The following is a 115,343-nucleotide window of genomic DNA, read 5'->3' on the forward strand; positions in this document are numbered from 1 at the left end:
CTTTCTGACCTTTATTCATATGAGGATTAACATTAGCCTGTTTACATCGATGCCACGATTCTGAAATTCTTTGATTTATGCGATTTGAATCAAGAACACCTTCATTAACAAACTTTTTCCATGTATGTAAGTAAAACGGTGAAGCTAACATTGTATCATCTCCCTTTTAATTGTTTTGGAGATTTATAAAACATAATTTTATTATAAAACTGAATAAAAGCGTTTTCAATACAACTAGCAATACGACACAAATATGTTAATAATTTGAATATCCTAATGCACTTCTTTATTCTTTTTTAGTAGCACTATATTTTGTATAATGGACGCAAAGAAAATACATAACCAAAACCACTTTTGTGGATTACCATTTATAAAGAAAACAATCACGGCTATTGCAAATAAAATAGCGGATGCTAAACTAAAATATAATTTTGTTTTAATTTCTATTATCCCTCACCCCTCTGTTACTTTACAGTACATACTAACTCTTCATTTTTCATCTCTACTATGTACTCCTGTAAAACATATTCTTTCCCGCCATGGTTTTCATACCATTCATGTATTCTTTTAATATGCCTCTCGTCACTTCTAATTTTCGATTCTATTTCATTATACTGTTCATAACTATCATATTCCCATATGGCAAATACTTCATACGTACCATTCTTATTATCTTTCATCCAGCGTCCTATTAGCCTAGAACCATGCTTTAATTGATTAGGTAAGTTCGTATTATTGAAATGATCATTAAATACTTCTATAAATTCATTTTTCACTACATAGTACTTCCTTCTGTAAAACATACTTCTTCACCTCTTTCATGAAAAGTATTAGTAAATCTTCCCATCACTACCGTATTATAATACTTTCCATCCGATAGTCTTTTGTCATTTTTCAAAATGCCTTCTACTTCAAAACCTAATTTTTTATAAAGATGAATAGCTTTCTCGTTTGTCTCTAATACTTGTAAAGATATTTTATTTACTGCATTTTCGTCAGCCCATTTAATAGATTGTTGTAATAGGCTCTTCCCCATTCTATATCCCCAAAACTCTTTTAAAATGCAAACGCCAAACTCCACTTTATGAGATAATCTCTTAAAATTTGATCCTTCACATCTTGAAAATCCAACGATTCGATTGTGCACTTCTGCAACTAAAAAGAGATTCTTAGTCTCTTCACTATCTGTTTTTATTATTTTTTGAAACCCTAGGTCATCTATAAATCCCTCTCCAGCATCTCTATCCATATTTTCAGTTTCTCCATCAATCTGAACTCTAGTTTTCGATAACTGCTCAGCATCTTTCTCAGCTGCAGAACGAATTGTATAAGTTAATCCATTTATATGAAACTCTTGTTCTTTTACAATCATGTCAAACTCCTTTCAAATGAATATAATGGCGCTATTACAACTTGTTTACCTTGTTTCTCAAATTCCTGAACAGTTTCTTTACTAGCCTCTTCATCAGTTATAATAAGGTCAATTTCTTTTAGAGACTCTCCTCTTATAAAACAATCTATTCCAAGTTTATTATGCGGAGCTAAACAAATATTTCTTCTAGCAATTTTATTTACTCTTTTACTAAAATAAGCAACTTCAGGTGTTGCAGTACTAATACCTTGTAATGAAATGCCTCCACCTGTAGAGAAATAAAGATCAATAGAAAATCTACTTATCAATTCAGAAGCAAGTGTATCAGTAATATTTCCTGAAGGTTTTACTTTTCCGCCAATTAAATACGTATCAATATTCTTATATTCTCGTAGATAACCAGCTATTTCTATAGAATTCGTAATAACCGTAAATGATACTTCCGGTAAATATTTCAGCATCGCATTATGAACGGGAGCCCCGCCAATAAAAATTGAATCACCTTCTTGTATATAAGATACCGCAACTCTTGCAATTGTGTCCTCATATATTGAGCTATCACTATAACGTTTAGTTGGTTCCGCAGCTAAGTTTCTCACTCGCGTAAGTTCAATTGCACCTCCGTGCGTTCTTTTTAATAAACCATCCTTTTCCATAATAGACAAATCTCTTCTTATAGAATCAATAGACATATCAAATCTTTCCGCAAGATCCTTTGCTATTACTCTTCCATCTGTATTAAGTCGTTCTAAAATTTTCTCTCGACGTTCTTCAGTAAACATGTTATCACCACCGTTATTGAAGGTTCAGAAACTTAAACTTTATTTTAATTATATGCATGCCTCTTCCGTTTTACAATATTTTCAATTCTTATTTATTCCGTTTTATACAGTCTTCTCCCTCTTTCTATCCTGTTAACTTGACAACCAAATAAATGTATATCTGTATATTACGCAAAAACACTTCCATTTACCTTCCTATTGATGTAAAATTATTCCTATGTTTTACTTTTTAATACAGAAAGGGATTACTATGAAATCATTAATCAAAACGACATGTACAGCATTATTATTTACTGGAATATTAACAGGATGTAATAGCAATACTACATCAAAACAAGAAAAGAGCGCTCTCGAAAAGAATGCAATGCACTATGGAGAAATAGTTAAAAACGAATACTATAGAGCGACAGTTGAGAATGCAAAGTTTGAAAAAATAGACAAAGAGCGGCGCCTTACTACTCGTGTTATGATTAATAATGTTCGAGACGATGGACAAACTATTGATCTTTCGGAAATAAAATATTTCATACAAGATGAAAAAACTGGTGAGAAATATGAAGGTGAAGCTCATCCGATAGATGACGAGCACTATAAAAATGTTCCACACGAGTTCTCTTTAACTACTGACGTTGTATTTGAACTGAAAACTTCACCAAAAGATTTAAATAATATGTATTTATACATAGATAGCAAAGCAGCGCCGTTAACAGATACATATTGGAAGCTTGATAATTTAGTATCTAAATAGAAAGACCAGTCTTACATGACTGGTCTTTTACATTCATACATTTAACTTTCATTAACACTTATATTCATTTTCTAATAACAACTTGAATAACATCAGCTAAACCAGTGTGCCCTTTCCCTTCAATTCGCTCTTGTTCGCCATTAAAGAAATGAATTACCTTATGTTTTTCACACCAAGTAAGGATATCAATTGGATCATACAGCATATCAACATCTTTTGGTCCACCAGTACCATAGTTTATTTGTTTTTTTGAGTAAACTTCAAACATAATTAAACCACCAGGCTTTATCGTTTGTATCATTTTACCTAATATCATTTTTTTATAATCATCATGAAAATGTCCAAATACCATAATTGCTGCATCATATTCATTTTCTGGCAAACTATCAGCTAATAAATCTACTTTTTTTGTATGCACGTTTACGTTATGCTTCTCTGCCAATTTTTTTGTCTTCTCTAATCCATCTTCCGAATAATCAATAGCTGTTACTTCGTTCCCTTGTCTTGCTAGAAATACAGCATTTCTACCTTCTCCCTCCGCGAAAGCTATTACTTTATTGTGATTTGCTAAACGAAATGCTTGTTCTTTAATAAATGTATTAGGTTCTTCCCCGTAAAAATATTCATCTGATTTATATCGATCATTCCAAAATTTAGTCATCATCTTCTCTCCTTCTTCATATCATTTTCTAACTACAATTAAAGATATCAAAGAGTCTTTTTATCCTTAATTAATTTAAAAATAAAAGCAGATTAAAAATCCACTTTTATTTTTTTCGCAAGATCTACGATTTTTTGATTTCGTAACTCTTCTTCCATTTTCTCTTCTGCTGCAAGCATTACTTCATTAATTAAACATCCCGGTTTGTCATGTAAACAACATTCAAACAATGATGTTTTACCTTCAATTGCATGTATAATATCTAAAAATGAAATATCTTCCCAATTCTTACTAAGCGAGTAACCGCCCTTTGGACCAGATGATGAATGTATCATCCCTTCCTTCGTCAACTTAGTTAGTATTTTAGACAAGTACGTTGGTGAAACATTTTGCATTTCTGCTAATTGGTGAACACTAACTAACCTATTTGGTGTAGCCTTTGCCAGAAAAAGTATTGTATGAAGAGCATAATTTGTAGCTTTAGAATATTTCATAGTACAGCCCCTATTGTAGACTTCATGTATCTACAATAACTTTATTTTTTTATTATGTCAAACGTTTGTAATGCTCCATAAAAAATTATTTATTCACAAGTAATACATCTGTCGCACAAATCGTCACTTCTCTAAATGGACAGTCAAATAAAACACCTAGTTCAAAACCATCTTCAGTAAGAGCTATTTCATGATATAACCACCAAGCATTTTCAAAGTTTTCCGGCATAGAACAATTTGTGACTCCTATAAAGGTTACTTCAAGTTTATCAAATTCACTAAAAGTACCACTGCAATCTAATACGATAGACAAAGTATCTTCTGATTCTCTCTTTATTACTTTAATTACACTATCGTGTAGTGATGTCTTGTGTAACTGAGCGACATTTGACGGAAGTTTTTTCTCAATGGAATTAAAATATTCTACGTATGATTGATCTAATTGTGCCATTCTTTTCTCATAATCTGTTGTCCACTCTTGCATACGTTTTTTCAGTTCACCTGATGGATATTCTGAATTAATTGTGATGTTTTGTATAATTGAGTATATCGATTCAGGAAGGAATTTTAATAAATCTATTTTCCTTTCCTCTATTTCTTCCTTTAAACTTTGTATATCCATTTCCGACCATTCTTTTATAGACTCTATAAAACTTACAAATTCTAAAACTTGCATTTTTTTATACCATTCTCTTGTAAAATATTTCAATGACACCTCTCCTAAAATATCTTTACATCCAGTAAAAGCAATACATCCACTTATTATATCATTCCAATAACCATTTTTTCTAAAGAAATAATGTAAAAATGTAAATATTCCGCCTATTATTTCTAAAACTTCAGAATATTTACAAAAGTATAAAATTAGAATACATTTTAGCTGTACAAGATTCACCTGTACAAAAATTCAAACAAAAAGGGATGGTTATATGTTGAAGAAATTAGTAGCAGGGACATTAGTAGCGGGTTTTGCACTAACTGGAGGACTAGGTGCGGTAAGTGCTGAAGAAAAAAGTAACACAATTAAGTCATTTGATTATTTAAAAGTGGATGAACAAAATGTTAATTCATTTGCAAAATTAAGTGATCAGGATAAGAAAGATATCCAAATTACTATGGTATTACCTAAGCAAAATGAAAATGGAGATTGGCTAGCTTATGGTTTTACTAGCCGTGAAACATTAGATGCGTATATTGAAAAGGATAAAAAAGCAATTAAAAATAAAATTAATCCTTTAGGTAGCGGTGCTGGTAGTACTGATTTTTATGAACATAAAGATAAAGGTGGCCAATATATTTACTGGAGTAGCGGCTTTAAAAACTTACCATCTAGCTGGAATGACAGAATTTCTTCTGTAAGTACAGCGTCACCTTCTGCAAGTTATTCAACGACACTTTGGGAGCACACTTCAACACAAGGATATGGAAAAGGCGTTTTATTTAAACATGCTGATTGGTACGGTAAAACTGCTAATTTAGCTGCTGATTGGAACGATATTACTTCAGCGATTGAAATTAAATAGTAATAAGATATTTAATTTCTTCTATAAAAATTCAAACCACTATTCTCTCTTTCGTTTAGAGAATAGTGGTTTATCATATTTCCATTTAAGCATGTACAGCATGTCCTACCGCTTGCATTAACGCTTCATGAATTGCTTCTGATAAAGTAGGGTGTGCTGCAATATAATCTCTCATTATATCAGCGGTAACTTCTGTATGAATCATTACGGTTCCTTGACCAATAAGTTCAGTTGCATGAGGACCGATAATAGAAATCCCTACAATTTCTTGGTATTTAGGTTCTACAATGACTTTTACTTTACCTACTTGTTCTCCTAAAATAAGAGCTTTTCCGTTCGCTGTAAAAGGAAATTCTCCGATGAGAATATCACCATATTGTTCTCTTGCACCTTTTTCACTTAACCCGACACTAGCTATTTCTGGAGCTGTGTATATACAACGGGGCACAGCGTGATAATTTACTTTCACGTCTTCTCCGCTTGCGTGTAATGCTGCTGTCGTTCCTTCATGGAAGGCAACGTGAGCAAGCTGAATTCCACCGATTACATCACCAGCTGCGTAAATATGCGATACGTTCGTTTGCATATGTTCATTCACAGAAATCCCTTTATTTGAAAACAGAACCCCTGCCTTTTCTAATCCTAATTGTTGCACTCGTGGTTTTCTTCCTACAGAAACAAGAACAAATTCTGGAGTTACTTCGTGAGTAATTCCCTCGTACTCAAATGAAGCTTGCTTCTTATAGTTATTTAATCCTTTTAAAACTGCTCCCGTAAAAATTTTCACACCATCTTTTTCTAATTTCTCTCTTAAAATATTCGCGATATCTTCATCTTCACCAGGTAGTAATTGCGGTGCCATTTCAACTATCGATACTTTTGTGCCAAGTCTACTATAAATACTTGCAAACTCACATCCTATTACACCACCGCCAACGATTAACAATGAAGATGGTACACTCTCAAGAGACATGGCATGGCTACTATTTAAAATCCATTTTCCATCGAACGGAGCGAATGGTAATTCTGTAGGTTCGGAACCAGATGTGATAATAAAGCTCTCTCCATCAACTACTTCTTCTTTATTTCCTTGTACAACTCGCACACGATGATCCGTTTCGAATTTCGCTTTTCCTTTTACAACTTTAATTTTATTTTTCTTCATTAAATATTGTATTCCTTGGACGAGTTGCATTACGATTTGTGATTTTCTCGCCTGTATTTGATCCCAATCAATTGATATACTTCCTGTATTAAGCGTAACTCCATAATCATTCGCTTTTCTCACAATGTCATGTACTTCAGCACTTTCTAACAGTGATTTCGTCGGCATACACCCAACATTTAAACATGTTCCGCCAAGGTCAGCTTCATCAATAAGAGTGACATCTTTGCCATTTTGAGCCGCGGTAATTGCTGCTACATAGCCAGCTGGTCCGCCTCCAATTACAACTAGTTTACTCATTCTCTCACCTTCTCTTTATAAAAGAATTGTTATAGGTTCTTCTAAATAATGTTTAATTGTGCGTAAAAATGCAGCTGCTGGTGCACCGTCTAGTACACGATGATCGAATGTTAAACTTAAAGGTAACATACTACCTTTTTTTAATTTTTTCCCTTTATATACAGGAACATGTTCAATTGCGCCAATACCTAAAATGCCAGTCTCAGGTGTATTTAATACCGGTGTGAAATATTCAATACCAAAGCTACCTAAATTACTAATTGTAAATGTCGTTCCGTGCATATCATCACTACTTAAGCTACCTGCTCGCGCCTTTTGTGCCACATTCTTAATCTCTTTAGACAATTCTACTAAAGATAAATTATTTGCAAAGCGAATAGCTGGAACGATTAACCCTTTTTCTAACGCGACTGCCATGCCTAAATGCACATGTTCAAATTGATGAATTGCATCATCTATATAAGCGCTGTTCATTTCTTTATGCTCTCCAAGTGCTAATACAGCAGCACGCGAGACAAAATCCGTAATAGTTAATTTATTATCATCTCTTTTTTGTACAACTTTCGCTATTTCTTTATGTAAAGCAACTAAATCTGTTACATCTACTTTCATCGTTAACGTTAATTGTGCGCTATTTTGTAAGCTTGCGTGCATACGATTTGCGATCGCTTTACGCATACCAGTAACAGGAATCACGTTACTTTCTTCTTGTTCAGATATTTCCGGAACGTTTACTCTTACCTCAAGTGCTTTTAATACATCTGCCTTTGTAATCCTTCCGCCAGGACCTGTACCAACTAATGCCTTGATATCCAGATTTTCAGACTTTGCAATTTTCTTGGCTACAGGTGAAATTTTAATTCTTTGCTTCGATACTTCTTTCCCATTTGCTTCTTGATTTTGTACATTTTGTACTTCTATATTAGATGTTTTTTCTTCTACAACATGTGTGCTTTCCTGCATTTCTACTTTTTCATTCGGTTTACCGATGTAGCAAATTACAGTACCAGGCGGCACTCCTTCATCTTCACTTACAGCTATATCAAGTACTGTACCATCAGCTGGCGCTTCAATTTCCGTTTCAATTTTTTCTGAATTAATACTAGCAATTAGTTCTCCTTTTGCTACATTATCGCCTGCTTTAATATTCCAGCTCGTAATAATACCTTCTTTCATCGCCATACCTAACTTCGGCATTACAACTTCTACAGCCATGTCTCTCTCTCCCTTCTCATCGTTTTATTACACATGTAATAAAGATTGGTCTCCGATCATTTCTGATACAGTTTCAATTACTTTTTCTGGTGTTGGCAAATACAACTTTTCAAGTGGTGGTGAGAACGGAACAGGTGTATGTGGTGCTGTAATTCGTTTAATAGGTGCATCTAACAAATCAAAACCTTTATCCGCTACAATTGCCGCAATATCTGTTGCCATACTACATCTAGGATTCGCTTCGTCAATGACGATAAGACGATTTGTTTTTTCAACAGATGATAAAATAGTATCTTCATCAAGTGGTGATAAAGATCGTGGATCAATTACTTCTACTTCAAGCCCCTTTTTCGATAATTGCTTTGCAGCTGCAAGCGCTGTATGAACTTGCTTTCCGATTGCGACAATTGTTACATCAGAACCTTCCCGTTTAATATCTGCTTTTCCTAATGGAATTGTATAGTATCCTTCTGGCACTTCACCTTTCATATTGTAAAGTGTTTTATCCTCAAAGAAGATTACTGGATCATCATCTTCAATTGCCGCTAATAATAAGCCTTTTGCATCATACGGTGTGGAAGGAACAACAACTTTAATACCTGGTATGCTCGTAAATAATGCGTACAAACTTTGTGAATGTTGAGCTGCTGCACTAAAACCAGCTCCATGCATCGTACGTACTGTAACGGGTACTTTTGCTTTACCTCCAAACATATAACGGAATTTCGCACCTTGGTTTAATACTTGGTCAAGACAACTACCGATAAAATCATTAAACATTAACTCAGCTATCGGACGTAACCCAGTTGCAGCAGCGGCCATCGCAGCTCCCATATAACCCGCTTCAGAAATTGGTGTATCCAATATACGATTTCGGCCAAACTCTTGTACAAGTCCTTTCGTAACACCAAGCACACCGCCCCAAGCTTCATCATCTTGCAGGTGATCAACTTGTGCACCGCCTGCAACGTCTTCACCTATTAAAATTACATTTTCATCACGACGCATTGAGATTTTCATTGCTTCATTAATTGCAGTTGACATACTTACTGTTCTAGTCATAATTTTTCACCCTCCTCTTATTTGTAAGAAACGTATACATCTTTTAATAATTCTTCATCGTCTGGGTATGGACTATTTTCACTAAATTCAATGGATCTTTGTACTGCATCATCTACTGCTTTTTCCATATCAACAAGTTCAGATTCCGTTAATAAACCTTCATGAATTAAATGCTTACGGAAATTCACAATTGCATCTCTTTCGTTTAAATGTTCTTCTTTTTCTTCTGATGTTTTATATGTTTGTGCTTCACCTTCGAAATGACCATAATTACGATATGTCATACATTCAATAATTGTTGGACCATCACCATTACGTGCACGTTCCACTGCTTCTGCAGCAGCTTTATATACAGCTAGAAGATCTTTTCCATCTACTTGAACACCTGGAATATTATAAGCTTTTGCACGATCAGCAATAGAATCACAACTTGAAGCATATTCAAATGTAGTTGCTTCACCGTAACCGTTATTTTCTGCAATAAAAATAACTGGTAACTTCCAAATCGCCGCTAAATTAACCCCTTCATGGAATGTTCCTTCATTATTTGCTCCGTCACCGAAGAAGCAAACACTTACATCTTTTGTTCCTTTATATTTAGCTGTTAATGCTGAACCGCAAGCAAGTGGGAAACCCCCGCCTACAATGCCATTCGCACCAAGCATTCCTTTATCTAAATCGGCAATATGCATGGAACCGCCTTTACCTTTACATAATCCTGTCGCTTTCCCGAAAAGTTCAGCCATCATACCATTTAAATCACAACCTTTTGCGATACAATGTCCATGACCTCTATGTGTACTTGTAATACTGTCACTATCCGTTAAGTGGGCACATACACCAACTGCTACCGCTTCTTCACCTGCGTATAAATGAACGAAACCTGGCAAAACGCCTTGCGCGAACAATTCATGCACCTTATCTTCAAACTTACGAATTTCTAACATTTTTTCGTACATCCAACGAGCTTGTTCTTTCGTAATTTCATTCCCTTTACTTTCAGTTGTTTTTAACATGTCCAGCCCTCCTATTTTCTTGTTCGTCCTTTATATTGCAAGTATTGTGCCAATTTCGAATCCTTGTTTTAATAGGTTTTCTCTATCTTTTAACAATAAAAAAGTGGACAAAATGAGACGTTTGTCTCGTTTTGTCCACTTTTGTTCCCTTAATAAGAGAATTGTTACTTTATTCATTATCAAAGCTCTTCTGTAATTTTCGGATGTAAATAATTTGACCAATATGATATGCATTATGAGTTGTTACATTCGCTAGCACTTCCCACCACTTTGCAGAAACAGGAAATCCCACTACATCACTTTCAACCTTTTCTTCATTTATGAGATTTTGCCATTGTAACAGTTTTTCTAGTAGTTTTTCCCGTAATTCATCGAAAGTTTGATTATCTGAGAGCATAAAACTTTTGTTATTATCTCCTATAGCGGGTACTGCATTCACATTTGATTCTTTATACCTAGTTTGCCAAGTAGAGTTCCAATACAGTAAATGTTGTACGATTTCAGCTATACTATTACTCTCTTCATTCGGTTTCCAGAAAGCTTCCCTCTCAGACAAACCCTTAACTGCATCTGAAAATGGCATATACCAACTGGGATCATTTGCATTTGCTAATAACTGATCTGCTAATACAGCTTTTACATGGACCATTTTTCTTCCCTCATTTCATTATCATATTAATATACACTACTCTATATACGCTGATTCCCTATAATCCCCTTTTTTTACATACAAATTGATTTCATACTAAATGTAAGAATAATAGATTTTCTTATCATAACTCGTTATGATAAAAGAAAAAGAAAGCTGGCGAAAAATGAATAAAAAAATCGCAATAATTACTGGAGCCTCAAGTGGATTTGGACTATTAACTACACTCGAACTCGCAAAAAAAGATTATTTAGTTATCGCTACAATGCGAAACCTTGAAAAACAAGGAACCTTACTATCCCAAGTTACTCAACTTAACTTACAGCACAATATAAAAGTTCAACAATTAGATGTAACAGATCAAAATTCTATACATAATTTCCAATTATTTTTAAAAGAAATTAATAGAATAGATCTCCTTATAAATAATGCAGGATATGCAAATGGGGGCTTTGTAGAAGAAATCCAAGTAGACGAATATCGAAAGCAATTTGAAACGAACCTTTTTGGAGCTATATCAATTACCCAGCTTGTTTTACCATATATGAGAAAACAAAGAAGTGGAAAAATCATTAATATAAGCAGCATTAGCGGCCAAGTTGGATTCCCTGGTTTATCTCCTTATGTATCTTCAAAATATGCATTAGAAGGCTGGAGTGAATCGCTTCGCTTAGAATTAAAACCTTTCGGAATAGATGTCGCTTTAATTGAACCTGGTTCTTACAACACAAATATATGGGAGGTTGGTAAACAACTAGCTGAAAACCAATCTGATACAACATCTCCTTACAAAGAATATATGGATAAAATACAAAAACATATTAATAGCGGTAGTGATACATTTGGTAATCCGATAGATGTTGCTAATAAAATCGTTGAAATTGCTGAAACAAAGCGCACTACTTTACGATATCCTATTGGAAAAGGTGTAAAATTTATGATCTTTACGAAGAAGATTCTTCCTTGGAGATTGTGGGAATACCTTGTTTTGAGAAGCTTTAAGAAGATGTAAATATAAAGAGTAACTATCAAGATAAATAATGGTAGCTACTCTTTTTAAATATTCATCATGAAAAACCAAAACGACATTAGTATGTAGAAAGAGGATCAAAATAAAGTAACATTGAAACCATAAAAACAAATGCAAAGAATCCAATTATAGAAAGAATATATTCCTTTGTCTCTCTGCTATACTTCCATTCCATCCATACGCGTAATAAGGAAATTGCTCCAAAATAAGTAAGTACAGCAATTCCTATATTAGCATTTTCTACTTTGAACAGATAAATAAAACTTACTATAAGATATACGATAAAAAGACCTATTTCTAATTTTACATGTAAACTATTTACATGCTTATATATCCAAGCATTGCCCTTTGGCATATTTAGTTTTTTTCTTAAAAACTTTTCTAAAAAATATCCTCCAATTATCATAATAATAACTATAATCCAAATAGTAGAGTTGCCCATTGCATTCCCTCCTATTAAATTAATTATGTTTTCGTAACAAAATGGATTATATATTTTTTAATATGTAGATAATGTATTCATTTTCTTTATCTTCTTTAGTAGTAGTTTTATCAAGACATGTTTTATGTATTGTATAACAACAATCTATTTCCCATCCCTTTTGTTTCGGGATGTTTAATCCTTTTTCTTTCTATTTTTTCAAAAACGAATATAGATAGTACCGATAAAATTAATAGAGTTATTTTTATAATTGACAGAAAACCCTATCCTTTTATTTTCTTACTTGCATTTTCTCCGGCTGATCACTCGGATACGTGGCATTCCTTTTATTTTCTACGTCCCAACTAATAATTGTCGCACTATCACGTCCCAACTGATGATGCACGTGTTCTAAAACATTGTGAATATTTTCTTTAAGTGTTTTATCATTTCTGTTCATAGCATTATACAAATTTACAGGTGTTTCATATCGGCGTTCCCCGCATTCTAATACTCCATCTGTCACCATCACAATTCGGTTCTTTCCAGTACGTAATTCACGAATACCTGATGAATAACAAGGAACAGGTAAATCAAATGTGTTTACATTTCCAATCCATTCGTAAAAATGACGTTGATTTAATGCATATTGTCCTAACTTATGTAACTCTTCATGAAATACATACACTAAACAATCACCAATAGAAATCCACCATATATAATTTTCTTTTCTTACACATAGTAAGCAAGCTGTTTCACCTTGTATTCTTTTGCACTTTTCCTTAAATGAAGATGACTGAAAAATTGTAAGTATATGATTTTCAACATACTGAAATACTGTATCAATTGGTTCATTCAAAATTACGCTTATATTTTCATATTCTTTTTCGATTGTATTTACTACTAAATCAACACTTTCTGCACTATTATGTCCATCTAATATAGCTGCAAATTCCCATTCACCATTTGACCAAACTAATGCACCATCTTCGTTCTTTTTTGCTCCGGCACTAATATTCCCACCATATGCACCGAGCACGATATCACCATATTGCTTTACCGAAATTTCGTCTAAACACATTTCTCTACTTCCAACCCATGAATGTTGTCTATTATTTTTTGTATGCATATTCACTCACCATATACTCTCGTATTCTTTCGCATAGTTTTTTGATTTTCGCTGCGTCACCATATGGTGCGCCAGTCCATTTCGCTATCTCGCTTGGTGACCAAAACTCTTTTGGTGTATTCGGATAACGCGGAATAATGTGCATATGCATATGTGGTACACCATTTCCTGAAACAAAAGTGTAAATATGCTCTGCACCTTCGCTTTCTTTTAGCGCTTTACTTACTCTACTTGTTATACGTCCGAACGCTTTCGCTTCTTCATCTGTTAGTTCAGCAAGTCCAGGTACATGTCTTTTTATATCTATCATTACATAACCCAGGTATGTTTCTTCACTATCCCAGTGGACATGTCCAACGTAAACGAGTTCATCTTCGTAAATAGCTCCACCTGGAACTATAATATTTCCTTTATGCTTTTTGCAAATGAAGCAGTTTTGTTCTACTTGATTGTTTGTTGACATATTCATCACCTTCCTTTTCATATATAATATCACAAAAAAAGGAAAAACAGGTTTTGTATTCCGAATTTTCATTCTTTTGATACAGCAATTTTTGAAATGAATTTACACCTCATTATTTCTTCAAAAACGCAATCCCAATTATAATCCCAATCACAATTCCGATTACTAAATTATTTGTAAAGTGCCCTTGAAATACACCAATTACAACCCCTATACCGACACCTATTGCCAAAGCATCATTTCTTTTTTTATTTTTAGCCAATATTGCATCTCCTCCTACCATTTCTCGCTAAATAGCATACATTTACTTGAATGTATTAATATACGCACTATCTCGCTTAAATATTTCTAAAAAATGTACTGTAACTTCACATATAATATTTTCCATTTTCTGTACATACTCCTTTTATATTGAAAAATTTTCAAGTAACTATTAATTATACATAGGCATTTACTATAAGAAAGCTTCGTAATTTATTGAAGGAGGAACAATTCAAATGTATCCTCATTGGAATCCAAATATAAATCAACAGTATGTTTATTCCACCCATCCCGCAAGGAATACATTGCATCATGATTCACAATATATGATGCGGCGTATCGTAAGTCTTGAAAGTCAATTAACTAAATTAATCTCATTAATCGAGGAAAATAATCAATTCATTAAATCAATGGAACAACAACAAAACCAAGTTTGTGCACCAGCTGGAGGTTCTGTTATCGTTCATATGTAATCTAGATGCAATAAAAAACACACTTTGTATTATAAAAGTGTGTTTTTTGGTCATTATTTTCTTTTCGTATGGAACCCTTGTGTAATTCGATCTAATATAATTGCGATTACTACGATAGCTAATCCAGCTTCAAATCCCATTCCGATATTAACTTGTGTTACAGAGCGATATACATCAACTCCAAGCCCTGGAGCTCCTACAAGTGATGCTGTTACAACCATCGATAACGAAAGCATAATGCTTTGGTTCACACCAGCCATAATCGTTCCGGTTGCAAGTGGTAATTGTACTTTAAATAGTTTTTGTGATGCTGTGGATCCAAACGCATTCGCTGCTTCAATTAAATCTTCTGGAACTTGTCTAATCCCTAAGTCAGTAAAACGAATTGTCGGTGGCATTGCAAAGATTACCGATGCAATAATTCCAGGTACTACACCAACTCCGAAAAATGTAATCGCTGGAATGAGGTATACGAATGCCGGCATTGTTTGCATAAAATCTAATGTTGGCTTTAAAAATTTTGAGAAACGCTCATTTTGAGATGCTAATATACCAATTGGAATTCCGACAATAATTGAAATAATAACAGACGTAAGTACGAGTGCTAATGTTTGCATCGTTTGTGCCCAGTAGTTAATATTCAAAATGAATAATAATCCAATAAGCGTAAAAATGACTAAAGATAATTTCCTCGTTGTGTACCAAATGAAGAAACACAAGATAATAATCATCAATATGGCAGGTATTATTGTTAAAAAATTAGTGAGTAAATCAACGAATCCACCAATAATATAAGAGAATCCTCGGAATAAGCCTTCAAAGTGCTCATATAAACTTGCAACAAATGAGTCGACCCATTCCCCTAATGGAATACGTGGTATACTATTCATCGTCTTTCACCTCTTCCTCAATGTTTCCTGCAAGAGCTTGAATGACACTTTCACGTTTAATAATTCCTCTTAGCCTTTTCTTCTCATCGATTACTGGTAAGGGATATTTCATCTCTGCCATTTTTGCATATGTCTCTTCCAGTAAAGTATCCAAATACACATGCGGAATATCATTAAGTAATAAATCAGCAATCGGCCACTGTTTTTGTACTGCTTTACTCGCATCATCCGCAGTTAATATACCTAAAAACTCATACTTTTTGTTTACAACATATACAGTTGAGACGCCTGCATTCCTCATAATTTGAAGAGCCACACGAGGTCCACGATCAATTAATAAAGTTTCTGGTCGTTTTAAAATAGACTCAGCCGTAATTACTTTTCCTAAATTCACGTCCGCAACAAACTTTTCTACAAATTCATTTGCGGGGCTCATCATAATTTCTTCTGGCGTTCCAATTTGGACGATTTCTCCATCTTTCATTAATGCGATACGATCTCCAATTCGAAGCGCTTCATCTAAATCATGCGTAATAAATATAATCGTTTTTTCCATTTTATCTTGTAACTCTAACAATTCATCTTGCATTTCTTTTCGAATAAGTGGATCTAATGCACTAAATGACTCGTCCATTAGTAATACATCTGGATTATTCGTTAGTGCCCTTGCGATTCCAACGCGCTGCTGCATACCACCACTAAGTTGACTTGGATAATTATCTTTATGATGATCGAGTCCTACTAACTGTAGCGATTCTAACGCTTTTTTCTCTCGCTCTTCAACCGGAACTCCTTGTATTTCTAAACCATATGCAACATTTTGTATAACTGTACGATGCGGAAATAGAGCAAATTTCTGAAATACCATACTCATTTTCGTTCTTCTTACTCTCCGTAACTCTTCTTTTCCCATCGTTGCGATGTCTTCACCATCTATATATATATGACCTGCAGTTGGTTTAATCAATTGATTTAACATACGAACTAGCGTAGATTTCCCGCTGCCAGACAAACCCATAATAACGAAAATCTCTCCAGAGTAAACTTCAAACGTTGCTTTTTTCACCCCAACGTTCATTCCTGTCTCTTTTAAAATTTCCGATTTACTTTTTCCTTCTTTTAATAAGGAAAGGGCTCTTTGCGGATGTTTCCCGAATACTTTTGTTACGTTTTCAACACGCACCTTTGTATTATCCATGTCACTACTCCTTTTCTACCCATCTATTCACATAGTGTTGCGATTTTACAAAGAAATATTACATAAAAATGACATTCATAAGATTTCTTTAAAATTCTCGTTTCCGTTCATAATAAGAATGCTTACTTATACATTTATTTTATAAGGCAAACGTTACTTAGGAGGTTTTCGATGCGAAAGAAAATTTGGTTTATATGCCTTGCATTATTTATTACTATGATTTTCACTTCATGTAATGCAACAAATGCAAATTCGAAAGGAAAAATTAAACTTGGTGTAACAAGTTGGAAAGAAAATATTGCAACTGCAAACATGTGGAAAGTTTTATTAGAAGAAAAAGGCTACAAAGTTGAGCTCATGTATTTAGAAAAAGCCGCAATTTGGACTGGTGTCGCTCGTGGCGATGTTGATGCGAATTTAGAAGTATGGCTACCAGTTACAGATAAACCGCTAAACGATCGTTATAAAGATGATATTGTCTTAAAATCAAAATGGTACGAAGGTACTGGACTAGGTTTAGTCGTCCCTTCTTATATGAAAAACATAAACAGTATCGAAGATTTAAATGCTCATAAAGATGAACTAGATAATAAAATTGTCGGTATCGAACCCGGTAGTAGTCTTATGAATTTAACGAATAAAGCAATGAAAGAATATGATATAAAACTAAAACTTGTCCAATCTTCTGAAGCTGCGATGATGAGTGAACTAAAGAAAGCATATACAAAAAAGAAACCAATCGCTGTTACGCTTTGGAATCCGCATTGGGGTTTTTCAGAATTTGACTTAAAATATTTAAAAGACCCTAAGAAAGTATATGGTGAAAAAGATGACATTTATTACTCCGTTCGTAAAGGTTTCGAAAAAGATCACCCAGATGTTATAAAATACTTTGATAAATGGAAAATGAACGATGAACAGCTCGGTACGTTAATGGTCATGTTAAATAAAACAAAAGATCCTGAAGAGGCTGCGCGAAAATGGATTAAAAAAAATCAAGCATTAGTTGATGAATGGGTAAAGGATTAATAAAAAGGCTAGAGAATTAACATATCCTCTAGCCTTTTTCATCTTATTTTTTCGTAACAACGTCATCTACAATCCCATATGCCTTCGCTTCTTCTGCAGTCATAAAATAATCTCTTTCTGTATCATGTGCTACTCTTTCAATCGGTTGGCCTGTTTTTTCTGCAATCATTTTATTAATATCATGCTTTAACTTTAATATTCTTTTCGCAGTTATTTCAATTTCTGTTGCTTGCCCTTGTGCACCACCAAGCGGCTGATGAATCATAATTTCACTGTTAGGAAGCGCAAACCGTTTTCCTTTTGCTCCTGATAATAATAACAATGCACCGAATGATGCCGCAAAGCCCATGCATAGCGTTTGCACATCTGGTTTAATTAAATTCATCGTATCTAATATTGCAAAACCTGCTGTCGTTGAACCTCCTGGGCTATTGATGTATAAATATATATCTTTTTCTGCATCTTCTGCTTCTAAAAATAATAATTGCGCTACGACACTACTCGCTACTTGATCGTTAATTTCTGAGCCGATAATAATAATGCGGTCTTTTAATAACCTTGAATATATATCATAGGAACGTTCTCCTAATTTTGTTTGTTCTACTACATATGGAATTGTATTCATTTTAAATCCCTCCAATACTTGTTATGCTGCGCAAAGCATACAACTGTAGGAAGAAGGGTTTTTCACATTAAATAATAACACTGGCTGTTTAGATGGTAACTTAGTAAAATCTATTGTCGGAAGAAGTTTCGTTAACAATTCTGGTCTTTCCTCACGAATAGATGTTACAACAACTTCAATATCCTCTGTGAATTCGACTATCTCAATCCCTTCTTCACTTACAGTTTTCAGCCTATTTCTACTCCGAAATAAAGAAGCCTTTACTGCACCTTCTGATACAGAACACACTTTAGCAATATCAGCGATACTATATTGAAAAACATCTTTTAATAATAAAATTGCGGATTGCTGTACATTTAATGAAGACAATACTTTCCCTACCATTTCATGCAAATCTGCAATGTTCTCATGTGGTTCTTCAAAAGTGATTTGTTCTCTTATTTTTTCATGAACAGACTTAGACTTTATCTGATCTAACCAACGATTTCTTGCTATTTTATAGACGAGTGTCATACAAATATCTTTATTTCTATATTTTCGAAGCACTTTACACACTGTTTCTTGGGCGAGATCTTCCCCATCCCATTTGTTTTTCGTTAAAAAAGTACAGTATCTTTTTAACTCTCCATATTGTTCAATTAAAAAGTTTATATTTGAATGATTCATATCGATATGGTTCTTTAAAACATGAGTTACTTTTGTGCACAAAATAACCACTCCTTTTCAGCGCTTACTTAATAAAACGATTCAACATTAAAAAAAGTTACGGGGATATAAAAAAATAATGTTTATGTTCAATAATTCGCGGTCATAAATATGTTATGTACAATTTTACGTGAGGAGGAACAAATTTGCCAAAATTAACAATTGAAGGTGCGGGAACTTTTGATGTGAAAGAAGGAACAAAGTTAGTATTAGCAATTGAAGATAGCGGTGTCAACATTCTTCATCGTTGCGGCGGGAATGCACGTTGCACAACTTGTAGAGTAGAAATACTAGCAGGTGATTTCTGTGAAGCGAGTGCGAATGAGAAACATGCAATGACGGAAAAAGGGATTGAAGATCATTTACGATTATCTTGTCAAATGCGTGTACATAAAGATATAGTCGTTCGTCCGGTACTTACAGTTGAAAATTCAGGTCTTGATGCTGGACCGCGTCCGGCAGAGTAAAGCGATGAATTTAAAACAGCTCGCTGGCGAATATGCCGCTAACTTTGTAAATGATGGCATGAAGATTGGGCTTGGTACAGGTTCTACTGTATATTGGACAATACAAAAATTAGGTGAGCGTGTAAAAGAAGGATTATCATTTCAAGCTGTACCGACATCAAAGGAAACTGAAGCATTAGCACATCAACTAAATATCCCCCTAATTTCGTTAAATGACGTACAAAGTCTTGATCTTACAATTGATGGAGCGGATGAAATTGATTCAAATTTACAACTTATAAAAGGCGGTGGCGGTGCATTACTTCGTGAAAAAATCGTTGCCTCTTCCTCTAAAGAACTAATTATCATTGCTGATGAATCGAAACTTGTAACACATTTAGGTACTTTTCCATTACCTATTGAAATCATCCCTTTTTCATGGAAACAAACCGAAAATAAAATTCAGTCTTTAGGATGTCAAACAACATTACGTTTGAAAAATAATGAAACCTATATAACCGATAACAATAACATGATTATCGATTGTATATTCCCTAATCATATTTCTAATCCTGCCCATTTACACACTCAATTAAAAATGATTACTGGTGTAGTTGAAACAGGGTTGTTTATAAGTATGACGAGTAAAGTAATTATCGGCGCTAAAAATGGGATAAAGGAATTGTAATAAAAGCTAACTTTTTAAAGTTGGCTTTTTAGTATGTTCTTCTCTTTATAGTGCATTATTATGATATACTATGAAAACACAAGCTGATTACACTAGAAAGGACTGAACATTTTGCAATCCAAACTTATAACAGAACTTACTGATTTAGAAACTGCCTTTCATATTCGAAAAGAAGTATTTGTAAAAGAACAAGGTGTTCCTCTTACAGATGAATTCGATACATTCGATGAAATCGGAGAGCAATGTAAACATATTTTAGTTTATTATCATGAGCTTCCTGTAGGTACAGGGCGTATACGATTTGTTGATGGCGTCGGAAAATTAGAACGTATTTGCATTTTAAAAGATTATCGTACATACGGATTAGGTAAAGTCATCATTCAAACGTTAGAAGAAATTGCTCGTAACGAACAAGCTACAAAAGTGAAACTACACGGGCAAACACAAGCTGAAGGATTTTATAAAAAATTATGTTATGAAACTTCTTCTGATATATTTATGGAAGATGGCATTCCGCATATACTTATGACGAAAGTGTTATCATAATAAAAAGGGTAGTATATGAATCTTATGTATTCATACACTACCCTTTTTTATAAATAGAAAAGTGAATTCTCAAGATTCTCTTTTGAAATCAAAGCCCATCATCTCTTAGTTCATATCTAGGTAAAGCTTACACTGTTTTCCATAATGATAATGCATAAATCCAGTTCGGATCACCATTTCCTTGATAACTCTGGACTGCTTCATATACTTTTCCTTCGTGTAGAACTCTATCTCCCTTTTTATATGCTTTTTTTGCATCCCACGCTTCATATGAAGCGTTTTCAGTTTTTGTAGTAATTGTGAATATATCACTCTGTACGGATTCATTTCCAGCTACATCAACAGCTTTTACTACATATTTATAAGTAGTATTAGCGAGCAGATTTTTATCCATATAAGAAGCTGTATTGGATGTTGCAATCTTTTTCATTGATCCTTCTGTTTCTCTATAAATATCGTAATGGTCTACACCAATATTATCGTCAGATGGACTCCACATTAAATCCACGCTTGACGCTGTCGTTCCCATACTATGTAATCCTTTTGGTTGTGTTGGTGCTTCTGTATCAGGAATCTCAACTGTTGTTTTTACTGTAAGCGCTGTACTTTCCTTCGATACATTGCCAGCTGCGTCAATTGCTTTTACGGTATAAGAGTATTCTGTGCTTGGTTGTAATTTCTTATCAATAAAATGAGTGCCTATTACTGTATCAATCATCTCTCCGTTACGGAAGATTTGATATCCTTTTACCCCTACATTATCCGTAGAAGCGTTCCATGTTAGTTCTACACTATTCGCTGTTACTTTTTGCGTCTGAAGTCCATTTGGAATACTTGGCGCTTCTATGTCTGGTTTCACATCATTAATAAGATTAACATCAATTACATTATAGAATGCATTTGCTGTATCAGCTACATCCCATACTGCTAAAATCACATGATATCCACTACGATCAGTAGGTACATTGATTTTATGAGTTAAATTATTTGAAGCTGCAGAACCATCATGTTGTACTGTTCCAATTGGTTCAAAATCTGCTCTTGTTAGCGCTTTATTTGGATTCCATCCTTTTTTAGTAATATAGTAATGCCACTTACTCGTTAAGTGAGGCGCAGTATACTTCCAAGTAAATGTATTTTCCCCACCAGTGATTGTATTTTTAAACCAACGATTTGCTGTTTGTTGATCTAAAATACCACCAAATTTTCCGCCTGCTGAAGCAATTTGTCCATCTACTGGACCACCTTGTGGGAACCCTTTTGGAGCTTCTAAACTTTGTGGTTCATACATAACACTTCCACAGTTTACATTTAGCGCACCATAAGTTGGACTACATAAAGCAGATCGGCTACCAGGCTTTTCAACAAAACCGTGCGCATAAGCATTTTGAGGAATAAGTGTCGTACTAATAATTCCAGCTGTTAATGCTACAGCTCCTAAACTTTTTTTGTTCATTTTCATATTTTGTAGTTGTTTTAAAAATCGATTATTCATGTTCATGTCTCCTTCTTGTTATACTTTGTAGTGGAATGTGGGCTTTGATGTAAAAGAATAACAAGAGACAAACTTGTACCGATGTATGTGTTAATTATGCATACACCGCAGTGAAATTATATTTTTCTTGTGGAATATCTCACTTTATGAATATATCATGACATAGAAATCACCTGAGTATGTGCAGAAGTTGTGCAGAAACAGTGAAATTATTACTAACATGTAAAACTAAGTCCTAACATTTTAAAATAAAATTTGAATATATTTATCTATCATCTTTACTTCATAATTGACAATACATTTAACAGGTTAACTTTTATTCTTATACTTATATCTCTCAGTGCCTTAGTTTTAACCATACTAGATATTAAAAATAAGAATTATAAAGTTAAATAAAAAGCATCCTATTTAGATGCTTTTCTAATGTATAATTTCATTTTTTCACTGACCTACAAATATAAAAATTTCATCAACAGCTTCCTTATATCCACCTGATTTTTGGAAAGATTTCTTCAAATTCAAAGCAACTTCTTTAAATGACGGATTATTTAATACCATTTCTACACTTTCACTTAGTTGATCCGCAGTTAATCCTTGCATTTGTAATTTTATTCCTGCTCCAAGACTCTCCACTTGCTTTGCGACTACTGGCTGATCTGCACTTTGCGGTATTACAACGAGCGGAACCCCGTTATACAGTCCTTCATGCGCACTGTTCATCCCGCCGTGTGTAATAAATAGTTTCGTATATGTAAGCAGCTCAGTTTGGGGTACATAGTTTTTCACAATGAAGTTTTTAGGAATTTCGCCTAGATCACTTATTTTTGTTTTACTACCAATAGACATAACAATTGTATGCTCACTATTCTCAAAGGCCTTCATACACAGTTTATAAAAGTCAATCGCTTCATTAAAAACAGTACCTAATGAAATATAAATCGGACTTTTTTCTTCAATTGAAGTAAAATCAACGTCTCTGTTTTTCATTTGTGCAGAGATAGATGGTCCTACAAATTTATATATTTCATCAAACGTATCACCAAAAGGCTGGAACTCCTTAATTGTATATACAATAGTAAGGGGTGCAGGATTACAGAAAACTTCATACGATGATTTTATTTCAACACCATATTTTTCAGCGATTCCCTTCGTTAAGTTTTGAAAATCATTCTGTATTTTATCATAAATTTCTACTGGGATATTTTTTGATAGATGACCTAACATTTGCTCAAAGGATTTTTCATCCTGCGCAAAAGATGTGCAGGAATTTATGGCTGGAAGTTTAAGGATTTGAGCAATTAAATGGCCACAGCCAAACATAGAATCATGAATTATGTAATCAAAATGTTCACCTTCAATTTGTTCTAAAACGCTAGGTATTACAATATCCGCTGTATGTAGAAGGCCATTTATTCTTTCCTGTAAATAATTTCTGCCTCCAGATAGAAACGCTTTTATAAATTTTTGATCATCAATCGTTCGTACAGTAGCACCCGTCTTCTCAATCCGCTCCCTGAAAGCTTCTATTGAAAAATAAACGACCTCTTCACCACGAGAAATCAATTCATCTACAACTTGTAAAGTTGGATTTATATGTCCTTCTGATCCAGCATTAATAAATAAAACACGCGCCATAATAAACACTCCTTACGTTAAATCATTTCTATGTTGGCAAGAGTACGGATTCTCTCCATACTCTTTTCCTAGCTGTTCGTATCATGTTCCTACTAAATTGACCTAGCGAGTCTAAAACCGAGATCATCTATATGAAATGTAGGATGGCTTCGACGACGACAAGTAGCGCCGCACCCTCTCGCTGTTTCAGCCCAACTACCACCACGAAAAATACGGTATGATCCGTACACTGTTTCATCATACAAATCATAACACCATTCCCAAACGTTCCCTAGCATATCATAAAGTCCCCATGCATTCGGTTCTTTTTGGCCAACGTCATGAATCTCTCCATTTGAATTTTCATTATACCACGCTATATCATGAAGTTTCCCGTATGTATATCCGGTTGTACTTGCTTTACATGCATATTGCCACTCCGCCTCAGATGGTAATCGGTAGCCATTTGAACCTAAATTACATTTCACAATTTGACCACCATCACTAATAGAATAATATTCTTTTAATCCCGCTTTTTTTGAAAGTACATTACAAAACGAAATGGCATCGTTCCATGAAATATTGACAACTGGTTTATGATTTTCATCAAAATTATTTAATGTACTATTTGTAATAGCATCATATAGTTCCATTGTTACAGCATACTTTGCAAGAAGAAATGGTTGAATTTGTACTAGCCATTCTTTTTTTATTCGATCATCTCTTAATACTACCTCTCCAGCTGGAATATTGACCATTAATGAATCGATTAGTTGAATTAAATCGTTAGTCATTTTCTATTCCTCCAAACGTTCATTTTATATGAACTTAAAGTCATATACTCATTACAAAATACAATTTTCAAAAAGCGTTAAATTTTTCATAATAAAAAACGATTAGTTTTATTAAACTAATCGGTAAGATTCACAAAGAATTTTTGTGTTACATTCTATAATTATATGTGCTCTAAAAATTTCCGAACCTCATTTGGAGATTTTAAAACAATAACCTTTTTCTCTTCCGGCAATTGCTCTAACCCTTTTAAAATTGTAGGTCGTTTAGCATTAGGATATTCCCATATCCATTTAAAAAATTGCAAATCAAATCTTTCTTCACATCCCACGCCCATATCTGGTCTTATTTTATTCCGGTATTTTACAATTCTTTTAAAAGCACGATAAATACAAATTGTTCTATGAATATCAAGGAAGATAATTGTATCAGCTGCATTCAGTCTTATACCCATCGTCCCGCCATAATTCCCATCAATAATCCACTTCTCATCTTTAATTAAGTTATTTTGAACTGCTATTTGTTCTTCTCTCGGAACACCTTCCCAATTCGGTTTCCAAAATAATGCATCAAGATGATGCACCTTAATATTTAATTTATTTCCTAACTGCCTTGCTAATGTGGATTTTCCTGAACCGCCAGAACCAATTAATATGATTTTTTTCATACCTTTACGATACCTTCTATAATTTCTTCAATATCTTCCTTCTTAGCAAAAATCCAGAAGAACATTTCTTCATTTAACTTTAATAAATCTGGTAACTGGACAAAATAAGCAATAAAGATAATTTGAATTGAAAGCATAACATACCAAATAGCTTTTAGTTCTTCTTTCGTTAAATCATTTTGTTTATAATAACCTTCAAAGACTTTGCTAACGATATGTAACCATTTTTCTCTTAATCTTTCATCACTAAATAGCTCGCTTAATACACTTGTACAGCAATAACATAAATCAAATATTTTTACATTATTTTCTAAAATCTCGAAATCTATAAACCCTTCCAGTTTATCATCTTTAAAGATTACATTTGATAGATGCATATCACGATGAATAATTTGTCTCGGTAATGGATGGACCGTTTCCTTGAAAGCTGTGTGCATTCGCTCCATCTTTTGAATTACCTCTCGATGAGCATGCTCGTTCTTTTCTAAAATCGGTATAGCCCATTCAAATACTATCTTATATAAATCTCTTTTTATTAACTCATGGTCACTATTCACCGAATGTAATGCTTTGTGCAGATTAGCTATTTCTTCTCCAATTGTACTTGCTAGCCTTTCCAGCTTATTCGTATCTTTTATTTCTAAAACACTTCCGGCAACATACTCATATAAGCAATAATATTTTTCTTTATATAATACATATTGTTCATCATTTTCTGTCTTTACTACTTTCTGTACTTTAATTCCCTTTTCATACAGTTGCTTCAAAACATCGAATTCAACTAGAAGTTGCTTTATCGATCCTGTTTTCTTTAAAATATACTCTTTATTCTTGCATAAAACCTTCGCTACTTTTTGTTGAATTACAGTAGCTGTGACATGTTCATTTTGAAACCAAAACTTTGCAATTTCCAGTGCTTGTTCCATTTACAAATACCCCTTTTACAATTCTTATGTCTTCCGAAAAATAACCTCACACAGTACTCCCACTCCAACCCCAATTGTATAAGCCACTAAATCACTCCACAAAAAACCGTATCCCAACACGAGTCCGCCCAAAGTCGTTGTACGAATGCTATCTATCCATTCCGCATGATACAATTGGCTCACTTCAATCCCGTAGCAAAACATTAAACTAATAAAAGCCAACTTCTTCGTCTCTGTTTTAGGAAACAAAAATCCAAAGCCAGTGAAAATCATTAATGCCCATAAAGCATCGCCTAAGTAATCATTTAATAGATGTGGTAGTGCAAAAGAAAACTTTCTTGAGCTAAGACCTAAAATAATAATAACTATAGTAAATAGTGCATATACTACTCTATTTCGTTTCGTATTCATTTTAAAGTCCCCTAATATGTAATGTAAAACTGTAAATAGCTAGTAAAACAAAGTTATTTTACTAGCTATTTATTAGTTGCTTTAATGATAAGAAAATGTGGATTCGTATTTAGATAATAATATGATTTTTCGTCTACTTCTTTCATTTTTTCAATTGCCTTCGGTTCTACTATCTCTTCTAATACAAAATAATTTGTAGTTTCATTTAGTATGTCTTGTAATGATCTTCTAAAAAACTTGACTTCAATAGTAATATTCGGTTTAACCCAAGTATCTATTAATAACTGTTTTTCAAAATAATTTTTACATGGAAACTTTGTGAAATCCATAAAAGGATGATGAATAGAATAAATAAGTTCCCCACCTTGCTTCAATACACGACGAAATTCTTGAAATACTTGATTCCAATTTTCTAAGTAATGAAGAGTTAACGAACTTACAATCACATCATACGTATTATCTTCAAATGGCAATGTTTCTTGCAGATCATGACAAAGGAACGTTGCTTCTTCTCCTATATTTTCTTTTGCTGCTTTTACCATTTCAGGACTTACATCAATTGCTGTAACATTTGCTCCTCTTCCTATGAATTGAGAAGTATACCATCCAGCTGCACATCCAGCATCTAATATTCTTTTTCCTTCTAGTTCCCTTGGAATAAGCTCCATCATCGCCGGTCTTTCATAATAACTGTTATATGGATTTGCAAAATCTAGATTTTCTTTATATGTACTCGCTAATTTATCATACGTATCTTTAATCGAATCTTTCATTACACACACTCCTAATACATATTAATCCATTAACTCCTGCTGCTTTTTCTTTGAAAATGATTGTAGTACTAGATCATACGACCAATCAATCATTTTATTAATTTGCTCCTGCTCTATACCCTTATGAATATAAACGGTATTCCAATGTTTTTTATTCATATGATACCCTGGAATAATTGTTTCTGGATAATCTTCTCTTATTCTTAATGCGACTTCTGGATCACACTTCAATGTAATCGCAGCTTTTTCGCCTTCTTCATGATTTACTATCGCAAATATTTTATTATTAAGCCTCATACATGTTGCACTCCAGCCATCTGGAGAATCTTCTGTCGCTTTTCTTTTCGATAAACAGTACGCTCTTGTTGCATTCATTTTAATTGGCACCTCTTATTCTTTCCCTGTTTGATTACGATGCATCACAATTTGCTTCGTTGCTTGAAATTGCTGCTCACCGTAAAACTTTATTAGCTTCTCACCGCAAAATAGACTAACAATATCAATATGAGATATTTCTCGAAGTAATATTGTAAGCATTTTCTCTCCAATACCTTTATTTCTTACACTCTCATGTACGACAACATCTTCAATGTATGCTCGAAAAACACCATCAGAAACGACTCTAGCAAATCCAACTAATTCATTTTCTTCCCATACTCCAATGGCTATACTATTCTTTAACATTTTTTCAATATCGACTTCTTTTCTTTCTGGCCACCAACCGACAGAATCATAAAGCTTCTTTATTTTTTCTGCACAGATTGGTTGTTCTTGTTGCAATTTATACGTGTACATATGCTTTCTCCCATCAACCAGTATACATAATACTATTATAATCTCTTTTCAAAAAAGTGCTGACTATGACCTTTCGGATGATCTTCAACGACACCATACTCCCTGTAACCGTGCTTTTTATAAAATTCTGGCGCTTGAAAACTAAATGAATCTAGCAATATTAATCTGCACTCTTTTTCCTTCGCAATTTCTTCAATTTTATGTAAAAGTTGGCTACCATAACCGTCATGACGAACTGATTTATCAACCCATAAAAAGTCGATATGAAGATGATAAAAATACATCGTACCTGTTACACCACCAAATATTTTTCCTTCTTCATTTTTTACTACGAGGCTTACTTCTTCCATCGGCTGTTTTACTTCATCTGTTAAGATGGACATATTATATTGAATAACTTTATTTTTAATGTATTCTCCTTCAATACGTGTACCGTTCTCTATATGTTTCATATACATTGCTTCCTTTCAACTTAGTAAGCTACATTTTATTTTTCCCCTTTAAAATACTAATCAAAACGAATCCACCATATGTAACAAAGCATGAAAAGCTAATTATCCCTAGTACAGAGACATAGCCTACCCTTATGTAACTTATAACTGCAAAACAAGCGATAGACAATAAAATAGATGGCCAAAATATAACAGCTATTTTTCTTCGTCCTCGTTTCGATGTACTTTCTTTCTCTTCAGAAACACGTGTGCCAAAAAGCAATACAATACAAATAAGGATCGCTGCAAAGTAAATTGTATCTAATGACAAATTGTGATCATATAGTGCGATTCCAACTTCAAGAGCAATAACCGTTAAAATTAAAATAATGATTGTTGAAGTCTTTAAGTTTCTTTTCAATCGCTCACTCCTAGCATGCTTTCACTATATTCTTTGTATATGTACTTTAAAACTATTGCAAAAGCTTCATCTACCTCTTTATTTTCACGTCGATTCGGTAAATCTTTTCCCCCCATCACATAAAGAAGCGGAAATTCGTTAAACATTCCTATAATACCAATATTTATTGTAGCTGTGAGTAATCCACCTGTCATATGAGCTAAATGATAATATGGGATTTCTTCATACTCTCCTTGCTGTCTTACCATGCCGCTAATAATTGGTTCCCATAATTCTGGTTCTGATTTATAACCTTGAAAGGTTTGTATGAAAAGGGCAAGAACTTCCTTAATTCTCCAACATTTTTCTCATCTCTAGCATTCTCTTGTATATAAATTTTTGAAAAGTACGTTTGTGCGTACATTTTCACAGCATCCCATCCACCACAGTGCATTACAACTGACTGTGCAACGCAACTATCATGACAAGCAATCATTACCTCTACCGCTTGACTAAGTGTTAAAGAAGTTCTTCCTTGTAAATGCGGATATAACTGCCCACTATCTTCATGCGGATTAAATTTAATGTGATGAAGTATATCATTCCAATTATGTTTATTTTCCTTCACCATTTGCGTTACTACAAATCCAATGACTAATTTTGCTGCTGATGCTAACGGAATATTTAATTCATTATTATATGAAGCAACTATCCGATTATCTTTTGTAGAATAAATTGCCATTCCCACATAATTAGATTGTACCTCTTTTATTTTATTTATAACAGTTTCCATTTCCATCCCTCTTTTTATATCGTTATATTAACTTCTAATATTTCAACATTGAATGTAAAAAACCTTTTCATTAGCTATTAAAATAAGAAAAAGGTAGCATGAATTTTTTCTTGCTACCGAAAAATATTTATTCTTCTATAGGATTTTCAGGACCGTTAAGTTCCAGCTGATAAAAAGCTAAATCTAGCCATTTATTAAACTTATAACCAGCTTTTTTTATTGTTCCTGCATGAATAAATCCATAGTTTTGATGCAAGGCAATACTTTTCTCATTCTCTGCATCAATTCCAGCAATTAAGGTCATATACTCTCTTTCCTTTGCAATTTCGATTAATGTTTTCATTAAAGACGTCCCAATCCCATTTTTTCTATAATCCTTATCAACATACACCGAATGCTCAATTGAATATTTATAAGCAGGCCAAGCTCTAAATGGTCCAAATGTCGCAAATCCTACTACTTTATTATCTAATTCATATACGAAAATTGGATACCCTTCAGCCTTTTTTTGTTCATACCAATCTATTCTATTTTCAAGGGTTACAGGTTTATACGCATATACAGCTGTTGTATAAAGTATCGCATCGTTATAAATATCTAAAATGTATGCTAAATCTCTTTTCGTTGCTTCCCTTATCATTGTTTTCTTCCTTTCATCATGTTCATCTTATTTCACTATCTTTTCAATAGTTTTATTTTATCGAAATTTCCGATTTTTATCTACATACGAATACTAGCTTTTCGGAAACCATCAAGTATATTTATTGCAGCAGATAACATGTAGAAGAAAATTCCTCCCCCAATGAGCCACGTTTTAAACTCCTCTGGGGAAGTAGTAAATGCATTTGCCAAATACGTAATGAATCCTTCGTTTAATAAATGTGGATTTACTACAATTACAATGAATATGATTGTTCCGACTACTTGAAGAATAGCATTTCCAATTGCCAACCTTTTCGTCCATTGTCCCTGTACTAACTTATAAAGTGATATAGCTACTTCGAAAACGATCATAACCAAAATTAGGGGCCAGTATTGAAGCAAAACATCTTGATTAAACGTTGGCGCGACAAACTTCAATCCGTTTTCTGTACCATGATATACGCCTACAAGATGATTCGCATAAAAGTAAAGTGTAGTCCAAACTGCCGTCCACATTAAACCTCCAAAAACTTCAAACTTCGAGATTGCTTTTTTCTTTGGGATATACGAGATGTTTTTCAAATCATCTGGTGTCCATTTTTTAAAACTTGTCGTCAACGGCTCGATACCTTTGTCTTTATCTGTTCTTTCTAAAATAACAAACACAAGTGTCAACCAGAAAAATACATGGAGACCCACTTCAAAAATTTCCCCTATACCTTTACCTATCAATTGTAAAATAACATTTAATACCGCTTGATCACCATTATAGCCTATAAAATTTTCTGCAACCATTGAAATGAGCGCAATAACAGCTGCAATTGGTATAATCATTTTTAATAGCGTCGTATATACATCAAAATAACGTGGTCCAATTAAATGCATTGGTCTATCCAAGTACCCATTAGCCAATGAAACTGGACTTCCCAATTTTTCGAGTACGCTCTTCACATCTTCCTCATTATAATCGTCTGGTAACATATCCTCTATTGTTGACCGTAGTTCAAGTGTAATATCTTCACGATTTTGTTCAGGCAATCTCTTCGCAACTTCATGGACATACATATCAATCAAACTCATTTTCGTCCTCCTCCTTTAATAAGTTATAAAGTTCTTTCGAATCCTTTACCCACTGCTTTTTCAATTGTAAAAATATCTCTAATCCATATTCACTTAAAACATAATACTTACGAGGTCTACTCTCTGTTTTATCCCAACTACTCGTCACTAACTCCTGCTTTTCTAATCGGCGAAGTAGCGGATATAAAGTACTTTGATCAATTGTAATCCCTGATTGCTCCAATAACTGGACAAGTGAATATCCGTACTGCGGCGTTCTTAATTGACTTAAAACAGCTAACGTTAATGTCCCTCTTCTTAACTCAGTAATTAACGAGTTTAATAAAGTATCCATTCACTCACCTCATTTCCATTACTATATGTCATACAGTATGTGTTTTATACTATGTATCGTACAGTATTAATGTGACAAAAACTATAATCATTTACCAAAAAACGGATAATAAAAAGCGCAAATTATATGATTTTTGCTTTTTTAGCTAAGTTATATATCTATAGCACTCTAAAAGGTAGCAACCTTAACTACTAATTTTGAAGTTCCAGTAATGCTATATTAAGTTACAAATATCGTATACATATGATGTGAACATAACATTTCACTATAGGAAGCTATAAAAATGGCGAATTACCATGCTTGAATGATTCTCGTTTTCAGCACCTAATCAACGTTATTTCCTTCATAAACTTCATCTTGTTCAAAATCTTTATTTTTGTTTGGTTTATTAGAGAAAAATAAAAAAACAATTAAATTAGGTTAATTGTTTTTCAAATGCAAAATCTTTATTTTTTTAAATAATCTATGATATTCGAAAAGACAAACTCTCCAAATGCAAGTGGTATATAAATAAACCATAACTTTAATATTGCCTTTGTTTCTTTGTGATCAGAATCCCCCATTAAAACCAGCCCAATCCTTTTTCTTCTAATATTTTCATTTTAATTCCAATAACAAGGAAATTATACCATTTATCAATATTATAGTCTATTTTTTCTAAAAATTAGATAAATAAAACTCTTGTATTCCCTCAACATTCAGATAAACATAATAATTTTTTTTACGTTTCATCTTCAAAGTCTATAATGAGTCCTGTTAGAACTGCTTCATTACCAATCGATTGGATCCCGTGACCAATAAAATCCATCTTAAATTCTTCCCACTCTAACTGCTCTTTTGTGATTCATCGTCACATTATGATGAATCACTCATACATTATCTAGAAGTAAAAACCCTAATTCACTTTTCTCTTAAAGAGCACAATTCAAATGTGCTCTTTTTAAGTCTGTTCGAATAAAATTAAAAATCCTACTGATAAACAAAAAATCTCGTTTATCAATAGGATTCATTAGCTATATATAGCAATTATAGCGAACTCCATCGCCTATTACTAAAGTCGAACTGATTTAAGTAATATAAATTCCCCGTTTTCTTTAGAAAATGGAACAACCTCTACAATCGCCTCAACATTAATTACTCCGTAAACATGCGGATATTCTTGACCGTTTGAAGCAAGTTCATATTTTACTTCTGCTTTTAATAGGGCTGGATCAATTGTAAGTAATAAAACATCTTCTTCATGCTTGAAATATTTTTCTGCAACTCTTAAAGCTTGATCTACTAATGAACAATGAATAAATCCCTCTTCTATAAGGGAATCTTCATTAATTTTTCCAATTATTTTTGCGATTTCCCAATTACTTTTGTAATCATAGTAACTCTCCCTTTTTAATTTATGTAATGATATAATAACACTAAATTTTCAACACGTTCTTAATAGATTGGGGACTTATAATGGATAAACCTCTCACTACATTACAAACTATTATTATACATATGAATACAAATGAGCATTGGCATGATTTTATTTGTTACTGTCAGCATCGCGAAGCGGGACTTCGAAAATTAGCTTATAAACATTTAGAGACATTTATTTCAAATGCAAAGAAATGGGAATCAAAAGATCAAGAGGAGTTTGCCATTTCACTGTTTACTATTTTAGATGCATCAAACGAAAAAGATGAGGTGTTAACTTTCTCACTAAATAGTTTTCTAATTGACATTCTATATAGATGGACAGAAAACACCCCATTTGATTCAAGGCCTTTTAGATGGATAGGAATTTATATGGACTCTAGCAATAAAGAAGACGATTTAGAAAAATCCCTTCGAAAAGCGATTGAATTAGGTGGTGATACCGAACAAGAAGCCATGATATACCTAGTTTCTAATTACATCCATACTTTAGAATTTGGTACACATGAATTCCCTTCAGGTTATTGCGGAGATTTAAGCGAATGTATAGAAAAACTTCCCTATATGTTTCAATTAACTAATAGAATTCAGAATAAGAACATAAAGGAGCAAAACATTGGTCAAATACAAGAACAACTACACTTAATTCTAGATTGGTTAAAACATACACAAATTCCAGTAGATGCTGTTCGTATATGGGAAAAAGAACAAACTAAGGAATTAGAAATGGTCATTGTATATTATTTACACAACAGCTCAAGTCGTTAATTCATCTTGTACAGAGATAATAAAGTTGTTTAAAACATAATAAAATTGTTTGAAAAACGCCAGTCATGTTATTCAACAATCGGACTATATAATGGAATGAACCCTTGTAAAAATTAGAAATATTTGAAATAATCATTATTAAGTTGAAGCAGAACGATTGCAGAAAAAGGTGATACGACTTTTTCTTACTTAAGAATCGCGAAACAGTTGAAAATTTTAATTAATTATATTCCGAAAGGGTGTGTGTAGTATCTTATCAACTAATGTTTTTACTTATAAATCTAAGGATGGAAAAACAGTAATAATTAGAGAAGCTAAAGAACAGGATGCAGAAAGAATACTAGATTCTGCTTCAAAAGCTTTAATAAACGCTCCATACATGCTAAGTACGGTTGAGGATGTAAAAAAGGTACGTATCGATGCTATTCAAAAAACGTTAAAAGCTTATCATGAAAATCCAAATTATGTACAGTTTATTGCTGAAGTTGATGGTAAGTTAGTCGGTGCAATAGATTTTAAGAACGGAAACAAAGAAAAAATTAGTCATCAAGGGGCTTTTGCGATGACCATACTACCTGAATATCGAAATTATGGTATTGGAAGAGCTCTTCTAGAAACGTTAATCAATTGGGCTAAAAATAACAGTAAGATTGAAAAAGTTTGTCTTGAGGTAATGGAAGATAATCTAGGTGCAATCCAGTTATATAAGAATCTAGGCTTCTTTGAAGAGGGTAGAAAAGCAAAGGGTGTAAAATTGGATGATAGCTATCAAAATTTAATATTAATGGCTTTATTCGTTTAAAATTGAACATTATTTAAATGTAGTGTAGTGCTTTGATAAAAAAGGATAAATCTTTTACAAAAAATATCCCCTACTTTCTAAACCACGAGTAGAGGATTATGGCGTTTTAATAGACTTAGGAAGATAGATACAATTCGTTGCTAAAAGGACCATCATCCGTTGTGGATTTGAAATAAAGTTTGATCATTTTTTATCTATTTTATGCCACAATCGCACCCTTTAGTTGAATAAAGGAACAATTATCTATGAAGTGATCCTTTCTAGTAGTATAAAATTAAATGCAAATTAAGCTAAAAGTTATTATATTTCGTTATCACTGATTTAGCCCTTTCAATAAGCTTATTTTTTATGAAATCAGGTTCTATTATTTCTGCTTCTTGTCCAATATTCCAAAGTAGTTCAACATAAAACCACTCTTCTGAAGGGTTAATATTCTTTGTTATTTTCGCGGTTCCATCTGAATTGTATTCCATATTATCTCTTAACCATGATATGCTCTCAGCTTTTCTTTTTCCCTCTTTGCTTAAACTCACTTCGAGCTTTATGAGATTAGATTCACACTCAGAATACAGCCATTCTTTAACATTCAAATGGACATTAGTGGAATGAGAAGCAGAATTAATAATTGTTTTTTTTATTCGATCTACCCTGAAAAGCCTTATGCCTCTTCTCATTCTACAGTAAGCGGGACAATACCAATACCCGTTATATACGTATAAGCCCATAGGTTCTATCTCTCTATAGATTTCATCTTCAGTTGTTTCATATAAGATATTAACAGTTTTCTCTTCTACAGATGCATCATAAAGGTTTCTTAGCACCGTTTTATCTACTTTAATATTTGGTTGCCACATCAAGATTTTGTCTCTAGTATTCTCAATTGTATCGGAAGTTTCCTGAGGAATCATATTGAACAGTTTATTTAGAATTACTTTATATGAAGTAGAAAAAGGAGTGGCGCCAACATATTGCATGGCATCTATTGCAAAAAATAAAGCTATTATTTCATCCTCACTAAACCAAATAGGAGGAATCATTTTATTTTTTAGTGTACTAAACCCTCCATTTCTACCTCTTTCTGAATAGACTGGAAAGTAAATTTCACTTAGCTCCTGTATATCTCGGAGGATTGTTCTCTCTGAGACTCCTTCGGATTTAGCAAGTTCCTTTGCAGTAATGGAATTATTATTGTTTAATGCCAGCATGATTCTAATAATGCGTTTAGTTTTAGACATTTAATCACCTTTTTCATAAAATATGACAAAATCTGTCTTATTTATAGTATAAGCTAATTTTAAACTAAGTGAAGGAGGCTAATGCAAAAATGAATACCATCGAATATATTACTGAAACGAAAGAAGTATTATTTTCACGTAAAAACTTAAAAAATGAAGAGATATCTGCGAGATTAATAACTGATTACATTGTAAGTAATGGTGTAGTTTACGAGAATATAGGCTCTTGGGTTGATGATGTAGTGAGAATTAAACTTAAAAAGTTGAAGGAAGAAACAACTTACCTAACTCAATCAAAGAAATACAACTTTAGATGTGTTGAATACCGAAAATATGAAGATGAACCATCGCAAAGAGAGGTGCTTCATGTTCTTGAGAAAGAAAGTACTTCTGACTTACTACCTCATCTTTTAATTTTTAATCCTTCTCTACAGGCGAGACCATTAAAAAGATGTGCATCAGAAATAGACGAAGATCGGGAAATATTTGTTGTATATTATTTAGATGATTGTGAATGTGAAAAATAAAGTGTATGCTAAAGAACCTACTTTCTCGATATTGAGAAAAGGCTTTTATTTTTTAGAACTCACATTTAAAAATAAATGTACATTTGTTCTCATTAAATTATATATTAATCATTATCTTTATTCATTATTATTTATTTCTACAGCTATAAATTAAAGACTTAAATTAGCAGCATGTAGTCTATTAAAAAGTACATTTTTTTCTTAAAGCACTACAGAAACGACTTTATTGTTATATTTTTAAGTACAGTGAAGTATCTTATATCGAAAATTAAATAACTTTATTGTCATTTTACACGTCTACCATTTTAATATAAAAAAGAGGATTTTCATACAGTACTAGAAAATCCTCTTTTTATATTTATCCCACATTAGCTTGCAGTAAAACTCCCCACTGATTATAGTTTCACTTTATTTTAATCCTTTAATTAAAGGTGACGCTTCCCCACTATGGAAAATCCATAGGTCATGAAGTGATCTCGTACATCCAACATATAGTAACTTTGCATCATGTTTTGTGTCTTTGTAATGTTCTTCATCCACATCAATTAAAAGCACCGCATCAAATTCTAAACCTTTCGCTAAATAGACAGGTACTACTGATATACCACCTTCATATTTACTTTGGTTTGCTTCAATTACGTTTACCGTTAATCCTGCATTTGTTAATTCCACATATATATCACGGCATTCATCTTCTGTTCTTCCGATTACCGCAATTGTTTTCACATCTGCATTTTGCAAATGTTTTACCGTCTTCACAATTTCAGTAAATTGATTTTCCGCATGAATTACTTTCACATCTTCTCCACTGCGGAAGACTGGTGTTGCGAGTCCTACTGGGATTTCTGCATTTTTAATTATTTCATTTGCAAATTCAATAATTTCTTTTGTAGAACGATAACTTCTTGTCAATTCATAATAACCGGTTTCTTGGAATACTTCCTTAAAAGCATTCCAATCTTCAATTCCTTGGTAATCATAAATCGCTTGCGATAAATCACCTAATATAGTGAAAGAATTACCTAATGTAATTTCTTTTAATACATAAACTTGGAAAGGCGAAAAATCTTGCGCTTCATCAATAACAACGTGATGAAACTTCTGCCCGATTTCAATCCCTGTTATACGATGATGTATGTATATTAAAGCTGGTAAATCTTCTACATACACTTCTTTTTTACGACAACTCTTTTCTGTTTCTTTAACAAGTTCTTCAGGTAATACCTCAAGTATTTCTTTACTTTTTACTATTGAACTATACAGTGAAAGAGCACTCATTTTCGGCCAAAACTTCATATATGCGTTCAGTCTCTTAGTCGCTTCTTTTTTAAGTAATTTTTTCTCGTTTGTTTCCCCGAATTTTTTAAGTTCAATTTCAATCCAGCGCTTCATTCGTCCTACTAATCGTTCTCTTCTTTTCTGTAAAGGATAATGTTTATATTCAACTTGCATCCATTTTTTAATATCTTCTACTGGAATAATCGCTCTATCCCACGCCTCAAAATCTTTTGTCGGAACTAACTCATTTTCAAATTGGATCATTCTCTCTTCAATAAACGTCTTAAATTCCAACGTACCCTTTAATTTACCTAGCATTACCTTCTTTTCATCACGATTAATTGAAAATGCTTCTTTCAATTTTTCTTCTGTCTGCTTTAGTTTCACTGAATCATCTAACGTACGTAATGCCCAATCCGGAAACGTTGTTTGACTAATATTCCCTACACCTAATTCAGGAAGTACACTCGAAATATAGTCTAAAAACAGACTATTCGGCGCAAATACGATCATTCTTTCTGCTTCTAGTTGTTCACGATATTCATAAATTAAAAAAGCAAGGCGATGTAAAGCAATTGTTGTCTTTCCGCTCCCTGCAACCCCTTGAATAAGTAATGGTAAATTTCTTTCCGCTCGAATAATATCATTTTGTTCCGATTGAATCGTTGAAACAATATCCTTTAGCTTATTATCTTTATTCTCACCTAATCGATATAGAAGAAAATCATCGGCATGCGATACATCTTCATTTCCTTTTACATATGTATCAACAACACGTTCAAGTTCTCTTTTTCGAATGGAAATGTTTCGTTTTAAATACACATCACCTTCTACTAACCCATCTGGTGATTGATAAAATGCTAATTCTTCTCCACCGGTAAATGAATAAAACATACTTGCGACAGGCGCCCGCCAATCAATAATGATTGGCTTCATCGTGTCCATATCCGAAACCCCTACTTTTCCGATATAAATCGGCATAACTTCTTCTTTTCCATCTTCCTGAAAATCTAACCTTCCAAAGTACGGCTCTTGCACACCAATACGTAAGTTTTGTCTATTAGACTCCCTCATACTTTCAAGAATTTGCTCTTTAAAATCTTCTCCATAATAAACCGGGGTTTTTTCAAGCTTATCCAATTGCTCATCCATCGTATGTAAAGTATCCTTCATTTTTTGTAACTCATCTTCAAATATGTTGCTCATTTCGACGATTCCCTCCTGTCCGTTCTAATTTTTCAGTCGAAGTATCATTGTATTAAAAACCCAATCATAAAGTCAATAGTTTCCGTTTAAATTTTCCGAAAAAACTTACTTTTCATCTTTCTAATTTAAAAAGAATATGCAACATCAAAATCACACAAATACACATATAGTATAGTGATGCATACAAAAGATACTACTTTCTATTTGTCTCCTATTTAATTTATCTATTAACAAATATTGTAAAAATTAAAGACTTTAATCAATGGGCGTTTTACTGCCCACAAATAGTAGGATAAATAAAAGTAAAGGAGGCTCTTCAAATGAATATTTTGAATCTATCTCAAGATTAAATATGCTTCTATCTGGCTGTATCCTTATGGTTTGTTGGTCAATTATGTATGTTGAAATATATAGACTTACAAAATCAGTCTGGCCATGTGTTATCATGCATGCAATCGAGGATGCTGTTCCTACTGTTTTAGCTACAATAACAGGGATTATTACTCTTACAAACAGTAGTGATTTTTGGTTAAATCCTACTAGCGGGGTCGCTGCTACTGTTTTATTTCTCGGAATTGGAATCGTACTAAGAACTATAAGAATAAAAAGAGAACGACAATTATTCACACAATAAAAAGCAGATAATGAATTCGTCATTATCTGCTTTCCAATTTTTAAAACTACCTTATTATATTTTTTGATACATAAGCCAGTCACCAGAGTCTATCACTTTCTTTAACATCTTTTTATTCTGAGCGATATACACATATGCCTCAATTTCCCTATCAGCAACATATACTGTTTGCGTGATTCGATCATATAAATCAGTCTCCGCATTACCTGTATATTCTTCTAGTTCATCTAACTTACACAATATCTCATCATTTACTACATAAACTTCTCCATACACCTGTTCTTCAATCGAATAAGTCATGGCCGGATATCCTTCATTCGTATCAAATAATTTCCCATATGTCCAAGCTCTGTCTGCGATGCATGTTGCACCTTGCATATAATGAGCATTCGTTTGTCCTCTTCTTAATGTGCCATAAACGAACACATGATACATAAATTCTTATCCCCTTTATATGTCTCTACTTTCTTATTTGTAAATAAGCACGAATCATAAAATAACTCACTTCATTCGGAAGCTGTTCTTTAATAGATTTCAGCCCACCCTCTGCATTTTGAACGGCAGTTTCAATAAGAGATTCATACTCTGCTGGAACAAAGCTTTGCCAATCTACTTCCATTCCATCCTCATAGCAGCGAATTAAATGGTTTTCAATTGTTTGTCTTGATAAGTTACGTTCTTTTGCAATCTCATTCAAATCAATACCTTGTTTATACATTTCATACGTTTCTAAATGAGAATTTGCGGACGCTTTTCCTGACTTTTTACGCTCTGAAACTACTTCTGTCTTAATCGTTTCAGCATAATTTGGATTTTCCTCAATAAAATGCTGAACTGCTTGTAAGAAGTGCGAACCATATTTCACAAGTTTGTGTTCTCCGATACCTTTTACCGTCAACAATTCGGAATCACTTTGCGGCATTTTCACACACATATCTTTTAATGTTTGGTCAGAGAAAATAACGAACGGCGGTACACCTTCTCCTTGTGCAATTTCTTTACGTACTTCACGAAGCACTTCAAATAAAGGATGGTCTTGAACAATTTGTCTTGTCTCTACTCGTTCTTTTCGTAAAACATTCTCTTTACCAAGTAATACTTCTTTCCCTTTTTCAGTTACTTTTAACGTCGGATAAGTGCCATGTTCAACTGCAATTAACTCGTCTGAAATTAAAAACTCGATAAACTCACTGACCTCTTTTACACTACGGTTCGATAAAAGCCCATACGTTGGTAAAGTATGAAAATTAAATTCAATAACTTTCTTATTCTTCGACCCAGTTAATACTTGCGCTATCATTTGCTTTCCAAAGCGTTGGTTCGTTCTAATCATGCATGATAAAACCATTTGTGATTCCCTTGTCACATCGATGCTCTCGCGATTGTCTGTACAATTACCACAGCGTCCACAATCTTCTTTCGGTTCTTCTCCAAAGTATTGCAAAATGAATGATTGTAAACATTGTTCTGTATGACAGTAATCGGTCATATTTTGCAATTTTTCAAGTTCATTTGAAAAACGTGATTCTCCAGTTGATTGATCAATTAAAAAACGCTGTACTTGTACATCTTGAGAAGAATATAACAATATACATGTACTATCTAATCCGTCACGACCAGCACGTCCTGCTTCTTGATAGTAACTTTCCATATTTTTTGGAAGCTGATAATGAATTACGTAACGAATATTCGATTTATCAATACCCATCCCGAATGCAGATGTTGCTACCATTACACTTACTTCATCTCGTAAAAAGAGTTCTTGTTGCTCATTTCGATCAATATCACTCATACCAGCGTGATATTTTGATACAGAAACTCCTGCCTTCATTAAATCTTCATATAACTGATCGACTACTTTTCTAGTAGCTGCATATATAATCCCGGATTCCTTTTGATTTTGACGAATATAATCCGCCAAATATGCATTTCGATCTTGCCCTTTAATAACAGAAAACGATAAGTTCTCACGCTCAAACGTTGTCATAATTGTATTTTCTTGATTAATTTCAAGTGTATTACAAATATCATCACGTACTTGCGGTGTTGCTGTTGCTGTTAATGCTAATACAAGCGGCTTTTCTGGAAGATAATCTAATATGCGATGTATATGTAAATAACTTGGACGGAAATCATGTCCCCACTGTGAAATACAGTGTGCTTCATCAATCGCAATCATAGGGATTTTCATATCGATAAGTTGGTCAACAAACTCCATCGAATCAAGACGCTCAGGCGCGACATAAAGTAATTTGTAATGTCCTTGTTTCGCTAATTGAATTCGCTGATTTGCTTCAGCAATAGAAATAGAACTATTAATATATGTAGCTGAAATGCCATTCTGTACCAATGTATCTACTTGATCCTTCATAAGTGATATTAAAGGAGATATAACCAACGTCGTGCCTTCAAATACTAATGCCGGAATTTGATAACAAATTGACTTACCGCCACCCGTTGGCATAATACAAACTGTATCTTTCCCATCTAGTACATTTTTAATTGTTTCATCTTGTCCTCTTCGAAACGAAGAATAACCAAAGTAGGACGCTAAAAGTTCTTGTGCTTTAGTAAACAAAAAAGAGTCACCTGCTTTTCTTTATCTTTCATCTACTTCTATTATATCAATCACTTATGCGACTTGAAAGGGATGGATAAATGCTTATTGTTTTTTCATTATTCTATATTTAATATGAATTAGCATCCGTGTTTTATATGTTTTACAACATTTATAACGTAAATCCAGTACACAAGAAGAAAGAGTTTCAATTTAAATGTTCATTTTATTTCCCTTTCTTGAATACTACTAATCGTATACATATAAATTCAGGAGGTTACTATATGAAGCATCGTAATATGAGTTCCATCACAGCGAAAACGAAAACGAAAACACAAAAACTCCAATTCTCTAATAATGATGCGTGGAAATATGAATCATACTATAAGTATCAGCCATTATTCTCTTATAAAAAGCTTTTTAATTTTCTTTCTCAACTTTTTAGACGTTAATATATGCGCAAAAAATATATCATTCACAGAATTTTTCTCAATATTAAATGTATAGACTTACTACAATTCAGTTGTTACCATATATAATAATCTGTTGGATAAACCCCTTAAGTTGACCTGCTTATATTAGCAGGTCTTTTTCATGATTACATACTTCTGTGCACTTCAATCCCACTTCCAAGTCTTTTCTCCATTTTATAACTATATTTAACTCCCAACAATTCATGATAATCATGAATTGTTGGGAGTTAAATTGTTCACATATAATTATGCAATTCTTCTTTCTCAATACACAAAATACATTTTACTTGTTACTATAAAAGTACTCCAGATGAGTTTTTGCTCATCGACATTATCTAGTTAATGGGGCCTGCCGCGGGAAGCAGGTCCCTTTGACTTTATGACGGTACCAATTTCATTTGGACACATTTACCAGGTTTTTTCAAAAGAATTTTATGATAACATTACGTAGTCGAGTCCGACATCTCGGCAATACCCTTTTGAGGGTCTGCAACTTCCCTTGCAGACCTTCTTTTACTTTATATTCATTTTATTCATATATACCACAACATCATTCGTTGAATTTCTCCATTTCAAATTCCCTAAAAATAATCTAGGACACGTAACTAAAAATAAATATTTATCATACTTTGAGTTATACATGTTCAAAGGAGTGTTACTATTTATGTATTCTTATTTGCAATCGTATTACTCCCCCTACCATAACCCTTATGTAAACTATGATTTATCCGTACGTAACTACCGAATTAGTAAAAACGAGAATTTTTTAAAAGGGTATATGCGTTCTTTATGGGAACAACACGTCGCTTGGACGAGATTTGCTATTATAAGTATTGTATTTAATTTACCAGATGTTAACGTTACTGTTGGACGACTTCTACAAAACGCAACACATATGGGACTATCACTTGAACCATTTTACGGTGAGGATGCAGTGAAAAAATATAGTGCATTAATTAAAGATCACTTAGTAATTGCAGCGGATCTTGTTAAAGCCGCAAAAGCTGGTAATCAAAATGCAGCGGCCGCTATAGAGAAAAAATGGTACGCTAATGGTGATGAAATTATTGAATTTCTTAACAGTATCAACCCATATATAGATAAAGAAGAATTTAGAAAAATGTTTTATGAACATTTAGCACTAACGAAAGCAGAAGCACTTGCCTTCCTAAATAAAGATTATGAAGCAGGAGTAAAACTTTACGATAAAATTGAAAAAGAAGCATTAGAAATGGCCGACATGATAACAAACGCAATCGTAAAACAATTCCCGCAAGTATTTCAATAAAGTGAAACTTTAATCAGAGTAGGTATTACTACTAAGTAATACTTGATAAAAATAAGTCGGTTTCCAAACATAAATCGGCTTATTTAGTTTTCTCTCCATGATATTTCACCTCTCCTCTTTACATTTAGCTTATATCGATATATTTTATTAATATCCGTTTTTTATAGGAGGAAATAGTTTGATTAACGCGATTGGTCTCGTTTTTATACTTACAAATAAACACGAGAAAAAAAAGAAAGTTTACTTAAATGAAAAATTTGCACTAATAGATATTATTGATTCTAAAGAAGTATTTGATGATGAAGGGAATCCTTTAGTAGAACTAACATGTAAATACAGTATATATTTAGATGAAAAATATTACTGTAAATCTCTCGATGATTATACCGGACAAGTATTTCCTTTCTTAAGTGCAAAAATAGGAAAAGGTCTTCTAAGAAACTTAAACTACTACTTTTCTTACGTTGATGCCTATGATAAGAAACCACCAGTTAAAGAAATAAGACCACTTATGAAACAAGTAACGAACAGATAGCCAAAAATACAAAAAAAGAAAGCATCTAACTCTGGATGTTTTCTTTTTTATTGAAAACTCATTAACTTTCATCCTCTTCTAAAAGTATGTATCCAAGCATATTTTAAATTAAAAACATTGGAGGATTAGAGTGAATGAAATACTCAGAAACAATTATAAGCAAACGACTTCGAATACTTAAAATGACGGGTATGTTTTTCATGCTAGTGTTAATAGCATGGATTGGCTATACAAAATTACTTTATGAAAACGGCTTTCTTCAAGAAAAAAAGAATTCAGTAGAAGTAATGAACACTAGCATTACAGGAGAAATAGAGCAGATTTTTCATATAAACTTGCAAGGTTATCGAAAAACAAGCCTTGATGCTGTTATAGAAGCAAGCAAAACCGATCCAAGTGAACTATCCCTAATTGAACTGGTCAACAAATCCTGCTCGCGAGATTGCATAGGCGAACCAGTAACATATGTAAACTCAAACAATGGATATATCTTTTATAAGGAATCTAATGGAACTAATGTAGCTATAACGGTTAAAAAGAAAGACACATGGGTAATTGTAAAGAAATCTGTTCAAGATGAAATATAATCACCCAAAAAAAGAGTACGTATCGTACTCTTTTTTATTATTAATACCCTTCCTCTTCATGAATACAATGGCATTTCGGTTTTGTTTTACAATGACATTTTTCACACTCACATTTCGGTTTCTCTTTGCAACAACATTCGTGAAAATCATTGCGTTTACATCTACATCTCCCAAACATTAAATTATCCCAAAATGTATTACAATTTCGGGAATGCCCACAATGACAAGTATTCCCCATGAATTTGCTTCCTCCTTAATAGAATTCATCATATTCTATGTTTAAAAGTATACAAAGGCTTGTTTATTAGTCTATTTTCTCCATATTATAAGTAGAGTTAAAAGATTACATAAAAATAAAAAACCGTCACATGACGGCTTTTTATTTAGCAAACTACTCTTTTGTATAAAAATATTTAATTCCTTTCGTATCTAACCAAGCAGTTACTTTGTCCAGTTCGTTCCCTTGACGATAATCTGTTTCGAAATACACAAGCCCTTGATTATCTCCACGAGATATTATTTTAGAAGTATATCCAAGCTTATCCATCATTTGAATCATGTCAGGAATTAAATTTACACCAAATTCATAAGTAACTACTTTGTTATATTTATTCACTATAATTCCAACCCCTTCTTGTTTTTTTATCGGCTCAACAATTTGATTTGTAAACCAAGCTAACGGCTTATTTCCAATCAGCTTATTTAAATCACATTTGCCGATACCAGCCACATTGCCTGTTTCTGTGTATTGCCAAATATCACATGGATATGCCGGTTTGTTACCACCATAACGAGGAATCCATACAAAATCAGAATTGACATTTGCCATTCCAAATGGAGCATACATATGATGAGCAATATATAAACCAGCCTTCTTAGCTCCTAATCTGCGTAATTCATCAATAAAAGCTTGTGTACCTGCTCTCATATCGTTCATTGTTCTTACTTCTACGTCAGCTACCCAAACTGTTGCATTTTTATCACCACGGTTCCAAAAGTCTCTTGCTTCTATCCGTGCATCCTCTACTGAAACGAAACGACAGAACGCATAATTACCAAACGGAATATTTCTTGCTTTCATTGCTTGTACATAATTTTTATATAAAGGATCTACATAATTTGAACCATCTTGCACACGTGCAATTACAAAATCTAATTGTGGTGCTGCGATATCCCAGTTAATGTCGCCATTCCATTTCGAAATATCTACAATATAACCCATTATTTAACATCTCCTTTTTCATTATTATATTCAAAGCTTGTTTTTTTGCTATTATCAACTAATAAATAGTATGAGAGGTATTATATTATTGGGTAATAATTTAAAATTCGGCTTATGTATTGAGAAAACAAAATATTATTACGGGTTGAATAAGTAAAGGTTTACAAAACTCTAAACTATATAAAGTGAAACGATAATTAGTAGGAGGCTACGAGCAGTGGAATTCCCACCTAATTTCTTAGCTTCATCCGAATTTTGAGGTGAGAATTTTACTACCCACAAATAGCTTGATAAATAAAACCACCTTTCTGACAGGTGGTTTTGTGTACTAATTTACATATACATTGTCCATATTTTTATAGTTACATAATTATTAGTTACTTAATATACTTGTTAACTAAATATAAGACAATTTTTAGTTTTTAATCAAACTAATTTTCATTTTATCTCACGTACTCATAGTACCATTTTCGTGCATCTAACCAAGCTGTAAATTTATCGATATTTCCAGACGGATAGCCATTCGTTATAGCATAACCAATGCCATCTTTCTGAACGACAATTTGTCCATCAATACCCGCATCTACCATAGCTTGAGCCAAAGCTTGTAAATTACTAAATGCTACACCACCAGTTTTTACTTTGAGCAAATCCGCTGCACCTCCTCCAGTTTGTCCTGTAAGAGCAAATACAACAGAATTAGCGATTTTATCAACATTCCATTTTGCCATATCAGATTCATTGTCAATAAATCCTAATTCTATAAGAATAGCAGGTGCTTTCGTCCCATTTAATACCGCTAAATCTGTACGCTGTTTCGCACCTCGATCACGCCATCCAATATCTTTTGCTAGTTGAGCTGAGATTTTAGCCGCCAAATCTTTCTGATCATAATACAAAACCTCAACACCCTGTCCATTTCCATCACTTGCATTAAGATGAAAAGAAATAACTAAATCCACAGCATGGGAATTGCTATTCCGAATGATATTATTTAAATTTTGTGATTGAGTTGCCCCTACCTCGTCCGTATCGTCATAAACCGTGTGTCCTAGGGATCTTAACTTAGCCGCCACAGCATCTTTAACTTGCCTATCTAAAACGTGTTCTTTCCGATTCCCAAAATTAGCACCTTGAACAATACTATTGTGTCCTCCGTGCAAACTATATCTGGCCATTATTTATCAACATCTCCTTTCTTAATATCCTATTCAAAACTTGTCTTATTGCTATTCCCACTTACAATCTTAACTGTACCCATATGTCCTACATTTTCTAGAAGTGAAGCAATTTGTTATCGATATAAAAAAGCTATCGCTTCATAAATCGAATGATTTATTCTCTAAATTACTTTTACATGAATGACGACACGAACAAAAAAAAGCATCACCCTTTCGGCGATGCCTAAAAACTCTATTTTACTTTTCAGCTCCCTAAATAAATAGAGTTTAAAATCACTGAAACTACACCTATATTTCCTCCCCTTCCTTCACAGCTTCTTTCAACCTCTGCAACATATATCCAATCCCTTTACACCCCTCTAGCGGATATGTAATCATTTCTTCTGGATATAACTTTGTCACTACTTTTTTATGCTTCTTCCCTGCTAGTAAGACGATTTCGTCAAACTGTAATAAACTTTTATCTACCATCTGTTTTTGTAATTGCTCTATATTTATTACCTCATCGCTTTTTGAATCAAATGCAAGATCATAGTTTTCTAATACAATATCATTTGGTCTTAAAAATCCATGTTTCGCCGATAATATAACCCAGTTTTCGAAAAACATAGTTGCGTACGCCTGACATGCTTTTCCGAACGGACTAATATACACATCTTTTGCTTCCATCGGTCCGTAGTCTGAATGTTTATCCCAAATTTTCTTTTTTCCACATGGAATTATACATATCCTTTTCATATATATTTCTACTCCCTTTACTTTGGTAAATAAAATTCATTATTTTGTACATTTTTCTCTCAAAATACTATATAATAATTCTGAAAAGTTTAAATTACACATTTTACCATATATGTACTATGGATCACTCTCATTGCAAATATTATAATACCATAAAAATTTTTGCATTTTTTTCTTCAAATTTTTATAATTAAATTTAAATATTATGATTTATAAATTAAATTAGGAAGGAGGTCCATAAAAATGAAAAATATTATCCCTGCACTATTAGTCTATTTTATTGTTTGCGTTATTTCCGTTATCATCCCAGCATCTGAAGGCTATAATTATGTCGGCTGGAAGTTATTTGTTGGGCAAGTGTATGCGATACCTATTTTCTTCATTACTGCTATAATTACATTTTATATAAACAAGAAAAAATCTTACGAATAAACGATTATAAGGATAGCTAACGCTATCCTTATTTTAATTCGTTAATCAAATTTAGAATGACCCTTGCAGTACTTTATATCCTTTCTTCTAAAAAGTCAAACGCAACTTCTGTATTTCAGCGTTTAAACGTAGCTCCTCCGAGAGCCAGCTCTCTAATTCTGAAACCGACGTAATATTTCGTTCTAAAAGTGACTGTAATTTACTCTCCAAATCATTAAACATACACAATCCTCCCGTTTTTAATTTTCTGTTTTTTAGAGATAAAAAAGGACAAGTAGCCAATCTGACTACTTGTCCTTACTGTTCATCTGTACGCAATACGATTAAGCTTGGAATGCTTCTGTTAATACTGGTACGATTTGTTTTTTACGAGATACAACACCTTTTAAAGTAGCTGTGTTGTTTTCTAGTGATACGTTGTAAGCTTTCTCAACAACGTTTGCTGCTTTACCGATCGCAAGACCGACAGAATCATTAGTTAAGATATCAGTTACAACGAATAAGAATAGGTCTAAACCTTTTTCTTCTACTACTGCAGAGATTACTTTTTCAAGTTCCGCTTGGTGTACAAGAACGTCGTTTGTATCAACAGCGTTTACTTGTGCGATTTCAACTTTCGCATTACCCATTTGGAATTCTTTAGCGTCAAGAGAGATTAATTGCTCCATTGTTTTTCCGCTTAAGTCAGCACCAGCTTTTAACATTTCTAAGCCGTAGTTATCTGCATCTACACCAGCGATTTGCGCTAATTCACGAGCAGCTGCTACGTCTTGTTCTGTGCAAGTTGGAGATTTGAATAGTAAAGAATCTGAAATGATTGCAGATAACATTAAACCTGCAACTTCTTTACGAATTGTTACGCCATTTTCTTTGTACATTTTGTTTAAGATTGTAGCTGTACAGCCAACTGGCTCACAACGATAGTATATAGGATCGCTTGTTTCAAAGTTAGCAATACGGTGATGGTCAATAACTTCTAACACACGAACTGATTCGATATCGTTAGCACTTTGTTGACGCTCGTTATGGTCAACTAAAATAACGTTGTCCACTTCGCTTGCTACTGTCTCAACAAAACGCGGTCCTTCTACTTTAAAATAGTCTAACGCAAATTGAGTTTCACCGCTGATTTCGCCTAAACGTACAGGCTCAGCATTCATTCCTAATTCTTTTTTCAATTCTGCATAAGCAATTGCAGAACAAATTGCATCTGTATCTGGGTTTTTATGCCCGAAAACTAGTACTTTTTCCATGTTTTCCACCTCTTCATGAAAAGGATATCTTAAAGAAGCAAATATGACAATATTTAAAGCATATTTTTTTATAAATAATTGCACTTTCTTCTATATTTTTCATCATTTTCATAAAAAAAATCATCTAAAATGAATTAGATGATCGAAATGTATGTTTCAATTAAAATAGTGTAGGAGCTTGCACTACATTGTTAAAAGCGAAATTTGAGGATAAGCCATTATTCAAAAGGTTTACATCTATAACTTGATAAAACGCATTTCCAGTGTCTGCAATTTCCCAAACAGCTAAAATAAGATGGTATCCACTACGGTCAGTTGGTACATTTGCTTCGTGCGTTACTGTCGTCCCTGGTCTAGCTCCACCGTCATTTTTCACATAGAATGGCACTAAATCTAAATCCGATCGCGTTAAAGGTTTATTTGGATTCCAACCTTTTTTCGTAATATAATATTTCCACTCTTTTGTACTATGAGGAGCCGTTAGTTTCCACTTGAATGTATTCGTCCCGCCATTTAACGTAACTTTCTTCCACCTATCTACAGTTTGAACATCTAAAGCGGGAAAATGACCAGCCCCTGCAATTTGTCCATCAGAAGGTCCTAGTTGCGGAAATCCACCTATCCCTTCTACGCTTTGTGGTTCATATTGAATCGGTCCACAATTTACATTTACCCCTTGCTTACATAAATAAGATCGGCTCGCTGGTGATTCTACATATCCATGAGCTGAAGCCTTTTCTGAAAATCCAAATGTTAATAATCCCGTAAGTAATACGCCACCACTTAAAATAACTTTCTTCATCTTTTGTAAACTATTCTTTTTCATACTTTCATCCCCTTCCGATAATAAAGCGAAAATAACTATAGTTGGCTAGTCATCTTCTCTACATTTATTATAAGACGAGAATCATTACTAAAAGAACCCTCTAAAAAATTTCTCAAATTCATTTAGTGCGTTAATTAGATTATAATTAACTATTTTAACACCGCCAGAAAAATATAGACTGTGTTAAAAATAGTTGTTTATTATTCACTTACTAATAATTAAGCACTCTCCCCGTTTGATTATACCTTAAATGTTTTTATAATAAATAACCGTAGCATCTAACTTACCATTCGGAGAAATTGCATACCCTGGTATTGTTCCAACTTCTTGGTAGTCTAGTGATTTGTACAGTTTATTGGAAGGATCTCCTTCTCTAGTATCTAATACTAAAAGAGACCTGTTTTCTTGCTTTGCTCGTTCCTCTGCTTTTTGCATAAGCGATCGTCCAATACCGTTACGTCTAAAGTTTGGATGAGTCATTAATTTGCAAATCTCGGCTCTATGAATTCCGTTAGGCTTAGTAACTAATTGTAATTGAATACTCCCTGCTACTTCGTTGTTTATTTTAGCCACATACAATATCACTTCTGGCGCTAATACTGTTTGCCAATACTTTGTTGCGTCTTTTTGTTCCAGTGGAGGCAAAAAACCAATTGATGCCCCATCATTTACAACCATTTTCAAAAGTTTCGAAAGTTCTTCCATATCATTTTCTAGTTGCTTTATTTCTTCAATTACTAAATTTCGCATTACTTTTCCCCCTTTTGTTTCATTGTAACAATTTTTAAAGAAGGAATAATGAAATAATAAGATGAATTTATAGAAAGATATGATTTTTTGTGAAAGGATAACGATATGAAATATATATTAGATAGAACGTACGCAAAAGAATTACTCGAATGGGCATATGAACAAAACCCGGGCCCTTGGTTTGAACATTCACTACATGTTGCTCATGCAACTGAAAACATAATTATAGAACTTATTAAAAATGGGTATAACCTAGATGCTGACATAGCATATAACGCTGCCCTTTTGCATGATATCGGAAGATACAAAGGTTTTACCAAATCGGTCATTCATTCCTATGATGGTTATATGTATATGAATGATTTAGGGTATACAGGAAACGCTGTTATTTGTGTGACACACTCATTCCCATGCAAAAATGAACATATAGATATCGCAGCGGAATGGAGTCTCGTTCCTGACCATATGAGAAGCCGGTTAGTTGAAATATTAAATGAACATTGTAACTACGACTTATACAATAAAGTAATTACTCTTTGTGACGCTCTTGCTGATGCGGGTGGCTTTACTACGCTGGAAAGAAGATTAATTTCTGTTGGTTTGCGTCATGGTACAACATCTCATACATCTTTACATTGGAAAGGGTTTTATGCGATTAAGAAAGAATTAGAAGCGTTAATCGGTAAGAGTATATACACAGTTCTTCCTGATGTAGAAAAATCTATTTATGAAGATATAGAATATTAAATTGAATACAAATTTAATTTCAAATAAAAAACGTTTTAAACATAAAGTTTAAAACGTTTTTTTATTCAATGCTTTTGATTTTTCAGTTCTGTTAAACACTCTTGCACTAAAGTTACCGCTTGACTCATCGCAGCTCCGCCAGCAAATGCTGCTGAAACACCACATGCTTCCAGAATCTCTTTATCTGAACATCCTTGATCAAGACAACCTTTTGTATGATAAATTGTACAATACTCATCTTGCGTTGCTAAACTAATTCCTAATGCAATAAGTTGCTTTTCTCTTTTTGTTAAAGCACCCTCTTGAAAACAAGCTTGCGTGAACGCATTATATGTCTCAGCGATTTCAGGAATTTGATTTGTAAAACTACCTATACCTTCTTTATAATGATGTAGAATATCATTTATCGAACTATGTTGCTCATGTTCCATCTTATTCCCTCCAGTCATATTATCCATACCTATTGTAGTATGTGATGAAATGGAGGCAATATACCTTCTTTTAAATTAAGAATTTTCAGTTAATTTACGTTATAATTTTAAATTATCATCTACAATAACTTTTTCTCTAGAACTTTTTCTTTCAACCTCTTTACTTCTTTCTTCCCAAAATGTTAATCCTTCAATCCCCACATTTTTAGGATTAAATACTGGATCTTTCCCTTCTTTTTTCTGCCTTTCATAGTCTTTTAACACTTTTAATGCGATTTTACTTAATAATAGAATCGCGATTAAGTTTAACCATGCCATACTACCGATTCCTAAATCTCCGAGATTCCATAAAAGCGACGCTGATTCAACACTACCGATGTAAACCATAATTAAAAATCCAAATTTTAAAACTGGTTTTAACCAGCCATACTTCAATTGACGATCTAAATAAGTAAGTGTCGTTTCAGCGATATAGTAATAAGCGAGTAACGTTGTAAATGCAAAAAAGAAAATCGCAATTGAAATAAATATTGGACCAAACCCTGTTATCACAGTTTCAACTGCTTGTTGTGTATAAATTGGACCAGCTTCCACATTTCCTATATTTTGTACAATAGCGGTTTTCCCTTCAGGTATAACATTATACATACCTGTTATTAAAATCATAAGAGCTGTCGCTGTACATACGACAATTGTATCGATATATACGGAAAACGCTTGAACTAATCCTTGTTTTGCAGGATGCGATATTTCAGCAGCCGCCGAACTATACGTCGCTTCTCCGACACCAGCAACGTTTGAAAATACAGCGCGTTTTACGCCCCATGCAATAGCTGCACCAACAATTCCACCAAACATTTCATTTACACCAAATGCACTAGAGAAAATTAAAGCAAACATACTTGGAATCTCCGTTACATTCGCAATTAATATGATACATGTAACAATTACATAACCAATTGCCATAAATGGCACAAGCATTTGAGAAACACCGGCAATTCTCTTTACACCACCAAAAATAATTGCTGCTAGTAACACGACTAAAAATATACCAGTTATATATTTGCTAATACCATTAGAGTTTTCGAATCCAACTGCGATACTACTAGATTGAATACCTGGTAATAACACGCCATATGAAAGTGTTACAACTACCGCTACAATGACTGCAAACCATTTCATTTTTAAACCTCTCTCAATGAAATATGGAGTACCGCCGCGATATTCATTCCCTACTTTACTTTTGTATACTTGAGATAATGTTGATTCTACAAACGCGCTCGCTGCCCCTAACAAAGCCATTACCCACATCCAAAATACAGCTCCAGGCCCGCCGAAAGCAATTGCTGTCGCTACCCCTGCAATATTACCAATTCCCACTCTTCCCGATAAGGCTAAACAAAATGCCTGAAAAGATGATATTCCCGTCTCTGAACTCTTTCCTTCAAATAATAGTTTAATCATCTCTTTAAAATAACGAATTTGCAAAAAGCGTGTTGCAATCGTGAAATATACGCCTGCCCCTAATGCAAAAACAACTAAACCGATACTCCACACTTGCCCTACTAACCATTCTACTAAATTCTCCATCCAAATCCCCCTTATCATTCTTTGGAAAAGCAATTTTGTATATAAGAAAACGGACAACTATTATCAAACTTTCTAGTTGTCCGCATCTTTCATTATTTCATCCCTCAATTTTTGTCAGTAAAACACCCTATTACTTTATATTTACCCAAACACTTTTCACTTCTGTATAATTATCAAGCGCATATGAACCTAATTCGCGGCCAATACCAGATTGTTTGTATCCACCAAATGGTGCAGCTGCATTTTCTAAGTTATAATCATTAATCCACACTGTTCCTGCTTTTAATTTATTTGCCACTTGATGACCCGTTTTGATATTTTGCGTCCATACACCCGCAGCAAGGCCATAGGATGAGTTGTTCGCTCGTTCAATTACTTCTTCTGTCGAATCAAATGGCAGAACAACAACAACTGGTCCAAATATTTCTTCCTTAACGATTGTCATATCGTCTGTAACATCTGTGAATACAGTTGGCTTAACGAAATAACCCTTTTCAAGTGCACGTTCACCACCAGCCGCAACTGTAGCGCCTTCTTTCTTCCCTTGCTCAATGTAATGTAACACACGCTCTTGTTGTTTCTTAGATACAAGTGGACCCATTTCCGTTCCTTTCTCCATACCTGCTCCAAGTTTTACGTTGTTCGCCATTTTCACAAGTGCATCTACTACAGTTTCATAATGTTTACGATGAACAAATACACGTGATCCTGCGCTACAATTTTGACCGTGATTATACATAATACCTTGGAATGCACCATTAATTGCTTCTTCCAAGTCCGCATCTTCTAAAATGATATTTGGTGATTTGCCGCCAAGCTCTAACGTTACATGCTTAATCATTTCTGCAGACTGACGCATAATATACTTTCCTGTAACAGTAGATCCTGTAAAAGCAACTTTATCAATGTCATGATGATTTACAATTGCTGCTCCTGCTTCAGGACCAAAGCCTGGTACAAAGTTTACAACACCGTTTGGAAATCCAGCCTCTTTAAAAAGTTTTGCTGTATATAGTAAAGATAAAGGCGTTTGCTCTGCTGGCTTTAATACGATCGTACAACCTGTCGCCAGTGCAGCTCCCATTTTCCAAGAAGACATAACGAGCGGAAAATTCCACGGAATAATCTGACCTACAACACCTACAGGTTCATGTCTCGTGTAATTTAAGTAATCTTTTGAAATTGGGATTGTTTGCCCAATAATTTTTGTAGCCCATCCTGCGTAATAACGATAATTTTCTACAGTTGCTGAAATATCATCATCAAGTGCTACTTGATATGGCTTTCCATTATCTAAAGCTTCTAGTTGCGCTAATTCTTCTCTATGTTCTTCAATTAAATCTGCTAATTTATAAATAAGATGCGCTCTTTCAGCAGTAGTCATTTCTGCCCACGGACCGGATTCAAATGCAGATCTTGCCGCTTTTACTGCAGCATCAATATCCTCTTCTTGCGCTTCACATACGACAGCTAGAACATCTTCTGTAGCTGGATTATACGTTTCAAACGTCTTTCCCCCAATAGCAGCAACAAATTCGCCATTAATAAACATTTTAATTTCTTCATTTAAAAACGCTTCCACTTTTGGTTTCAGCTCAATATTTGTCTTTAACATTATGTTCTCCTCCTTATTTAAACAGCTACATGAGCTGCAATATTTGATAAAATCGTTTGAAGCTTTTGATCTTCGTCAACAGTTAATCCTAGTCTTGGATAGCGAGAAGGTCCTCCCGCTTGCCCATGTAATTCCATGGAACGTTTAACGATTTGAACATATTTCCCTGATCCTTCAAGAAACTCGCAAAGTGGTAAAATAGCATCGTTTATTTCCCACGCCTTTTCTAATTCACCATTTTGAAAATGCTCATACATTTTTGTAACGAGACCGGGAACGATATTTCCTGCTACTGAAACCCATCCCGAAGCACCAACTAAATATGATTCCATAACTAAATCTTCAGAACCACAGAAGACTTGGAAAGCCCCTTCACTTTGTCTTACTAAATCTCTCGCTTTTCGAATATCTCCGCTAGATTCTTTAATATGTGTAACATTTTCACACTCTTTTCCAATACGGAGCATTAGCTTTGTACTCATATCAACACCAGAAGTAAATGGGTTATTGTATAGCATAATTGGTATATTTACAGAATTTGAGATTTCTTTAAAATGAAAATAAATCTCCTCTTCCTTCGGTTTACAATAGTAAGAGTTTATAATTAATGCACAATCCGCTCCGTGCGCTTCTGCATGTTTCGTATATTCAATTGTTTCTTTCGTCGTCTCTGCTGCAGTTCCAACAATGACTGGAATACGGCCATCAATTTCTTTCAACACGGTTTCTACCATTTTAAATCGTTCTTCTTTTGATAAACTTACAAACTCTCCTGTACTTCCATTAATGATGACACCTGCAACCTTTTGTTCGATAAAGTAATTTACATTTTGTTTTACCCCATCCCAATTAATTTCCTGAAATTCATCCATCGGTGTTATTAATACTGGAAATGCCCCTTTAATTTTTTGCATATTTATCTCTCCTTATCACATTTTATTTTAATAAGAAACCTGCCGGAAATGGATCCGTAGGGTCTAATAGAAACGTCTGCATTCCTGTAATAAATCCTCTACTTTCAAAACGGAAAATGTATCCTAGTTCCTCCTTCTTCACTTTTTCCACAGTTATAAAACTATTAAATATACTTTCATTTTTAAAAGGTTTATCCACCATATAATCATTTTTAAATAACGCATGAACATAGGAAACGATAGTAGAAACAAAACCTGGCGAACGTACGATAAAGTTATCTTCATGAAATGTAATCGACTTTATATGGTTCTTTTCTTTTTGCGAAGGATCTACTAAAATAAGCCTTTTTATTAGCGACTGTTTTTGTATAGCCTGCAGTGTAGCTTCTCCCCATCTTTTCAATTCTGAAATGTTTTCAACACGAATTTCTGGCGAATACGCACCTTTTTCTACAACTGCATATACTTTATCTGCTTGTATGAGAGAATAACTTACATTACCAACCTGTAAATTTTCCTCAATCAAATAGCAAAGTTTGCTTTCAAACGAAACAGATATAACTTCATCATTCTCTACATACGCATGAACTAAAAATATTCCAGATAACGTTTCAATTTTGTATTGATTGGACTCTCTCTTTTTTAAATACCCACTTTCGAGTAACATCGTTATTACCGCAACAATGCCCCCATAATGAAGCGGAATCGAACTTTCATGATTAAAAAATAATACAGCTGCATCCACTTCATTATGGATAGATGGAACGACAATACACCCGTTCAAACCGATAAAACCACGTGGTTCATTTAATAAAAGCTTCATCTCTTCTGCTAATTCACCCGAAAATTGTTCATTTAATTGCTCCAAACTGTAGTAGTATTTGCATGGTACGTCTTTCATTACACGAAATGCCTCGCCATTTACATGTACGTCTACTGCTGTATACATTTTTTGAATGTTCATTTTATATCCTCCGTTTCATGTTCCATCGGCGGAATTAGCAAAAATCCTTCTTTGAGTGGATCCATTTCATTGTAAAAAAATTTATGCATACCCATAAGCCAAGCTGATCCCGTAATTTTCGTTATGACAGCTTCAATATTTTCAACATGTGTCGTATTCACGACATATCCTTTAAATAAAGAACCAACGATACTCTCATGAATGAACTCTTCACCAATTTTGATTTCTTTCTGAGCATATAATACAGCTAGCTTCGCAGATGTTCCTGTACCGCATGGGGATCGATCTATTCCGCCTGGTGGTACAACAACTGTATTTTTCACATGCGCACATTCATGAGTAGGATCTGTATAAAATTCAACATGTGTTAATCCTCTTATAAACGAATACTCTGGATGAGTGATTTCAAACTTCTCATTAATTGTGTTTCTTATATGAATCGCCTTATCGATGATTGTAGATGCATTTTCTGGTACTAATTCTAGATCTACTGATTTCGCATCAATAATGGCATAAAAATTCCCTCCATACGCAATATCAGCTTCTATAGTTCCAATGTCTTTCACTTGTACAGTAATATTTTTTAATAAAAAAGCTGGTATGTTACAGAAAGATACTTCTTTTGCTTTTCCATCTTGAACAGCAATATCTACTTCAACTAAGCCAGCCGGTGTATCTAGTTTTAAAGAAGTAATCGGTTCAACTACCGGAATTAAACCTGATTCAACTAACGCTGTACATACACCGATTGTATCGTGACCACACATCGGTAAATATCCACCTGTCTCTATGTATATAACACCTATATCAGCCTCAGGATGACACGGGTCTGTTAATAATGCCCCTGACATTACATCATGACCACGCGGTTCATTCATTAACAATTTTCGAATCCAATCATACTCCTTTTTCATATGTAACATCTTCTCTGCCATCGTCTCTCCAATCAACTTTGGAAGTCCACTAATTACTGTCCTCGTTGGATTCCCACCCGTATGTGTATCAATTGTCGTAAAGACTCTTTGTGACTTCATCCGTTTAACACCCTTTCTGTAAAACGACTCAAACGAAGTGGTTCAATAGGAATAATTGTCTCTTTTTCATTTAATAACTCTTCAATTACTTTCCCAGTAACTGCTGCAAGACTAATCCCATCCCCTTCATGCCCAGCGGCAATGAAATAATTTGGAATATGTTCCACTCGTGAAATAATCGGTAAATGATCTTCTGTCCACGGACGTAAACCAGCGTAAGAACGAATTACCATCATATCTGCCATTTTCGGATAAAAGCGAATCGCTCTATTTGCAATACATTTAATGACTTCATTGTTTATTCTCGTATGAAACCCTACAAATTCACGGCTACTTCCAATTAAGAAATTTTGACTTTCAGTAGGCTCAAATACGAGCGCAACCCCGTATTTTTCAGTTAAAGCATCTACTTTTCGTTTTCCACCAAATTTAGAAATTAAATAACCGAATTCCATTACTTTACGGCACCCTACGTGTTGTTGTCTTGATGCTACAATAATATGCCCTTTTCTCGGTTCAATTGGTATATTTACATTTAACATCTGACCAATCTTAGGAGCCCACACACCCGCTGCATTTACAACTTGTTGTGCTGTAAAAGTTCCATTCGTAGTTTCTACAACAAATGAACCATTCGTATCTATGTTTATACTCTTTACTTCGGTCTGTTTAAAGGCTTTTGTGCCAAACTTTTGTGCCTCTGACAGAAGCGAGAATGCAAGGAGATATGGATTCACAGTTGAATCCGTCGCACATTCTAAACCGCCTAATAAATCATCAGCAAAAAAAGGCGACTCTTCTCTTATATCTTGCCTATCAAGCATTCGAAACGGTAATCCAGCTTCTTTTTGCCGATTTACCCATTGCTGCGCAGCTTCCATCTCTTCGTCTGACTCACATACGAGAATACTTCCTGGTGCCCTATATTCAAATGAATGCTCTAATTCTTCACTTAAATCAGTTACTAATTTTTGACTTACTAAAGACATTTGACTATCAAATCCTGGGTCTTTATCAATGGCCAAAATATTCCCATCACACCGTGAAGACGTCCCGCTGACAAATTCCCCTTTTTCAATGATTGTTACGTCTCTTCCGTATTTTGAAGTGTAATAAGCGATAGAACACCCTATTATTCCACCACCTATAATTAAAACGTCGCAGTGCCTCACAATATACTCCTCCTTTCCTAGCCCTCTCACTTTCTTTTTATGCAATTGACGTGCCAATTCTGTACATATACAATTTTTATAAATAATATTTTTATTTGTAAAAATATTTTAAATTTATAGTAAATAGGTGTATTATTTTTTTATCACTGTCAAAATTTTTATACATAACAGGAGGACATTATGGCATTTTCATTTCCGACTATACAAGAATTTTTGGAAAGCGCTTTAACCAATCATACATGTAGCCTTGATCGCATTAAGAAAATAAACGAAAGGTTTTATTATCTCCCTTCTACTACAGAAGAATATAATTGCGCAATTATTTATGTAGATGACTCATTCACTGCATTAATTGACGCTTTTTCTTATGAATTAGCTGTTATCATCCTTAACGAAAACGATGAGCCGCTATGCTGTATAACTTCTCAGCAAATGATTCCATTTCTTTATAAGTCCTACAATGAACTACAGTCATTTTATGACACTGTAATACAAACAACTGACTCTTCTGTTACAGTCATTGATAGTAAAGAATACGTTCGAACTTGGACAGATGGCGCTGAAAAAATATTTTCAGTCAACCATAATGAGATTATTGGGCAACCGATTACTCGTTTTTTTGATTATAAAGACTTGGAAATTTTACAATCTTTACATGATGGAAAAAGCATAGTCGCTCAGTTCCATCAGCCTCGTCCCGATTTATTCGTATTAATTAATTCAAATCCAGTTTATTGTAATGATGAAATTATAGGAGCAGTCGTTTCAGAAACAGATGTTACAAATCAAGTCGCTTTAAATGAAAAACTATTTAATATGTCACATGAAATGCACCGTTTAGAACAAGAAGTGGCAAAGTATAAAGATGAATCCGATCCATTCCTTGCGATGAATGGGAAAAGTCCTGTTATACAAAGAACGATACAATTAGCTAGAAAAGTTTGTTCGGTAAAATCAACTGTTTTAATACTTGGGGAAAGTGGAGTTGGAAAAGAAGTATTTGCGAAAGCGATTCATGAAGCAAGTGAGGCAGCGAAGGCGCCTTTCATTTCGATTAACTGCGGGGCAATTCCAGAAGCGTTATTTGAAAGTGAATTATTCGGTTACGAGCGTGGGGCGTTTTCTGGAGCAAATAGTAAAGGAAAAAAAGGTAAAATTGAACTCGCGCAAGGCGGTACTTTATTTCTTGATGAAATAGGTGAAATGCCACTTGATATGCAAGTAAAACTGTTACGTGTACTGCAAGAGCGAAAGTATTACCGAGTTGGTGGTGAAAAAGAAATTAATATTGATTTCCGTATTATCGCTGCTACAAATCGTGATTTACAAGAAGAAATGAGAAAAGGAACTTTCCGAGAAGATTTATATTACCGCTTAAATGTAGTTAGTTTGCAGATTCCACCGCTGCGCGAAAGACGCGAGGATATTATTGAATTAACTTATTCTTTCTTAAATGATTTTTCAATCAACTACAACAGACCAATTCGTGACCTACCTTCAAGCATTATGCATGAACTGCTTCATTACAATTGGCCAGGTAATATTCGCGAACTTCGAAACGTTGTTGAACGGCTTGTGGTATTCGCAACAGACGGAATTATAAAACAAGAATATTTACCATTTCATACGACTGAAACTTTAGACAACCATACAGCTCATTCCCTATTACTCAGCAACAATAATACAATCCTTTCTTTACAAGAAGAGATGGATGAGCATGAGAAAAAAGTTATTGAAAGGGCTTTACGAATTTTAGATGGGAATAAATTAGAATGCGCAAAACAACTTGGTGTAACAAGGGCTACTTTATATAACCGTTTAAAGAAACTTGGACTTCAATAAAGAATCAGTATGCACCGATCAGGCGTTTACAGGTAGCCCTCTCTCCCTCCTCTATATTGGCATGATTTTTGCATATATAATTTGTGAAAATCGAACTAGAGGAGGAATACACATGACAAATAAAAACAACTTAATCGTTTGTCGTTGTGAAGAGGTTACATATGGGCAACTTCAATCGACAATTGCTGAATATAACTGCTCGGCAAGAGAATTAAAATTAAGAACACGTGCTGGCATGGGATTTTGCGGTGGTCGCACATGCAGAATAATGATAGATCGAATGATTGAAAATGTGAATCCTGACGTAACTCTTAATGAACTACCGTTAAAATATCAACCACCAATACGTGCAGTTACTTTTGGATCAGTAGGTGAAAGTAAATGAGTAGAATTACACATCACCCTATTTTAGGTACTTTACAAAGTAGTGAGCGTATTACCTTTCAATTTAACGGTCATCAATACGAAGCATATGAACATGAAACGATAGCTGCTGCCCTGTTAGCAAATGGAATACGGACATTAAGAGTTCATGAAGATAGCGGAACACCGCGAGGTATTTATTGTAATATCGGGCACTGTTCCGAATGCCGCGTGACAGTAAATAATCAAACAAATGTACGCGCATGCTTAACTGTTGTAGAAGAAAACATGGTTGTTGAAAGCGGGAAACAGCATCCGAATATCGTGAGAGAGATGGTGAAAAAGCGATGAGTGATGTAATTATTATAGGTGCAGGGCCAGCGGGATTATCTGCTTCTATCTCTTGTGCTCGTTTCGGACTAAAAGTGCTCGTTATTGATGAATTTATGAAGCCGGGCGGGAGATTGTTAGGACAGTTGCATCAAGAGCCTACTGGAGAATGGTGGAACGGAATAGAAGAATCGAAGCGACTTCATGAAGAAGCAGAATCACTTTCAGTACATATCAGGTGCGGTGTTTCGGTCTATAATTTAGATAGAGATGAAAACAATTGGTTTGTACATACTAATATCGGTACGTTAGAAGCACCTTTCGTACTACTTGCTACTGGAGCTGCGGAATATTCTATTCCCCTTCCTGGCTGGACACTTCCAGGAGTGATGTCAATTGGAGCAGCTCAAGTTATGACAAATGTTCATCGCGTGCAAGTTGGAAAAAAAGGAATTATTATTGGTGCTAACATTTTGTCTTTCGCCATTTTAAGTGAATTGCAATTAGCGGGAATTACAGTGGATCATATTGTACTCCCTGAGAAAAGCGAGTTAAGTCAAAAAGCTGGTGAACCTGAAGAAGTTTTAAACTCTCTTTTAAATGCAGCTCACCTCGCTCCTTCTGCTTTCTTGCGAATAGGTAGCCACTTTATGAAATTTGATTGGATTCGAAAAGCTGGATTAACATTCTATCCAAACAACGGAATGAAAATAAACGGAACGCCACTTCACCTTCGGAAAGCAGCTCTTGAAATTATCGGAACAGATCAAGTTGAAGGTGTACGTATTGCTAATATTGACTCTAAAGGAAATGTTATTAATGGAACAGAGAAAATATATGAAGCAGATTTTGTATGTATTGCCGGGGGATTATACCCACTTGCCGAACTTGCAGCTGTAGCCGGTTGTCCCTTCCATTACATTTCAGAATTAGGCGGACACGTTCCTCTCCATTCCGAAACAATGGAAACTCCTCTTCCTGGTTTATTTGTAGCTGGCAATATTACAGGCATTGAAAGCGGAAAAATTGCGATGGCGCAAGGAACAGTTGCAGGTCTATCTATCGCAAAATATGCAAGTAAAAAACGTGATATAGTCGACCAACAATTATCTCACGCCATGCAAAACGTTCACTTTGTTCGTCAGAAAGCTGCAATTCAGTTTAATCCGATGGTAGATATCGGTAGACGAAAAATGAATGAAATTTGGCGTGATTATTCTTCTACATATGCACATACTAAAAAGAGCTGCTGAGATTATTCTCAACAGCTCTTTTCTCTACTCATCTGAGTTATTAAATTTCGCTAATGCGTAAATGCCTTCTTCATCATCTAATTCAAGTTGTAATCTCGCTGCGAATGGATTGACATTATATTCTCTGTCAAGCAATAAGCGTAAAGCTTCGATTAAGTTTGCTTGAATTAAAATTTGCTGGCGACCATTTACCTCTACTTCCGCAGAGAAACCGTAGTCGTCATCATACATGAGTTCAACTAACACTTCTTCTGGACCCACTTGTCTTTTTTCAGCTATATATACGCAAAGCGCATTTATAAGCTCTTGTTCAGAAATTTTTATTGTTTCCATGCTACTTCATCTGCTTTCTTCTTACGTTGGTCTTTGAAGTATTTAAATGCACGAACTGCTAACATTACGATACCAGCCATTACTAACATATTTACCATAAACGCTAATACAGAACCAAGAGCTCCCATATTTGCAAATAAGCTACCCATTAGTAAACCACCAAGACCACCTAGTAATAAACCTTTCATAAAGCTTCCTTTATTACTTTTTGGTGCCGTGTTTGTTGCTTTCGTTTTTGAATCTGGAGTCGTTTTTTGAGAATTTACATTTGAGTCTTTTTTGTTTAAATCAACTTTTGACTTTTGACCTGAACTTGGTGTAAATGATTTTTTACCAGATTTGTAACTTTTCGCTGCTGCATGATCTACGAACATAAAGCTGCTAGCCCCAAAGATAACCATGAATGCTGTCATTACTGCTACAAGTTTTTTCAACATATTATATCCATTCTCCTTTTATATAGATATATGTGAAATCTATCTTTCTAGTAAATTCAGAATGATAGATTTGTTTTTAAGAACATTTTAAAGGTTCTTATGAACTTATTATATGAACTTTTGTCGAAATATGCAAGTATTATTTACTTCCGACAGTTTGGTGACAAAGGAAAATTTAAGCAAAACAGAATTGACTTTAAATGAAACAAAACATATTATAAGTTCATAAGAACTTTTTATTATTTTGGAGGTGAAAAGATGGAAACATTTCATCTCACACGAAACGAAATGGCTACCCTTCTTCTATCACTAAGAGGATGGAATACGAAAAAGCCTCTCGGTATTTTACAAGAAGCTTGGGCAAAGTCACATAAAAAAGATATTGAAAGCGGACAAAGCGTTACAGCTTTTATTACTACCGCACTTTCACCTATTTTTGAAAAGCTGATTAAAATTGACGATACTGATGTCGGTTTTTCTTTAAATGAAATAGTTGCGCTTGGCAATCAGATTGAAAACACAAGTTTCTCTGTAACTGCTATGCAAAACTGGGTGAAACGAGATATAAAAGAAATGATTGGCTCTCCTCAAAAGGGGAAAAAATATTCAATTGAACAAGCAGCCTTACTATTTATTGTCGAAGATTTAAAAACAGCACTTGATTTTGAATCCATTCGTAAGCTATTACGCCTTATTGTAAATGACCCAGCCGATCGAAGTGATGATTTAATCAATCCTGTTCATTTATATGTAGCATACTCTTCTCTATTTGAAGAACTCAATCAAGGGAATTGCTTACAATTAAATGCAACAGATACCGTTCATACAATTGAAAACATCGTAAAAGAAAAAGCTGATAAAATCGCAAGCAAGTTCGATCAAATTAATAACGAACAACGCGAAGCAATTCGTAACGCTATTATTATTGCGACCCTTTCTGTACATACCGCATATGTACAAATGTTAGCAAAACGTTACGTAACAGCAACTTTATTTTTACAGAACTTAGATGTGAAGCCTTAAAAAACAAGCATCCCCCCGTCATATACGTAGTACAGGGGGATGCTTGTTTTCAATCAATATAAAATACAAAAATCATTTTACATCTAAGTTTCATTCTACAATAGCTCTTGATTATGTAAAAATCATGACTAACCTAACATTCAACAATGTTCATTTCTTTTTATTAAATTCCCATCAGATTTTCTCAATAAACTTAATTACTTCATCTTTATAATTATATTTGTCATTAATTTCTTGTAATAATTCAATATCATGCGTATGAGTTTTTCCTGTCTCTAACAGCTCACGATATAAATCAATATAAGGAAGATTTTTATTTATGGCATTTTTATATTCCTTTTCTACATCGTAAAAAACCTTTTTAAACCTCACATCAGTAATCCCTGCCTCATCAATTTCAAGAATTGCATACTGAGCACGTAAGTCAGAGTTTAGCTTATTCCACTTGTAAAAAGGTTGTCCAACTGTTCCTGGGTTAATAATTAATTGATCATTGCTACTATAGCGCAATAATTGATGGTGGGTATGAGCGTAAATCGCAATATCATAATCACGATCAAATAACCGATCAAACTGTCCCTGATTATTAGTGGGCCACAAATCTCCCCCGTAATTTTTATTTTGTAGATTATGACTAATACTGATTGATAAATCATTAACCTGTTTTGTTATATGTAATGGTAAATTTTTAACATGCTTAATATAGTTTTCATCCAAGTTTTCACATTGATACTGAACTAATCTAGAAACATAAATATCAGTTGCGTTATCAATATCAATATTTTTATTAAGAACGTCAAGAAAACTATCTTCCCAGTTTCCTTGTACATAAGTATCAACGTTAATACTTTCTAATATTTCAAATAAATCATTCGATCCAGGACCAGGCATAATTAAATCTCCTAAAAACCAATAATCAGTCACACCTTCTTTCATAGAATCTTCGATAACTGCTTTTAAAGCAGTTGCATTTCCATGTACATCTGCCAGTACAGCAATTTTATGTTTCATGTATTTTATTCCCTCCTCTAAATTTACGTTTCCATCTCATTCATTTTTTATTTTCGAACCAAATCAAATTGAATAGGCATATTCTTTTTTAGGCAACTTTACTATCTCTTGAATGAAATTTGATTTCTCTAAAATGTCCTCTAACTGCCCCTCACTATAGACGTAAATACCACCTACATATGAACTGTACGCCTTTTTCTCAGTTATTACTGCTAAGGTGCTATTTTCCTTTTTAAAATCACCCTCTAGTCCTTTTTCAAAAGATAAACTTTTGGCTTCTGAAAAATAAAGGTGAATTAACGTCGCTAATTGTACGTCCTCTGATTTTGCAAAGTACTTTATTTCATTTAAAATCATTTCATCTTGTAACGGAAGAAAGTCTTCTACTTCTAACTTCTCTCCTTTATGAAAGAAGTTTTGAAGTTCAGGAGTATAGAACGAAAGATTTTTCTCCTCTATCATTTTTAAAATTGTTTGCAGCAATATGTCTTTTCCTATCACAAACGGGTGGCCAAATCCATTATTGTAAAGCTCTTCTTTCATTTTCATTAATTGTTCGATGAAGGGGATTCCTGATTCTTCAATAACAAGTTTATCGTCAATTAAACACATGTTAGCAATCAATTCTTCTATCTGTAAACCTTCTAATTCAAGCGATGAGTAATATAAATCTCTATTCCAAAAATCTAATTGATCCATTCCTAATGAATTAAATAAGAGCTCATCTATAATTGGAAAAACTCCATCTTCTGTTAAAGCTTTCGTTACATCATCTAATAATCTATGTGTTTGATTTAAAATCGTACGTATTTCTTCGTCCTCTTGAATGATTCGTACCGTCCACTCACCATGATCTTCACCCGATATTTGCTGAAAACAATGTGAATATGGCCCATGTCCAACATCGTGTAGAAGGGCTACAGTAGATACTAGCTTTCGTTCATATTTCGATAAATGTATGTCACCAATCTCAGTAAGATGTTCTATCACTTTATTTACTAGCACATATACACCTATCGAATGTTCTTCCCTCGTATGCATTGCGTTCTCATGTAAAAAATAAGTATGTCCTTGTTGTTTAATATTCGCCAACCTTTGAAATGCTTTTGTATCTATCAATCGAAGGATATCTCTATCACGAATAGAGATTGGTCCATAAATCGGATCTGTAATATACATATGTTCTCCTCCTATTTTTGTAAATGAAAGACCTATACCATTATACTTAATTTTCAGTCTATTATCATTGATATATGAGAAATTTTTAATAATCTTTTCATTAACTCTTCATGAAAACGCGGCTTATATCTTTTACTATAATAATTATGAGAGACATAAAAGAATTGAAATAGCAATCCCCTATGTAAATAAGGTATAATCTACATATAGTGAACCTTTTACGTCATTAAATAAAAGGTTCTTATACTCAAAAATTCATAAACTAGAAGGTGCAACAATGTTAAGTAGTTTTATTCATTCAGTATTAACGTTTTTTGAAGGATTAGGTTATTGGGGCATTATGCTTGGACTTATGATTGAAATTATCCCAAGTGAAATTGTCCTTGCTTATGCAGGATACTTAGTATTCAATGGAAGTATCTCATTTATAGGCGCTGTTGTATTCGGTACAATTGGCGGTGTTATTGCTCAAATCTTTATTTATTGGCTTGGACGATACGGCGGACGCCCTATATTAGAACGTTACGGAAAATATATTTTCATACATAAAAAACAAATAGATGCTGCAGAAGATTGGTTTAATCGTTACGGAACTGGCGTCATTTTTACAGCACGCTTCATTCCAGTAGTGCGTCATGCGATTTCAATTCCTGCTGGTATTACAAAAATGCCATTACTACGTTTCACTACATTAACAGCACTTGCGATTATCCCTTGGTCTATTATTTTCATTTATTTAGGTGAAAAACTAGGTGAAAATTGGGAGAATATAAATGATATTGCTGGTCCGTATGTGAAATCATTCGCAATTGGTGGCGTCGTACTTATACTTTTATACTTCGTTATAAAAAAATGGACAAAAAAGCGTAAAAATCTCGCTTAAGAATATAATAAAAACCGCTATAAATTCATTCGGAATTATAGCGGTTTTTTATTTATATATGAATTAATCTTCAGGAATTATATAATACCTTTCCATCTACATTTACATGGATAAGCAACCATTTGATCATTTCTTTCGTATATTATCTCAAAAAGGAGTGATTCCCCTATGCATTGGCAGCAAAAAATACCGTACTTAATCGGACGCCCTATCGGCATTTCCTTCATAAATGGGCAAGGAACTTCTGGTGTATTATGTTCAGCGCATGATGGTCAATTATATGTGTATGAATACCTTTATCAAGCTCAGTTTGCAATGAAACATTATGATTATAGACAGATTCAAGATATACATGCATTCCCAAATTGTCCTCACCAAAATCCTCTATACTAAAAAAATCGGAACGGCTCATAGCCATTCCGATTTCTATACTTTATTTCTCAGAATAAAATTTCTGCACTGCTTCATCAAAATAAATCCAACCTTTCCAGCCCAAATGAATCGTATCTTTTAAGAAATACTTATCATATTCATGACCAGAGAAATCAATTACTGGATATCCTGCTTTCTCAACCTGTTCTCGAACTTTTTTATAATACACTTCACGGCGTTCTTTCGGGAAGCCAGTATAATCATACCAGGGCCCATTTACAGGTACAGAAATAAAGAGTGGTTTGACATTTTTCTCTTTAAATAACTCTAAAATAATTTGTAAATCATCGTATTCTGGTGATTCATCATATGTTTCATTTGCTCTAAAGTTTTTTAAACCTTTTAGTTTTTTCTTCAGATTATTCTTATGATAATACGGATTTTCAATTCCGAATGTATTTGTAGTAGACTCAGCTTTCCCTTCTTGTTCTGCGTGTTTACGTGCGTCTTCCCAAGAAATTGAACGAAGTCCGATATTTGTTTTCTCCTTCATCGGTTCGATTTTAAATAAAGAGTTAAATATATCTCTATGATCTAAAATATTTCGATGCATATAAGCAAGTGGTTTAACTAAACCTGCTTTTATGTTATGTTTCGTATCATTATATACAATACCTTCTAATGAATTTTTTAATATATCATCTTCTTGAACAACTTTATAATCTAATAGCCGTTTCGCGATTTGCTTTTTCATTTCTGGATTTATCTTATCATTAAAAATAAAATGATATGCTTGTTGTTTGGAGAAATTATTAGTGAAATCCCCTTGTGAGACACCAGTCTTTGTAAACCATTGTGGTGAAAGAACAAAGACTACTTTTTTACCTTCTAATTCATCCATAGTAGATGTCATATTTAAAATATGAGCTAAACTTTGTGTACCGCCAGTTCCAATTAAAAACGGTGTAAAACCAGCTGGATTTACTTTGAAATAATTAGACGGATGATATGCATCCATTCGTAAAAATTCTGATGAACCGTACATCGGTAAATACTGTGAATTCTCTAACATTTTTTGCTGTAAGAAAACACTTTGTAATTTCTCTTTTTGTAAAGAAGTTGCCGCATCTTCTACCTTCTTATCACTAATAAGCGATACTAAACTTTTCGATGGGATTAGAATGATAATGAAAAAAAGCACACATGCTAAAATTATAGGACCAAAAGCATGCTTCATTTTCATCTTCTGTCCCTCTTTCTATCGTTATTAAATTGTAACCCTTGTTTTTGACACGTCATCTTTTCTCTCCTTTGTCTCTATACATGTCCCATTCTATTTATCTATTATATACATGTATGTATTTCCTTCCTTGTTCTATTAAGCCCTATATAAATAGCGCAAGAAAATGTTTCCATAGAAACATGTTAATTATACAAGATTCTACATAAATTTCACACTGGAATTTTAGTAATAATTTTATTTTTTAACAATAAAAAAACATATGAAATGTCTAGAATTCTTCGGATGATGTATGAAGTTCAAAATATGATAATAAACGCCCGCTATGATTAACTTCATGAGTATATATAAACCCGAGCTTTCGTAAAAGTTTTTTCGAGCTCTCATTTGCTACTTTAACTCTAGCAATTATTCTTGTTACATTCAAAGTCTCTATTGCATATTTAATGGAAGCCTCTGCTGCTTCTAATGCATACCCATTCCTCCAATGTTCTGGGTCAAGGAGATACATAATTTCTATTGCACCTGTTTCATCTACCTTTCTTAAACCACAATGTCCTAAAAGCTTTCCTGTTTCACTATTAAATAACAACCATACCCCGAAGTCATACTGTTCCCAATGTAAGATAAGTTGCCCAATATAATCATTTGTTTCTTCCTTCGACATTCCTCTTGATTTAGCCAACCATTTGCCAACAGTATCTTTTTTTAATATGTTATAAAACTGATTAATATCTTCTACAATTGGTTTCCTCATAAATAATCTTTTTGTATAAATTACTTTCTCTTCTTCAAACATAGACATCATTTCCCCTCCAAATACTGTTTACAGACTAATAAATTATACCATGAACTATTTTTCTAACTTTAAATAAGAAAAACAGACTATCACATACATGAAGTCTGTTTCTCCATTCTTTTATTTTTGTACATCTGCCCATTTTAAACTTGTAGCTGGACCAAATTGATGTACATATAAATCTTTCACATATGGTTTTTGTAAGTAAGATAATCCGCGCTGGAATACCGGTGCAATTACTGCATCATCAAGTAGCATTTTTTCAGCATCTTGCATTGCTTTCCAGCGAGCCTTTTCATCATTACCTAATTCTGTTTTAATCTTCTTAATTAACGCATCATATTCTGGGTTTGCATATTCTGTATTATTGACGCTACTTCCAGAAAGGAATACTTCTAAGTAAGTCATTGGATCTGGATAATCTGGTAACCAGCGTGATAACGACATTTCATATTCTTTCTTCTTCTCAAGTGCTAATTTTTGCGTATGTGGTTGTAATTTCACATTCACTTTTAATCCTGGTAAGTTTTTCTCAAGCTGCTCTTTAATGTACTCTCCAACTTTTTTAAAGTTTTCCAAGTCATAATTTAATAGTTCTAACGTCACTTCATTTGTACCTGTCTCTTGTTTTGCTTTCTCCCAATATTCCTTCGCCTGTTTTACATTTGTCTTATTAAACTCACCAGCCGTACTTCTAAAATCTTTCTTATCTGGGCCCTTTAAAAATCCTTTTGGTACGTAATAGTTTGCTGCAACCGATCCATCATTTAAAAATGAATCTGCGAGTCCCTTCTTATCAAAAACTGTACTTAGCGCAAGACGTGCATTTTTATTTTTAAGAATCGGTACATTTTCATTAAATCGGAAGAAGTACATAACTGGATCTGTATATTGTTTTAACTCTTTATTATTTTTATATTTATCTACGAATTCTGTAGAAATAACAGCTCTATCAACTTTATCTGTTTCATATAAATTTACCGCAGTTGAAATTTCTTTTACAATTTGATAGTTTACTTCATCTAACTTCACTTCTTTTTTATCCCAATACTTATCGTTTTTCTTCATTGTAAAGCTAGCTTCATGCTTCCACTCTGATAATGTAAACGGTCCATTATATACCGCTTTATTTGCTTCTAATCCATATTTATCACCTTGCTCTTTCGCATATTTTTCGTTAATTGGATAGAAGGATGGTAAAATTAATAATTTCGTAAAATACGGTACAGGATGTTCTAGCTCTACGACGAATGTTTTATCATCCTTCGCTTTTACTCCTAATTCATCTAGACCTAGTTGTTTTTTATTTATCTTCTCAGCATTTTTTACATCGTACGCAATGTATGCATATTGAGAAGCAGTATCTGGATTTACCAATTGCTTCCAAGCGTATACGTAATCATGAGCGGTTACTGGCTCTCCGTTAGACCATTTCGCATCACGTAATTGGAATGTATATGTTTTTCCATCTTTACTCACTTCATATTTTTGTGCGCCGGCTTCAATTACTTCATCATTTTTCGATAGACGAAATAGTCCTTCCATTACGTTATTCAAAACGTTAAACGAGACTGCATCTGTTACTTTCCCTGAATTTAACGACGGAATTTCACCTGTTTCTAGTAACTGTAATACTTTCTTCTCATCTTTCGGCTTTGTTGCAGTTTTTTCTTTTGCGCAACCAACTAAAAATGAAGAAACTAATAGAGTACTAACTAATGAGTAACGAACAACTTTTTTCATTTAAAAACCCCCTTCTATTTTTAAGGTAAGTAACGACGAGCACCAGCGTATTCTTCTATATATCCTGGTGTATTTAGCGGTATAATCTCTACCGACCTTTCAGCTCTTGGTGAGTGAATCATATTGCCATCACCAATATACATTGCAACGTGATGGACACTACCTTTCCCTTGATCATGTGCAAAGAAAATTAAATCTCCTTTTTGTAGATTTTCTTTATCAACTGCAACCCCTGCTCTTGATTGCGGTCCAGAATCTCGCGGAATTGTAATGCCGTGCGATTTATAGATCGTATGTGTGAAGCCAGAGCAATCAAATCCAAAACCACTTGTACCAGCCCATATATACGGTAAGCCTAAAAACATTTTCCCTGTGTTAATTAAATCATTGGCCGCCGGAGTTGGAATATCAGTTTGAGATCGGTAAACTGTTCCATCATTTTTTCGTAGCCATGCTTTCTGACCATTTGGCAACAATACACGGTATGAAATTGTGTCTTCACTTAATAGCGGCAGTCTTGTATTATAACTGACTTCAAGTGATTTATGTTTTTCAGAAGGATTTATATATAAAATCGCTGTTGGTTTAGTTATTAAGACAAAAGGTTCATTTGTTTTATCTGCAAATTCTTGATTATATGTTAATTGTTTTTCAGGCATCCAGCCCGGATAACCTTCTTCATTTCGTGGTGTTGGCTGTCCATGCACTAATACCTTCACCCATTCGCCTTTCTTATCAATAACAGTTACTTCTTGACCGAGTAAAGCTTGTGTTTCTAATTTATTTGCATTTGTTAACCATAGTTTCTCGTCAAGTGTCATTGATTTCGTCCATTTCCATAGATCCACTGGATTTGTTGCACTCGGTGTATCGATTGGTCTTAATGAATCAGGTGCTGTCCATAACGTTGCAGCAGATACATCTATAAATGCTTTATTATCCTTCTTTTCTTCAGCATTTGCCGATGTAAACGATGAAAATATAAATAAAGTTGTTAAAAATGCAGTTCCTACTTTTTTCATATATATCCCCCTTAAAAGATAGTTTACTTGTCTCTTCTCCTAAGATTTACTATTCACTGTCGATTGAAGGTTTACTTTTGATCCAGAATAAGTCATTCCTTCTGGCTCTTCCATTAACCAAAGCGGTGCATCAAGATCAAAATAATGAATATTAGGATGCGCTGCCGCTAAATGCGCAACAACACTAACGGAAAGTGAAGACTCCATCATGCTGCCCACCATACACTTCACACCAGCTGTTTCTGCGATATCAGCAATACGCCATGCTTCACGTATGCCACCACATTTCATTAATTTAATATTAATAAAATCTGCATATCTTCCTTGAACGAGCTTTAATGCGTCACTTGCTGAAAATATACTTTCATCGGCCATAATTGGCGTTTGCACACGATCTTTGACGTACTTTAACCCATCCCAATCTTTCGCGTGTACTGGTTGTTCAATAAATTCTATATTTAAATTACGATTTTCCATCTCTTGAATGATAGAAACCGCTTCTTTTGGACTCCAACCTTGATTCGCATCTAAACGTAATGTCGTATTTCTTGGTACCACATTTCGAATTGCCTCAATACGTTCCAAATCTAAATGCGCCTCTTTACCCACTTTAATCTTTAATGTTTGAAATCCTTTTTCTATATGTTTCTTCGCTTCTTTTGCCATTAATACAGGCTCATCCACACTCACTGTAATATCGGTATGAATTTCTTTCTTCCCGCCTAACAATGCATATAACGGCACATTTTGATATTGGCAATATACATCATATAAAGCGATATCTACCGCTGCTTTCGCACTTGAATTTCCAATACAACTCATTTGAATGCGCTGTAGTAACTGCTGAAATTGAATGATATTTTGACCAATTAAACATGAACGCATCGGCCCTAAAATCGCTTCTTCCATTCCGCTGGTGAAATCCCCCGTAATAACTGGCGTTGCGGCTGCAGCCCCCTTACCAATCACTCCTTCGTCTGTATGAATATAAACATCTATACTTTCAATTTCGGTTACAGTACGAAGCGCGGTTTTAAACGGTGTATGCAGTTTTACACGTCTACGATTTACTTTTACATCTGTAATTTTCATTTTGTTCATCCTTTCGTTCTCCAATGAAGTGAAATTTTAATCCACCGGAGGTTTATACCCACGGATTATTGGGTAAACCTATTGGGCATTTACTCTTCTATCTCTCTACTTTGTTTTCGTTTACTTTTAATGTAGGACGATAATGTGAAATAAAAAAATCCAGCCATAAGAATGATTCTTACGGCTGGATTTTGTCTATGATTGAGTAGACAAAGCAGCAATCTGATTATATTTTTTCTGTGCATCTTTTAGCGCTACAAGTAACGCTTTTTGAGAAGAACCGAAATATCGGTTCTTTACTTCCATTACTAACGCCGGGTCATTTATATTTTTATGTAGAAATAAATATTTAACAAATTGAGATGTTAATGCAATTGTCGCTGAGCAGTCTGCATCTACAATTTCCCCTGTATCCTTAACAAGTATAAATGCTACGAAATAGCTTTTAAACTTTTCAGTAATGGGATTATTTTGAGGTGCTTTCGCATCCCCTACGATATAAATTGTATTTGAAGCGTACACAGCTATCTTCCTTTCTTATACAAGGATAACGGGTTTCTTAATAGTCGTATGAGCGAGGAACTCAACGTTGATTAAAAAATGTATCCGCTTACCTTGTATTATAATATAATTGACAGAATTTTAACAACATTTATTTTAGTGCATATTCCATATTTATGAAAATAGCTTAAACTCTTTATTTCTACAATATGTGATTGTTCCTTGTACCATGACATTCATACATAAAAAACTGCACCCCCAATTGTTAGACGGTGTCTAACAATTGGGGGTGCAGTTCAATGGCTAACTGTTTTTATTACTTTGGCATCACAAATATAGTTTCATTTGACTTAGAAAATTGATACTCTTTTCTCGCTAACTTCAAAATTTCTTCCTCATCGTCTGTTAAATTTTCTATGTTAGTCTTTAAAGAATCTTTATCTTTCTTTAAAGATACTAATTGCTTCTTTTGATCCGTAATCGTATCTTTCTTTTTATCAATTACTTCTTGTTGTTTCGTTAAAATATATTGAACGTACAGAGTAGTTGCCGCAATAAAAAGGACCATTAAAATAAGTCGCCTTAACTTCTTTTTATTTATCCTACGCTTGTCACTAGGTTGTGATAATTGCTCTGGTATATTAGGAACATTTACTCGTTTGAGTTTCCTCATTCAAATCCCCCTAACCCATATTTTTCACTACCATCGGCACGTTTTCTTACTAAATTAAATTCTATTCTTATAAAATAAACTCCTTCACAAAAATATCCCATAAATTAACCAATTAAAGATAGCATTCGACGACATTTCCATATTTACACCGTTTTTTTTTATACATGCTGCTATAAAATAGTAGTTTCTGTAATTCTTTTTCTACTATTGTAGAAGAGTTTTTTCACACAAAAAATTCCTTGCCCACATATCCATGTTATAACATGCTTACAAGGAGGAGAAATATGCATTACCGCACATTAGGTAAAACTGGAATAACTGTTTCTGAAATAGGTTTTGGCGCATGGGCAATCGGTGGTGATGAATGGGGACCTGTTAACGATAAACAATCTATAACCGCTATAAAAAAAGCAATTGAGTGTGGTGTGAATTTTATTGATACTGCGGATGTGTATGGTTTAGGACATAGCGAAAAGTTGGTGGCTACCGCGATTAAAGGACATCGCAATGATATTATCCTATCAACGAAAGGTGGTTTAATCGGGCATCACTACGACCCTAATGGAGTTCCTGTATATGATACTCCCGAAAAAATCATCGCCGTATTCGAAACAAGTTTACAACGTCTTCAAACAGATTATATTGATCTTTATTTTTGTCATATTTGGTGGCATAATCGTAGGGAAACAGAAGCATTTCTACGTGCATTTGACATATTAAAACGTGATGGCAAAGTAAGAGCAGTCGGTGTTTCGACTCATGATTTACAATACATTCATCATTTCAATAACAACAACGAAATTGATATCGTACAGCTTGATTACAATATATTAAATCGAAAACCAGAAAAAGATATATTACCATTTTTACAAGAGAAAAATTTAGGAGCTGTTATTCGTGGTCCATTAAAAATGGGCATTTTAACTGGAAAATTCACAAATAAAACAATTTTTCCGGATGGAGATTTACGCAAAGATTGGCCAAATGAAACTTGGTTTCAAGAAGACTTACAAACTGTAGAGAAACTTCGGTTGCTCTCAAATAAAAATCAGACCTTAGGGCAACTTGCACTTCGCTATGTACTCTCTCATCCGGCAGTAAGTGTTGTAATTCCTGGTGCCAAAACAGGAATACAAGCACAAGAAAATGCAAATGCATCTGTTCGCCCTATGTTGAGTGATGAAGAGCTTAACTATATTCATTCAATATAAAAAGCCCAATTCGGGCTTTTTAATTTGGGAAACTAATATCATACTCCATTCGCTTCGCTGTGTCCTCCGCAACATGCACACCTAACAAGTTTTTCACAATATGAAATGCCATATTAATTCCAGCTGAAATTCCGGCAGATGTTATAATATGTCCTTCATCTACAAACTTTACATTTTCTATAACTTCAACATTTTGAAACTCATTTTTAAACTTTTCAATACTAGCCCAATGTGTTGTTGCTTTTAAACCTTCCAGTAAACCTGCTTTCGCCAGTAATAGCGCTCCTGTACAAACTGAAGTCATCAGCTTTACTTCTTTCATTTGTTGGCGAATCCATTTTATTACTATTTCATTTTTTATTTCATATTCTCCAGCACCTAGCCCGCCCGGAATTATTAAAATATCCACTGGTGGTAAATTTTCAATACTATAATCTGGCTGTACCTTCAATCCGTTCCTTGCTGTAATCATTTCCCCATTCTCGCTAACTGTATAAACAGTAAATGGTTTTTCCTCATTCACCTCAGTTACAGAAAAAACTTCAAATGGCCCTGCAAAGTCTAACACTTCTACTTCATTAAATAAAAATATACCAACACTCCATTTATTCATCATAAGTTCACTTCCTGTTTCAAATGATGTAATAGATGATCATATCCTTTTTCTAATGCAATATCATACGCTGTTTTCCCATCATTTTTCTTTATCATCTTATTAGCTCCATTTTTAAGGAGTAACATAATTATTTCTTCATTTCCTAATAATGCCGCTTCGTGAAGTCCTGTCCAGCCACCACTTTGCATAATATTTACATCTAATCCTTTTTCAATTAAGAAAGCAACATGTTCACTTTGCTTGTTCGCAATTGCTGCTTGCAAAGGCGTATTTTCATTTTCGTTTTTCGCTCTACTATGTATATCTGCACCACTTTCTAAAAGAAAACTCGCTATTTCTTTCTGTCCAAAATAAGCTGCTAAATGAAGTGGTGTCCATCCATCTTCACTACATTCGTTAACAATACTTGGACTCGCCTTTATAAACTTCACTACTTTTTCCTTATTACTACTTATAACAGCTTGTGCTATTGATTGTAAATGCTCCATAATAATCTCCCATTCTTCAAAATATTTAAGCATCTCCTTCTACATGTTCTATTCATTATTATATTTTCCTTTTAAAACCTTAAGTTTACATAATAATATTATATATCACTTTTTTGTGCTTAATGCTGAATAGCAATAATGTTAAAAATACTGCCTTTAAACAATGAAGACCATGATTTCATTAGAGTGACTGAAAAAGCAAGCAAAAAACTATACACATAGTTTTCATCATATTTGTTCAGTTGCATGAACTAAAACAGGTAATGTTTATTCTGCTATTTATGCTTTCAACATATCAAATAATATTATTCCAATAAAAAACAATCCATTTTAAAAATGGATTGTTTTTTATTTCTGTTTTAAAAATGGATTGTTTTTTATTTCTGTTTTATGCGGTTTATTTTATTTTTGTATTTTCAATGATGAAATAATTATATTTACAAAAATGAAACGCTACTATCTTAGCCCCTCTTATAGTAAGTTTTTCGTTCGAAAACAAAAATATAATTTCACCTTACAATTGAAAAAACATATGTAAAAGTTTCTAAAACAGCTGCCTTATCATACTAATCTATAGCAATTCTGTCTTCTTCCCTTACCTGTTTCCTTTAACACATACGATTTTAAAACTAGCGCCGTTAATGCATCTGTTAATGTTTTATATGATAAATTTGATAATGCCAATAGATCGTTCGTATATAACATTCTATGCTTCTCTAATAATAATAGTACTAATCGTTCAGACGGTTTTAATGCCTCATCACTTTCTAGTATAAAGTCTATATTTTTCATTTCTCTAATTACTACTCCTTATATAAAAAAATACTTTAGGTGCTAATTTAATATAAAAATAATACATAACAAAATTTGAAATATATTAAAATAACATTGTTTTAAAACACTATTATACTATAACATATAAAAAGCATTTCCCGAAATAGGAAATGCTTTTTATATTGGTTATATAATTCTTCAAAAACTACATTTAAAAACGGTTAGTCATTCTCTAAATATGAATGACTAACCGTCTTCCAGCTTCTTCTCAATTAACATGTTTTACCTTAAATATTTCTTGCAATATGTGGCTTACTGTAATGACTTGTTCCACCGCCACCTACTACTACTTTACCACCTTTTTCGAAAATTAATAATTTACTTGAACCATCTGCAAGAAGCACTATTACTTCAGCATTATTACTTGTTGCTATATAAATTACATAACCACTCTTTGATATACAAGTTTCCCAATTCGCATCAAATTCTGATCTTACTACACGATTTGAATACACTTGATTTTCAATTCTATCTTGTTCTACGTTTTCCAAATTTATTCTCCCCTCTTCCCTGCATAGTTATATATATTAAAATAGCACCATCTAAAATAGTGACCGATTTTAACATAAATAGTATATGTAATTAGTAGGAGAATGCTTGGACAATAGAAACGAAATAGACTTCGGGAATTTTACAATTGAAACTTCTCTTTAATCATTTCCGCTACTTCTTTTGCACTCAAATACGTGTTATTAATTTTTATATACTCTTCTTTTTCAATTTCACCATGAAGAGAGTTTAATCTATGCATTTTCATCGTTTCTTTCAAATTATTTTCAGACCACTCAATATCTCTTTTTTTCGGTTTATGTTCTAATCTATTCGGGCTTTTATTTCGTTCTAATCTTTCATCTAATTCCGCTTCCAGCTCTACAAAATACACTGTCCCACCTTTTGATTCAAAAATATTTTCTACATGATGTATATAATCCCAATCCTCTTGGAGGTCAAATGCCCATATATACGTAAAAATCATTCCAGATAAATCACTTTTAGATACTTCTTCAAATATTTCATTACGAAATAAACTTACTAGTCTTTTTGCTTCTTTCGTACTGTAATCAAAAATTGGACTTACTAAATCAATTGTCATGTGGTTATGAAAAAGTTTTAAACCAGTTAATGTTGCTAATTCTTGCCCCACTGTCATTTTCCCAACTGCTTGTGGGCCAAATATTAATATAAGTTTCATTTATTTCCCTCCAATCTTTCTCTATAAACCATTACATAAAATAAAAAATAAGACAGCCGATTTTAAAACGATTGCCTTATTTTTTATTCATAGTTTTAGTTCTATTCTTTTCGCACAGCTTCAAAAGTAATCATTTGATTTGCATTTGACGGTTCTTTTTCATAAACATATTCAGCAGAGCAAGTAATGTTTGAGAAACCTATACTTTCTAAAAGAAGTATAAACTCTTCTATTCCATACCAGCGCAGCGCAAAGCGTTGCAATTCTGTTTGTACTAACTGTCCTTTACTCCACTTTTCATATTTCAAATATGATACAGTAACTTGGTTCAGCCAATCTATTTCAATTGATTTATTTTCTAATGTGATTCCGTCTCCGCTTGGCAAAGAGAAAGTCGATGTATGAATTTCCCCAGTCTTCCATTTATGCGGGAGCATAATATCTACGATTAATCGTCCACCTGGATTAAGATGTTCATAAAAACATATTAATGCATTTATAGAATCCAAACGATTTTCAATTAAACAAAAAGATCCAGTAGGAATGATAATTGCTTCATATTTATGCGGAAGTGAAAATTGTTGCAAGCTTCCTTCATATAAATTAGGATGTAAGCCTCTCTCTTTACAGCGCTTACGGCAAGAATCTAGCATTTCAGGTGAATAATCTATCCCATCCACTTTAAAACCAGCCTCTAGAAGCGGAATGATGACACGCCCTGAACCTACTGCGGCTTCGAGGATTCTTCCTCTACAATCTTTTAAACGTTCTTTGTAATACTCAATATCACCATTTAAAGAATAACCGACTGGTTTTGTGTAATCATACAGTTCCGTACAAAGTGTACTATAAAAACTAAACATTTATTTTCTCCTCCGTTTTTACGTACGGAAGATTTCAATTCAACTAATCTTCCTGTACCTCTAATTTTAATGAGATTTCGAAAGAGCTGACTATCATAATATATCACTCACTTTCCATAGAATATAATGATATTGTATTACATACCCTTCCAATTTGAAATATAAAAATTAAAAATTCAGACTACAAATTAAAGAGCTTACTTTAGTAAGCTCTTTAGAAAAAATATTTATTTCACAATCGGCAATGTCACTTCACTTAATTTCACTGTAAGTTTCGTGCCAGCTTTCGGTCTAATTGTATAATCATAATCACTTGCAATTAAAACAACTCCGATTTGATGCCCCACTTTAAATACATAATCATCTGGCTGCATATCCCATGTAAATGTATAATCTTTGCCCGCTTGAATCGCTGTTGAATTTTCTATACTCTTTACGTTTTGTGGATCCATCCAGCCTCTCGTTACGATTTCCGGCTTCGCTCCTCCATAGTCAACAAGTAACGCTGTTAAATTTGATACAGATCGATCAATATTTCCTGTAATTGAAATCTTTGGTGTACCACTTATACGCGTATCTTTTTGCAGTACAGGCATTGTATATACTAATCGATTTGCTACTTCTAATTCTGGATTTGCTACTAATTGGTTTGATTTTATTTGTGCATCATCTAAGAATGAGAAAACTTTATTAGCCGATCCCATACTTAGTGGCAAATTGACTGATTTATTGCTTAAATACATACGGATTTTTGAAGGTACAGCTGCTGGATCTGGCCAATTTTTTATCTTTTGCCACGTTTTATTTTCTCTTTGCACATCAACCATTGGTTCATCCATAATTCCATTTTCAATTCCGTACAACCAATAATCTAACCATTTATTTTGTGTTTGCTGCCAGTTATTACTTGATGTCCCACCATGACCACCTTGGTGTAGCCACATTTTACGCGGAACATTATTTTCTCCAAGTGCTTCCCACCATTGCGCGAACTGTTTCGTTTTAACATTCCAATCGTTTAAACCATGAACAACAAATACACTCGCTTTTACATTTTTAGCATCTTTTACATAGTTACGTTTATCCCAAAAATCATTATAATTACCTGTTTTTCGGTCTTGTCCAGCCGTTAACTCTTTTATAACTTGTCCGCAAACTTCAGGGTTTTCCCTTGTCAGTACTGCTTCTGCCATATTATCTGTATCTTCTCCTTGATATCCGCCTGGAGCAATGACTGCACCATTTGCACGATAATAATCATACCAACTACTAATTGCTGCGATTGGAATAATTGTTTTTAAACCTTCAACTCCAGTAGTCGCAACAGCATTTGGTAATGTACCATTATAAGAAACTCCAGTCATACCTACATTGCCTGTAGACCAATTTGCCTGAACTTCCTCACCCTGTTCTGTAAATGCTTTCGCGCGACCGTTTACCCAATCAATAACAGATTTTGTCCCAAGTATCTCTTGTTCATCTCCAGTTGTAGGGCATCCATCTGATTTTCCAGTACCGATACTTTCGCCTAAAATAACTGCATAACCTCTTGGCACGTAATAGTTCCCATACGAACCAAGATTAATCGCTCCATACGGTTTTCCTTCATACGCATACAATTCTTCATCTACATTATATACAGGAACATCTTTTAATCCAGATCGATATGGACTCATTTCATAAATAACAGGAACTTTCACATTCGGATCTGTCTTTGGACGCATAACTTTTATCGATACTCTGTCTTTCTTACCGTCTCGATCACTATCAACTTCTGTCTCTACATATAAATTTTCGATAATAGCTTCATCGAGAGAATAAATCGGTTTTGTCATCCCATTTTCTAATTCAATTTTCGTATTTTTAGTCTCTTCCTTCTTCTCTGCATGCACATCCATAGTAAAGCTAGGTATAATTGTTGCAGATAGCATTGCTGACAGTGTAATTGCCATTTTCTTTTTACTCAAAATATTCCCTCCCCTTATTCGTTCTCTTTTACTATATAACAAAATAAATGAAAATTCAGTTTTATTTTTATATAAAAGTTGAGAAACTCAAAGATTTCTTATTAAGTAAAATTTAATGGAGGTGTGAAATTATTTTCCCACTCCCAGCTTCTATATAAAGTGAGCCCTCACCAATCGGGCGTTTACGAGCAGCGGGGCCCCCACCTAACTTCTTTGCTTCCGCTGAATTTTGAGTTTTGGGGTCTTACTGCCCGGCAAATAGCGGGATAAATAGAGAAAAAGACAACCGATATTTCTATCGCTTGCCTTACATTCCATTTATTATTTTTCTAACTCTTTAAAGGTATCTTTCAAGTCTTTATCAGATACCTTTATATCTGCATTTTTAAGCAGTTCTCTAGTAACTTGTTGATGGAATTGAGGATCTTGTATACGTTGCTGTTCTAATTCTTTACGAATATTCTCTTTCTCTTCCTCATACGGTTTAAGCTCTTTTTTATCCGTTAGCTTAATAATATGATATCCGAAAGAAGATTTAACAGGTTCACTCAATTGACCAACTTCTAACTTATACGCAGCATCCTCAAATTCTTTCACCATCATACCAGGTCCAAATTCAGATAGTTCCCCACCTTTTTCTTTAGAACCTGGATCCTCTGAATATTGTTTAGCCAATGCCGCGAAATCTTCGCCACTATTTAATTTTTCTTTAATTTCTTTTGCTGTCTTTTCATCTTTTACTAAAATATGGCTAACTTGAAGCTTTGGCTTATAATGATCTTTAATATCTTTTTCCGTTACGGTTGCTTTAATAGCTTTTTCAAAAGCAAAAGTAAGCTTTAATTTCTCTTTCAACTGATCTTCATTTTTCACACCATTGGATTCCATATATGTATTAAAATTATCGCCCATCTTGTCTTTTAATTCTTTTAGTTGTTTCGTTACCTCTTCATCCGTAACTTTATATTTATCATGTAATACTTTTTCTACTACCATTTCAGATAAATTCTGTTTACCGTAGTTTTCTTTTAATTTTTTGTTAAAATCACTTTCTGAAATGCTTCCTGATTTTGTCGTTACAATATTATCTGATGAACCACATGCAGATAAAGATAACGTCATACCCATTAAAATGCTACCAATTACTAATTTCTTTCTTTTCAAATCTGAATACCTCACTTCATTAAATTCAAATATAACTATGTAAATATAACGTTTTCCTGTGAACTTCACGTGAATTTAATGAAAGTAGAACATTTGCTAATTCTCCATTTAATACATCAATTTCGAAAATTATGGTGATTCATCCTATATCGCTAATCTCTAAAGCTGCAAAAAGGACTAATATTTTCATTAGTCCTTTTTCACATTTATATAAAATTGAATTTCTCCATCTATAGAGGAAACTCCATATTCAAAACCATGCCTTTCTAAAATACTTTTCACTATCGCTAGTCCTAATCCTGTACCTGATTTTTCTTTACTACGAGAAGATTCTAGTACGTAAAAAGGCTCCCAAATTTTCTCGATATCCTTAATTTTATCCGTAGGAATGCCATTTTTTATTTGGAAATATATACTTTTATTTCTATCTTCTAATGTAATTATTATGTTTTGATTTGCTGTATATTTTATCGCATTAGAAATTAAATTTTGAAACACCATTCTCATTTTATTTAAATCTGCATAAACGATTGTATTGCCCGCATTACAATTTACTTGCAAGTTAATTTCTTTCGAATCCAGTTCAATCTGATGCTTATCTAATATACTCTGAACCAGTGGTTCAATGGGGAATTCTTCTTTTTGTAAAATATCTCTTTCTAGTTTAGAAAATCGTAATAGTTCTTCAATTAAGTTTGATATTTGATCTGTTTGTTTAATAATTGTATCTACATAAGTCCCATCATCTAATCCATCTTTAATCCCCATAGAGTATGCTTTTACTAATGCGATCGGTGTCTTTAATTCATGCGTTACATCACCCATAAATCGTTTTAAATGTTCATTACGATCAGTTAAGTCTTGATGTGCTTCATGTAGTTTTTCACTCATGATATTAATACTATTGGCCAACTCTCCTATTTCATCATTCGTTTTCACTTTCGTTCTTTTAAACTGCAAATGTGAAATATCCTGAGCCACATCACTTAACTCTTTCAGTGGTGTCGTTATTATTTTTGAAAGTATCCACACAAGTAAAATAATAAGAAGGAGCGAGAAACATAGGATATATAAGTAAAATGTATTTAACGTATTTATAATTTCATTTGAATTCGCAATGGAAGTCCCAATTAAAATTATCGTATCATCTTTCGCAATATATTTAGCAAAAAAACTCGCTTTTACCTTTCCTTGATCGTACAGTTTATTCGATTGCCCTTCCGTCTTCACTTTCATAACTTCGTCTTTCGTAATCCAAAGCTTATTTAACGTTACTTTCTTTTTCGTAAGTTGCATGCGTAACGCGTCGTTCATAGCATCTTCTGACTGATTAATTGGCGTATACGCAATTGTAACGTTATTTTCAATTTCAATTGTATGAATAACATCTTCTAAATCATTGACTGGCGCATTTTGTATTTGAGTTGTAAATTCATTTAAGTTTTCACGTGTTTTATAAATATTATATTTCGGCAGGAGAAAGTTAATTAATAATAAAGAAATTGTAAATATAAGAATAACGGTTAAAGAAATGCTGAGAAATAGCTTTTTCCCAAGTTTATTCACTTTGTTCCTCCAAACTATAACCCAGCCCACGATGCGTCTTAATAATATTTTCTCCAATTTTTTTACGCAGCCTTCTTACATGTGTATCAACCGTTCTCTCTTCTCCAAAATAGTCAAATCCCCATACAATGTCTAACAATTTTTTACGAGTTAAAATAGTTCCTTTATGATTTAAAAAGCATTTTATTAATTCGAGCTCTGTTTTTGTAATTTCTAACTCTATATCATTTTTATATACTTTATTTTTGGCAAAATTTATCTTTACATCTTGTACTTGAATAATATCATCATGCTGAATAAGTTTTTTCGCTCGCGTAATTAGTACTCCTGGATGAAATGGTTTTTTTACGTACTCATCTGCCCCACTTTGAAGCGCTGCTAATTCATCTTCACTTTCACTTTTCGCCGTAAGCATTAATACTTTTACGCTTGAATTCTTTTTTATTTCCTGACAGACAGTAATACCACTATGTTTCGGCATCATCCAATCCAAAATAGCTAAATCAATTTTTTCATCATAAAATATTTGAAGTGCTTCCTCTCCGTCTTTCGCTAATAATACTTCAAAGCCTTCTTTTTCAAAATAAGCTTTTAAAATCCTTAACATATCTTGTTCGTCATCTGCAATTAAAACTTTCATATTTTTTCCTCCATTGCTTTTAAACAAAAACCAATTGTATCATACAACATCCTTGTTACATGAATGTGACAGAAAAATATTTAAAGCTTTTGAGGGGATAGTAATGGTGAGGTGTTGTACTATGATAAAAAAAATCGGGGTCATTTCTCTTCTTCTATTTCTATTATCAACAAATGCGTTCGCAAATACAAATCAACAAATTGAAGTATTTGATTGTCAAAAAGAAATGGTCATTCAAAAACAATCTTTAGATCCAGTAATCCAAAAAGAAGCAGTTCAATACGCTAAAGCAATAACTGGTCCATTTAAAAACTTAAATGTCGTTCCAAAAGATGGCTATATGATAAAAATCCCTTTATCTAAGCCGGTTTCTATTACTAATCAATGGTTACACACTACAATAGACGAAGTACTTATACTGCTCCCACTAAATGAAAAGCCTTATATTATGCTTTATGATGATGAAAATAATCCGCATTTTTATTATGTAAAAGGTAAACCAAGATTATTATTGAAACAAATGAAGGTTAAGTTATAATGTAAGAAAGATCCCACAAATATGATTTGCGGGATCTTTCTTTATCAATTAACAATTTGATTTTCATTTAAAAAATGAATAACCTGTCTTTTATGATGGTTATCATGATCTACAAATTCTTTAATAATATATATAAGAGAATATGGCGTTCCGGTATGAGGACAATGTGATACTCCATTGGCCGTTAAAGGTTTCTTTAGATTTCCAGCAGATAGTAATCTAAGTTCTTTTACGAGTAACTCTCTTTTAGCTTTTGCTTCTTCAAGAAGTTTCATCTTAGATATACCGGATTTGGCATAACTAGATGCTAGTTTATTATATGTATCAAAATCAGGGAACTCCATTCCCTTCCCATCTCTCACTGATGATAATGTCTCACGTAATAGATAGTCATCCCAGTTCATAATATGAGATATTATTTCGCCAATAGTCCATTTCCCCTCTGATATTGGTGCCACCCACAATTCCTCTTTCATACCTTTCAATGTATTTATCCAAATTGAATATTCATTGAAATCATTAATAATTTTATTTTCTCCCATCATCCAATTCTCCATTCTAATATTAGATTCTTATAAATTATAACATCAATCTACATGAAACAGAACAAAAGTTCTACTGGAGAAGTAAACAATAATTCACTATATCCTTTTATATAAGTTCAAATAATGGCTCACTCCCATATATTTTGTCCCTTTCAGAAATCCACTCGAAGTATAAAATTTGTCACCCTGTACTGTATCTGTATTTAAAACAACAATATTAAAATGTTTTTTCGCATCGTTTATAATTCTCGCTAATAATAACCTCCCTAATCCTTTCCTTCGGTATTTTTTTGCAATATAAAATCTCCTTATCCTACCAATCTTATTGTTTATTGTATATGGATCCTCATTTAACCCTCCTATTCCAATTAACTTTTCCCCTTGAAAAATCCCATATAAGCATTCACCAGTTTTATTAAACGTGTTTATTTTATTTTCATATTCACTTATTAGTTTTATTAGGAAATAAAATCCTTCGTCTTTGCTTTCCTGAACAAGATAATCGTGTTCGTATATCATTAAATCTTCAATTTGTTGAATATGTATATCTTTCAAGTAAATCTCCCCTTACTATGAAAATACATAAAAATGCTCTAGAATTTTTGATTCTGAGCATTTTTATGATTGTTATCTTATTCAATTCGTAGTATGTGTATTCTTCACTTTAGATATAAATCGATAATATAGTTGTTTAATTCTTATTTAACTAAAGCATCTGTTTGTTTAAGTGTATACATTCACATTTATATTTTCTCTCAAATATACTATCAGTTTATAAATTCACCATTCTTCTCTAGCAGGTATAAGTTAAATTATAATTTGTTAATTGATATGCTTGTGTAACCACTGTTCAAATATTTTCAACTGTTCTTCAGTATGAAAGTAATGTTCACCCGTCTCCATAACTTCTAATTCACAACGATGTTTTTTTGTAAAATAGTTAATAGTTTCAAATTCGCACAGTTCATCCTTAGCTCCGTACATAATATATGTATCTGTATTCCATGTACTAATAGGATGCTCTTTTACATAGCATAAATAATCCCAATATAACTTTTGACCAATAGGTGTCTCTATAGTCATTTCTTTTTGTAAAAGCTCCGGTGTTACATTAAACCATTTCATCATATTTTCGATAATTCGTTCCATATTAACTACTGGTGATAAAAATAATGCCTTTTCTAGCACATCATTTTGATAAGCTAAAAGACTAAAATACGCTCCCATACTACATGCAAACACATTTATTTCTTTCCAATGTACTTTTGCGTAGTTCATAATTATAGATAATTCACTAACACAAAACTGTACTTTGCAAGGAGTGTTATCATTTTTTCTTTCTCCATGCTCAGGTAAATCAAAGCTTAATACTTGATAGCCTTTTTGATTGGCTTCTTCAGCTAATATTTGAATAACTACATCTTCCTTATTTGACATATTTCCATGTACTGCAATAAAAACTTTTTCATTCTTCTCTCCCCATAAAACCGCAGGAATATTACTAATTTTAAAATTATTTTTAAGCATACTCCCTCCATAAAATAAGACATATAGGACTTGGAAAAAATGCACACACTTTATTTATCTCTGTACAGCAGGCAGTATCCGCTTTAAATCTATTAAATCATCTATTACTATATCAGCCTGAGCAAGTTCATCTTCTTGCGCAAAATCAAAATTGCACCCAACTGCAAGTAAACCGTTGTCTTTCGCTGCATTTATATCAGATAGCCGGTCACCGACTACCGCTGCCTCTTTTATATCATATTTGTTCATAATACTTTTAACTAAGTCACCTTTATTTAGCGATTGTATTTGTTCAATACTAAACGTTTCAGTCACCCACTTGTCTAAAGCATAATACGTTACGATTGCTCGTAAATATTCTTTCAAACCATTACTAGCAATGTAAATTGAACAATTATTTTCTTTTATATATGTAAATATTTCTTTTACATTTGGATATAAAGCGCCTTTTCCGCTTTTTATGTTTTCAATTAGTCTATCTAAAAAATATGCATCTGTTTGTTCTCTTATTTCAATAGAATGGTCCGGTAATAAAGCTTCCCAAACTTTCGGTAGCGGCACACCCATAATTTCACGGTATTTTTCAATCGGTGTTACCGTATCCCATAATTGAAGTGATCTTAAGTGATCAAAAGTATCATCTAACGATAATTCTAAAATTTTATCTGTTTGAAATAATGTTCCATCCATATCAAAAATTAATGCTTGTAACATTCTTATCTCTCCTTTTGGACTATAGTTTTACCAGATATATTTTTAAGCATCTCAATAATAATTTCTGAGCAATAATTCGCAGCAGTTTTCGCGAAATCATCATAAGAAACTTGAGCTTCATCATCTGCACTGTCAGAAATACATCGTATAACAAGAAACGGTATATCATTTATGTAGGCAACATGTCCAATTGCTGCACCTTCCATTTCTGTACAATGAGGTGCGTATTCGTCTATTAATTTTGCCTTTAACTTTGAATCTTCAACAAAACATTCACCACTTACAATTCTTCCTTCGTGAGCTTGAATATTTGAACTATTACTGCTACATGCTTTACGTGCTAACTCTATCAATTCCTTACTTGCGATAAATTCTTCCTGGAACGGAAATAAGTTTTGCATTTGATTTTTACTTACATCATGATAAGTAACATTCGTTGAAATAACTACATCACCAACTTTTACATCTGGATGTAATCCACCAGCAACGCCCGTATTGATGATAGAGTCTACATTAAATTTATGAATTAATGTTTGCGCACATGCAGCTGCATTTACTTTCCCTACACCAGAACGTGCAATAATTACTTCTGTTCCCATGAATTCTCCAATATAAAATGGCATTCCCGCTATTGTCTGTTCTTCTTGTATTACTAGCTTTTCTAAAAGTAAATCTATTTCAATTTGCATTGCTCCGATAATGCCGATTCTGTTCATGTATGTAGTCCCCTTTATTAATTAATCCCTTTAATCCTCTCTGACATAACCGACAATAAAAATTTCGGAAGTACAAGTTGTCTCTTTAATCTTTTCGGCTGTGAGAGTAACCTATACAGCCATTCAGTTCCAGTATCCCTCATTATTTTCGGTGCTCTTTTTACAGTACCAGATATTATATCAATCATTCCTCCGATACCAATAGATAGCGGAACGTTTAATGTTTGTATGTTTTCATAAATGAACTCTTCTTGTTTTGGTGAACCTAGTCCTACAAGTAATAAATGCGGCTTGAATTGCTTAATTTTCATTTTTATTTCTTCTATTTCTTCACTATTTACAAATCCATGCTGTCCTTTAAATTGTGCTCCTGGGAACTGCTCATTTAATTTTTCTAATGCCTTTTTATTACTTTCTGGCGCAGCTCCAAAAAGAAAGACACGATATTCATTGTCGTTACAATATTTTATTAAATCGTGAGTTAAATCCGCCCCAGTAACACGTTCTTTCAAAGTTCCTTTTAATATTTTCGAGCCAATTATGACACCAATCCCATCCGCTGTTATTAAATCCGCAGATAGTAACATCTTTTTAAACTCCTTTGATTTTTCCGTATTTTCCTTTGCAGACATAACAATTTCAGGATTTGCAGTTACTACAAACCTTGGTTTCTCTTGTTGTTCATGTAGCCAACCTTTTAATAAACTTATAGCTTTTGCATATTCTAAAGTTGAAAAAGGTATACCTTTTATAAATTGCTGATCCACTGTACTCTCCCCTTACATAAGCTGCAAATATTCATCAATGTCTTTAGAAATTTGAATAAAAGCTTTATTCCAAAATTCATAATTTCTTATATCTATTTCAAAATGTTTTTTCATAAGCTCCTCTACTGTAGCCTTTCCTGTTTCTCGTAAGAATTCTTTATATTTCAAATGAAAAGTACTTTTACCTTCTTGAGCTATTTCTAATAAGCTAAAACTTACTAAATATCCAAACGTGTATGGATAATTGTAAAAAGGAACATCTGCTATATAAAATTGAATATATTTCATCCATACAAACGGCTGGTATTCACTTAAAGCATTTCCATAAGCTTCTTTTTGTGCAATTATAGATAATTTCTCAATTTCATCAGCACTTAAAGGACCCTCTTTACATTTTTCATAAAATGTTTTTTCAAACTGATACGATGCTCGTATTGCCATTACATAATTAAAACTATTTCTTATTTTCCAGCTAAGTAATGACTTTTTCGTATCTTTACTATCCGTTGTTTCAATTAGATAATTTAAGAGTACCGTTTCAAAGAAAATAGATGCTGATTCAGCCGTACTCATTGGCAAATAATCATCTAAAAAAGATGTAGATTGTTCAAAACTCATATTATAAAAATGCCAAGCATGTCCTAATTCATGAGCGAGCACTCTTACACTATTTATACTCCCATCATAACGAATGGAAATTCGCGATTCTTTCTCACTGAAAAATGGAGCACAAAACCCGCCTGGTGGTTTATTCTCTCTCGGTTCAGCATCTATCCAACCACTTTCTATCGCATTACGTGCAAATTCTGCTAATTCTTCATCAATATTCTTCCATGCATCATAAACGTTTTGTATTGCTACTGAAAAAGGAATCATGACCTCATTACTTTCCTTTACCGTCATAAGTGCATGCCATGTAATTGAAGCTTTCCCTTTCTTATACACGTTTAAAGCACTTACTAATTTATCAAGGTTTTCTTCTGTCGCATTCCACATTTGGAATAATACAGTTTCTGAAATGCCATTCGCATGAAAAGATTGTGTTAAAATCTCTCTATCTTCTATTTCATTACTCTTTGCATTACGCAATCTCCCTACTTGATTTAATACAGTAGCAAAGATTTCTTTTTCCTTATGTAAAGCACATGTTAATGACTCGAATACTTCTAATCTTTCCTTTTCATTATCACTATTCATTGCAATAGTATTTGCTTGTCCAAAGGATAATAGTTTATTATTGTGCTCTATTTCTATCCTATCCCGTAATTGTATGTACATATTTTCCCACGCATTAAGTTCATCTTTTATTAACTTAGTATTATCTGAAGTTTCCACTTCATTATGTTTTATTACTTGCTGTAATTCACTTTTTAGTTCCTTCACTTTCACGGTCAATTTAGTAAGGTCAGATGGAACACTTTCTTCAACCGATCGACAGTACAAATAGTATTCTGCTTTTTCAATAACTTGTATAAGCTTTGAAAGAATCTCTACATCTTTTGTTACAAAATATTGCTCTTTCAACTCCAAAATCGGAAATAGAATATCCTCATTCAAATACAAGCGATTTAAATCCCATCTAGCACTTTCTTGCATTTTTATAGCCGCCTCCTATTTTTACAAATAGTTACAGATATTTCTCCCCACACAATTATATATGAAGTGGAAAAATTTTGATATCTTCAAATATTTAAATTCCTATAAATATATTCTTATTTATACTCTTTTCTTCTACCATTAAGTATCATTACACATATAAAAAATACTCCCTCTACAAGATTGCATTTGATATAGGAAAACTTCAAAGATTTTATCTTCATCAATACCATATCGACCGATTATCACAGATTAAAAAATAAAAAAGGATTGATCAAAAGATCAATCCTTTACTCTACTTCATTTAAGAAAAATAACGTTATAACGCCAGGTCCTGTATGTGCACCGATTGCTGCACCAATTGTATTTACGATAAATACTTCACAGCCAAATCTTTCCGTAATTAATGATTTTAATGCTTCCGCTGTTTCTAAATCGTCACCGTGAGTCATACCGATTGTTTGACCTTTAAGGTCTTTACCACGTTCTTCCATAATATCAACAATACGGCTTAATACTTTCTTTTTCCCTCGTACCTTTTCAAGTGGTACAAGTTTTCCTTCTTCCACGTTTAAGATCGGTTTAATGTTTAGTAAACCACCGATAAATCCTGCGACTTTGCTTAAACGTCCACCTCTCACTAAGTACTGTAAGTCAGCTACAGTGAAGATATGTTCCATATGGCTCATTAGAAAATCAACACGCTTTAAAATATCTTCTTTTGATGCGCCGTCTTTTGCCATTTTAGCAGCTTCTAAAACGACAAGACCTTGACCAAGCGAAGCACATTTCGTATCAATAATTTCTAAATCTAAGTTAGCATATGTTTCTTTTACTTCCTCTTTAATGACAACTGATGATTGATATGTACCAGACAGTTCAGATGAAAAAGCTAAATATATACAAGGATTACCTTCTTTTGCATAAGAAACAAATTTTTCTTGGAACGTTTCAAGTGAAGGCAATGACGTTCTATAAACAGCGCCTTCTCTCATTTTTTGCAATAATGTAACTGACTCTAATGTTACTCCATCTAAATACTCTGTTTCTGCTTCATCATATACACGGAGTGGAATTAAATCAATATCATATGCTTGCAGCAATTCTACTGGTAAATCCGCCGCACTATCCGTAATGATTTTAACACCCATTTTTAAACCTCTATTCTGTTATAAATATAAAATAATAAAATAAAAATAGTACTTTTAAATTATATACGTAAAACTTAAATGAAGAAAGGAAAACACTTTATATTGTATGCACTATTCTTCAAAACTTGAACTATTAATGAAAATGATTCTATTTTAAACACCTTTTTCTTATTATTTTTCTAAAACACGAATAATTTTATAAGTATTTTGTATCATTATATTTTAATTCTTTATCTTAATATAATCTTTTCAAATTCATACTGTTTAAAATGTAAAAGCCAAATCCAATAAAGGAAATGGCTTTTACATTTTCATAAAATAACCAAACTTTATTTTCCATCAAATTGTTTGTTTACATTCATACTTTGGTGATGTTGAATATTAGTCCAGTTATGATAAATATTTATAGCCTGTACTATAATTAAAACAGTGAATATTCACCTTTAAGAATCACTAGATAAAAACAAGTTAAACATTTTATAAAATATTTAATTTTACTAGTAAAGCTAATAAAATTTGGAGAAGAATTTGAACATTTACTGCTATGTCTGTATCCGTAGTCGTAACTGTAACATTTCTAGAATTTCTAATAACAGTTTCTTGTTTATTAATTTGTTTAATAGATGATTTTTGAAACAATTCTTGTGCTACACGGTCAGCTTTTTCACTATCTGCTATAGAAATACTTATTATAACCACGATAGCTGCTTGTAATGCTGCTTGAATAGATAAAGCAGCTTTTGTATCTGTAGTAGTAACTTCTACATCTGCGGAATCTACAATTGTAATAGATTCTTCAGAAATTTGATACGTTTTACTTTCTTGCGCAGCTGCTTCTGAAACGCTAGCATTTTTAAAAGATGGATGAGGATTTGAGGAATCTAATGCACTCCACTTTTTATTTTCATCTGAATGACATGTTTTGTCCATGCGTTCACCCCCTTTCAATCTAAATAATTATTAACTTGTGATTGTATTTCAGAAACAATACTTTTAATTTGCTGCTTTTTTTCTGGTGATAAATTTTTTAGTTTTTCTTCATTTATCCCATGCCTATTAAAAATATCTGAGAGTAAAAGGTCTATAATTATATTCTTTTGATCCTTATCAAACTTAAAGGAAGAAAATTTATTTAAATCATCCATTTACAATATTCACTCCAATCAATTTTCTATAAAAATTTTAAATATCTACGAGCATTATATGTAATGAAATAAAAATTGCTTGGACAAGTAACTTAATCTTCTATTTTCACTTCTTTTTGCTAATAAAATCAAAAGCTGACTTCTAATAAGAAGACAGCTTTCCTTCACTTCACATAAATATAAGTTTCGTTACTGTTAAATCATGTATTTTATCTTTATTTGTAGTTTTCCACACTTGCTTTACCATTAATCTTGAATATTAATTCAGTCATAATAAAAAGTCCAAGCTTGTACCACGTATTACAACAAAAAACATTTACTTAGAGTGAAAACTTATAGCTAAATATCAATAGGATAGACACTTTATAAAATGTTTAGTTTAACTAATAAAGCTAATAAAATTTGAAGAAGAATTTGAATATTCACTGCAATATCTGTATCAGTAGTTGTTACGGTTACGTTTCTAGAATTTTTAATAAATGTTTTTTGTCTATTAATTTGTTTAATAGCTGATTTTTGAAATAATTCTTGTGTTATTTTATCTGCCTTTTCACTATCTGCTATAGAAATACTTACTACAACTACGATAGCTGCTTGTAATGCCGCTTGGATAGATAGCGCAGCTTTTGTATCTGTAGTAGTAACTTGTACATCTGCTGAATCAACTATTTCAATATATTCCTCAGAAATTTGATCGATTTCATCTGTTTGTATAGCTTCCTCTAAAAAATTTGCATTTTTACTAAACGAATAATAATTTAATGATTCGCAATCTTCTTTTTTCGGCTCAGGAACTCGTTTTTTCGGCTCAAACTCCCGGTTTAATGGATCCCGATTTTTCTTTCGTCTACAAACTTCACATTCACACATAAAATCACCCCTTTTAGTCTTAAAAATTAGCAATATTAAAATATTGACTAACTAATAGCATTTTATGTATTTTTTTAAAATTTGTTTGGACAAGTAACTTAATCTTCTACTTCTTTTTCTAATAAAAAAAGCTGCCTTCTAATAAGAAGACAACTTTCTTTGTGACTACTCTAGAATAGATTTCATACAATATAATTGTTCCTTCCTTATAACCTGAGTTCGTCACTTTAGTTATAAAAATGTGGGTATATCCTATACCTTTTTTAGGGACCATCCATAATTTATTTCATAAAAAGTGCTTTGTTTTACTGAAAGGTGGTTGCGGAAACAACCGCCTTTTTATTCGGAACAAAATAAAACTTTTATATAAAAGACCCATACTTAAATACACTAAACTTCATATAATATATTGCATCCTTTCTTTTTAGAATAAGTAGTCGTTTACTGAAGGGCACTTTTCGAAGTGCTCTTATCTTTAATCCCCCTCTTTTTCAGGAAGAGTTTTTTTACTAAACCCTAATATGATTTGTATCACTAAGGCTAGGGATTACGACATTTCCTTAATAACTTCAATGAATATAGTAGCTACTAATTAAAATACCCCTATGATCTTCTCTACACTTAAACAATCGTGCATTACCGAACACATGAATTAATTTTTATTTTGACTATGTAACACTAAATTCACAAGATTATTATCCTATGTTTGATGAAGCCATCATTTCAATGCCAGCAACCCCACACTTTTAACTAATAACTTAAACAAATGGGCTACCTCAAGGTTCCTTTGATATAGTATGTTATGTTCTATATAATGAAGAGAGCGCTAGTATTCCGAAGGAGGATATATATGGGTATTCAATTGGCCACATCTAACGATTTAAAATGGATTAATAGTCAATATGACTCAATAGGATTTGTACGAAGTGATTTAAAGAGAGATAAAGTTGCAATTATTACATATAACAACGAGTATGCAGGTGTTGGCCGATTAGTCCAAATAGATGAAGATACTTTAGAAATGGGCGGGATTTTTATTCTGCCTCAATTTAGAGGGCTTCAATTTGCTGGTGAGCTTGTTTCATTTTTAGTAGAAACTGCGAAAAAATCACAAATACAAAATGTATATTGTCTTCCTTTTGAGGAATTAGAAAACTTTTATAAGAAATATGGATATACTGAAGTCGATACTACGACAGAAGCAGTCCATCCAATTATTCTAAAAAAATATAATTGGTGTTTGGAGAACTACGATAAACACGTTCTACTATTTAAATTGTAAATGTAATAAAGTGAAACTTTAATCAGTGGGAGTTTTAATCAAACCCCTCACCAATCGGGCTTTGATTAAAACTCTATGTTCCGTCAATACTATAGATAATATGATTGTATTTCTCCATTCCCCCTGAGAGAGGAGCAGTTGGCTTTTGCTAGCTGCTCTTTTATTTTTTCAAAAAGTCACATAAATATCTTTAATTCCAAACATTCAAAAGATAAAATATGATATGATTGTTATGAAGATATTTACCAACTAATAAATGCGCCCTAGACTTACGTACTAGGGCGCATTTATTTTTTAGTATGTAACTCCTTCACTCATCTATTATCCACAAAATAAGTATCATATGCCTTATCAAATTCATATCCTAACTTTTCTGCTAGTTTAGCAGATGTAGTATTCGCTGCGTCCCAGTTTGGATACTTTCCATTTTCTAAGCAATCCAATATAAGAGCTGCACTTACTACAGTTGCCAAGCCCTCTCTTCTATGATTGTGATCAGTCGCAACTTCAATTTCAATCCCATTATTATAAATACTATACGAGGATGCACCGCATACAACTTCTCCGTTATATAAAATGCTATAACCTATACCACGGTTTATATAATCTTCTACCGAATGAAATTGACTTGTGAAATCTTCAGATATCTTATGTAATGTAGGGCTATTTGCGATATGCTCGTCTATTCTTCTTAACTCATATTCTTTTGGAAGTGCTGATATAAAAGATTTTAATTTTGAACGATTAAAAACTTCTGGATTTCGTTTGAATTTATAACGTAAAAACTTATCTATTTTTCTTTCATGGAATGTTTCTAAGCGTTGTTTCCACTCTTCACTATTTACGATAACTAAAATTCTTTCTGGAATATTACGTAATAACTCTTCTGTTTCTTTCGTATTTGGGTCTCCAGCGTAAAATGTAAAAATCCCTACCGTAACTTGTGCTACTTTTGGATTTTCAAGATCATTTACCCAAGCAGTACCCATATGCCCTTGTAAATAAGAAAGTAAAACAACGTTATTGAAATCCTCAAACATAGAAACTAGTTTTTTTCTTGTATGTATATTCGCTTCATATATCATTTACATTCCCGCCTTCTTTAGAATCAACTACTCTTAACATTTTCATGAGCGCTCCATAATTCGTATTCATATACATACCCACCTGTTCATCATAAAAGCAATTGACTATTAAATTAAAACTTCGAATATTTATAAAATATCAGTAAACATAAAATGATTATAACATCTACTAACTATGAAATGATCAACATATAAAATAAGTCAACAATAAATATATTTCTTACCCGTTAACAAACGGTTTGAAGGACCAACATAATTAATTATGTAACAACCCTCAACAATAGTTTGAGGGTGCATTTAAATACATGTGTTATAACTCATTTTTATAAATAAAAGATTCCGTCTCACCGTTCTTATATACTTTAGTCAATTTAACAAATGATTTATACGTGTTAACGTCATCCTCTATCATTTTTTTCATCTCTTCTATTTCGGCATCACCAGTTCCGCCCTCTATTTTTAAACAGTTCGAAATGGAAAGGTATCCGCTTGATGCCAATATAAAAATAAAAATCGTATCAGGAAAATTAATAAATAATAATCCGTAGTTTAAAGGGTCTCTAGCTGGATGTGATAAAAGTAATCGAAAACCTACCAGTTCAGGTACTTGAACAAAATCTCTAGAAACTCTCGCCTCACCTACTATAGTAATTTGCTTTACTACATTCCCGAGATCATCTGTAAATTCAGTACATCTAGGTGGATTAATTGTTGTTGCTTGGAAAGACACATTTAATTCAGGATTGTTAAAATCGAAAAAGATTGTACTCCCCTCTGTTAAACAATGCGGGCAAACATTTCCTAGCAAGCTAAAGTCCTCTTCAATATATTTAACTTTTGTTTTGCAGCTACATACTTTCCCTATTCGAATTGCATCAATCTTTGAACAATCGACAAATATAACCTCATTGTCTTCTTGTACGAATGATACGATACCTGTTTTCTTATTAAATGAAAGAAAATAAGATACAGCAATTTCGTTTCCTTCTATTATGATACTTTCAACTTTAGTATACGGTTCTAGACTTTGTAAAAACTCACATATACTATTTTGGCAACACCCACAATTACGTTTCGGTTCACACCCCACTTACACTCCATCCCTTCTCTATATAGAATTGCTACTACATATATATGAGAAGAAAATAAGAAAAGCTTGGACAATATAACGTTAACGTAGCAATATCGTTACCTAATCGTACATTTATATGGAAATCACACCATTTTTGAGTAAGGACACATAATTTTTACTATAAATACATATAACAATTTCATCTTTCATGAAAAAAACGTTATAATAAGGTGTAGCCTCTACGATTACGTTATAAAGGAGATTAAAACAATGGCTAAAATTAAAGTATACCAAGCAAAAGAGGAAAATATGGAAGCAGTAAAAAACATCATTGATGTTGAGGAACAAAACCCAACTGCTGAAAACTTACAAAATCTATACGCATGTGTATTAGATACTGAAGATATGGCATTGCCTGAATCATACATTGAAGAAGATATCTTAATTGATTCTATTGAAGTTATGGTTAACGCTTCTCAAAGCAAAGTAAGAGACTTAGGTGCTTACGATGTAATCGAAGTTCAAAACAAAGGTAAGAAAACACAAATTTTACTATTAGCAGACGAAGAATACGAAATTATCGAAGGCTAATCTAAATCTGTACATACGAAAAAGCTCCTTTCCAATTAGAAAGGAGCTTTTTCATTACGCTTTTGATGTTTCACTCTTTTTATTCGTTTGTTGTTTCTTAATTACCATGCGCTCATTTCCCATAAAGAAAATGAATATGAATGCTAATCCAGCTGGTACCAATGCCCACATGAATGTTTGAACAATTGAACTAGAAAGAGCGTCAATAATCTTATCTAATATTTGCGGAGGGATTTGAGATCTTGCTGATTCTGATAGAATAGCTCTTGAATCCCCTAAAGCGTTTGTATTCATTCCCCCGCTCATCCCTTTAAATGCTTCTTCTAATTGATCTTGGAAACCTGTTCTTTGGATCATTCCGAAGATTGTAATGCCTAGTGTCATTCCTAACGAACGAATGAAGTTACTCGTTGAAGTCGCAGACCCGCGCTGTTCCATACCGAAGTTGTGAATAGCTGCCATACTTAGTACAGAGAATGAGAAACCGACTCCAAATCCGATAATAATCATATAAACTGTTAATAATACACGACTTGTTTCTGGTGTTAACGTGCTTAATAAGAATAGTCCAATTAGCATAATAACCGCAGAAATAATCATAATGTTTCGGTAGCTAAGTTTAGTTGTTAAAAATCCGCCTAACTGCGCTGTTACGACTGATCCTAACATCATCGGTAAAAGTAATAATCCTGAGTTTGTTGCGGTACCACCGTATACACCTTGAATAAATAACGGAATGTACACAGTTGCTGACATAAATGCAGCACCGTAACATAAAGCAATAATTGTACTCATTCCGAATAAGCGCTGCTTAAACATCTCAAATGAAATAATTGGTTCTTCTACTTTTCGTTCAATAAAAATGAATGCGATGATTAAAATGGCGAATCCACCAAATAAGCTTAAAATAAAGCTAGAATCCCAATCATATTTTTGTCCACCTAGTTCTAAAGCAAACATTAAACAAATTACTGCACCAACTAAAGTAATTGCACCAAACCAATCAATCTTTTGCTTTCTATGAACGCGTGATTCTTTATAAAAGAATGTAATAAAAATAAGTGCTAAAATGCCAAGTGGTAAGTTAATATAAAATACCCAGTGCCAGCTAATGTAATCGGTAATATATGCGCCAAGTAATGGCCCGAAAATACTAGATAATCCAAATACCGCTCCGAATAAGCCACCCATTTTCCCGCGTTTTTCAGGTGGGAAAATATCAAAAACGATAGTAAACGCAATTGGCACTAATGCCCCGCCGCCAATACCTTGAATGGCACGATAAATACCTAACTGTGTAATATTTTCAGCAGTACCACAAAGTGCCGAACCAATCATAAAGACAATTAAACCGAAAATAAAGAATCTCTTTCTACCATACATATCTGATAGCTTACCGAAAATCGGCATGCCTGCCATTTCTGCGACCATATAGGCAGAAACGACCCATACAAAGTTTTCGAGGCCTCCTAAGTCACCAACGATTGTTCCCATCGCCGTTACGACAATGGTATTATCCATCGATGCCATTAAAATACCTAGCAATAAGCCCGCCACAACAAAGCCGAGCTTATTATTCTTCTCAACCATATCTCTTGCTCTCCCTCATACTACTTATATTTGTTTATGTTCTTTTACGACTGCATTACCTTTTTGATTAAAACTAGTATGATATTCTACAACACTAATTTCACATCCAGGACCAATTGTGACGTTGTTGCCTCTTACAACTTCAGCAATCGTATGTTCTAAATAGATATCATCTCCTTCAACAATCGAAGTTTGGAGGTTTCCAGCATGACTAGTAAAAGGAATAAATCTCGTTTTTTTACGAACAGTAATCTTTTTGCCACCAATTTCTCTTACCTTACTGCCTTCATAACGAAGTGAGATTTGAATATTTTCAGCATTAAGTAATCCAGCACTTTCAAGACCACCAGTTAATGATAAATCTTCTATTTCAATATCTCCCTTCACATTTAAAGCACCTTTTACATCTACGAAATCACCTGAAAACTTTCCTGCAATATCTATCATACCTCTAACTTTTGTTTTTTCAATATGAGCATCACCATGAATTTGTGTATTACCATATACTTTTACATATTCCGCATCTACATTTCCTTGTACTTCGTTATCTCCATACACGACATAGTTTTTCACTTTCACATTACCGCGTACATCACTCGTTCCGTACGTTTTAAACTCATTGCAACTCATATCATTCGTAATTGTTCCTTCACCGCGAATCTTCACTTTATTATAATCTCCGCCTGCTGAATTACCAGAACCATTTACTGTGAGACTATGTGGATGTTCCATATTGATTTCTCCCTTCCGTTAAACCTGCTTAATTTCTTTTACATTTGCATTTTTATCAACAGTAAGAACACCCGTATATTCAATCAGTTCAATCTCACAGTTTGCTCCTACTGTAACATTGTTTCCTCTTACCGTTCTTATGTGAGCATAATCAATATCGATATTGTCACCTTCTAATAGTTCAGCTTCTAACTGCAAGCCAAATACTGTTTTAAATAGCCTACTAAATGTACCTGATCTATGTCTTACTTTAATCGTTTGACCACCAATTTCTTTCGCTCGACATGTACCGTGAATATTTATATTAATTTCATCTGCGCTTAATAAACCACCGATTGTAAATTGTCCTTCTGAAGAAAAAGTATCCACTTCACAATTACCGTCAATTGTAGCTTGACCATTGACTTTAAATTCTTCACCAGTGACATTTCCACCTATCGTACCTTTTCCTGCAATTTTCAAACTGTTTGCTTTTACATTTTGCGTAATTGTTGCTTTTCCATCAATTCGCATCGTTTCAGCATGAACTGTGCCATCAACTTTACCAGATCCGCTAATTCGTGCACTGCTACTTTTCAAATCGCCAGTAACTGCACCGTAACCGTTACATTCAAATTGCTCACATTCAACATTTCCATTCACAGTTCCTTTTCCGTTTAATTGCACTTTATGAAACTCGCCACCATTCGATGAACCGTAACCATTTATAATCAAATTATCTGTACGCATACTTTCTCCTCCACTACAACAATTTAGTTTTTAATGCTTCGGTATATTTCATAATCGCTTCGCGTAAAACGATTTTGGTGCCTTTTTCAAAAATTAAATCGTCCACGTTTGAAACTAATAAACATGTAGAAATACCTAACTTTCGGACAATGATTAAGTCACAAGTTTTATGTTTCATTGCTTCATAATTTTCACGTAAAACTTGCAAGACCATTTTTCCTTCTTCTAAACTAATCTCTCCTGATTGTAGTAATTCTTCTAACATGTACACATAAAGAATGTCTACAAATTGAAACTCTGCTGTTTTATTCGTTTGTTCTATGAAAAATTGTAAAACTGGTTCTGATGCAATCCCCTTGCGTAAAATCTCTTCCTTTGTTAAAAGAATTTCTCTCACACTCGGTGAAAACATGTTCGCTAGTTCATCAAGTGATAAATCCTCTTTCATCGTTTGGATTTTATCGATACGCTCTAATATCTTTTCTTTCGGAAAAAATGTCTCTTGACCTGTAAACGTTGATTTTCGTACAAACCAATCTTCCGGAATTAAATTTTTTCTTTTCCACCTATATAACTGTCCGTATGAAATACCAGTTAGTTCTAATAAATCTTTTTTTGAAATTAAATCTGTACTCAACTGTATAACACTCCTTCCTGATAACAATGTAACATAACACTGTTACGCTGTAAATAGACTTTTATCACAAGTAGCGTAACAATGTGTAAAACAAACCTATTCTCACATACAAAAAGGCTCTTACACATCTTATGAAAATGTGCAAAAGCCCTTATATATCAAGATTTAAACCAAATATTATAAAAATCAATCCAACCTTGTGAATTAATCATTATATTTTGAACTTTTTCATGTGTACTTACCTCTTGTTTATTACGATATAAAGGAATAATATGAATTTGACGTAACAAAGTATCCTCGATATCGCGTAACAGTGTAACTCTTTTCTCTAATTCTTCTTGTCTAAAATAAGGAGACAACTTTTCATGAAAGTCCATGCTGCTTTGTCCATGAATAAAACTATTTTTTGTAAGAAACATATATAATAAACTATCTTCTATTCGTTCACTTATTGTGGCACTATCATGCATCATATCGGCCTTTTGTATCGTACTTACTTCCAATAGCTCTTCTATCTCAAGAAAATTATTTTCTACACGAATCCCGTACTTCGCACACTCTTTTTGTATCCATTGTGCATCTTCAACATGATCTCGTCCTGTAAATGTGTAGAGTTGTAGCACTTCACTATGATAAGTACTCCTTTTAATTAAACTTTCGATATCTTCGTCAATATCTACTATGCTTTCATTTGCTAATATTAGTTTCTTTGCCACTTCTCCACGTTCTCCGCCGAGTTCTTGAACGATTGTATAACCATGAATGATTTGATATAACGCTTTCCGAAATAACGCATCTTGCATTGGTCCTTCTTTCGTAAGATTACATGTTATATATGTCACGTTCGACTCAAGCCGAGACAATTCTTTATTATATTTTTCTTTATCTTTATACTGCGCCTTTACTAAAACATCGTATGTACTTACACCTTGTTCTACATTCCACAACTCAATACGATCTAAAAAAGGTCTTTCACGAAAATATAAAGGATGTCCTTCTAAAATGAACAGATTTTCATTACTTTTATATAATTGAAAAGGCCCTGTTCCAATTAACCCTCCTGCTTCATCTTCATTCACGATAGAACACTGTTCTGCACTTAGCATATGTAAAAACATTCGATTTTCCGTATGTAATTGAATTTCGAAAACGTAGTCATCCACTGAACGGATATTTTCAACGTGTTGTAACATCCATGCATGTGCATTATTTTCCAGCTTCATAAATCGATTCAACGAGTATATAACATCATGTGCAGTAAGTTGTTTTCCATTATGAAAGTGAACTCCTTTTCGTAAGTAAAACGTCCATATTTTTTCAGCGTCATTATATTCCCAGTGAAATGCAAGTCTTGGCTCTATAATGTTTGTATTACCGTCTACATACACGAGTGTGTCGAATATATGTTTTACCATATGGCATTCTGAACGCATTGTAGCGTATACAGGATCTAATGTGATACCTAAATTCATTTGTACTTGCAACCGGAGTACATCTCTTCTCCCTTCAGATGTCATTTCAACCTTATGACCAAATATTGAATCCACCCAGGAGTGATATTCTCCCTTTACCGATGGAAAATGTGAGCTATAGCGTTCCACAAATATGCTTCCGCTTTTCACATCCCCTTTTTTCGTTATTTCTTTTCCTCTATCTAAAATTAAAGACATCGGGTGCTTTTGAAATATTAACTTAGAACGATTTCCTCTGCCGCGACCTGGAAACCACTTAATCCAATTTAACTCATCTAATTTTTTTATAATTAATTTACTATTACGCTCTGTACAAAATAGTGTTCTAGATATATTTTGCACTGTTACTTCCAATCGTTCTCCCTCTTTTTTCCCTTTTCCATAAGCAATCCATAGTTCAATGTATTGATCTAAAATAAACATCATACTCCCCCTAAAAGGTGAAAAATACTCCCTATTGTTTCTACCCTTTTTCCAACTCTCCTTTCATCTTATCATTTCAATATAGAAAGGAGGAATTAATATTGAAGTATCTCTTACTTCGTTACAATAAACCTATTTTTATTAGACTGTGCGGTGAATTATTAACCCGAACGACTGAATCTATGTTAGCTCTCATTATGATTATTTACGTCAATAAAATGTTAAACGGCAATGTAATAATAACTATGCTGATTTTCGGACTGCAGCCACTTTCAGACATTTTATTTACACTTATTGCTGGAGGAATTACTGATAAATATGGCCGAAAAAAGATTATGTTACTCGGATTATTACTACAAGGTGTTGCAATCGGTAGTTTCGTTTTCGCTCAATCCGTTTTTATATTTGCACTGTTATATGTCATTAATGGTATTGGCCGTTCCTTATACATTCCAGCTCAGCGTGCACAAATTGCTGATTTAACAAAACAAGAGCAGCAAGCAGAGATTTTTGCTCTCCTACAAACGATGGGAGCAATCGGATCCGTAGTCGGCCCTTTAATCGGTGCAAGTTTTTATAATACTCACCCAGAATATTTATTTATCGTGCAAAGTGTAACTCTTACGATATATGCTGTTGTTGTTTGGACCCAGCTCCCAGAAACTGTTCCACCTATAAGTAAGTCGAAACAAACAGTTGAGGCAAGTTCACCAAAGCAATTTGTTTTTAAACATTACGCCATATTCGGTCTTATGGTTTCTACACTTCCTATTAGCTTTTTTTATGCACAAACTGAGACGAATTATCGTATTTTTGCAGAACATGTATTTCCTAATCTCGTATTCATACTCGCATTTATTTCAACATGCAAAGCCATTTTGGAAATCATTCTACAAATCTTCCTCGTAAAATGGTCTGAACGATTTTCTATGGCGAAAATCATCCTTATTTCTTACGCCTGCTATACAATAGCTGCAGTTGGCTTTAGTTATTCAACGACGATATTGTCGTTATTCTTCACCTTACTCTTTTTAGTCATTGGAGAAAGTATTGCTCTAAACCATTTATTACGATTCGTTTCAGAAATTGCACCTCATGATAAACGTGGTTTATATTTTTCAATTTACGGTATACACTGGGATATATCTCGAACGTGTGGACCAGTTATTGGTGCAGTTATATTAAGTAAGTTAAATGGAAGTATGCTGTTTTATATTTGTGCTAGCTTCTTATTAGTTGGAGGTATTGTTCAAGCGCTATTTGTTCAAAGTTTGGAACGTAAAAAAATCGTGAACCATCCTACACATAATTTATAGGTTACTACTTTTTCAGTAGATCAACATTTCTTATTGGATAAATGCTAAAAAATAAAAGTGAAGTATTTCGCATATGAAAGTATGTTTTATATGACAGGAGACGTTCCTTGTTTACAACTAAAAACACCTCACTTCAAGAAAGTGAGGTGTTTTTGAAATCACTTAATTTCTTATCCTGCCATTTTATTAATACTATCCTCTGGCGAAAATACGGAAATATGATCGACCTTACCAGTCGATTTTGGAATGACAAATTTCAATTCATACTGGTTATTTACTTTGTATACATATATTTTATCTTCACCATTCTCTTTAACTGAAGATGGTTTTCCTAATGCTTTTTCAATTTCTTGTAATGTAATCAATTTTAGTTCTGCATGATATGAGCGTACATCAAAAACTTGTGACCCTTTATTAAATCCGAAAACAACATTTTTATTTGTAAAATTTGCGTACATTCCATTCCCTGCATATTCGGTTTTATTTGCTTTCCCCCACGCTTTTTCAATTTCTTCAATATCCCCTGTATGGGCTCCAAATGGCACATTAGGTACCTTTCCTTCTTTTGCTAGTTCAAGCAAATCTTTAACGTGGTTAATTGATTTTTGATTAAGTGTTCTATCTTTCGAATCTTGCTCAGCTGATGGTTTTGTTGTTTTTTCATTACTTGGTTTTGCTTCAAGATTTTTCTTTTCTTCTGAAGAATTGCTTTGTTCATTTTTATGATTTTCCGAGGCTGGATTTGCTTCCTTTTTTTCGTCTGTCCCTTTACATGCTGCTAATGCAAATGTGCATGTAAAAGCAAGAAATAACATAACTATTTTGAAATATACTTTCATCATTTTTACCCCCTATTGTATTTTATTCATTTCGATAATCAACCGGATGCGAAGTATAGTATTAATTAAGGACTTCTAATTCTAAATCGTCACTTTCCCATAATTTTAAAAAACTTGGAATTATATTGTTAATCATCGTATTCATCTCCTTCTTTAAACCTTCTCTTCTCGATGATAATATCCTCTATCTATAACTTAAAACATGCTGTCACAACAGCTCCTTGAAACAAAAAAACCAGTAGGAAGTGATTACTCTTTTCCTACTGGTTGAAATGAAATTAAACGGTAAATCTTAGCTTCTTAAAAAATGTAGCGATAGTGTTTTTTACTGTTTCAAAATTATAAGCAAACGTGTTATCTCCACTTAATGATGAAATACATGTTAAACCTGCAGCTTTAATAAAAGCTTTTACATCTACAAGCATAGAATTAGCCTCCAAGAATTTAATTACAATCATTATAACAGGTGTTTTACGACGCTAACATGAAAGTAATAAATAAATTTCTATTATTAATTTATCCCGCTATTTGCCGGGCAGTAAGATCCCCACCTCAAAATTCAGCGGAAACAAAGAAGTTAGGTGGGGGCCCTGCTGCCCGTAAAAGCTAAATTGGTGAGAACTGATAATCAGTGGGAATGAACAAAACCCCCACTGATTAAAATTTCACCTTATTTAGCTTACAGTACACCATTTCAATGTCATATAAAAAAGCTGCCCAAAAAGAGCAGCTTCAAATATGTATATTACACTTCAATTGATTTACCATCTTCAACAATATGATAAAGTAAATGCGCTAAATGATGAATTGGACCGTATTCTTCCTCTTCCTCATCTGTTTCGCCTTGGAATTCAAGATCGTTTAAGTATAGTGCTAAAAATTGATAGTATAGTTTTAAATCAAATCCGTAGCATGCAGTTGGTTCTTCATGATCCCCTTCATATTGTAACATTAAGTATTGATCATTTCCTTCTGCATCTTCTGCATCAAAGAATACGAAGAAGCCAACGTTTGTATCTAAATCAAATAAATGACGAGTACCTTTTTCAGTTGCTTTATTGAAGTCCTCTTCACTTAATTTATGTACTGTTGTCGCTTTTGCATTATCTTCTTGATGGAAATTTACTGTAAATGATTTCAATGCTGACACCTCCTGATTGTATAATACTAGCATAACATATAAAAAGGACTGCTTACAAATGTAAACAGTCCTTACATTCATTTTCGCATTGCTCGTAATAAGAAGCTTACGATGAAAATTAAAATGATCGCACCGATTAAAGCTGGAATAATTGCATATCCCCCAATGACTGGACCAAAACTACCAAGTAATTTCGAACCAACCCAAGAACCGATAATACCAGCAATAATATTACCAATTACACCACCAGGTACGTCCTTTCCAGTAATTAAGCTCGCAAGCCATCCTAATATACCACCGACGATTAAAGACCAAATCATATAATAACCTCCTTTACATTTCACCAATCAAAATATAATTAGAAACAATTGCTTACCATTAGTTATGTGACATTTTTCATAAGTTATTCATGTTGTTCAACTTTAAGATTTTTGAGAATAATACACACAGATTAAACCTTTTTTTGAACTAACGATTTATCCGACTTGTTATTACACACATTAAGAACAATCTAGCTTCAATATTGTTCGCATAAACTCTTCTTTAAAAGCTGCATAGTTAAAACCAACAGCAATTCTTTGAATCGGCCGATCATCAAACCTTGTTGGCTCAGCTATTTTTCTAAAGTCTGCTACACTTTGGCCCCTAGTCACATCATTTGTCGTACTAATCCACACTGCCGATTTTTTATATTCGAAAATACTGTCATTTATAAACGAGATAAACGGTAGTAAATCGTGTATAGGACTTCCACCAATACCCGGATATTCTTTTTTATAGAAATTCTCATAATAAAAATCAATCATTGGTTTAATGAGTTTCGCCTGTCCAGTTCCTTGTTTATCTATTATTTTGGCCATTTCAGGCGTAATAAGCGCGCCCTGTGTTACATTTAACGGGTATATGCTAGCGTTTTTCGCATATTTCATAACAATATTTGCTGCAATTGGATCACCATAAAAATTCGCTTCAGATACTGGTGTAACATTACCTGGAAATAGGAAAGCGCCGCCCATTATATAATACGAACAAATACGATCCATTATATTTGGATACAATAAAAATAACGTAGCAAGCGTCGTTAGTCTCCCTGTCGCCACAATTATAATATCTTCTGGACAAGGTTCGATTAATTTGATTAATTCACAAAAATTTTCTCGTTTACAAATTCTCATCTCAGGTGGAATAATAGGACCTAAACCGTGATCCCCGTGGATTTCAGGGAAAAACAAAGGCTCTTCAGCTGTCATCGGTCTACTCGCACCTTCAATAATTTTCACTTGTGTAGCATAGTACCTTTCTAAAAAATAAACATTTTCCGTAACGATATCTCGTGATACATTCCCGTACTCAGCAACAATACCTAGAATATCTAATTTACATGTTTTATTTGCATAAATTAACGCTACGGCGTCATCAATACCAAAGTCTCCAAAAAAGATAATTTTCTTATTAACTATTCTCACCCCTCTTCAGCATAATCTACTATTATTATTATGTGAAAAAGACAAGGCGGTGAAACAGCGCAAACTAAAAAAGTCGCCTATTTATTGGCGACTTCAATCTTTTTATAAGACAAATATGCAAGTACATTTTTACTTGAATCGTATTTCGGGTTATTTCCTTTTCTCGGCTCTCTCATATGTGTCTTTTCAAATCCAGGAATGTCTGGCATTTTCCCCATAAATTCAAGTATTTCTTCCTCAGTACCTTCAATGCGTACACGAATCATTATAACTATTCCTCAATTCTCAGTTTCTCTGTACTAAGTATATCGTACTTCAGAAAGACTGCAACACATTTATCTTTTTAACGTTGTACTTTTTTTACATATAAACATAGCCATTTCAGTATAGAACGATTCTACTTTATTATTTTTAAATTGAATATTAAAATATCCCTTCATTTCGTTTGGTGCTTTCATCATACATTCTGTTAATTTTTCACGCTTTTGTAAAGGGACATCCATCATATTACACCACCAGTCAAAATCAAACTTCTTATCAAAAGTAAGACATGACTGCATTTGCAAACCGTTTTTTTCTAATAAAGTAAGCCATTCTGTCTTTTTTAGAGCTCGTTCATGACTTGGGTCTCGCTTTTTTTCTATAAAATTATAAAATGTATCATATTCATTATTTTCTGGCGAAACATTATCTATTAAGATGAATAATCCATTATCCTTCAATGTACGATTTACTTCATAAATAAATTGAGCCGGATTCGTAAAATGATGGGCTGCAATCCGGCATGTGATTGTATCAAAAAAATGGTCTGCAAATGGTAAATCCTCTGCGTTTCCTGCTACAAAAGATACATTTTCATGCCCATTCTGCTTTATAAAAACTTTTGCTTTTTCTAACATCTGTTCTGTTAAATCAAGTGCAACTACTTCTTCAAACATGGGTGCTAACATATTTGCCACATGTCCGCCACCAGTAGCAACATCAAGAAGACGATTATTATGACGAGACTCAACTTGTTGAACTACATATTGTAAATCCAGTCCTTTAGCATGTATTTTACTATTTACATATTTATCTGCATTACTGCCAAACTGTTTTTTCACAAGCTCTTCTTTACTCATATTATCATCTTCTTTCTATTGTTATTTACATATACGACTCATATAATTATTACAATTCTCTTCATGTATTTTCAAATCCTCTTTTCATCTCACTTCTCATCACGTTCCCTTATAATCAAAATAATATGATTATACGTTCTTCCATTAAACAAAAAAGGCTACGGGAACTTGCCCCCTAACCTGACTAAATATTTACTACATTTTTATTTCTTTATATATATCTATATAATATAAATCCTCTTTCAACTTCATAATAACATCTACTTCGTTATAAGTAGCCTCACGAGCATGTAAACCAAATTGATCCATACCAATCCATATCCACCCAGGTGTAAGATATAAAACATCTATATTAAAATAATCTAACTTAGTAAGCTCCGATGTAATAAATTTATCTTTATTAGCGATTTGTTTATCTATTAAACCATATTCTTTTCCATTTTCAAATAGCGATATAAATTTCCCTACAATCGGATGTTCACGAACAATAAAATGATATTCTTTTTCCTCTATATTTACCACAATCAAACGAGAAACAGATAAATCAGGCCCTGAATTCGACATATTTGTTTATTCACCTCCTTATATAGGCTTCTTAAATATGATAACAAATGAATATTCAAATTAAGTTAATATAATGTAAAAAATAAAAAAGCTGAATCCCCTTTAGAAATCAGCCTTTATAATTCGATCAACTTTATTCTTTTACAAATTATTATAATGTTTCTTTTTCCTCATCATTTCCGGAAACTAAATTTCCTATAGCATCCGCTGTTACTTCTACTACAAATTCACAAATACCTGCTACAACTTCTCCAATTACTTCATCCATCTTTTTACCCCCTTATTTTATGTAACTTATTTGTAGTATAGAAGAAATTAGCGAATGTAAACTATCGAAAAAGGTGACATAAACCTTACAGAATTGTAAGCTCTTTCATCCCTCTGCTTATCCCCTTTGAAACTCCAAGTATTTTTAGCAGACATATAGGCCATCATAAATATGAAGCAAGTAATAATCTAGTGTCAGGAGGCGTTTAATATGTATTACGTAAAATTAATTAAAGGTCAATCTTTCTACGCTTTTGACCATCGTTTCTTGGTGTCTGAAGAAGAAGAGGTTTCAGAGAAAATTTATAATTACTTACGACGTAATGAATTTTTTGAAGTACGTAAAGAAGAATACTCTGCTTAATTACAAAAAGCATTAAGAAAAATATCATCTTATTGTGATATATTCTTAATGCTTTTATGTGAATTTCTTCTTTTCAATAATTGTTGTTGACTCTATTAAATAATCTAGTATTTGTCCAAGCTAATTCTTCACTATTTTCATATTCTAGTATATGAGGAGGTGAAGAATATGACTCATATCATTGATTACCAAGCTACTCAACCTATTAGTAAAACTGGTGAAACAACTTTTGCAATCCCAGCTTCTCCAAATAAAGCAATTTTAGCAAATTTGAAATTGAGAATTTCAAGTAGAGATTCACGTAATAATCGAGTAGAATTAATCGCTACAATTGGTGTAGAAGGAATAACTGGGACTTCACAAGTTTTATTCCGAATTTTCCGTGATAATATTGAAATTTTTAATGCACAAGTAGGTATTGAATCTACAGATTCTGAACAATTTTACGTACAAACATTTCAAGCTATAGATCAAAACGTTAGCAGTGGAACACACGAATATTCATTAACTGTAGAAAACCTTACTAGTGGTGCTAGTGCAGAAGTTGTTGGTCCTCTATCTTTTAGCGCTTTAGCTATTGGACAAGAGCGTAAATGTTGCTAAGTGAATCTAATATTTAGTTTTGTACTTGAGAAAAGCGAGGCGTAGTTATACGTTCTTGCTTTTTTATATGTATCCTTACTTTCTATTAGCTTTAATCATAAAATTTTTACGTTTTGATTCACTTATTTCAGCACTTAACACATCAAATTTTTGACAAATCAAAAAGATTGAAATCCACTTATGAAACACGTAATATAGACTCTGACTCTAAAAAAGTTCGTATAAAAACACTGCATAAATAAGGAGGTTTTATATACGCGTTTTTCATTTTAAAAGACGGAGAGGTTTTATGTTATGTGGCGTAATAAAAACGTTTGGATTGTTTTAATTGGGGAGTTTATTGCAGGTCTAGGATTATGGCTTGGTATTCTTGGCAACCTTGAATTTATGCAAAAATATGTCCCTTCTGATTTCATGAAATCAGTTATATTATTTATCGGACTATTAGCCGGTGTTCTAGTTGGACCTATGGCTGGCCGTGTCATCGATCAGTATGAAAAGAAAAAAGTTCTTCTTTACGCTGGGTTTGGTCGAGTTTTAAGTGTTATTTTCATGTTTTTTGCTATTCAATTTGAAAGTATCGCATTTATGATTGCATTTATGGTTGCTCTTCAAATTTCAGCAGCATTTTATTTCCCTGCATTACAATCTGTAATTCCACTCATCGTACGTGAGCATGAGTTATTACAAATGAACGGTGTACATATGAATGTTGGTACAATTGCTCGTATTGCAGGTACTTCACTAGGTGGAATTCTTTTAGTTGTGATGAGTTTACAGTACATGTATGCCTTCTCAATGGCAGCATACGCCTTATTATTCCTCTCGACTTTCTTCCTACAATTCGAAGACAAGAAATCAACAACACCAAGTAAACAAGCTGCAAAAGATAATAGCTTTATGGAAGTATTTCGTATTTTAAAAGGAATTCCTATTGCTTTTACAGCACTTATATTAAGTATCATCCCTCTATTATTTATAGCTGGGTTTAATTTAATGGTTATTAACATTAGCGAAATGCAACATGATCCTACGATTAAAGGGTTCATATATACAATTGAAGGTGTCGCATTTATGATAGGTGCCTTCGTAATTAAACGTCTATCTGATCATTTCAAACCTGAAAAATTACTATATTTCTTCGCAGTTTGTACTGCTTTTGCACATCTGTCATTGTTCTTTAGCGATATAAAATGGATGGCTCTTACATCATTTGGGTTGTTTGGGTTTAGTGTTGGCTGCTTCTTCCCTATTATGTCGACGATTTTCCAAACGAAAGTGGAAAAAAGTTATCACGGTCGCCTCTTCTCATTCCGTAATATGTTTGAGAGGGTTATGTTCCAAATCGTCTTACTTGGCACAGGCTTCTTCTTAGATACAATTGGGTTACAATATATGGTTCTCATCTTCGGAGTCGTTTCATTATTGATTATTTCTATTTCCCTCTCTAAGCAGAAACATTATGAAAAACAGCATTCGCAATCTGCGAATTTATAAAATAAACAAAGAAGTATGGATCTAATATTGAATCCATACTTCTTTGTTTTATAATACGCCTATTTATTACGTTTATTGAAATTAAAGGAGTATCCTCCTTTAATTTCGAATAGATTATAAAAAGTAC

133 protein-coding genes, 2 pseudogenes and 1 riboswitch (1 of these 136 running past the window's edge) are annotated in these 115,343 nt (G+C 33.3%); of the genes and pseudogenes, 33 read left to right on the forward strand and 102 right to left on the reverse strand.

From position 1 onward, the window contains the following. The 4 genes from MR112_RS13730 to MR112_RS13745 form a co-directional block, all read right to left on the reverse strand. A protein-coding gene (locus MR112_RS13730) for a sigma-54-dependent Fis family transcriptional regulator (RefSeq protein WP_078187594.1) crosses the window boundary here: on the reverse strand, positions 1-151 show its 5' end (the start). It extends 1,700 nt beyond the left edge of the window; the window shows 151 of its 1,851 coding nt (coding positions 1-151); its start codon is at positions 149-151; its stop codon lies beyond the left edge, outside the window. Between the two features lie 313 nt (positions 152-464). Continuing rightward, positions 465-803, reverse strand: coding sequence for an NIPSNAP family protein (locus tag MR112_RS13735; protein ID WP_025687589.1), 339 nt, complete (start codon positions 801-803; stop codon positions 465-467). Further along, a complete protein-coding gene (locus tag MR112_RS13740) occupies positions 776-1,372 on the reverse strand; it encodes a GNAT family N-acetyltransferase (protein ID WP_071740726.1) in 597 nt (198 codons plus the stop codon). Before MR112_RS13740 ends, MR112_RS13735 begins: the two co-directional genes overlap by 28 nt. After that, positions 1,369-2,154: a DeoR/GlpR family DNA-binding transcription regulator gene (locus MR112_RS13745; protein WP_071740727.1), complete on the reverse strand. Its 786-nt coding sequence runs from the start codon at positions 2,152-2,154 to the stop codon at positions 1,369-1,371. Before MR112_RS13745 ends, MR112_RS13740 begins: the two co-directional genes overlap by 4 nt. Positions 2,155-2,404: 250 nt before the next feature. Here MR112_RS13745 and MR112_RS13750 point away from each other — a divergent pair, with 250 nt between their 5' ends. Further along, positions 2,405-2,902: a hypothetical protein gene (locus MR112_RS13750; RefSeq protein WP_000838466.1), complete on the forward strand. Its 498-nt coding sequence runs from the start codon at positions 2,405-2,407 to the stop codon at positions 2,900-2,902. 64 nt (positions 2,903-2,966) lie between these two features. On the opposite strand, the gene MR112_RS13755 is transcribed toward MR112_RS13750, so the two are convergent. The 3 genes from MR112_RS13755 to MR112_RS13765 form a co-directional block, all read right to left on the reverse strand. Next, positions 2,967-3,566: a class I SAM-dependent methyltransferase gene (locus MR112_RS13755; RefSeq protein WP_071740728.1), complete on the reverse strand. Its 600-nt coding sequence runs from the start codon at positions 3,564-3,566 to the stop codon at positions 2,967-2,969. A gap of 89 nt (positions 3,567-3,655) precedes the next feature. After that, positions 3,656-4,057 carry an Rrf2 family transcriptional regulator gene (locus MR112_RS13760; RefSeq protein WP_071740729.1) on the reverse strand — a complete coding sequence of 134 codons (402 nt, stop codon included), beginning with the start codon at positions 4,055-4,057 and terminating at the stop codon, positions 3,656-3,658. Between the two features lie 85 nt (positions 4,058-4,142). Then, the gene (locus tag MR112_RS13765) at positions 4,143-4,766 is read right to left on the reverse strand and encodes a DUF4085 domain-containing protein (protein ID WP_000873453.1); all 624 of its coding nucleotides are present in this window, start codon (positions 4,764-4,766) and stop codon (positions 4,143-4,145) included. 220 nt (positions 4,767-4,986) lie between these two features. On the opposite strand from MR112_RS13765, the gene MR112_RS13770 reads away from it, so the two are divergent. After that, positions 4,987-5,580 (forward strand): hypothetical protein, encoded by a 594-nt coding sequence (locus MR112_RS13770; RefSeq protein WP_000914438.1) that lies wholly within the window; start codon positions 4,987-4,989, stop codon positions 5,578-5,580. An 85-nt stretch (positions 5,581-5,665) separates the two neighbouring features. On the opposite strand, the gene lpdA is transcribed toward MR112_RS13770, so the two are convergent. Genes lpdA through MR112_RS13800 form a run of 6 tightly spaced genes read right to left on the reverse strand, consistent with a single transcriptional unit; the run spans position 5,666 to position 10,987 of the window. Further along, positions 5,666-7,045 (reverse strand): dihydrolipoyl dehydrogenase, encoded by a 1,380-nt coding sequence (gene lpdA, locus MR112_RS13775; RefSeq protein ID WP_078187592.1) that lies wholly within the window; start codon positions 7,043-7,045, stop codon positions 5,666-5,668. Positions 7,046-7,060: 15 nt separating this feature from the next. After that, positions 7,061-8,260, reverse strand: coding sequence for a dihydrolipoamide acetyltransferase family protein (locus MR112_RS13780; protein WP_000257774.1), 1,200 nt, complete (start codon positions 8,258-8,260; stop codon positions 7,061-7,063). Between the two features lie 27 nt (positions 8,261-8,287). Then, positions 8,288-9,322, reverse strand: a complete 1,035-nt coding sequence (gene acoB / locus MR112_RS13785) for an acetoin:2,6-dichlorophenolindophenol oxidoreductase subunit beta (RefSeq protein ID WP_000198901.1) — start codon at positions 9,320-9,322, stop codon at positions 8,288-8,290. 17 nt (positions 9,323-9,339) lie between these two features. Next, entirely contained in the window at positions 9,340-10,338 is a 999-nt protein-coding gene (gene acoA, locus MR112_RS13790; RefSeq protein ID WP_000921277.1) for an acetoin:2,6-dichlorophenolindophenol oxidoreductase subunit alpha, read from the reverse strand. A gap of 30 nt (positions 10,339-10,368) precedes the next feature. Further along, the gene (locus MR112_RS13795; RefSeq protein ID WP_162900592.1) at positions 10,369-10,515 is read right to left on the reverse strand and encodes a hypothetical protein; all 147 of its coding nucleotides are present in this window, start codon (positions 10,513-10,515) and stop codon (positions 10,369-10,371) included. Beyond that, positions 10,508-10,987, reverse strand: a complete 480-nt coding sequence (locus tag MR112_RS13800; protein WP_071713672.1) for a DinB family protein — start codon at positions 10,985-10,987, stop codon at positions 10,508-10,510. Before MR112_RS13800 ends, MR112_RS13795 begins: the two co-directional genes overlap by 8 nt. Before the next feature lie 166 nt (positions 10,988-11,153). Here MR112_RS13800 and MR112_RS13805 point away from each other — a divergent pair, with 166 nt between their 5' ends. Further along, on the forward strand, positions 11,154-11,999 hold the full coding sequence (locus MR112_RS13805; RefSeq protein ID WP_001034794.1) for an oxidoreductase: 846 nt from the start codon (positions 11,154-11,156) through the stop codon (positions 11,997-11,999). A 76-nt stretch (positions 12,000-12,075) separates the two neighbouring features. Here the strand turns inward: MR112_RS13805 and MR112_RS13810 are convergent, their stop codons facing one another. From MR112_RS13810 to MR112_RS13825, 4 genes are all read right to left on the reverse strand, one after another. After that, the gene (locus MR112_RS13810) at positions 12,076-12,459 is read right to left on the reverse strand and encodes a DUF4181 domain-containing protein (protein ID WP_000528448.1); all 384 of its coding nucleotides are present in this window, start codon (positions 12,457-12,459) and stop codon (positions 12,076-12,078) included. A gap of 271 nt (positions 12,460-12,730) precedes the next feature. Next, on the reverse strand, positions 12,731-13,567 hold the full coding sequence (locus tag MR112_RS13815; protein ID WP_199630287.1) for a protein phosphatase 2C domain-containing protein: 837 nt from the start codon (positions 13,565-13,567) through the stop codon (positions 12,731-12,733). Then, the gene (locus tag MR112_RS13820; RefSeq protein ID WP_242245044.1) at positions 13,551-14,051 is read right to left on the reverse strand and encodes an HIT family protein; all 501 of its coding nucleotides are present in this window, start codon (positions 14,049-14,051) and stop codon (positions 13,551-13,553) included. Before MR112_RS13820 ends, MR112_RS13815 begins: the two co-directional genes overlap by 17 nt. A gap of 91 nt (positions 14,052-14,142) precedes the next feature. After that, positions 14,143-14,313: a glycine zipper domain-containing protein gene (locus tag MR112_RS13825; RefSeq protein WP_033689096.1), complete on the reverse strand. Its 171-nt coding sequence runs from the start codon at positions 14,311-14,313 to the stop codon at positions 14,143-14,145. 214 nt (positions 14,314-14,527) lie between these two features. On the opposite strand from MR112_RS13825, the gene MR112_RS13830 reads away from it, so the two are divergent. Beyond that, positions 14,528-14,764 (forward strand): hypothetical protein, encoded by a 237-nt coding sequence (locus MR112_RS13830; RefSeq protein ID WP_048656175.1) that lies wholly within the window; start codon positions 14,528-14,530, stop codon positions 14,762-14,764. Positions 14,765-14,817: 53 nt separating this feature from the next. Here MR112_RS13830 and MR112_RS13835 read toward each other — a convergent pair whose 3' ends face one another. After that, the gene (locus MR112_RS13835) at positions 14,818-15,654 is read right to left on the reverse strand and encodes an ABC transporter permease (RefSeq protein ID WP_001084759.1); all 837 of its coding nucleotides are present in this window, start codon (positions 15,652-15,654) and stop codon (positions 14,818-14,820) included. After that, positions 15,647-16,852, reverse strand: a complete 1,206-nt coding sequence (locus tag MR112_RS13840; protein WP_000370606.1) for a quaternary amine ABC transporter ATP-binding protein — start codon at positions 16,850-16,852, stop codon at positions 15,647-15,649. The genes MR112_RS13835 and MR112_RS13840 overlap by 8 nt, the downstream gene beginning before the upstream one ends. Before the next feature lie 171 nt (positions 16,853-17,023). On the opposite strand from MR112_RS13840, the gene MR112_RS13845 reads away from it, so the two are divergent. After that, entirely contained in the window at positions 17,024-17,881 is an 858-nt protein-coding gene (locus tag MR112_RS13845) for a glycine betaine ABC transporter substrate-binding protein (protein ID WP_001227615.1), read from the forward strand. Positions 17,882-17,924: 43 nt separating this feature from the next. Here MR112_RS13845 and clpP read toward each other — a convergent pair whose 3' ends face one another. Then, positions 17,925-18,506, reverse strand: coding sequence for an ATP-dependent Clp endopeptidase proteolytic subunit ClpP (clpP, locus tag MR112_RS13850; protein WP_001092372.1), 582 nt, complete (start codon positions 18,504-18,506; stop codon positions 17,925-17,927). Between the two features lie 21 nt (positions 18,507-18,527). Further along, complete coding sequence (locus MR112_RS13855; protein ID WP_078187195.1) at positions 18,528-19,214, reverse strand: RNA polymerase subunit sigma-70; 687 nt, start codon at positions 19,212-19,214, stop codon at positions 18,528-18,530. 143 nt (positions 19,215-19,357) lie between these two features. Between MR112_RS13855 and MR112_RS13860 the strand changes: the two genes are divergently transcribed. The 3 genes from MR112_RS13860 (at position 19,358) to MR112_RS13870 (ending at position 20,891) form a co-directional block, all read left to right on the forward strand. After that, positions 19,358-19,678, forward strand: coding sequence for a 2Fe-2S iron-sulfur cluster-binding protein (locus tag MR112_RS13860; RefSeq protein ID WP_001125388.1), 321 nt, complete (start codon positions 19,358-19,360; stop codon positions 19,676-19,678). Positions 19,679-19,682: 4 nt separating this feature from the next. Next, positions 19,683-20,345 (forward strand): ribose 5-phosphate isomerase A, encoded by a 663-nt coding sequence (rpiA, locus tag MR112_RS13865; protein WP_001049982.1) that lies wholly within the window; start codon positions 19,683-19,685, stop codon positions 20,343-20,345. 111 nt (positions 20,346-20,456) lie between these two features. Then, a complete protein-coding gene (locus tag MR112_RS13870) occupies positions 20,457-20,891 on the forward strand; it encodes a GNAT family N-acetyltransferase (RefSeq protein WP_242245045.1) in 435 nt (144 codons plus the stop codon). A gap of 127 nt (positions 20,892-21,018) precedes the next feature. Here MR112_RS13870 and MR112_RS13875 read toward each other — a convergent pair whose 3' ends face one another. From MR112_RS13875 to MR112_RS13950, 16 genes and pseudogenes are all read right to left on the reverse strand, one after another. Further along, positions 21,019-22,386 carry a lytic polysaccharide monooxygenase gene (locus tag MR112_RS13875; protein ID WP_075677130.1) on the reverse strand — a complete coding sequence of 456 codons (1,368 nt, stop codon included), beginning with the start codon at positions 22,384-22,386 and terminating at the stop codon, positions 21,019-21,021. Positions 22,387-22,827: 441 nt separating this feature from the next. After that, on the reverse strand, positions 22,828-24,021 hold the full coding sequence (locus MR112_RS13880) for a macrolide family glycosyltransferase (RefSeq protein WP_000124880.1): 1,194 nt from the start codon (positions 24,019-24,021) through the stop codon (positions 22,828-22,830). 92 nt (positions 24,022-24,113) lie between these two features. After that, entirely contained in the window at positions 24,114-24,794 is a 681-nt protein-coding gene (locus MR112_RS13885) for a formylglycine-generating enzyme family protein (RefSeq protein ID WP_048538310.1), read from the reverse strand. 161 nt (positions 24,795-24,955) lie between these two features. Continuing rightward, positions 24,956-25,459: a DNA topology modulation protein gene (locus tag MR112_RS13890; protein WP_048538309.1), complete on the reverse strand. Its 504-nt coding sequence runs from the start codon at positions 25,457-25,459 to the stop codon at positions 24,956-24,958. Next, positions 25,456-26,385 carry a phosphotransferase enzyme family protein gene (locus MR112_RS13895; protein WP_242245046.1) on the reverse strand — a complete coding sequence of 310 codons (930 nt, stop codon included), beginning with the start codon at positions 26,383-26,385 and terminating at the stop codon, positions 25,456-25,458. Before MR112_RS13895 ends, MR112_RS13890 begins: the two co-directional genes overlap by 4 nt. 24 nt (positions 26,386-26,409) lie before the next feature. Next, the gene (locus tag MR112_RS13900) at positions 26,410-26,796 is read right to left on the reverse strand and encodes a ribosomal maturation YjgA family protein (protein ID WP_226368769.1); all 387 of its coding nucleotides are present in this window, start codon (positions 26,794-26,796) and stop codon (positions 26,410-26,412) included. Positions 26,797-26,861: 65 nt separating this feature from the next. Next, entirely contained in the window at positions 26,862-27,569 is a 708-nt protein-coding gene (locus MR112_RS13905; protein ID WP_017656468.1) for a class I SAM-dependent methyltransferase, read from the reverse strand. Between the two features lie 21 nt (positions 27,570-27,590). Next, a complete protein-coding gene (locus tag MR112_RS13910) occupies positions 27,591-27,944 on the reverse strand; it encodes an MmcQ/YjbR family DNA-binding protein (protein ID WP_000994622.1) in 354 nt (117 codons plus the stop codon). A 15-nt stretch (positions 27,945-27,959) separates the two neighbouring features. Continuing rightward, positions 27,960-28,364: a GNAT family N-acetyltransferase gene (locus MR112_RS13915; protein WP_017656469.1), complete on the reverse strand. Its 405-nt coding sequence runs from the start codon at positions 28,362-28,364 to the stop codon at positions 27,960-27,962. 35 nt (positions 28,365-28,399) lie between these two features. Next, positions 28,400-28,816 (reverse strand): GNAT family N-acetyltransferase, encoded by a 417-nt coding sequence (locus MR112_RS13920; RefSeq protein ID WP_000680416.1) that lies wholly within the window; start codon positions 28,814-28,816, stop codon positions 28,400-28,402. 28 nt (positions 28,817-28,844) lie between these two features. After that, positions 28,845-29,216: a hypothetical protein gene (locus MR112_RS13925; RefSeq protein ID WP_242245047.1), complete on the reverse strand. Its 372-nt coding sequence runs from the start codon at positions 29,214-29,216 to the stop codon at positions 28,845-28,847. Beyond that, a pseudogene (locus MR112_RS13930) lies at positions 29,213-29,988 on the reverse strand (serine hydrolase). The gene MR112_RS13925 and the pseudogene MR112_RS13930 overlap by 4 nt, the downstream one beginning before the upstream one ends. Positions 29,989-30,115: 127 nt before the next feature. Further along, a complete protein-coding gene (locus MR112_RS13935; RefSeq protein ID WP_000617521.1) occupies positions 30,116-30,628 on the reverse strand; it encodes a GNAT family N-acetyltransferase in 513 nt (170 codons plus the stop codon). Positions 30,629-30,708: 80 nt separating this feature from the next. Further along, positions 30,709-31,710, reverse strand: a complete 1,002-nt coding sequence (locus MR112_RS13940; RefSeq protein WP_227899887.1) for an HAAS signaling domain-containing protein — start codon at positions 31,708-31,710, stop codon at positions 30,709-30,711. Continuing rightward, a complete protein-coding gene (locus MR112_RS13945; protein ID WP_000380296.1) occupies positions 31,697-32,044 on the reverse strand; it encodes a PadR family transcriptional regulator in 348 nt (115 codons plus the stop codon). Before MR112_RS13945 ends, MR112_RS13940 begins: the two co-directional genes overlap by 14 nt. 993 nt (positions 32,045-33,037) lie before the next feature. After that, a riboswitch (Fluoride riboswitch) is annotated at positions 33,038-33,099 on the reverse strand. Next, positions 33,096-33,452 carry a DUF952 domain-containing protein gene (locus MR112_RS13950; RefSeq protein WP_048564803.1) on the reverse strand — a complete coding sequence of 119 codons (357 nt, stop codon included), beginning with the start codon at positions 33,450-33,452 and terminating at the stop codon, positions 33,096-33,098. (Overlaps the previous riboswitch by 4 nt.) A 47-nt stretch (positions 33,453-33,499) precedes the next feature. Between MR112_RS13950 and MR112_RS13955 the strand changes: the two genes are divergently transcribed. Together MR112_RS13955 and MR112_RS13960 are read left to right on the forward strand one after the other, a co-directional pair. Further along, positions 33,500-34,228 (forward strand): hypothetical protein, encoded by a 729-nt coding sequence (locus MR112_RS13955; RefSeq protein WP_226368773.1) that lies wholly within the window; start codon positions 33,500-33,502, stop codon positions 34,226-34,228. Positions 34,229-34,469: 241 nt separating this feature from the next. Further along, entirely contained in the window at positions 34,470-35,030 is a 561-nt protein-coding gene (locus MR112_RS13960; RefSeq protein WP_000337118.1) for a GNAT family N-acetyltransferase, read from the forward strand. Positions 35,031-35,320: 290 nt separating this feature from the next. Here the strand turns inward: MR112_RS13960 and MR112_RS13965 are convergent, their stop codons facing one another. Further along, a complete protein-coding gene (locus MR112_RS13965; protein WP_063245509.1) occupies positions 35,321-36,265 on the reverse strand; it encodes a helix-turn-helix transcriptional regulator in 945 nt (314 codons plus the stop codon). Positions 36,266-36,354: 89 nt separating this feature from the next. On the opposite strand from MR112_RS13965, the gene MR112_RS13970 reads away from it, so the two are divergent. Continuing rightward, positions 36,355-36,792, forward strand: coding sequence for a hypothetical protein (locus tag MR112_RS13970; RefSeq protein WP_006923929.1), 438 nt, complete (start codon positions 36,355-36,357; stop codon positions 36,790-36,792). 408 nt (positions 36,793-37,200) lie between these two features. Here the strand turns inward: MR112_RS13970 and MR112_RS13975 are convergent, their stop codons facing one another. Continuing rightward, on the reverse strand, positions 37,201-39,276 hold the full coding sequence (locus MR112_RS13975) for a HelD family protein (protein WP_070757881.1): 2,076 nt from the start codon (positions 39,274-39,276) through the stop codon (positions 37,201-37,203). Between the two features lie 319 nt (positions 39,277-39,595). Here MR112_RS13975 and MR112_RS13980 point away from each other — a divergent pair. After that, positions 39,596-39,910, forward strand: a pseudogene (locus tag MR112_RS13980) (CPBP family intramembrane glutamate endopeptidase); the annotation flags it as partial. 54 nt (positions 39,911-39,964) lie between these two features. Here MR112_RS13980 and MR112_RS13985 read toward each other — a convergent pair. Continuing rightward, positions 39,965-40,345, reverse strand: coding sequence for a gamma-glutamylcyclotransferase family protein (locus MR112_RS13985; protein ID WP_000274915.1), 381 nt, complete (start codon positions 40,343-40,345; stop codon positions 39,965-39,967). Between the two features lie 25 nt (positions 40,346-40,370). Further along, on the reverse strand, positions 40,371-42,488 hold the full coding sequence (gene recQ, locus MR112_RS13990) for a DNA helicase RecQ (RefSeq protein WP_242245049.1): 2,118 nt from the start codon (positions 42,486-42,488) through the stop codon (positions 40,371-40,373). Between the two features lie 263 nt (positions 42,489-42,751). Here recQ and MR112_RS13995 point away from each other — a divergent pair, with 263 nt between their 5' ends. From MR112_RS13995 to MR112_RS14010, 4 genes are all read left to right on the forward strand, one after another. After that, positions 42,752-42,919 carry a hypothetical protein gene (locus MR112_RS13995; protein WP_016122667.1) on the forward strand — a complete coding sequence of 56 codons (168 nt, stop codon included), beginning with the start codon at positions 42,752-42,754 and terminating at the stop codon, positions 42,917-42,919. A gap of 685 nt (positions 42,920-43,604) precedes the next feature. After that, on the forward strand, positions 43,605-44,228 hold the full coding sequence (locus tag MR112_RS14000) for an acetylglutamate kinase (protein ID WP_242245050.1): 624 nt from the start codon (positions 43,605-43,607) through the stop codon (positions 44,226-44,228). A gap of 178 nt (positions 44,229-44,406) precedes the next feature. Next, positions 44,407-44,763, forward strand: a complete 357-nt coding sequence (locus MR112_RS14005; RefSeq protein WP_000606231.1) for a hypothetical protein — start codon at positions 44,407-44,409, stop codon at positions 44,761-44,763. A gap of 134 nt (positions 44,764-44,897) precedes the next feature. Beyond that, positions 44,898-45,350, forward strand: a complete 453-nt coding sequence (locus MR112_RS14010) for a hypothetical protein (RefSeq protein ID WP_242245051.1) — start codon at positions 44,898-44,900, stop codon at positions 45,348-45,350. On the opposite strand, the gene MR112_RS14015 is transcribed toward MR112_RS14010, so the two are convergent. From MR112_RS14015 to MR112_RS14030, 4 genes are all read right to left on the reverse strand, one after another. Then, on the reverse strand, positions 45,351-45,524 hold the full coding sequence (locus tag MR112_RS14015) for a hypothetical protein (protein ID WP_000503004.1): 174 nt from the start codon (positions 45,522-45,524) through the stop codon (positions 45,351-45,353). Positions 45,525-45,741: 217 nt separating this feature from the next. Then, positions 45,742-46,572, reverse strand: coding sequence for a GH25 family lysozyme (locus MR112_RS14020; protein WP_242245052.1), 831 nt, complete (start codon positions 46,570-46,572; stop codon positions 45,742-45,744). A gap of 443 nt (positions 46,573-47,015) precedes the next feature. Continuing rightward, on the reverse strand, positions 47,016-47,750 hold the full coding sequence (locus MR112_RS14025; RefSeq protein WP_000135290.1) for an N-acetylmuramoyl-L-alanine amidase: 735 nt from the start codon (positions 47,748-47,750) through the stop codon (positions 47,016-47,018). A 291-nt stretch (positions 47,751-48,041) separates the two neighbouring features. Next, complete coding sequence (locus tag MR112_RS14030; RefSeq protein ID WP_000820903.1) at positions 48,042-48,491, reverse strand: DUF6884 domain-containing protein; 450 nt, start codon at positions 48,489-48,491, stop codon at positions 48,042-48,044. 243 nt (positions 48,492-48,734) lie between these two features. On the opposite strand from MR112_RS14030, the gene MR112_RS14035 reads away from it, so the two are divergent. Beyond that, positions 48,735-48,923, forward strand: coding sequence for a DUF4017 family protein (locus tag MR112_RS14035; RefSeq protein WP_000789485.1), 189 nt, complete (start codon positions 48,735-48,737; stop codon positions 48,921-48,923). A gap of 323 nt (positions 48,924-49,246) precedes the next feature. On the opposite strand, the gene ppaC is transcribed toward MR112_RS14035, so the two are convergent. The 3 genes from ppaC to MR112_RS14050 form a co-directional block, all read right to left on the reverse strand. Then, positions 49,247-50,176 carry a manganese-dependent inorganic pyrophosphatase gene (gene ppaC, locus MR112_RS14040; RefSeq protein WP_000416873.1) on the reverse strand — a complete coding sequence of 310 codons (930 nt, stop codon included), beginning with the start codon at positions 50,174-50,176 and terminating at the stop codon, positions 49,247-49,249. 160 nt (positions 50,177-50,336) lie between these two features. Continuing rightward, complete coding sequence (locus MR112_RS14045) at positions 50,337-51,002, reverse strand: lytic polysaccharide monooxygenase (protein WP_000742279.1); 666 nt, start codon at positions 51,000-51,002, stop codon at positions 50,337-50,339. Between the two features lie 246 nt (positions 51,003-51,248). Continuing rightward, positions 51,249-51,752, reverse strand: a complete 504-nt coding sequence (locus tag MR112_RS14050; RefSeq protein ID WP_001245258.1) for a GNAT family N-acetyltransferase — start codon at positions 51,750-51,752, stop codon at positions 51,249-51,251. 105 nt (positions 51,753-51,857) lie between these two features. Here MR112_RS14050 and MR112_RS14055 point away from each other — a divergent pair, with 105 nt between their 5' ends. Further along, positions 51,858-52,499 (forward strand): HD domain-containing protein, encoded by a 642-nt coding sequence (locus MR112_RS14055; protein WP_000875112.1) that lies wholly within the window; start codon positions 51,858-51,860, stop codon positions 52,497-52,499. Positions 52,500-52,564: 65 nt separating this feature from the next. Here MR112_RS14055 and MR112_RS14060 read toward each other — a convergent pair whose 3' ends face one another. The 7 genes from MR112_RS14060 to MR112_RS14090 all read right to left on the reverse strand — a co-directional run bounded on the left by MR112_RS14060 (position 52,565) and on the right by MR112_RS14090 (position 60,219). Beyond that, complete coding sequence (locus MR112_RS14060; protein ID WP_001999958.1) at positions 52,565-52,957, reverse strand: carboxymuconolactone decarboxylase family protein; 393 nt, start codon at positions 52,955-52,957, stop codon at positions 52,565-52,567. Positions 52,958-53,029: 72 nt separating this feature from the next. After that, positions 53,030-54,520, reverse strand: coding sequence for an alanine/glycine:cation symporter family protein (locus MR112_RS14065; RefSeq protein WP_242245053.1), 1,491 nt, complete (start codon positions 54,518-54,520; stop codon positions 53,030-53,032). Between the two features lie 130 nt (positions 54,521-54,650). After that, positions 54,651-56,135, reverse strand: a complete 1,485-nt coding sequence (locus MR112_RS14070) for an aldehyde dehydrogenase family protein (RefSeq protein ID WP_000920973.1) — start codon at positions 56,133-56,135, stop codon at positions 54,651-54,653. A 17-nt stretch (positions 56,136-56,152) separates the two neighbouring features. After that, positions 56,153-57,049 (reverse strand): 4-hydroxy-tetrahydrodipicolinate synthase, encoded by an 897-nt coding sequence (dapA, locus tag MR112_RS14075; protein ID WP_001169456.1) that lies wholly within the window; start codon positions 57,047-57,049, stop codon positions 56,153-56,155. Positions 57,050-57,071: 22 nt separating this feature from the next. Beyond that, positions 57,072-58,013: a proline racemase family protein gene (locus tag MR112_RS14080; RefSeq protein WP_226368778.1), complete on the reverse strand. Its 942-nt coding sequence runs from the start codon at positions 58,011-58,013 to the stop codon at positions 57,072-57,074. Further along, entirely contained in the window at positions 58,010-59,047 is a 1,038-nt protein-coding gene (locus tag MR112_RS14085; RefSeq protein ID WP_048538302.1) for a proline racemase family protein, read from the reverse strand. The genes MR112_RS14080 and MR112_RS14085 overlap by 4 nt, the downstream gene beginning before the upstream one ends. After that, the gene (locus tag MR112_RS14090) at positions 59,044-60,219 is read right to left on the reverse strand and encodes an NAD(P)/FAD-dependent oxidoreductase (RefSeq protein ID WP_025689383.1); all 1,176 of its coding nucleotides are present in this window, start codon (positions 60,217-60,219) and stop codon (positions 59,044-59,046) included. The genes MR112_RS14085 and MR112_RS14090 overlap by 4 nt, the downstream gene beginning before the upstream one ends. A gap of 180 nt (positions 60,220-60,399) precedes the next feature. Here MR112_RS14090 and MR112_RS14095 point away from each other — a divergent pair, with 180 nt between their 5' ends. The 4 genes from MR112_RS14095 (at position 60,400) to MR112_RS14110 (ending at position 64,007) form a co-directional block, all read left to right on the forward strand. Continuing rightward, the gene (locus MR112_RS14095; protein ID WP_078404951.1) at positions 60,400-62,061 is read left to right on the forward strand and encodes a sigma-54 interaction domain-containing protein; all 1,662 of its coding nucleotides are present in this window, start codon (positions 60,400-60,402) and stop codon (positions 62,059-62,061) included. A gap of 112 nt (positions 62,062-62,173) precedes the next feature. After that, positions 62,174-62,446, forward strand: a complete 273-nt coding sequence (locus MR112_RS14100) for a (2Fe-2S)-binding protein (RefSeq protein WP_000182620.1) — start codon at positions 62,174-62,176, stop codon at positions 62,444-62,446. After that, on the forward strand, positions 62,443-62,775 hold the full coding sequence (locus tag MR112_RS14105; protein WP_000087065.1) for a (2Fe-2S)-binding protein: 333 nt from the start codon (positions 62,443-62,445) through the stop codon (positions 62,773-62,775). The genes MR112_RS14100 and MR112_RS14105 overlap by 4 nt, the downstream gene beginning before the upstream one ends. Further along, on the forward strand, positions 62,772-64,007 hold the full coding sequence (locus MR112_RS14110; protein WP_001286092.1) for an NAD(P)/FAD-dependent oxidoreductase: 1,236 nt from the start codon (positions 62,772-62,774) through the stop codon (positions 64,005-64,007). Before MR112_RS14105 ends, MR112_RS14110 begins: the two co-directional genes overlap by 4 nt. Positions 64,008-64,031: 24 nt before the next feature. On the opposite strand, the gene MR112_RS14115 is transcribed toward MR112_RS14110, so the two are convergent. Next, positions 64,032-64,340: a YxcD family protein gene (locus tag MR112_RS14115; protein WP_063245515.1), complete on the reverse strand. Its 309-nt coding sequence runs from the start codon at positions 64,338-64,340 to the stop codon at positions 64,032-64,034. After that, positions 64,328-64,777 carry a hypothetical protein gene (locus MR112_RS14120; protein ID WP_000914478.1) on the reverse strand — a complete coding sequence of 150 codons (450 nt, stop codon included), beginning with the start codon at positions 64,775-64,777 and terminating at the stop codon, positions 64,328-64,330. The genes MR112_RS14115 and MR112_RS14120 overlap by 13 nt, the downstream gene beginning before the upstream one ends. A gap of 258 nt (positions 64,778-65,035) precedes the next feature. Between MR112_RS14120 and MR112_RS14125 the strand changes: the two genes are divergently transcribed. Then, positions 65,036-65,800, forward strand: a complete 765-nt coding sequence (locus MR112_RS14125) for a DUF1836 domain-containing protein (protein WP_000447231.1) — start codon at positions 65,036-65,038, stop codon at positions 65,798-65,800. Between the two features lie 174 nt (positions 65,801-65,974). Here MR112_RS14125 and MR112_RS14130 read toward each other — a convergent pair whose 3' ends face one another. Then, positions 65,975-66,811 carry a metallophosphoesterase family protein gene (locus MR112_RS14130; RefSeq protein ID WP_000680868.1) on the reverse strand — a complete coding sequence of 279 codons (837 nt, stop codon included), beginning with the start codon at positions 66,809-66,811 and terminating at the stop codon, positions 65,975-65,977. A gap of 63 nt (positions 66,812-66,874) precedes the next feature. Continuing rightward, complete coding sequence (locus tag MR112_RS14135; protein ID WP_242245054.1) at positions 66,875-67,990, reverse strand: HD domain-containing protein; 1,116 nt, start codon at positions 67,988-67,990, stop codon at positions 66,875-66,877. 277 nt (positions 67,991-68,267) lie between these two features. Here MR112_RS14135 and uptA point away from each other — a divergent pair, with 277 nt between their 5' ends. Continuing rightward, positions 68,268-68,873 (forward strand): undecaprenyl phosphate transporter UptA, encoded by a 606-nt coding sequence (gene uptA, locus MR112_RS14140; protein ID WP_000952913.1) that lies wholly within the window; start codon positions 68,268-68,270, stop codon positions 68,871-68,873. Positions 68,874-69,041: 168 nt separating this feature from the next. Next, on the forward strand, positions 69,042-69,266 hold the full coding sequence (locus MR112_RS14145; protein ID WP_000558689.1) for a hypothetical protein: 225 nt from the start codon (positions 69,042-69,044) through the stop codon (positions 69,264-69,266). Between the two features lie 40 nt (positions 69,267-69,306). On the opposite strand, the gene dltD is transcribed toward MR112_RS14145, so the two are convergent. The 7 genes from dltD to MR112_RS14180 form a co-directional block, all read right to left on the reverse strand. Beyond that, the gene (gene dltD / locus MR112_RS14150) at positions 69,307-70,488 is read right to left on the reverse strand and encodes a D-alanyl-lipoteichoic acid biosynthesis protein DltD (protein WP_000782309.1); all 1,182 of its coding nucleotides are present in this window, start codon (positions 70,486-70,488) and stop codon (positions 69,307-69,309) included. 268 nt (positions 70,489-70,756) lie between these two features. After that, entirely contained in the window at positions 70,757-71,290 is a 534-nt protein-coding gene (locus MR112_RS14155; RefSeq protein ID WP_000061617.1) for a GNAT family N-acetyltransferase, read from the reverse strand. A gap of 114 nt (positions 71,291-71,404) precedes the next feature. Next, positions 71,405-73,027 carry a peptide ABC transporter substrate-binding protein gene (locus MR112_RS14160; protein ID WP_000758260.1) on the reverse strand — a complete coding sequence of 541 codons (1,623 nt, stop codon included), beginning with the start codon at positions 73,025-73,027 and terminating at the stop codon, positions 71,405-71,407. 20 nt (positions 73,028-73,047) lie between these two features. Beyond that, entirely contained in the window at positions 73,048-74,049 is a 1,002-nt protein-coding gene (locus tag MR112_RS14165) for a C40 family peptidase (RefSeq protein WP_000755417.1), read from the reverse strand. A 39-nt stretch (positions 74,050-74,088) separates the two neighbouring features. Beyond that, the gene (locus MR112_RS14170; RefSeq protein WP_242245055.1) at positions 74,089-75,150 is read right to left on the reverse strand and encodes a dipeptide epimerase; all 1,062 of its coding nucleotides are present in this window, start codon (positions 75,148-75,150) and stop codon (positions 74,089-74,091) included. Between the two features lie 186 nt (positions 75,151-75,336). Beyond that, a complete protein-coding gene (locus MR112_RS14175) occupies positions 75,337-75,663 on the reverse strand; it encodes a DUF3870 domain-containing protein (RefSeq protein ID WP_000271312.1) in 327 nt (108 codons plus the stop codon). 295 nt (positions 75,664-75,958) lie between these two features. After that, on the reverse strand, positions 75,959-76,315 hold the full coding sequence (locus MR112_RS14180; protein WP_001228727.1) for an FtsB family cell division protein: 357 nt from the start codon (positions 76,313-76,315) through the stop codon (positions 75,959-75,961). A 284-nt stretch (positions 76,316-76,599) separates the two neighbouring features. Here MR112_RS14180 and MR112_RS14185 point away from each other — a divergent pair, with 284 nt between their 5' ends. Further along, positions 76,600-77,526 (forward strand): aldo/keto reductase, encoded by a 927-nt coding sequence (locus tag MR112_RS14185; protein ID WP_000559357.1) that lies wholly within the window; start codon positions 76,600-76,602, stop codon positions 77,524-77,526. 19 nt (positions 77,527-77,545) lie between these two features. On the opposite strand, the gene MR112_RS14190 is transcribed toward MR112_RS14185, so the two are convergent. From MR112_RS14190 to MR112_RS14235, 10 genes are all read right to left on the reverse strand, one after another. Then, complete coding sequence (locus MR112_RS14190; RefSeq protein ID WP_242245056.1) at positions 77,546-78,142, reverse strand: DJ-1/PfpI family protein; 597 nt, start codon at positions 78,140-78,142, stop codon at positions 77,546-77,548. Next, the gene (locus MR112_RS14195; protein WP_242245058.1) at positions 78,139-78,630 is read right to left on the reverse strand and encodes an ankyrin repeat domain-containing protein; all 492 of its coding nucleotides are present in this window, start codon (positions 78,628-78,630) and stop codon (positions 78,139-78,141) included. Before MR112_RS14195 ends, MR112_RS14190 begins: the two co-directional genes overlap by 4 nt. A gap of 561 nt (positions 78,631-79,191) precedes the next feature. Beyond that, entirely contained in the window at positions 79,192-79,422 is a 231-nt protein-coding gene (locus tag MR112_RS14200; protein WP_000789029.1) for a hypothetical protein, read from the reverse strand. A gap of 269 nt (positions 79,423-79,691) precedes the next feature. Continuing rightward, complete coding sequence (locus tag MR112_RS14205) at positions 79,692-79,955, reverse strand: hypothetical protein (RefSeq protein WP_000432421.1); 264 nt, start codon at positions 79,953-79,955, stop codon at positions 79,692-79,694. Between the two features lie 140 nt (positions 79,956-80,095). After that, positions 80,096-80,656: an AAA family ATPase gene (locus tag MR112_RS14210; RefSeq protein WP_000767065.1), complete on the reverse strand. Its 561-nt coding sequence runs from the start codon at positions 80,654-80,656 to the stop codon at positions 80,096-80,098. Positions 80,657-80,757: 101 nt separating this feature from the next. Beyond that, positions 80,758-81,519 (reverse strand): class I SAM-dependent methyltransferase, encoded by a 762-nt coding sequence (locus MR112_RS14215; RefSeq protein WP_000490912.1) that lies wholly within the window; start codon positions 81,517-81,519, stop codon positions 80,758-80,760. Between the two features lie 227 nt (positions 81,520-81,746). Further along, positions 81,747-83,486, reverse strand: a complete 1,740-nt coding sequence (locus MR112_RS14220; RefSeq protein ID WP_000038293.1) for a Xaa-Pro dipeptidyl-peptidase — start codon at positions 83,484-83,486, stop codon at positions 81,747-81,749. A 321-nt stretch (positions 83,487-83,807) separates the two neighbouring features. Next, a complete protein-coding gene (locus MR112_RS14225; protein ID WP_002204764.1) occupies positions 83,808-84,650 on the reverse strand; it encodes a peptidylprolyl isomerase PrsA in 843 nt (280 codons plus the stop codon). A 189-nt stretch (positions 84,651-84,839) separates the two neighbouring features. Continuing rightward, a complete protein-coding gene (locus MR112_RS14230; protein ID WP_086404902.1) occupies positions 84,840-86,216 on the reverse strand; it encodes a sensor histidine kinase in 1,377 nt (458 codons plus the stop codon). Continuing rightward, positions 86,209-86,856, reverse strand: coding sequence for a response regulator transcription factor (locus MR112_RS14235; RefSeq protein ID WP_000865979.1), 648 nt, complete (start codon positions 86,854-86,856; stop codon positions 86,209-86,211). The genes MR112_RS14230 and MR112_RS14235 overlap by 8 nt, the downstream gene beginning before the upstream one ends. 121 nt (positions 86,857-86,977) lie before the next feature. On the opposite strand from MR112_RS14235, the gene MR112_RS14240 reads away from it, so the two are divergent. Beyond that, entirely contained in the window at positions 86,978-87,394 is a 417-nt protein-coding gene (locus MR112_RS14240; RefSeq protein ID WP_048656225.1) for a hypothetical protein, read from the forward strand. Between the two features lie 44 nt (positions 87,395-87,438). Here the strand turns inward: MR112_RS14240 and MR112_RS14245 are convergent, their stop codons facing one another. The 11 genes from MR112_RS14245 to MR112_RS14295 form a co-directional block, all read right to left on the reverse strand. Continuing rightward, positions 87,439-87,936, reverse strand: a complete 498-nt coding sequence (locus MR112_RS14245) for a DinB family protein (protein WP_000504410.1) — start codon at positions 87,934-87,936, stop codon at positions 87,439-87,441. A gap of 99 nt (positions 87,937-88,035) precedes the next feature. Continuing rightward, positions 88,036-88,494 (reverse strand): GNAT family N-acetyltransferase, encoded by a 459-nt coding sequence (locus tag MR112_RS14250; RefSeq protein ID WP_000651656.1) that lies wholly within the window; start codon positions 88,492-88,494, stop codon positions 88,036-88,038. A 267-nt stretch (positions 88,495-88,761) separates the two neighbouring features. After that, positions 88,762-89,466: an alpha/beta hydrolase gene (locus MR112_RS14255; protein ID WP_173602368.1), complete on the reverse strand. Its 705-nt coding sequence runs from the start codon at positions 89,464-89,466 to the stop codon at positions 88,762-88,764. Positions 89,467-89,520: 54 nt separating this feature from the next. Then, the gene (locus MR112_RS14260; RefSeq protein WP_017656487.1) at positions 89,521-90,180 is read right to left on the reverse strand and encodes an HAD hydrolase-like protein; all 660 of its coding nucleotides are present in this window, start codon (positions 90,178-90,180) and stop codon (positions 89,521-89,523) included. Positions 90,181-90,182: 2 nt separating this feature from the next. Then, positions 90,183-90,896, reverse strand: a complete 714-nt coding sequence (locus tag MR112_RS14265) for a 5'-methylthioadenosine/adenosylhomocysteine nucleosidase (RefSeq protein ID WP_226368784.1) — start codon at positions 90,894-90,896, stop codon at positions 90,183-90,185. Between the two features lie 17 nt (positions 90,897-90,913). Further along, positions 90,914-91,663 carry a WecB/TagA/CpsF family glycosyltransferase gene (locus MR112_RS14270; RefSeq protein ID WP_173602366.1) on the reverse strand — a complete coding sequence of 250 codons (750 nt, stop codon included), beginning with the start codon at positions 91,661-91,663 and terminating at the stop codon, positions 90,914-90,916. A gap of 12 nt (positions 91,664-91,675) precedes the next feature. Further along, positions 91,676-93,259 carry a M3 family metallopeptidase gene (locus MR112_RS14275; RefSeq protein ID WP_226368785.1) on the reverse strand — a complete coding sequence of 528 codons (1,584 nt, stop codon included), beginning with the start codon at positions 93,257-93,259 and terminating at the stop codon, positions 91,676-91,678. Between the two features lie 290 nt (positions 93,260-93,549). Next, positions 93,550-94,410 carry a DegV family protein gene (locus tag MR112_RS14280; protein WP_000538278.1) on the reverse strand — a complete coding sequence of 287 codons (861 nt, stop codon included), beginning with the start codon at positions 94,408-94,410 and terminating at the stop codon, positions 93,550-93,552. A gap of 477 nt (positions 94,411-94,887) precedes the next feature. Then, positions 94,888-95,340 carry a spore coat protein gene (locus tag MR112_RS14285; protein WP_000361676.1) on the reverse strand — a complete coding sequence of 151 codons (453 nt, stop codon included), beginning with the start codon at positions 95,338-95,340 and terminating at the stop codon, positions 94,888-94,890. A gap of 14 nt (positions 95,341-95,354) precedes the next feature. Then, positions 95,355-95,555, reverse strand: coding sequence for a spore coat protein W (locus MR112_RS14290; RefSeq protein WP_000342253.1), 201 nt, complete (start codon positions 95,553-95,555; stop codon positions 95,355-95,357). 363 nt (positions 95,556-95,918) lie between these two features. Next, complete coding sequence (locus tag MR112_RS14295) at positions 95,919-96,425, reverse strand: spore coat protein (RefSeq protein ID WP_063547581.1); 507 nt, start codon at positions 96,423-96,425, stop codon at positions 95,919-95,921. 850 nt (positions 96,426-97,275) lie between these two features. Here MR112_RS14295 and MR112_RS14300 point away from each other — a divergent pair. After that, the gene (locus MR112_RS14300; RefSeq protein ID WP_242245059.1) at positions 97,276-97,707 is read left to right on the forward strand and encodes a GNAT family N-acetyltransferase; all 432 of its coding nucleotides are present in this window, start codon (positions 97,276-97,278) and stop codon (positions 97,705-97,707) included. Between the two features lie 314 nt (positions 97,708-98,021). Here MR112_RS14300 and MR112_RS14305 read toward each other — a convergent pair whose 3' ends face one another. Both MR112_RS14305 and MR112_RS14310 read right to left on the reverse strand, forming a co-directional pair. Beyond that, positions 98,022-98,792, reverse strand: coding sequence for a GNAT family N-acetyltransferase (locus MR112_RS14305; RefSeq protein ID WP_242245060.1), 771 nt, complete (start codon positions 98,790-98,792; stop codon positions 98,022-98,024). Between the two features lie 310 nt (positions 98,793-99,102). Continuing rightward, complete coding sequence (locus MR112_RS14310) at positions 99,103-99,882, reverse strand: BC_2878 family exosporium-associated protein (RefSeq protein ID WP_242245061.1); 780 nt, start codon at positions 99,880-99,882, stop codon at positions 99,103-99,105. A 252-nt stretch (positions 99,883-100,134) separates the two neighbouring features. Here MR112_RS14310 and MR112_RS14315 point away from each other — a divergent pair, with 252 nt between their 5' ends. Next, positions 100,135-100,455, forward strand: coding sequence for a hypothetical protein (locus MR112_RS14315; protein WP_001062733.1), 321 nt, complete (start codon positions 100,135-100,137; stop codon positions 100,453-100,455). Positions 100,456-100,509: 54 nt separating this feature from the next. Here MR112_RS14315 and MR112_RS14320 read toward each other — a convergent pair whose 3' ends face one another. The 5 genes from MR112_RS14320 to MR112_RS14340 form a co-directional block, all read right to left on the reverse strand. Further along, the gene (locus MR112_RS14320) at positions 100,510-102,045 is read right to left on the reverse strand and encodes an MDR family MFS transporter (RefSeq protein WP_078385869.1); all 1,536 of its coding nucleotides are present in this window, start codon (positions 102,043-102,045) and stop codon (positions 100,510-100,512) included. Positions 102,046-102,069: 24 nt separating this feature from the next. Continuing rightward, entirely contained in the window at positions 102,070-102,777 is a 708-nt protein-coding gene (locus tag MR112_RS14325) for a hypothetical protein (protein WP_017673238.1), read from the reverse strand. 18 nt (positions 102,778-102,795) lie between these two features. Further along, positions 102,796-103,506 carry a bactofilin family protein gene (locus tag MR112_RS14330; protein ID WP_001258384.1) on the reverse strand — a complete coding sequence of 237 codons (711 nt, stop codon included), beginning with the start codon at positions 103,504-103,506 and terminating at the stop codon, positions 102,796-102,798. A 13-nt stretch (positions 103,507-103,519) separates the two neighbouring features. Next, entirely contained in the window at positions 103,520-104,143 is a 624-nt protein-coding gene (locus tag MR112_RS14335) for a YhbD family protein (RefSeq protein WP_000102257.1), read from the reverse strand. Positions 104,144-104,301: 158 nt separating this feature from the next. Next, positions 104,302-106,038 carry an ABC transporter substrate-binding protein gene (locus MR112_RS14340; RefSeq protein ID WP_242245062.1) on the reverse strand — a complete coding sequence of 579 codons (1,737 nt, stop codon included), beginning with the start codon at positions 106,036-106,038 and terminating at the stop codon, positions 104,302-104,304. A gap of 101 nt (positions 106,039-106,139) precedes the next feature. Here MR112_RS14340 and MR112_RS14345 point away from each other — a divergent pair, with 101 nt between their 5' ends. After that, entirely contained in the window at positions 106,140-107,354 is a 1,215-nt protein-coding gene (locus MR112_RS14345) for an MDR family MFS transporter (RefSeq protein WP_078187065.1), read from the forward strand. Positions 107,355-107,524: 170 nt separating this feature from the next. Here the strand turns inward: MR112_RS14345 and MR112_RS14350 are convergent, their stop codons facing one another. The 8 genes from MR112_RS14350 to MR112_RS14385 all read right to left on the reverse strand — a co-directional run bounded on the left by MR112_RS14350 (position 107,525) and on the right by MR112_RS14385 (position 112,485). Beyond that, on the reverse strand, positions 107,525-108,196 hold the full coding sequence (locus MR112_RS14350) for a YjgB family protein (protein WP_242245063.1): 672 nt from the start codon (positions 108,194-108,196) through the stop codon (positions 107,525-107,527). 275 nt (positions 108,197-108,471) lie between these two features. Beyond that, on the reverse strand, positions 108,472-108,618 hold the full coding sequence (locus MR112_RS14355) for a hypothetical protein (protein ID WP_000959548.1): 147 nt from the start codon (positions 108,616-108,618) through the stop codon (positions 108,472-108,474). Between the two features lie 320 nt (positions 108,619-108,938). Further along, positions 108,939-109,334 (reverse strand): hypothetical protein, encoded by a 396-nt coding sequence (locus MR112_RS14360; RefSeq protein ID WP_000834883.1) that lies wholly within the window; start codon positions 109,332-109,334, stop codon positions 108,939-108,941. A 77-nt stretch (positions 109,335-109,411) separates the two neighbouring features. Next, a complete protein-coding gene (locus tag MR112_RS14365) occupies positions 109,412-109,654 on the reverse strand; it encodes a GlsB/YeaQ/YmgE family stress response membrane protein (protein ID WP_000638306.1) in 243 nt (80 codons plus the stop codon). Positions 109,655-109,834: 180 nt separating this feature from the next. Continuing rightward, positions 109,835-110,800 (reverse strand): nucleoside hydrolase, encoded by a 966-nt coding sequence (locus tag MR112_RS14370; protein ID WP_078187062.1) that lies wholly within the window; start codon positions 110,798-110,800, stop codon positions 109,835-109,837. Positions 110,801-110,877: 77 nt separating this feature from the next. Beyond that, positions 110,878-111,066, reverse strand: a complete 189-nt coding sequence (locus tag MR112_RS14375) for a YvzF family protein (protein ID WP_078187061.1) — start codon at positions 111,064-111,066, stop codon at positions 110,878-110,880. Positions 111,067-111,135: 69 nt separating this feature from the next. After that, a complete protein-coding gene (locus tag MR112_RS14380) occupies positions 111,136-111,921 on the reverse strand; it encodes a class I SAM-dependent methyltransferase (RefSeq protein WP_075677168.1) in 786 nt (261 codons plus the stop codon). Between the two features lie 195 nt (positions 111,922-112,116). Next, the gene (locus MR112_RS14385) at positions 112,117-112,485 is read right to left on the reverse strand and encodes a hypothetical protein (RefSeq protein ID WP_046392820.1); all 369 of its coding nucleotides are present in this window, start codon (positions 112,483-112,485) and stop codon (positions 112,117-112,119) included. A 478-nt stretch (positions 112,486-112,963) separates the two neighbouring features. Between MR112_RS14385 and MR112_RS14390 the strand changes: the two genes are divergently transcribed. The 3 genes from MR112_RS14390 to MR112_RS14400 all read left to right on the forward strand — a co-directional run bounded on the left by MR112_RS14390 (position 112,964) and on the right by MR112_RS14400 (position 115,216). After that, positions 112,964-113,116 (forward strand): YqbF domain-containing protein, encoded by a 153-nt coding sequence (locus MR112_RS14390; protein ID WP_000291905.1) that lies wholly within the window; start codon positions 112,964-112,966, stop codon positions 113,114-113,116. Between the two features lie 168 nt (positions 113,117-113,284). Further along, on the forward strand, positions 113,285-113,719 hold the full coding sequence (exsC, locus tag MR112_RS14395; RefSeq protein ID WP_000148799.1) for an exosporium protein ExsC: 435 nt from the start codon (positions 113,285-113,287) through the stop codon (positions 113,717-113,719). 294 nt (positions 113,720-114,013) lie between these two features. Beyond that, on the forward strand, positions 114,014-115,216 hold the full coding sequence (locus MR112_RS14400) for an MFS transporter (protein ID WP_000269258.1): 1,203 nt from the start codon (positions 114,014-114,016) through the stop codon (positions 115,214-115,216). Positions 115,217-115,343 lie beyond the last annotated feature (127 nt).

The sequence above is a fragment of the Bacillus cereus group sp. BfR-BA-01330 genome, assembly GCF_022663885.1.
Classification (GTDB): domain Bacteria; phylum Bacillota; class Bacilli; order Bacillales; family Bacillaceae_G; genus Bacillus_A; species Bacillus_A cereus.

Coding starts and splice junctions, on each gene's coding strand:
- MR112_RS13735 (WP_025687589.1), bottom strand. CDS start 803: ATGTTTTACAGAAGGAAGTACTATGTAGTGAAAAATGAATTTATAGAA.
- MR112_RS13740 (WP_071740726.1), bottom strand. CDS start 1,372: ATGATTGTAAAAGAACAAGAGTTTCATATAAATGGATTAACTTATACA.
- MR112_RS13745 (WP_071740727.1), bottom strand. CDS start 2,154: ATGTTTACTGAAGAACGTCGAGAGAAAATTTTAGAACGACTTAATACA.
- MR112_RS13750 (WP_000838466.1), top strand. CDS start 2,405: ATGAAATCATTAATCAAAACGACATGTACAGCATTATTATTTACTGGA.
- MR112_RS13755 (WP_071740728.1), bottom strand. CDS start 3,566: ATGATGACTAAATTTTGGAATGATCGATATAAATCAGATGAATATTTT.
- MR112_RS13760 (WP_071740729.1), bottom strand. CDS start 4,057: ATGAAATATTCTAAAGCTACAAATTATGCTCTTCATACAATACTTTTT.
- MR112_RS13770 (WP_000914438.1), top strand. CDS start 4,987: ATGTTGAAGAAATTAGTAGCAGGGACATTAGTAGCGGGTTTTGCACTA.
- lpdA (WP_078187592.1), bottom strand. CDS start 7,045: ATGAGTAAACTAGTTGTAATTGGAGGCGGACCAGCTGGCTATGTAGCA.
- MR112_RS13780 (WP_000257774.1), bottom strand. CDS start 8,260: ATGGCTGTAGAAGTTGTAATGCCGAAGTTAGGTATGGCGATGAAAGAA.
- acoB (WP_000198901.1), bottom strand. CDS start 9,322: ATGACTAGAACAGTAAGTATGTCAACTGCAATTAATGAAGCAATGAAA.
- acoA (WP_000921277.1), bottom strand. CDS start 10,338: ATGTTAAAAACAACTGAAAGTAAAGGGAATGAAATTACGAAAGAACAA.
- MR112_RS13795 (WP_162900592.1), bottom strand. CDS start 10,515: ATGAATAAAGTAACAATTCTCTTATTAAGGGAACAAAAGTGGACAAAA.
- MR112_RS13800 (WP_071713672.1), bottom strand. CDS start 10,987: ATGGTCCATGTAAAAGCTGTATTAGCAGATCAGTTATTAGCAAATGCA.
- MR112_RS13805 (WP_001034794.1), top strand. CDS start 11,154: ATGAATAAAAAAATCGCAATAATTACTGGAGCCTCAAGTGGATTTGGA.
- MR112_RS13810 (WP_000528448.1), bottom strand. CDS start 12,459: ATGGGCAACTCTACTATTTGGATTATAGTTATTATTATGATAATTGGA.
- MR112_RS13815 (WP_199630287.1), bottom strand. CDS start 13,567: ATGCATACAAAAAATAATAGACAACATTCATGGGTTGGAAGTAGAGAA.
- MR112_RS13820 (WP_242245044.1), bottom strand. CDS start 14,051: ATGAAAAGGAAGGTGATGAATATGTCAACAAACAATCAAGTAGAACAA.
- MR112_RS13825 (WP_033689096.1), bottom strand. CDS start 14,313: ATGGTAGGAGGAGATGCAATATTGGCTAAAAATAAAAAAAGAAATGAT.
- MR112_RS13830 (WP_048656175.1), top strand. CDS start 14,528: ATGTATCCTCATTGGAATCCAAATATAAATCAACAGTATGTTTATTCC.
- MR112_RS13835 (WP_001084759.1), bottom strand. CDS start 15,654: ATGAATAGTATACCACGTATTCCATTAGGGGAATGGGTCGACTCATTT.
- MR112_RS13840 (WP_000370606.1), bottom strand. CDS start 16,852: ATGGATAATACAAAGGTGCGTGTTGAAAACGTAACAAAAGTATTCGGG.
- MR112_RS13845 (WP_001227615.1), top strand. CDS start 17,024: ATGCGAAAGAAAATTTGGTTTATATGCCTTGCATTATTTATTACTATG.
- clpP (WP_001092372.1), bottom strand. CDS start 18,506: ATGAATACAATTCCATATGTAGTAGAACAAACAAAATTAGGAGAACGT.
- rpiA (WP_001049982.1), top strand. CDS start 19,683: ATGAATTTAAAACAGCTCGCTGGCGAATATGCCGCTAACTTTGTAAAT.
- MR112_RS13875 (WP_075677130.1), bottom strand. CDS start 22,386: ATGAATAATCGATTTTTAAAACAACTACAAAATATGAAAATGAACAAA.
- MR112_RS13880 (WP_000124880.1), bottom strand. CDS start 24,021: ATGGCGCGTGTTTTATTTATTAATGCTGGATCAGAAGGACATATAAAT.
- MR112_RS13885 (WP_048538310.1), bottom strand. CDS start 24,794: ATGACTAACGATTTAATTCAACTAATCGATTCATTAATGGTCAATATT.
- MR112_RS13890 (WP_048538309.1), bottom strand. CDS start 25,459: ATGAAAAAAATCATATTAATTGGTTCTGGCGGTTCAGGAAAATCCACA.
- MR112_RS13895 (WP_242245046.1), bottom strand. CDS start 26,385: ATGGAACAAGCACTGGAAATTGCAAAGTTTTGGTTTCAAAATGAACAT.
- MR112_RS13900 (WP_226368769.1), bottom strand. CDS start 26,796: ATGAATACGAAACGAAATAGAGTAGTATATGCACTATTTACTATAGTT.
- MR112_RS13905 (WP_017656468.1), bottom strand. CDS start 27,569: ATGAAAGATTCGATTAAAGATACGTATGATAAATTAGCGAGTACATAT.
- MR112_RS13910 (WP_000994622.1), bottom strand. CDS start 27,944: ATGAATGCAACAAGAGCGTACTGTTTATCGAAAAGAAAAGCGACAGAA.
- MR112_RS13915 (WP_017656469.1), bottom strand. CDS start 28,364: ATGTACACGTATAAATTGCAACAAGAACAACCAATCTGTGCAGAAAAA.
- MR112_RS13920 (WP_000680416.1), bottom strand. CDS start 28,816: ATGAAACATATAGAGAACGGTACACGTATTGAAGGAGAATACATTAAA.
- MR112_RS13935 (WP_000617521.1), bottom strand. CDS start 30,628: ATGATAAGGGAAGCAACGAAAAGAGATTTAGCATACATTTTAGATATT.
- MR112_RS13940 (WP_227899887.1), bottom strand. CDS start 31,710: ATGAGTTTGATTGATATGTATGTCCATGAAGTTGCGAAGAGATTGCCT.
- MR112_RS13945 (WP_000380296.1), bottom strand. CDS start 32,044: ATGGATACTTTATTAAACTCGTTAATTACTGAGTTAAGAAGAGGGACA.
- MR112_RS13955 (WP_226368773.1), top strand. CDS start 33,500: ATGGATAAACCTCTCACTACATTACAAACTATTATTATACATATGAAT.
- MR112_RS13965 (WP_063245509.1), bottom strand. CDS start 36,265: ATGTCTAAAACTAAACGCATTATTAGAATCATGCTGGCATTAAACAAT.
- MR112_RS13970 (WP_006923929.1), top strand. CDS start 36,355: ATGAATACCATCGAATATATTACTGAAACGAAAGAAGTATTATTTTCA.
- MR112_RS13975 (WP_070757881.1), bottom strand. CDS start 39,276: ATGAGCAACATATTTGAAGATGAGTTACAAAAAATGAAGGATACTTTA.
- MR112_RS13985 (WP_000274915.1), bottom strand. CDS start 40,345: ATGTATCATGTGTTCGTTTATGGCACATTAAGAAGAGGACAAACGAAT.
- MR112_RS13995 (WP_016122667.1), top strand. CDS start 42,752: ATGAAGCATCGTAATATGAGTTCCATCACAGCGAAAACGAAAACGAAA.
- MR112_RS14000 (WP_242245050.1), top strand. CDS start 43,605: ATGTATTCTTATTTGCAATCGTATTACTCCCCCTACCATAACCCTTAT.
- MR112_RS14010 (WP_242245051.1), top strand. CDS start 44,898: ATGAAATACTCAGAAACAATTATAAGCAAACGACTTCGAATACTTAAA.
- MR112_RS14020 (WP_242245052.1), bottom strand. CDS start 46,572: ATGGGTTATATTGTAGATATTTCGAAATGGAATGGCGACATTAACTGG.
- MR112_RS14025 (WP_000135290.1), bottom strand. CDS start 47,750: ATGGCCAGATATAGTTTGCACGGAGGACACAATAGTATTGTTCAAGGT.
- MR112_RS14030 (WP_000820903.1), bottom strand. CDS start 48,491: ATGAAAAGGATATGTATAATTCCATGTGGAAAAAAGAAAATTTGGGAT.
- MR112_RS14035 (WP_000789485.1), top strand. CDS start 48,735: ATGAAAAATATTATCCCTGCACTATTAGTCTATTTTATTGTTTGCGTT.
- ppaC (WP_000416873.1), bottom strand. CDS start 50,176: ATGGAAAAAGTACTAGTTTTCGGGCATAAAAACCCAGATACAGATGCA.
- MR112_RS14045 (WP_000742279.1), bottom strand. CDS start 51,002: ATGAAAAAGAATAGTTTACAAAAGATGAAGAAAGTTATTTTAAGTGGT.
- MR112_RS14050 (WP_001245258.1), bottom strand. CDS start 51,752: ATGCGAAATTTAGTAATTGAAGAAATAAAGCAACTAGAAAATGATATG.
- MR112_RS14055 (WP_000875112.1), top strand. CDS start 51,858: ATGAAATATATATTAGATAGAACGTACGCAAAAGAATTACTCGAATGG.
- MR112_RS14060 (WP_001999958.1), bottom strand. CDS start 52,957: ATGGATAATATGACTGGAGGGAATAAGATGGAACATGAGCAACATAGT.
- MR112_RS14065 (WP_242245053.1), bottom strand. CDS start 54,520: ATGGAGAATTTAGTAGAATGGTTAGTAGGGCAAGTGTGGAGTATCGGT.
- MR112_RS14070 (WP_000920973.1), bottom strand. CDS start 56,135: ATGTTAAAGACAAATATTGAGCTGAAACCAAAAGTGGAAGCGTTTTTA.
- dapA (WP_001169456.1), bottom strand. CDS start 57,049: ATGCAAAAAATTAAAGGGGCATTTCCAGTATTAATAACACCGATGGAT.
- MR112_RS14080 (WP_226368778.1), bottom strand. CDS start 58,013: ATGAACATTCAAAAAATGTATACAGCAGTAGACGTACATGTAAATGGC.
- MR112_RS14085 (WP_048538302.1), bottom strand. CDS start 59,047: ATGAAGTCACAAAGAGTCTTTACGACAATTGATACACATACGGGTGGG.
- MR112_RS14095 (WP_078404951.1), top strand. CDS start 60,400: ATGGCATTTTCATTTCCGACTATACAAGAATTTTTGGAAAGCGCTTTA.
- MR112_RS14100 (WP_000182620.1), top strand. CDS start 62,174: ATGACAAATAAAAACAACTTAATCGTTTGTCGTTGTGAAGAGGTTACA.
- MR112_RS14105 (WP_000087065.1), top strand. CDS start 62,443: ATGAGTAGAATTACACATCACCCTATTTTAGGTACTTTACAAAGTAGT.
- MR112_RS14110 (WP_001286092.1), top strand. CDS start 62,772: ATGAGTGATGTAATTATTATAGGTGCAGGGCCAGCGGGATTATCTGCT.
- MR112_RS14115 (WP_063245515.1), bottom strand. CDS start 64,340: ATGGAAACAATAAAAATTTCTGAACAAGAGCTTATAAATGCGCTTTGC.
- MR112_RS14120 (WP_000914478.1), bottom strand. CDS start 64,777: ATGTTGAAAAAACTTGTAGCAGTAATGACAGCATTCATGGTTATCTTT.
- MR112_RS14125 (WP_000447231.1), top strand. CDS start 65,036: ATGGAAACATTTCATCTCACACGAAACGAAATGGCTACCCTTCTTCTA.
- MR112_RS14130 (WP_000680868.1), bottom strand. CDS start 66,811: ATGAAACATAAAATTGCTGTACTGGCAGATGTACATGGAAATGCAACT.
- MR112_RS14135 (WP_242245054.1), bottom strand. CDS start 67,990: ATGTATATTACAGATCCGATTTATGGACCAATCTCTATTCGTGATAGA.
- uptA (WP_000952913.1), top strand. CDS start 68,268: ATGTTAAGTAGTTTTATTCATTCAGTATTAACGTTTTTTGAAGGATTA.
- MR112_RS14145 (WP_000558689.1), top strand. CDS start 69,042: ATGCATTGGCAGCAAAAAATACCGTACTTAATCGGACGCCCTATCGGC.
- dltD (WP_000782309.1), bottom strand. CDS start 70,488: ATGAAAATGAAGCATGCTTTTGGTCCTATAATTTTAGCATGTGTGCTT.
- MR112_RS14155 (WP_000061617.1), bottom strand. CDS start 71,290: ATGTCTATGTTTGAAGAAGAGAAAGTAATTTATACAAAAAGATTATTT.
- MR112_RS14160 (WP_000758260.1), bottom strand. CDS start 73,027: ATGAAAAAAGTTGTTCGTTACTCATTAGTTAGTACTCTATTAGTTTCT.
- MR112_RS14165 (WP_000755417.1), bottom strand. CDS start 74,049: ATGAAAAAAGTAGGAACTGCATTTTTAACAACTTTATTTATATTTTCA.
- MR112_RS14170 (WP_242245055.1), bottom strand. CDS start 75,150: ATGAACAAAATGAAAATTACAGATGTAAAAGTAAATCGTAGACGTGTA.
- MR112_RS14180 (WP_001228727.1), bottom strand. CDS start 76,315: ATGAGGAAACTCAAACGAGTAAATGTTCCTAATATACCAGAGCAATTA.
- MR112_RS14185 (WP_000559357.1), top strand. CDS start 76,600: ATGCATTACCGCACATTAGGTAAAACTGGAATAACTGTTTCTGAAATA.
- MR112_RS14190 (WP_242245056.1), bottom strand. CDS start 78,142: ATGATGAATAAATGGAGTGTTGGTATATTTTTATTTAATGAAGTAGAA.
- MR112_RS14195 (WP_242245058.1), bottom strand. CDS start 78,630: ATGGAGCATTTACAATCAATAGCACAAGCTGTTATAAGTAGTAATAAG.
- MR112_RS14200 (WP_000789029.1), bottom strand. CDS start 79,422: ATGAAAAATATAGACTTTATACTAGAAAGTGATGAGGCATTAAAACCG.
- MR112_RS14210 (WP_000767065.1), bottom strand. CDS start 80,656: ATGAAACTTATATTAATATTTGGCCCACAAGCAGTTGGGAAAATGACA.
- MR112_RS14215 (WP_000490912.1), bottom strand. CDS start 81,519: ATGTTTAGTTTTTATAGTACACTTTGTACGGAACTGTATGATTACACA.
- MR112_RS14235 (WP_000865979.1), bottom strand. CDS start 86,856: ATGAAAGTTTTAATTGCAGATGACGAACAAGATATGTTAAGGATTTTA.
- MR112_RS14240 (WP_048656225.1), top strand. CDS start 86,978: ATGATAAAAAAAATCGGGGTCATTTCTCTTCTTCTATTTCTATTATCA.
- MR112_RS14245 (WP_000504410.1), bottom strand. CDS start 87,936: ATGGGAGAAAATAAAATTATTAATGATTTCAATGAATATTCAATTTGG.
- MR112_RS14255 (WP_173602368.1), bottom strand. CDS start 89,466: ATGCTTAAAAATAATTTTAAAATTAGTAATATTCCTGCGGTTTTATGG.
- MR112_RS14260 (WP_017656487.1), bottom strand. CDS start 90,180: ATGTTACAAGCATTAATTTTTGATATGGATGGAACATTATTTCAAACA.
- MR112_RS14265 (WP_226368784.1), bottom strand. CDS start 90,896: ATGAACAGAATCGGCATTATCGGAGCAATGCAAATTGAAATAGATTTA.
- MR112_RS14275 (WP_226368785.1), bottom strand. CDS start 93,259: ATGCAAGAAAGTGCTAGATGGGATTTAAATCGCTTGTATTTGAATGAG.
- MR112_RS14280 (WP_000538278.1), bottom strand. CDS start 94,410: ATGGGTGTTAAAATCATTACGGATAGTGCGGCGGATTTACCAGTAGAA.
- MR112_RS14285 (WP_000361676.1), bottom strand. CDS start 95,340: ATGGACAAAACATGTCATTCAGATGAAAATAAAAAGTGGAGTGCATTA.
- MR112_RS14290 (WP_000342253.1), bottom strand. CDS start 95,555: ATGGATGATTTAAATAAATTTTCTTCCTTTAAGTTTGATAAGGATCAA.
- MR112_RS14295 (WP_063547581.1), bottom strand. CDS start 96,425: ATGTGTGAATGTGAAGTTTGTAGACGAAAGAAAAATCGGGATCCATTA.
- MR112_RS14300 (WP_242245059.1), top strand. CDS start 97,276: ATGGGTATTCAATTGGCCACATCTAACGATTTAAAATGGATTAATAGT.
- MR112_RS14305 (WP_242245060.1), bottom strand. CDS start 98,792: ATGATATATGAAGCGAATATACATACAAGAAAAAAACTAGTTTCTATG.
- MR112_RS14315 (WP_001062733.1), top strand. CDS start 100,135: ATGGCTAAAATTAAAGTATACCAAGCAAAAGAGGAAAATATGGAAGCA.
- MR112_RS14320 (WP_078385869.1), bottom strand. CDS start 102,045: ATGGTTGAGAAGAATAATAAGCTCGGCTTTGTTGTGGCGGGCTTATTG.
- MR112_RS14325 (WP_017673238.1), bottom strand. CDS start 102,777: ATGGAACATCCACATAGTCTCACAGTAAATGGTTCTGGTAATTCAGCA.
- MR112_RS14330 (WP_001258384.1), bottom strand. CDS start 103,506: ATGCGTACAGATAATTTGATTATAAATGGTTACGGTTCATCGAATGGT.
- MR112_RS14340 (WP_242245062.1), bottom strand. CDS start 106,038: ATGTTTATTTTAGATCAATACATTGAACTATGGATTGCTTATGGAAAA.
- MR112_RS14350 (WP_242245063.1), bottom strand. CDS start 108,196: ATGATGAAAGTATATTTCAAAATAGTTATGTTATTTCTTGCTTTTACA.
- MR112_RS14355 (WP_000959548.1), bottom strand. CDS start 108,618: ATGCTTGTAGATGTAAAAGCTTTTATTAAAGCTGCAGGTTTAACATGT.
- MR112_RS14365 (WP_000638306.1), bottom strand. CDS start 109,654: ATGATTTGGTCTTTAATCGTCGGTGGTATATTAGGATGGCTTGCGAGC.
- MR112_RS14375 (WP_078187061.1), bottom strand. CDS start 111,066: ATGATTCGTGTACGCATTGAAGGTACTGAGGAAGAAATACTTGAATTT.
- MR112_RS14380 (WP_075677168.1), bottom strand. CDS start 111,921: ATGAGTAAAGAAGAGCTTGTGAAAAAACAGTTTGGCAGTAATGCAGAT.
- MR112_RS14385 (WP_046392820.1), bottom strand. CDS start 112,485: ATGTCGAATTCAGGGCCTGATTTATCTGTTTCTCGTTTGATTGTGGTA.
- MR112_RS14390 (WP_000291905.1), top strand. CDS start 112,964: ATGTATTACGTAAAATTAATTAAAGGTCAATCTTTCTACGCTTTTGAC.
- exsC (WP_000148799.1), top strand. CDS start 113,285: ATGACTCATATCATTGATTACCAAGCTACTCAACCTATTAGTAAAACT.
- MR112_RS14400 (WP_000269258.1), top strand. CDS start 114,014: ATGTGGCGTAATAAAAACGTTTGGATTGTTTTAATTGGGGAGTTTATT.